The organism is Variovorax sp. GW823-FHT02B07 (assembly GCF_058797695.1).
In genome coordinates this window covers 1-110,199 of sequence record NZ_JBXAJX010000001.1, presented here as the reverse complement: position 1 = coordinate 110,199, position 110,199 = coordinate 1, and the positions used below count along the sequence as shown (strand labels likewise).

At 68.2% G+C, this 110,199-nt stretch carries 110 protein-coding genes and 1 tRNA gene (1 of these 111 only partly in view); 62 read left to right on the top strand and 49 right to left on the bottom strand.

The window, feature by feature from the left end; all coding sequences use genetic code 11:
* The 3 genes in view from ugpC to AC1RGU_RS00545 are tightly spaced (at most 51 nt apart) and all read left to right on the top strand, a layout consistent with a single transcriptional unit that may run on beyond the window.
* On the top strand, positions 1–225 hold the end of the coding sequence (gene ugpC / locus AC1RGU_RS00555; protein ID WP_062474484.1) for a sn-glycerol-3-phosphate ABC transporter ATP-binding protein UgpC. The gene continues 783 nt to the left of window position 1, outside the view; the window shows 225 of its 1,008 coding nt (coding positions 784–1,008); its start codon lies beyond the left edge, outside the window; the stop codon is at positions 223–225.
* Between the two features lie 3 nt (positions 226–228).
* Positions 229–975 carry a glycerophosphodiester phosphodiesterase gene (gene ugpQ / locus AC1RGU_RS00550; RefSeq protein ID WP_492694056.1) on the top strand — a complete coding sequence of 249 codons (747 nt, stop codon included), beginning with the start codon at positions 229–231 and terminating at the stop codon, positions 973–975.
* A gap of 51 nt (positions 976–1,026) precedes the next feature.
* Entirely contained in the window at positions 1,027–3,531 is a 2,505-nt protein-coding gene (locus tag AC1RGU_RS00545; RefSeq protein WP_492694054.1) for a DUF3772 domain-containing protein, read from the top strand.
* Between the two features lie 13 nt (positions 3,532–3,544).
* Here the strand turns inward: AC1RGU_RS00545 and AC1RGU_RS00540 are convergent, their stop codons facing one another.
* Positions 3,545–4,015 (bottom strand): Lrp/AsnC family transcriptional regulator, encoded by a 471-nt coding sequence (locus AC1RGU_RS00540; protein WP_056578260.1) that lies wholly within the window; start codon positions 4,013–4,015, stop codon positions 3,545–3,547.
* 225 nt (positions 4,016–4,240) lie between these two features.
* Here AC1RGU_RS00540 and AC1RGU_RS00535 point away from each other — a divergent pair, with 225 nt between their 5' ends.
* The 4 genes from AC1RGU_RS00535 to AC1RGU_RS00520 all read left to right on the top strand — a co-directional run bounded on the left by AC1RGU_RS00535 (position 4,241) and on the right by AC1RGU_RS00520 (position 7,507).
* A complete protein-coding gene (locus tag AC1RGU_RS00535; protein ID WP_172438392.1) occupies positions 4,241–5,218 on the top strand; it encodes an ABC transporter substrate-binding protein in 978 nt (325 codons plus the stop codon).
* Between the two features lie 80 nt (positions 5,219–5,298).
* Positions 5,299–6,195: an ABC transporter permease gene (locus AC1RGU_RS00530; RefSeq protein ID WP_492694052.1), complete on the top strand. Its 897-nt coding sequence runs from the start codon at positions 5,299–5,301 to the stop codon at positions 6,193–6,195.
* Complete coding sequence (locus AC1RGU_RS00525; RefSeq protein WP_062474493.1) at positions 6,195–6,989, top strand: ABC transporter ATP-binding protein; 795 nt, start codon at positions 6,195–6,197, stop codon at positions 6,987–6,989. The genes AC1RGU_RS00530 and AC1RGU_RS00525 overlap by 1 nt, the downstream gene beginning before the upstream one ends.
* Positions 6,989–7,507 (top strand): GNAT family N-acetyltransferase, encoded by a 519-nt coding sequence (locus AC1RGU_RS00520; RefSeq protein ID WP_492694049.1) that lies wholly within the window; start codon positions 6,989–6,991, stop codon positions 7,505–7,507. The genes AC1RGU_RS00525 and AC1RGU_RS00520 overlap by 1 nt, the downstream gene beginning before the upstream one ends.
* A gap of 7 nt (positions 7,508–7,514) precedes the next feature.
* On the opposite strand, the gene AC1RGU_RS00515 is transcribed toward AC1RGU_RS00520, so the two are convergent.
* Positions 7,515–7,793, bottom strand: a complete 279-nt coding sequence (locus tag AC1RGU_RS00515; protein WP_492694047.1) for a hypothetical protein — start codon at positions 7,791–7,793, stop codon at positions 7,515–7,517.
* A 112-nt stretch (positions 7,794–7,905) separates the two neighbouring features.
* On the opposite strand from AC1RGU_RS00515, the gene hemA reads away from it, so the two are divergent.
* From hemA to paeA, 5 genes are all read left to right on the top strand, one after another.
* The gene (gene hemA, locus AC1RGU_RS00510; protein WP_062474496.1) at positions 7,906–9,180 is read left to right on the top strand and encodes a glutamyl-tRNA reductase; all 1,275 of its coding nucleotides are present in this window, start codon (positions 7,906–7,908) and stop codon (positions 9,178–9,180) included.
* Positions 9,181–9,285: 105 nt separating this feature from the next.
* Positions 9,286–10,374, top strand: a complete 1,089-nt coding sequence (prfA, locus tag AC1RGU_RS00505) for a peptide chain release factor 1 (protein ID WP_062474498.1) — start codon at positions 9,286–9,288, stop codon at positions 10,372–10,374.
* Complete coding sequence (gene prmC, locus AC1RGU_RS00500; RefSeq protein ID WP_492694045.1) at positions 10,374–11,222, top strand: peptide chain release factor N(5)-glutamine methyltransferase; 849 nt, start codon at positions 10,374–10,376, stop codon at positions 11,220–11,222. The genes prfA and prmC overlap by 1 nt, the downstream gene beginning before the upstream one ends.
* 32 nt (positions 11,223–11,254) lie before the next feature.
* On the top strand, positions 11,255–11,584 hold the full coding sequence (gene grxD / locus AC1RGU_RS00495) for a Grx4 family monothiol glutaredoxin (protein ID WP_062474501.1): 330 nt from the start codon (positions 11,255–11,257) through the stop codon (positions 11,582–11,584).
* Between the two features lie 92 nt (positions 11,585–11,676).
* Positions 11,677–12,996 (top strand): polyamine export protein PaeA, encoded by a 1,320-nt coding sequence (paeA, locus tag AC1RGU_RS00490; protein ID WP_062474502.1) that lies wholly within the window; start codon positions 11,677–11,679, stop codon positions 12,994–12,996.
* A 16-nt stretch (positions 12,997–13,012) separates the two neighbouring features.
* Here paeA and AC1RGU_RS00485 read toward each other — a convergent pair whose 3' ends face one another.
* On the bottom strand, positions 13,013–13,669 hold the full coding sequence (locus AC1RGU_RS00485; RefSeq protein ID WP_492694043.1) for a lytic transglycosylase domain-containing protein: 657 nt from the start codon (positions 13,667–13,669) through the stop codon (positions 13,013–13,015).
* The gene (locus tag AC1RGU_RS00480; protein ID WP_492694041.1) at positions 13,666–15,411 is read right to left on the bottom strand and encodes a proline--tRNA ligase; all 1,746 of its coding nucleotides are present in this window, start codon (positions 15,409–15,411) and stop codon (positions 13,666–13,668) included. The genes AC1RGU_RS00485 and AC1RGU_RS00480 overlap by 4 nt, the downstream gene beginning before the upstream one ends.
* 135 nt (positions 15,412–15,546) lie before the next feature.
* On the opposite strand from AC1RGU_RS00480, the gene AC1RGU_RS00475 reads away from it, so the two are divergent.
* Positions 15,547–16,215, top strand: a complete 669-nt coding sequence (locus AC1RGU_RS00475) for an RNA pyrophosphohydrolase (protein WP_062474507.1) — start codon at positions 15,547–15,549, stop codon at positions 16,213–16,215.
* On the top strand, positions 16,163–16,756 hold the full coding sequence (locus AC1RGU_RS00470; protein ID WP_492694039.1) for a CNP1-like family protein: 594 nt from the start codon (positions 16,163–16,165) through the stop codon (positions 16,754–16,756). The genes AC1RGU_RS00475 and AC1RGU_RS00470 overlap by 53 nt, the downstream gene beginning before the upstream one ends.
* A 34-nt stretch (positions 16,757–16,790) precedes the next feature.
* On the opposite strand, the gene proB is transcribed toward AC1RGU_RS00470, so the two are convergent.
* From proB to rplU, 4 genes are all read right to left on the bottom strand, one after another.
* Positions 16,791–17,930, bottom strand: coding sequence for a glutamate 5-kinase (proB, locus tag AC1RGU_RS00465; RefSeq protein ID WP_492694037.1), 1,140 nt, complete (start codon positions 17,928–17,930; stop codon positions 16,791–16,793).
* 80 nt (positions 17,931–18,010) lie between these two features.
* Complete coding sequence (gene cgtA / locus AC1RGU_RS00460) at positions 18,011–19,087, bottom strand: Obg family GTPase CgtA (protein ID WP_070063611.1); 1,077 nt, start codon at positions 19,085–19,087, stop codon at positions 18,011–18,013.
* Positions 19,088–19,159: 72 nt separating this feature from the next.
* On the bottom strand, positions 19,160–19,420 hold the full coding sequence (gene rpmA / locus AC1RGU_RS00455) for a 50S ribosomal protein L27 (protein ID WP_013543198.1): 261 nt from the start codon (positions 19,418–19,420) through the stop codon (positions 19,160–19,162).
* Positions 19,421–19,432: 12 nt separating this feature from the next.
* Positions 19,433–19,744, bottom strand: a complete 312-nt coding sequence (gene rplU / locus AC1RGU_RS00450; RefSeq protein ID WP_062474515.1) for a 50S ribosomal protein L21 — start codon at positions 19,742–19,744, stop codon at positions 19,433–19,435.
* 182 nt (positions 19,745–19,926) lie between these two features.
* Here rplU and AC1RGU_RS00445 point away from each other — a divergent pair, with 182 nt between their 5' ends.
* The 10 genes from AC1RGU_RS00445 to AC1RGU_RS00400 all read left to right on the top strand — a co-directional run bounded on the left by AC1RGU_RS00445 (position 19,927) and on the right by AC1RGU_RS00400 (position 29,359).
* Positions 19,927–20,919, top strand: coding sequence for a polyprenyl synthetase family protein (locus AC1RGU_RS00445; protein ID WP_070063612.1), 993 nt, complete (start codon positions 19,927–19,929; stop codon positions 20,917–20,919).
* Between the two features lie 52 nt (positions 20,920–20,971).
* Positions 20,972–21,048, top strand: a tRNA-Pro gene (locus AC1RGU_RS00440).
* Positions 21,049–21,163: 115 nt separating this feature from the next.
* Positions 21,164–22,897 carry a type IV-A pilus assembly ATPase PilB gene (gene pilB / locus AC1RGU_RS00435; protein ID WP_492694035.1) on the top strand — a complete coding sequence of 578 codons (1,734 nt, stop codon included), beginning with the start codon at positions 21,164–21,166 and terminating at the stop codon, positions 22,895–22,897.
* A 24-nt stretch (positions 22,898–22,921) separates the two neighbouring features.
* Positions 22,922–24,151 carry a type II secretion system F family protein gene (locus AC1RGU_RS00430; RefSeq protein ID WP_492694033.1) on the top strand — a complete coding sequence of 410 codons (1,230 nt, stop codon included), beginning with the start codon at positions 22,922–22,924 and terminating at the stop codon, positions 24,149–24,151.
* Entirely contained in the window at positions 24,151–25,116 is a 966-nt protein-coding gene (locus tag AC1RGU_RS00425) for a prepilin peptidase (protein WP_492694031.1), read from the top strand. The genes AC1RGU_RS00430 and AC1RGU_RS00425 overlap by 1 nt, the downstream gene beginning before the upstream one ends.
* Positions 25,117–25,129: 13 nt before the next feature.
* A complete protein-coding gene (coaE, locus tag AC1RGU_RS00420; protein ID WP_492694029.1) occupies positions 25,130–25,741 on the top strand; it encodes a dephospho-CoA kinase in 612 nt (203 codons plus the stop codon).
* A gap of 76 nt (positions 25,742–25,817) precedes the next feature.
* The gene (locus tag AC1RGU_RS00415) at positions 25,818–27,311 is read left to right on the top strand and encodes an MBOAT family O-acyltransferase (RefSeq protein ID WP_369644500.1); all 1,494 of its coding nucleotides are present in this window, start codon (positions 25,818–25,820) and stop codon (positions 27,309–27,311) included.
* 6 nt (positions 27,312–27,317) lie between these two features.
* Entirely contained in the window at positions 27,318–28,349 is a 1,032-nt protein-coding gene (locus AC1RGU_RS00410; protein ID WP_062474527.1) for an alginate O-acetyltransferase AlgX-related protein, read from the top strand.
* 36 nt (positions 28,350–28,385) lie between these two features.
* The gene (gene zapD / locus AC1RGU_RS00405) at positions 28,386–29,141 is read left to right on the top strand and encodes a cell division protein ZapD (protein ID WP_070063618.1); all 756 of its coding nucleotides are present in this window, start codon (positions 28,386–28,388) and stop codon (positions 29,139–29,141) included.
* A gap of 8 nt (positions 29,142–29,149) precedes the next feature.
* Complete coding sequence (locus tag AC1RGU_RS00400) at positions 29,150–29,359, top strand: DNA gyrase inhibitor YacG (protein WP_062474531.1); 210 nt, start codon at positions 29,150–29,152, stop codon at positions 29,357–29,359.
* Between the two features lie 39 nt (positions 29,360–29,398).
* Here AC1RGU_RS00400 and AC1RGU_RS00395 read toward each other — a convergent pair whose 3' ends face one another.
* From AC1RGU_RS00395 to secA, 5 genes are read right to left on the bottom strand one after another with little or no spacing between them, the layout of a single operon-like run.
* Positions 29,399–31,363 carry an acyltransferase family protein gene (locus AC1RGU_RS00395; protein ID WP_062474533.1) on the bottom strand — a complete coding sequence of 655 codons (1,965 nt, stop codon included), beginning with the start codon at positions 31,361–31,363 and terminating at the stop codon, positions 29,399–29,401.
* A gap of 37 nt (positions 31,364–31,400) precedes the next feature.
* On the bottom strand, positions 31,401–31,859 hold the full coding sequence (locus AC1RGU_RS00390; protein WP_492694027.1) for an NUDIX domain-containing protein: 459 nt from the start codon (positions 31,857–31,859) through the stop codon (positions 31,401–31,403).
* Positions 31,856–32,731 (bottom strand): ATP-binding protein, encoded by an 876-nt coding sequence (locus AC1RGU_RS00385; RefSeq protein ID WP_062474537.1) that lies wholly within the window; start codon positions 32,729–32,731, stop codon positions 31,856–31,858. Before AC1RGU_RS00385 ends, AC1RGU_RS00390 begins: the two co-directional genes overlap by 4 nt.
* Positions 32,728–33,957: a bifunctional glutamate N-acetyltransferase/amino-acid acetyltransferase ArgJ gene (gene argJ / locus AC1RGU_RS00380; RefSeq protein WP_062474539.1), complete on the bottom strand. Its 1,230-nt coding sequence runs from the start codon at positions 33,955–33,957 to the stop codon at positions 32,728–32,730. The genes AC1RGU_RS00385 and argJ overlap by 4 nt, the downstream gene beginning before the upstream one ends.
* A 35-nt stretch (positions 33,958–33,992) precedes the next feature.
* The gene (secA, locus tag AC1RGU_RS00375) at positions 33,993–36,779 is read right to left on the bottom strand and encodes a preprotein translocase subunit SecA (RefSeq protein ID WP_492694024.1); all 2,787 of its coding nucleotides are present in this window, start codon (positions 36,777–36,779) and stop codon (positions 33,993–33,995) included.
* Positions 36,780–36,983: 204 nt separating this feature from the next.
* On the opposite strand from secA, the gene AC1RGU_RS00370 reads away from it, so the two are divergent.
* Complete coding sequence (locus tag AC1RGU_RS00370) at positions 36,984–37,292, top strand: DciA family protein (RefSeq protein WP_062474543.1); 309 nt, start codon at positions 36,984–36,986, stop codon at positions 37,290–37,292.
* 21 nt (positions 37,293–37,313) lie between these two features.
* On the opposite strand, the gene AC1RGU_RS00365 is transcribed toward AC1RGU_RS00370, so the two are convergent.
* The 4 genes from AC1RGU_RS00365 to AC1RGU_RS00350 all read right to left on the bottom strand — a co-directional run bounded on the left by AC1RGU_RS00365 (position 37,314) and on the right by AC1RGU_RS00350 (position 44,091).
* Positions 37,314–38,549: a pyridoxal-phosphate dependent enzyme gene (locus AC1RGU_RS00365; protein WP_095949380.1), complete on the bottom strand. Its 1,236-nt coding sequence runs from the start codon at positions 38,547–38,549 to the stop codon at positions 37,314–37,316.
* A 109-nt stretch (positions 38,550–38,658) separates the two neighbouring features.
* Complete coding sequence (locus AC1RGU_RS00360) at positions 38,659–39,351, bottom strand: PA4824 family protein (RefSeq protein ID WP_492694022.1); 693 nt, start codon at positions 39,349–39,351, stop codon at positions 38,659–38,661.
* A gap of 85 nt (positions 39,352–39,436) precedes the next feature.
* Entirely contained in the window at positions 39,437–40,468 is a 1,032-nt protein-coding gene (locus AC1RGU_RS00355; RefSeq protein WP_307637092.1) for a response regulator transcription factor, read from the bottom strand.
* Entirely contained in the window at positions 40,465–44,091 is a 3,627-nt protein-coding gene (locus tag AC1RGU_RS00350; RefSeq protein WP_492696430.1) for a hybrid sensor histidine kinase/response regulator, read from the bottom strand. The genes AC1RGU_RS00355 and AC1RGU_RS00350 overlap by 4 nt, the downstream gene beginning before the upstream one ends.
* Positions 44,092–44,193: 102 nt before the next feature.
* On the opposite strand from AC1RGU_RS00350, the gene AC1RGU_RS00345 reads away from it, so the two are divergent.
* Genes AC1RGU_RS00345 through ureC form a run of 4 tightly spaced genes read left to right on the top strand, consistent with a single transcriptional unit; the run spans position 44,194 to position 47,157 of the window.
* A complete protein-coding gene (locus AC1RGU_RS00345) occupies positions 44,194–44,496 on the top strand; it encodes an urease subunit gamma (RefSeq protein WP_492694020.1) in 303 nt (100 codons plus the stop codon).
* A gap of 29 nt (positions 44,497–44,525) precedes the next feature.
* Positions 44,526–45,122, top strand: coding sequence for a HupE/UreJ family protein (locus tag AC1RGU_RS00340; protein WP_492694018.1), 597 nt, complete (start codon positions 44,526–44,528; stop codon positions 45,120–45,122).
* A gap of 7 nt (positions 45,123–45,129) precedes the next feature.
* Positions 45,130–45,435, top strand: a complete 306-nt coding sequence (locus tag AC1RGU_RS00335; protein ID WP_070063624.1) for an urease subunit beta — start codon at positions 45,130–45,132, stop codon at positions 45,433–45,435.
* Between the two features lie 3 nt (positions 45,436–45,438).
* Entirely contained in the window at positions 45,439–47,157 is a 1,719-nt protein-coding gene (ureC, locus tag AC1RGU_RS00330; RefSeq protein WP_492694016.1) for an urease subunit alpha, read from the top strand.
* Positions 47,158–47,161: 4 nt separating this feature from the next.
* On the opposite strand, the gene AC1RGU_RS00325 is transcribed toward ureC, so the two are convergent.
* The 4 genes from AC1RGU_RS00325 to AC1RGU_RS00310 form a co-directional block, all read right to left on the bottom strand.
* Complete coding sequence (locus AC1RGU_RS00325) at positions 47,162–48,562, bottom strand: amidase (RefSeq protein ID WP_492694014.1); 1,401 nt, start codon at positions 48,560–48,562, stop codon at positions 47,162–47,164.
* Between the two features lie 152 nt (positions 48,563–48,714).
* Entirely contained in the window at positions 48,715–49,653 is a 939-nt protein-coding gene (locus AC1RGU_RS00320; protein WP_492694012.1) for an AraC-like ligand-binding domain-containing protein, read from the bottom strand.
* 133 nt (positions 49,654–49,786) lie between these two features.
* A complete protein-coding gene (locus AC1RGU_RS00315; protein WP_095743902.1) occupies positions 49,787–50,191 on the bottom strand; it encodes a type II toxin-antitoxin system death-on-curing family toxin in 405 nt (134 codons plus the stop codon).
* Positions 50,188–50,415, bottom strand: coding sequence for an AbrB/MazE/SpoVT family DNA-binding domain-containing protein (locus tag AC1RGU_RS00310; protein WP_095743901.1), 228 nt, complete (start codon positions 50,413–50,415; stop codon positions 50,188–50,190). The genes AC1RGU_RS00315 and AC1RGU_RS00310 overlap by 4 nt, the downstream gene beginning before the upstream one ends.
* Positions 50,416–50,486: 71 nt before the next feature.
* Here AC1RGU_RS00310 and ureE point away from each other — a divergent pair, with 71 nt between their 5' ends.
* The 3 genes from ureE to ureG all read left to right on the top strand — a co-directional run bounded on the left by ureE (position 50,487) and on the right by ureG (position 52,561).
* Positions 50,487–51,074 (top strand): urease accessory protein UreE, encoded by a 588-nt coding sequence (ureE, locus tag AC1RGU_RS00305; protein WP_369631650.1) that lies wholly within the window; start codon positions 50,487–50,489, stop codon positions 51,072–51,074.
* Between the two features lie 143 nt (positions 51,075–51,217).
* Positions 51,218–51,889, top strand: a complete 672-nt coding sequence (locus tag AC1RGU_RS00300) for an urease accessory protein UreF (protein WP_492694011.1) — start codon at positions 51,218–51,220, stop codon at positions 51,887–51,889.
* Between the two features lie 21 nt (positions 51,890–51,910).
* Complete coding sequence (ureG, locus tag AC1RGU_RS00295) at positions 51,911–52,561, top strand: urease accessory protein UreG (RefSeq protein WP_369644510.1); 651 nt, start codon at positions 51,911–51,913, stop codon at positions 52,559–52,561.
* A 37-nt stretch (positions 52,562–52,598) separates the two neighbouring features.
* Here the strand turns inward: ureG and AC1RGU_RS00290 are convergent, their stop codons facing one another.
* Positions 52,599–53,477, bottom strand: coding sequence for a pirin family protein (locus AC1RGU_RS00290; protein ID WP_492694010.1), 879 nt, complete (start codon positions 53,475–53,477; stop codon positions 52,599–52,601).
* 151 nt (positions 53,478–53,628) lie between these two features.
* Here AC1RGU_RS00290 and AC1RGU_RS00285 point away from each other — a divergent pair, with 151 nt between their 5' ends.
* A complete protein-coding gene (locus tag AC1RGU_RS00285; RefSeq protein ID WP_159278200.1) occupies positions 53,629–54,585 on the top strand; it encodes a LysR family transcriptional regulator in 957 nt (318 codons plus the stop codon).
* On the opposite strand, the gene AC1RGU_RS00280 is transcribed toward AC1RGU_RS00285, so the two are convergent.
* The 3 genes from AC1RGU_RS00280 to AC1RGU_RS00270 form a co-directional block, all read right to left on the bottom strand.
* Positions 54,574–55,179 carry an ATP-binding protein gene (locus tag AC1RGU_RS00280; protein WP_492694008.1) on the bottom strand — a complete coding sequence of 202 codons (606 nt, stop codon included), beginning with the start codon at positions 55,177–55,179 and terminating at the stop codon, positions 54,574–54,576. The two genes, AC1RGU_RS00285 and AC1RGU_RS00280, sit on opposite strands and share 12 nt — an antisense overlap.
* Before the next feature lie 278 nt (positions 55,180–55,457).
* Complete coding sequence (locus tag AC1RGU_RS00275; protein WP_492694006.1) at positions 55,458–56,618, bottom strand: porin; 1,161 nt, start codon at positions 56,616–56,618, stop codon at positions 55,458–55,460.
* A gap of 158 nt (positions 56,619–56,776) precedes the next feature.
* Positions 56,777–57,784 carry a bile acid:sodium symporter family protein gene (locus tag AC1RGU_RS00270; protein ID WP_390346206.1) on the bottom strand — a complete coding sequence of 336 codons (1,008 nt, stop codon included), beginning with the start codon at positions 57,782–57,784 and terminating at the stop codon, positions 56,777–56,779.
* A gap of 70 nt (positions 57,785–57,854) precedes the next feature.
* Between AC1RGU_RS00270 and AC1RGU_RS00265 the strand changes: the two genes are divergently transcribed.
* Positions 57,855–58,781, top strand: a complete 927-nt coding sequence (locus tag AC1RGU_RS00265; RefSeq protein WP_095949393.1) for a LysR family transcriptional regulator — start codon at positions 57,855–57,857, stop codon at positions 58,779–58,781.
* On the opposite strand, the gene AC1RGU_RS00260 is transcribed toward AC1RGU_RS00265, so the two are convergent.
* Both AC1RGU_RS00260 and AC1RGU_RS00255 read right to left on the bottom strand, forming a co-directional pair.
* Positions 58,741–59,163, bottom strand: a complete 423-nt coding sequence (locus AC1RGU_RS00260) for a response regulator (protein ID WP_492694004.1) — start codon at positions 59,161–59,163, stop codon at positions 58,741–58,743. The genes AC1RGU_RS00265 and AC1RGU_RS00260 overlap by 41 nt on opposite strands.
* 110 nt (positions 59,164–59,273) lie before the next feature.
* A complete protein-coding gene (locus tag AC1RGU_RS00255; RefSeq protein ID WP_492694002.1) occupies positions 59,274–60,260 on the bottom strand; it encodes a quinone oxidoreductase family protein in 987 nt (328 codons plus the stop codon).
* Positions 60,261–60,368: 108 nt separating this feature from the next.
* Between AC1RGU_RS00255 and AC1RGU_RS00250 the strand changes: the two genes are divergently transcribed.
* Positions 60,369–61,280, top strand: a complete 912-nt coding sequence (locus tag AC1RGU_RS00250; RefSeq protein ID WP_492694000.1) for a DMT family transporter — start codon at positions 60,369–60,371, stop codon at positions 61,278–61,280.
* A 19-nt stretch (positions 61,281–61,299) separates the two neighbouring features.
* Here the strand turns inward: AC1RGU_RS00250 and AC1RGU_RS00245 are convergent, their stop codons facing one another.
* The 4 genes from AC1RGU_RS00245 to AC1RGU_RS00230 are packed head-to-tail and all read right to left on the bottom strand — an operon-like array spanning position 61,300 to position 65,707.
* Positions 61,300–62,091, bottom strand: coding sequence for an SDR family oxidoreductase (locus tag AC1RGU_RS00245; protein ID WP_062479426.1), 792 nt, complete (start codon positions 62,089–62,091; stop codon positions 61,300–61,302).
* Between the two features lie 40 nt (positions 62,092–62,131).
* Positions 62,132–63,085 (bottom strand): DMT family transporter, encoded by a 954-nt coding sequence (locus AC1RGU_RS00240; RefSeq protein WP_492693998.1) that lies wholly within the window; start codon positions 63,083–63,085, stop codon positions 62,132–62,134.
* Between the two features lie 21 nt (positions 63,086–63,106).
* Positions 63,107–64,720: a gamma-glutamyltransferase family protein gene (locus AC1RGU_RS00235; protein WP_159274989.1), complete on the bottom strand. Its 1,614-nt coding sequence runs from the start codon at positions 64,718–64,720 to the stop codon at positions 63,107–63,109.
* A gap of 15 nt (positions 64,721–64,735) precedes the next feature.
* Entirely contained in the window at positions 64,736–65,707 is a 972-nt protein-coding gene (locus AC1RGU_RS00230) for a tripartite tricarboxylate transporter substrate binding protein (protein WP_062479418.1), read from the bottom strand.
* 363 nt (positions 65,708–66,070) lie between these two features.
* On the opposite strand from AC1RGU_RS00230, the gene AC1RGU_RS00225 reads away from it, so the two are divergent.
* A complete protein-coding gene (locus AC1RGU_RS00225) occupies positions 66,071–67,348 on the top strand; it encodes a porin (RefSeq protein ID WP_492696429.1) in 1,278 nt (425 codons plus the stop codon).
* Positions 67,349–67,380: 32 nt separating this feature from the next.
* On the top strand, positions 67,381–68,721 hold the full coding sequence (locus AC1RGU_RS00220) for an amidohydrolase (RefSeq protein ID WP_492693995.1): 1,341 nt from the start codon (positions 67,381–67,383) through the stop codon (positions 68,719–68,721).
* Between the two features lie 71 nt (positions 68,722–68,792).
* On the opposite strand, the gene AC1RGU_RS00215 is transcribed toward AC1RGU_RS00220, so the two are convergent.
* The 7 genes from AC1RGU_RS00215 to AC1RGU_RS00185 form a co-directional block, all read right to left on the bottom strand.
* Positions 68,793–70,304 (bottom strand): tripartite tricarboxylate transporter permease, encoded by a 1,512-nt coding sequence (locus AC1RGU_RS00215; RefSeq protein WP_062479412.1) that lies wholly within the window; start codon positions 70,302–70,304, stop codon positions 68,793–68,795.
* 18 nt (positions 70,305–70,322) lie between these two features.
* Positions 70,323–70,808 (bottom strand): tripartite tricarboxylate transporter TctB family protein, encoded by a 486-nt coding sequence (locus tag AC1RGU_RS00210; RefSeq protein ID WP_062479410.1) that lies wholly within the window; start codon positions 70,806–70,808, stop codon positions 70,323–70,325.
* Positions 70,809–71,026: 218 nt separating this feature from the next.
* A complete protein-coding gene (gene tfpB, locus AC1RGU_RS00205) occupies positions 71,027–72,817 on the bottom strand; it encodes a type IV pilus assembly ATPase TfpB (protein WP_390346223.1) in 1,791 nt (596 codons plus the stop codon).
* Positions 72,818–72,835: 18 nt separating this feature from the next.
* Positions 72,836–73,618 carry a class I SAM-dependent methyltransferase gene (locus AC1RGU_RS00200; RefSeq protein WP_492693993.1) on the bottom strand — a complete coding sequence of 261 codons (783 nt, stop codon included), beginning with the start codon at positions 73,616–73,618 and terminating at the stop codon, positions 72,836–72,838.
* A complete protein-coding gene (locus tag AC1RGU_RS00195; protein WP_492693991.1) occupies positions 73,618–74,160 on the bottom strand; it encodes a DNA-deoxyinosine glycosylase in 543 nt (180 codons plus the stop codon). The genes AC1RGU_RS00200 and AC1RGU_RS00195 overlap by 1 nt, the downstream gene beginning before the upstream one ends.
* Positions 74,161–74,267: 107 nt before the next feature.
* Positions 74,268–74,753 carry a hypothetical protein gene (locus AC1RGU_RS00190; protein WP_062479399.1) on the bottom strand — a complete coding sequence of 162 codons (486 nt, stop codon included), beginning with the start codon at positions 74,751–74,753 and terminating at the stop codon, positions 74,268–74,270.
* Positions 74,754–74,883: 130 nt separating this feature from the next.
* On the bottom strand, positions 74,884–75,744 hold the full coding sequence (locus AC1RGU_RS00185) for a TatD family hydrolase (RefSeq protein WP_492693989.1): 861 nt from the start codon (positions 75,742–75,744) through the stop codon (positions 74,884–74,886).
* An 89-nt stretch (positions 75,745–75,833) separates the two neighbouring features.
* Here AC1RGU_RS00185 and AC1RGU_RS00180 point away from each other — a divergent pair, with 89 nt between their 5' ends.
* From AC1RGU_RS00180 to AC1RGU_RS00165, 4 genes are read left to right on the top strand one after another with little or no spacing between them, the layout of a single operon-like run.
* Positions 75,834–76,832 (top strand): S1C family serine protease, encoded by a 999-nt coding sequence (locus AC1RGU_RS00180; protein ID WP_139700083.1) that lies wholly within the window; start codon positions 75,834–75,836, stop codon positions 76,830–76,832.
* Positions 76,833–76,852: 20 nt separating this feature from the next.
* Positions 76,853–77,878, top strand: a complete 1,026-nt coding sequence (locus AC1RGU_RS00175; protein WP_095949404.1) for an AAA family ATPase — start codon at positions 76,853–76,855, stop codon at positions 77,876–77,878.
* Positions 77,859–78,854, top strand: coding sequence for a DUF58 domain-containing protein (locus tag AC1RGU_RS00170; protein ID WP_159278217.1), 996 nt, complete (start codon positions 77,859–77,861; stop codon positions 78,852–78,854). The genes AC1RGU_RS00175 and AC1RGU_RS00170 overlap by 20 nt, the downstream gene beginning before the upstream one ends.
* Positions 78,851–79,888 (top strand): VWA domain-containing protein, encoded by a 1,038-nt coding sequence (locus tag AC1RGU_RS00165; protein WP_062478619.1) that lies wholly within the window; start codon positions 78,851–78,853, stop codon positions 79,886–79,888. The genes AC1RGU_RS00170 and AC1RGU_RS00165 overlap by 4 nt, the downstream gene beginning before the upstream one ends.
* Here AC1RGU_RS00165 and AC1RGU_RS00160 read toward each other — a convergent pair.
* Together AC1RGU_RS00160 and AC1RGU_RS00155 are read right to left on the bottom strand one after the other, a co-directional pair.
* Positions 79,872–80,507, bottom strand: coding sequence for a TetR/AcrR family transcriptional regulator (locus AC1RGU_RS00160; protein ID WP_095743882.1), 636 nt, complete (start codon positions 80,505–80,507; stop codon positions 79,872–79,874). The genes AC1RGU_RS00165 and AC1RGU_RS00160 overlap by 17 nt on opposite strands.
* A 71-nt stretch (positions 80,508–80,578) precedes the next feature.
* Positions 80,579–81,181 carry a phenylacetic acid degradation protein PaaY gene (locus AC1RGU_RS00155; RefSeq protein ID WP_095743881.1) on the bottom strand — a complete coding sequence of 201 codons (603 nt, stop codon included), beginning with the start codon at positions 81,179–81,181 and terminating at the stop codon, positions 80,579–80,581.
* 312 nt (positions 81,182–81,493) lie between these two features.
* On the opposite strand from AC1RGU_RS00155, the gene AC1RGU_RS00150 reads away from it, so the two are divergent.
* From AC1RGU_RS00150 to AC1RGU_RS00080, 15 genes are all read left to right on the top strand, one after another.
* Positions 81,494–82,297: an enoyl-CoA hydratase-related protein gene (locus AC1RGU_RS00150; protein WP_492693986.1), complete on the top strand. Its 804-nt coding sequence runs from the start codon at positions 81,494–81,496 to the stop codon at positions 82,295–82,297.
* A 1-nt stretch (position 82,298) separates the two neighbouring features.
* A complete protein-coding gene (gene paaI / locus AC1RGU_RS00145; RefSeq protein WP_056578139.1) occupies positions 82,299–82,745 on the top strand; it encodes a hydroxyphenylacetyl-CoA thioesterase PaaI in 447 nt (148 codons plus the stop codon).
* A gap of 14 nt (positions 82,746–82,759) precedes the next feature.
* The gene (paaK, locus tag AC1RGU_RS00140) at positions 82,760–84,070 is read left to right on the top strand and encodes a phenylacetate--CoA ligase PaaK (RefSeq protein ID WP_492693984.1); all 1,311 of its coding nucleotides are present in this window, start codon (positions 82,760–82,762) and stop codon (positions 84,068–84,070) included.
* A 40-nt stretch (positions 84,071–84,110) separates the two neighbouring features.
* Positions 84,111–85,121: a 1,2-phenylacetyl-CoA epoxidase subunit PaaA gene (gene paaA, locus AC1RGU_RS00135; RefSeq protein ID WP_070063651.1), complete on the top strand. Its 1,011-nt coding sequence runs from the start codon at positions 84,111–84,113 to the stop codon at positions 85,119–85,121.
* Positions 85,118–85,414: a 1,2-phenylacetyl-CoA epoxidase subunit PaaB gene (gene paaB / locus AC1RGU_RS00130; protein ID WP_062478634.1), complete on the top strand. Its 297-nt coding sequence runs from the start codon at positions 85,118–85,120 to the stop codon at positions 85,412–85,414. The genes paaA and paaB overlap by 4 nt, the downstream gene beginning before the upstream one ends.
* 14 nt (positions 85,415–85,428) lie before the next feature.
* A complete protein-coding gene (gene paaC / locus AC1RGU_RS00125) occupies positions 85,429–86,208 on the top strand; it encodes a 1,2-phenylacetyl-CoA epoxidase subunit PaaC (protein WP_159278221.1) in 780 nt (259 codons plus the stop codon).
* Positions 86,208–86,732 (top strand): 1,2-phenylacetyl-CoA epoxidase subunit PaaD, encoded by a 525-nt coding sequence (gene paaD / locus AC1RGU_RS00120; protein WP_492693981.1) that lies wholly within the window; start codon positions 86,208–86,210, stop codon positions 86,730–86,732. Before paaC ends, paaD begins: the two co-directional genes overlap by 1 nt.
* 12 nt (positions 86,733–86,744) lie before the next feature.
* Positions 86,745–87,830 (top strand): 1,2-phenylacetyl-CoA epoxidase subunit PaaE, encoded by a 1,086-nt coding sequence (gene paaE / locus AC1RGU_RS00115; protein ID WP_062478643.1) that lies wholly within the window; start codon positions 86,745–86,747, stop codon positions 87,828–87,830.
* A 53-nt stretch (positions 87,831–87,883) separates the two neighbouring features.
* Positions 87,884–89,029 (top strand): ABC transporter substrate-binding protein, encoded by a 1,146-nt coding sequence (locus AC1RGU_RS00110; protein ID WP_487847869.1) that lies wholly within the window; start codon positions 87,884–87,886, stop codon positions 89,027–89,029.
* A gap of 189 nt (positions 89,030–89,218) precedes the next feature.
* Positions 89,219–90,247 (top strand): branched-chain amino acid ABC transporter permease, encoded by a 1,029-nt coding sequence (locus AC1RGU_RS00105; protein ID WP_139700066.1) that lies wholly within the window; start codon positions 89,219–89,221, stop codon positions 90,245–90,247.
* Positions 90,244–92,142: a branched-chain amino acid ABC transporter ATP-binding protein/permease gene (locus AC1RGU_RS00100; RefSeq protein WP_492693978.1), complete on the top strand. Its 1,899-nt coding sequence runs from the start codon at positions 90,244–90,246 to the stop codon at positions 92,140–92,142. The genes AC1RGU_RS00105 and AC1RGU_RS00100 overlap by 4 nt, the downstream gene beginning before the upstream one ends.
* Positions 92,139–92,870, top strand: a complete 732-nt coding sequence (locus AC1RGU_RS00095; RefSeq protein ID WP_095743875.1) for an ABC transporter ATP-binding protein — start codon at positions 92,139–92,141, stop codon at positions 92,868–92,870. Before AC1RGU_RS00100 ends, AC1RGU_RS00095 begins: the two co-directional genes overlap by 4 nt.
* Before the next feature lie 58 nt (positions 92,871–92,928).
* Positions 92,929–94,989, top strand: coding sequence for a phenylacetic acid degradation bifunctional protein PaaZ (gene paaZ / locus AC1RGU_RS00090; RefSeq protein WP_492693976.1), 2,061 nt, complete (start codon positions 92,929–92,931; stop codon positions 94,987–94,989).
* A complete protein-coding gene (locus AC1RGU_RS00085) occupies positions 94,989–95,747 on the top strand; it encodes an SDR family NAD(P)-dependent oxidoreductase (RefSeq protein ID WP_492693974.1) in 759 nt (252 codons plus the stop codon). Before paaZ ends, AC1RGU_RS00085 begins: the two co-directional genes overlap by 1 nt.
* Positions 95,748–95,776: 29 nt before the next feature.
* Entirely contained in the window at positions 95,777–96,337 is a 561-nt protein-coding gene (locus tag AC1RGU_RS00080) for a methyltransferase family protein (RefSeq protein ID WP_095949416.1), read from the top strand.
* On the opposite strand, the gene AC1RGU_RS00075 is transcribed toward AC1RGU_RS00080, so the two are convergent.
* From AC1RGU_RS00075 to AC1RGU_RS00055, 5 genes are all read right to left on the bottom strand, one after another.
* Positions 96,318–96,737: a hypothetical protein gene (locus AC1RGU_RS00075; RefSeq protein ID WP_492693972.1), complete on the bottom strand. Its 420-nt coding sequence runs from the start codon at positions 96,735–96,737 to the stop codon at positions 96,318–96,320. The genes AC1RGU_RS00080 and AC1RGU_RS00075 overlap by 20 nt on opposite strands.
* Positions 96,738–96,742: 5 nt before the next feature.
* Positions 96,743–97,351, bottom strand: a complete 609-nt coding sequence (locus tag AC1RGU_RS00070; RefSeq protein WP_492693970.1) for a flavin reductase family protein — start codon at positions 97,349–97,351, stop codon at positions 96,743–96,745.
* A 92-nt stretch (positions 97,352–97,443) separates the two neighbouring features.
* Positions 97,444–97,920 carry a hypothetical protein gene (locus AC1RGU_RS00065; protein WP_062478668.1) on the bottom strand — a complete coding sequence of 159 codons (477 nt, stop codon included), beginning with the start codon at positions 97,918–97,920 and terminating at the stop codon, positions 97,444–97,446.
* A 47-nt stretch (positions 97,921–97,967) separates the two neighbouring features.
* Positions 97,968–98,693 carry a hypothetical protein gene (locus tag AC1RGU_RS00060; protein WP_492693968.1) on the bottom strand — a complete coding sequence of 242 codons (726 nt, stop codon included), beginning with the start codon at positions 98,691–98,693 and terminating at the stop codon, positions 97,968–97,970.
* Between the two features lie 257 nt (positions 98,694–98,950).
* Positions 98,951–99,910: an AraC-like ligand-binding domain-containing protein gene (locus tag AC1RGU_RS00055; RefSeq protein ID WP_095949420.1), complete on the bottom strand. Its 960-nt coding sequence runs from the start codon at positions 99,908–99,910 to the stop codon at positions 98,951–98,953.
* A 212-nt stretch (positions 99,911–100,122) separates the two neighbouring features.
* Between AC1RGU_RS00055 and AC1RGU_RS00050 the strand changes: the two genes are divergently transcribed.
* Genes AC1RGU_RS00050 through AC1RGU_RS00025 form a run of 6 tightly spaced genes read left to right on the top strand, consistent with a single transcriptional unit; the run spans position 100,123 to position 106,068 of the window.
* Positions 100,123–101,313 carry an amino acid ABC transporter substrate-binding protein gene (locus AC1RGU_RS00050; protein ID WP_159275014.1) on the top strand — a complete coding sequence of 397 codons (1,191 nt, stop codon included), beginning with the start codon at positions 100,123–100,125 and terminating at the stop codon, positions 101,311–101,313.
* Positions 101,314–101,317: 4 nt separating this feature from the next.
* On the top strand, positions 101,318–102,196 hold the full coding sequence (locus AC1RGU_RS00045) for a branched-chain amino acid ABC transporter permease (protein WP_307637063.1): 879 nt from the start codon (positions 101,318–101,320) through the stop codon (positions 102,194–102,196).
* Positions 102,193–103,125 (top strand): branched-chain amino acid ABC transporter permease, encoded by a 933-nt coding sequence (locus AC1RGU_RS00040; RefSeq protein ID WP_492693965.1) that lies wholly within the window; start codon positions 102,193–102,195, stop codon positions 103,123–103,125. The genes AC1RGU_RS00045 and AC1RGU_RS00040 overlap by 4 nt, the downstream gene beginning before the upstream one ends.
* On the top strand, positions 103,122–103,871 hold the full coding sequence (locus AC1RGU_RS00035; RefSeq protein ID WP_492693963.1) for an ABC transporter ATP-binding protein: 750 nt from the start codon (positions 103,122–103,124) through the stop codon (positions 103,869–103,871). The genes AC1RGU_RS00040 and AC1RGU_RS00035 overlap by 4 nt, the downstream gene beginning before the upstream one ends.
* Entirely contained in the window at positions 103,868–104,578 is a 711-nt protein-coding gene (locus AC1RGU_RS00030; protein ID WP_492693961.1) for an ABC transporter ATP-binding protein, read from the top strand. The genes AC1RGU_RS00035 and AC1RGU_RS00030 overlap by 4 nt, the downstream gene beginning before the upstream one ends.
* Before the next feature lie 38 nt (positions 104,579–104,616).
* The gene (locus AC1RGU_RS00025) at positions 104,617–106,068 is read left to right on the top strand and encodes an aldehyde dehydrogenase (RefSeq protein WP_492693959.1); all 1,452 of its coding nucleotides are present in this window, start codon (positions 104,617–104,619) and stop codon (positions 106,066–106,068) included.
* A gap of 36 nt (positions 106,069–106,104) precedes the next feature.
* Here the strand turns inward: AC1RGU_RS00025 and AC1RGU_RS00020 are convergent, their stop codons facing one another.
* The 4 genes from AC1RGU_RS00020 to AC1RGU_RS00005 all read right to left on the bottom strand — a co-directional run.
* The gene (locus AC1RGU_RS00020; protein WP_492693957.1) at positions 106,105–108,156 is read right to left on the bottom strand and encodes a T6SS phospholipase effector Tle1-like catalytic domain-containing protein; all 2,052 of its coding nucleotides are present in this window, start codon (positions 108,154–108,156) and stop codon (positions 106,105–106,107) included.
* Positions 108,153–108,905, bottom strand: coding sequence for a DUF3304 domain-containing protein (locus tag AC1RGU_RS00015; RefSeq protein ID WP_492693955.1), 753 nt, complete (start codon positions 108,903–108,905; stop codon positions 108,153–108,155). Before AC1RGU_RS00015 ends, AC1RGU_RS00020 begins: the two co-directional genes overlap by 4 nt.
* Before the next feature lie 22 nt (positions 108,906–108,927).
* Positions 108,928–109,767 carry a DUF4123 domain-containing protein gene (locus AC1RGU_RS00010; RefSeq protein WP_492693953.1) on the bottom strand — a complete coding sequence of 280 codons (840 nt, stop codon included), beginning with the start codon at positions 109,765–109,767 and terminating at the stop codon, positions 108,928–108,930.
* A 6-nt stretch (positions 109,768–109,773) separates the two neighbouring features.
* Positions 109,774–110,199 (bottom strand): DUF2345 domain-containing protein (locus tag AC1RGU_RS00005; protein ID WP_492693951.1); only part of this gene is annotated, 426 nt, incomplete at its 5' end.

Genomic DNA, 110,199 nt, shown 5'->3' with positions numbered 1-110,199 from the left:
CCCGAGCACATGAAGCTCGACGAAAGCGGCTGGACCGTGCAGGTCGAGCAGGTCGAACTGCTGGGCGCCGAGCGCCTGGTGTACGGCCGCATCGGTGAAGAACAGATCATCATGCGCACCGATGAAGGCGACCACCCGCCGGTGGCCGGCGACACGGTGAAGATCGCCGCGCGCGAAGACAAGCTGCACTGGTTCGACGCCGGCTCCGGCAAGCGCGCCGACTGAGCGATGGCCGAACGCAGCCCCTGGCCCTACCCCCGCTGGGTCGCGCACCGCGGCGCCGGCAAGCTGGCGCCCGAGAACACGCTCGCGGCCTTCCGCTTCGGCGCCTCGCACGGCTACCGCATGTTCGAATGCGACGCCAAGCTCAGCGCCGACGGCGTGGTGTTCCTGATGCACGACGCCACGCTCGATCGCACCACCAACGGCCACGGCATCGGCGGCCAGCAGGCGTGGAGCGCGCTGTCGCAGCTCGACGCCGGCGGCTGGCATTCGCGCGCCTTCGCGGGCGAGCCGCTGCCCACGCTGGAGAACCTGGCGCGCTTCTGCCGCGCCAACGAGCTGCTGCTGAACATCGAGATCAAGCCCACGCCCAGCACCGAACGCGAGACCGGCGAGGTGGTGGCGCGCGAAGCCGCGCGCCTGTGGCAGGGTGCGGCCGTGCCGCCGCTGCTCACTTCGTTCCAGGTCGATGCGCTGAAGGGCGCGCAGGCCGTGCAGCCCGAGCTGCCGCGCGGCCTGCTGCTCGACACGCTCTGGAACGGCTGGCTCGACACCGCGCTGAGCCTGGGTTGCCAGGCCATCGTCTGCAACCACGCGCTGTGGGACGCCGCCACCGTGGCGCAGGTGCATGGTGCGGGCCTGCGCTCGCTGAGCTACACGGTGAACGACGACTGGGCCGCGCAGCGGCTCATCGACCTGGGCACCGATGGCATCATCACCGACCGGGTGGACCTGTTCAGCCCCGCGGGCTGACGCTGCATTTCTTACCCGTTCTTACGTCATGGCGGCTTCTATGATGCGGCCATGAATCGGACCTCTCGCCTGGCGGGCCTGTGCCTTCCCGCCCTCCTGGCTCTGTGGGCCCTGCTGACGTGCGGCGGCGCCTTCGCGCAGCCGGACGCCAGCATGAACGCAGGCAACGGCAACCCCAACAACAGCGCCAACACCGCGGCGGCCGCCACCCCGCCCCCCACCATCGCCGAGCTGCGCGCACAGTTCGCCCGCATCGCGCCTTCGGGCAAGGGCAACGCCAGTGTCGTTCCGGGCGCCGAAGACGACGCACGCAAGCAGCTCGCGCAGATCAACGAGATCGGCGTGCAGGCCGACAAGTTCGTCGCCGCCCGCACCGGCGAACTGGCCGACCTGAACGCGCGCCTCGGCGAACTCGGCAACCCGCCCGCCGCCGGCGCCACCGAAGACCCCAACATCACGCGCCAGCGCGCGCAGCTGACCAAGGAGCGCAACGCGCTCGACGCGGACATCCGCCTGGCCAAGCTGCTGGCGATCGACGTGCGCCAGCGCGGCACCGACGTGGTGTCGCAGCGGCGCCAGCAGTTCGAGGCCGAACTCACCAGCCGCGCCGCCTCGCCGCTCAGCGGCGAGTTCTGGGACGACCTGCGCGAGGCCTGGCCCGACGACTTCGAACGGCTGCAGGCGATCGGTGCGGCGCTCGGCGACGGCTTCGACCAGGCGCTGCAGCCCGAAAGCCGCACGCCGGTGATCGCCTCGTTCATCGGCGCGCTGCTGCTCGCCTGGCTCGGCGTCTGGGCCGCCGAGCGCGGGCTGGCGCGCCTGGCCACGCGCGTGCTGCCGGCCGGGCGGCTGCGCCGCTCGCTGCTGGTGATCGCCATCGTCGCCACGCACGTGCTGCTGGTCGCCGTGGCCGCGCACGGCGTCGTCGAGGTGCTCAAGGCCCACGCGATGTGGGACGCGCAGGCGCGCAAGGCGCTGCAATCGACGGCGCAGACGCTGACCTTCATGGCCTTCATCATCGGCCTGGGGCGCGGGCTGCTGGCCACGGGGCGGCCGTCGTGGCGCCTGCCGGCCATTCCCGACCTCACGGCGCAGCGCCTGTCGGCGCTGCCGTGGCTGGTGGCGCTGGTGGCCGCGCTGGCGTGGACGCCGGCCGAGATCAACGCGCTCATCGACGCCAGCTTTGCCGCCGTGGTCACCACGCACGTGGCGACGGCGCTGCTGCTCACCGCGCTGGTGGGCACCGTCGTGTACCGCCTGAAGGCGCTGCGCGCCGACGCGCCCGAGGCCGGCCTGCCGGAACGGCCGATGTGGGTCGGGGTGCTGGTGGCGCTGATCGTGGTGCTGGTGATCGCGATCTGGGTGCTGGTGGCCTTCGGCTACGTGGCGCTGGCAAGCTTCCTGGCCTCGCAGCTCACCTGGAGCGGCATCGTCGCGGCGGCCTTCTATGTGCTGTTCAAGTTCGCCGACGACCTGTTCATGGCCGTGGTGTCCTCGCGCAGCGCCTCCGGCCAGCGGCTGCAGAAGAGCTTCGGCCTGGCGCCGCAGACGCTCGACCAGGCGGCCACGGTGCTCTCGGGCCTGAGCCGCGTGGCGCTGTTCTTCTACATGCTGGTGGCGCTGGCCGCGCCGCTGGGCACGGGCCCGGGCGAGGTGTTCCAGCGCGGCGGCAAGCTCGGCACCGGCGTGAAGGTGGGCGAGTTCCAGCTGGTGCCCGGCGCGATCCTCAGCGCCGTGGCGGTGGCGGTGATCGGCTTCATCGTGCTGCGGGTGTTCAAGCGCTGGCTCTCTCGCAGCTACCTGCCGAGCACGCAGTTCGAGCCGGGCATGCAAAGCTCGATCACCACGCTGCTGGGCTACGTGGGCGGCATCCTGGTGGTGGCGTTCTCGCTGTCGGCGCTGGGCATCGGCATCGAGCGCATCGCGTGGGTGGCGAGCGCGCTGTCGGTGGGCATTGGCTTCGGCCTGCAGGCCATCGTGCAGAACTTCATCTCGGGGCTGATCCTGCTGGCCGAGCAGCCGGTGAAGGTGGGCGACTGGGTGGTGCTGGGCACCACCGAGGGCGACGTGCGGCGCATCAACGTGCGCGCCACCGAGATCCAGCTGGGCGACCGCTCGACGCTGATCGTGCCCAACTCGGAGTTCATCACCAAGACCGTGCGCAACATGACGCTGGCCAACGCCGAGGGCCGCGTGCTGATCCGCCTGCCGATGCCGCTGACCACCGACGCGCAGCGCGTGCGCGAGCTGATCCTCGAGGCCTGCCGCGCGCACGAGGGCGTGCTGGAAACGCCGGCGCCTTCGCTCACGCTCGAAGGCATCGAGAACGGGCTGCTGATCTTCCAGGCCATCGCCTACGTGCCGAGCCCCCGGCTGGCGGGCGGCGTGCGCAGCGACCTGCTGTTCACGATCCTCGACGCGCTCAAGCAGGCCGACCTGCCGCTGGCCACGCCCACGACGCTGGTGATGGCGGCGCCCGCGCCGGTGCTGCCCGCCGAGCCCTCGCCAGCGCCCGCCACGCCGGCGTCTCCGCTGCCAGGCACCACCAGCACCTGAAGCGCCGGCAGCTCTATTCGAGCGGCAGCGCCCCCGTGCACTTGATCTCGTTCAGGCACACGCTGGAGCGCACCGCCGACACGCCCGGCATGTGCATCAGCGTGTGCATCAGGAACTGCGACAGCGCCTCCAGGTCGCGCGCGACCACCTTGAGCACGTAGTCGAAGTCGCCCGTCACCGAGTAGCACTCCAGGATCTGGCGCATGTCGGCGATCAGGTCCTGGAACTTGGGCAGTTCGTCGACGTGGCCGCGCGCCATCGTGACGTGGATGAAGGCAATCACGCCCAGCCCGATGTGGCGCGCGTTGAGCCGCGCAGCGTAGCCGCTGATCAGCCCCAGTTCCTCGAGCCGCCGGTGGCGCCGCAGGCACTGCGCGGGCGACAGCTGGGCCACCTCGGCCAGGTCCAGGTTGGACGCGCGACCGTGCGCCTGGAGGTGGTCCAGAATCCGCCGGTCGGTGCGGTCGAGTTCGATGATCTGCAATTTCGTCTCCCCATACGCATCAATGATGCAATTATGTTTCCTAAAGCGGGGAAAGCCCGAGGCATTCATGCACCTTAATTGTGCAAAGTACGATCTAGACTTCGACGCGCCCGGACGGCGTTGCGCCACGCCGGGCCGCTGAATTGCGCGCCCTGGTGCTTTGCCGGTGCCTTGCCGGCGGCTTCGAACGCACCCACACCCCTTTCCCCACCCGGAGACCCTTACGTGAAAAACGCTTTGCTTCGCACCCCCTTCAGCGCCGTGGCCCTGGCCCTCGGCGTGCTCGCCGCCGCACCGGCCCTGGCCGCCGACAAGTCGGTCGCCGTGACCGCCATCGTCGAGCACCCGGCGCTGGACGCCGTGCGCGACGGCGTGAAGGAAGAGCTGAAGGCCGCCGGCTACGAAGCGGGCAAGAACCTCAAGTTCACCTACCAGAGCGCCCAGGGCAACGTGGGCACCGCCGCCCAGATCGCCCGCAAGTACGTGGGCGATGCGCCCGACGTGATCGTTGCCATCGCCACGCCGTCGGCGCAGGCGACCGTGGCCGCCACCAAGACCATTCCCGTCGTGTACTCGGCCATCACCGACCCGGTGGCCGCCAAGCTGGTGAAGAACTGGGAGCCCTCGGGCACCAACGTGACGGGCGTGTCTGACCTGTCGCCGCTCGAAAAGCACATCGACCTGATCAAGAAGGTCGTGCCCACGGCCAAGCGCGTCGGCGTGATCTACAGCCCGGGCGAAGCCAACTCGGTGGCCATCGTCGAGTCGCTCAAGAAGGCCGCCTCGGCCGCCGGCATGACGGTGGTCGAAGCCGCCGCCGCGCGCACGGTCGACGTGCCCACCGCCGCCCAGAGCCTGGTCGGCAAGGCCGACGTGATCTACACGCCCACCGACAACAACGTGGTCTCGGCCTTCGAGGGCATCGTGAAGGTGGCCCAGCAGGCCAAGCTGCCCGTGGTGGCCGCCGACACCGCCACCGTCGAGCGCGGTGCCGTGGCCGCACTGGGCCTGAACTACACCGACATCGGCCGCCAGACCGGCAAGATCGTGGTGCGCATCCTCAAGGGCGAGAAGCCCGGCACCATCGCCTCGCAGACCAGCACCAACTTCGAGCTGGTGGTGAACCCCGGCGCGGCCAAGCTGCAGGGCGTGACCCTGTCGGACGCGCTGCTGAAGTCGGCGAAGGTCGTCAGCACCAAGTAAACGCCGCCCCGGCGGGCCTTCTGCTCCCGGCGCAGGCCGGGCGCCGGGGCCCGCCGACTGCGCTCCCGCCGGAAGCCCCCATGTCCCTCATTGCTTCGCTGGGCGCCATCGAGATCGGTCTGATTTTCGGACTGGTCGCGCTGGGCGTCTTCATGTCGTTTCGCATCATCAACTTTCCCGACCTCACGGTGGACGGCAGCTTTCCGCTGGGCGCCGCCGTGGCCGCGACGCTCATCGTCGCGGGCTGGAACCCCGTCGCCGCCACGGCCGTGGCCTGCGTGGCCGGTGCCGCCTCGGGCTGGCTCACGGCCTGGCTCAACGTCAAGCTGAAGATCATGCAGCTGCTCGCGAGCATCCTGGTGATGATCGCGCTGTACTCCATCAACCTGCGCGTGATGGGCAAGCCCAACGTGGCGCTCATCACCGAACCCACGGTGTTCAGCATGGTCAGCTTCGGCGGCATGCCCGAGCAGTGGGCCAAGCCGCTGCTGCTGCTGATCATCGTGATCGCCGCGAAGATCGTGGTCGACCTGTTCTTTGCCTCCGAAGCCGGCCTGGCGATGCGCGCCACCGGCGGCAACGCGCGCATGGCGCGGGCCCAGGGCATTTCGACCGACTTCCAGACCATGGCGGGCCTGGCGCTCTCCAACGCGCTGGTGGCGCTGGCCGGCGCGCTGTTCGCGCAGAGCCAGGGCACGGCCGACATCTCGATGGGCGTGGGCACGATCGTGATCGGCCTGGCCGCCGTGATCATCGGCGAGACCCTGCTGCCCGCGCGCAGCATGGTCATCACCACGCTGGCCTGCGTGCTGGGTGCGCTGCTGTATCGCTTCTTCATCGCGATGGCGCTCAACACCGACTTCATGGGCCTGCAGGCGCAGGACCTGAACCTGGTCACCGCCGTGCTGGTGGCGTTCGCGCTGCTGGTGCCCGCCTACAAGCGCAAGCTGGGCGGACTCTTCAAGGGGAAGAACTGATGCTGCGCGCCCAACAACTCGAAATCACCTTCAACCCGGGCACGCCGATCGAGAACCGCGTGCTGCGCGGCCTGAGCCTGGACATTCCGACCGGCCAGTTCGTCACCGTGATCGGCTCGAACGGCGCGGGCAAGTCGACCTTCCTCAATGCGATCAGCGGCGACCTGATGGTCGACAAGGGCCGCATCGACATCGACGGCAAGGACGTGACGCGCCTGAACGCCTGGCAGCGCTCGGGCATGGTGGCGCGCGTGTTCCAGGACCCGATGGCCGGCACCTGCGAGGCGCTGACCATCGAGGAAAACATGGCGCTGGCGTGGAAGCGCGGCGAGCGCAGGGGCTTCGGCTTCTCGCTCAACCGCAACCTGCGCGAGCTGTTCCGCGAGAAGCTGTCGATCCTGAAGCTGGGCCTGGAAAACCGCCTGGCCGACCGCATCGGCCTGCTCTCGGGCGGCCAGCGCCAGGCCGTGAGCCTGCTGATGGCGTCGCTGCGGCCCTCGCGCATCCTGCTGCTCGACGAGCACACGGCCGCGCTCGACCCGAAGACCGCGGCCTTCGTGCTGGAACTGACGGCCAAGATCGTCGAAGGCAGCCAGCTCACCGCGATGATGGTCACGCACAGCATGCGCCAGGCGCTGGACTACGGCACGCGCACCGTGATGCTGCACGAAGGCCAGGTCATCCTCGACGTGGCCGGCGACCAGCGCGCGGGCCTGGACGTGCCCGACCTGCTGCGCATGTTCGAGCAGACGCGCGGCGAGAAGCTGGACGACGACAAGCTGCTGCTGGCCTGATGGGCGCGACGGCTCCTCTTCTGCTCGTGCGCGACATGCGTGCGGACGACCTCGAAGCCGTGCTGGCGATCCAGCTCGCCTGCTACGGCGCGGGGTTCGTGGAGGACGGCGTGCTCATCGCGCGGCGGCTGGCGGCCTCGCCGCACACCGGCTGGGTGGCCGAGCACGGCGGTGCCGTGCGGGCCTACCTGGCGGCCTACCCCTCGCAGCGCGGCAAGCTCACGCCGTTGCACGGCGATTTCGAGGTAGCGCCCGACGCCGACGCGCTCTACCTGCACGACCTGGCGGTGCACCCCGAGGCCTCGGGGCTGGGCCTGGGGCCGCGCCTCGTGCGCCACGCCTGGGCGCACGCGCTGCGCGCCGGCTGGCGGCATTCGACGCTGGTGTCGGTGCAGGCCTCGGTCGGGTTCTGGGAACGCCAGGGCTATGCGGCCACGGTGCCGGCCGACGACCTGCAGCAGGCCCGGCTGGCGACCTACCCCGGGCACTCGGTCTACATGGCCCGCCGGCTGGACTGAGGCCGGCTCAGCGGCCCCAGCCGCGCATCACGATCCACTGCACGGTGCCGCAGACCACCGCCAGCGCGGCATAGGTGGCCATCGAGCCGTCGCGGCCCGTGAGGATCAGCCCGGCCAGCGAGGTCAGCAGGCCGGCCCCGAAGGTGATCGCCCATTGCTTCCACCAGCGCGGAATGCCGGTGCGCGGGCCGCCGAGAAAGCGCCCGACCGCCACCAGCACCAAGGCGATGAAAGCCGCCGGTGCCGCAAAATTAAGCAGATGATTGAACAGATCCAGAAGGTCCATGAGGGGGCCACGAGTGGGCGCGGGGCCATGTGGCGAAGCGTATGGCTGTCATAGGGAAAGCCATTTGCCCCTCGGCAAACCTCGCCCGGCTGCTGATTTTATAATCATGGACATGTCAGTCTGGGCTCTCGGCTTGAACCACACGACCGCGCCGCTCGATCTGCGCGGTCGTTTCGCGTTCGCGCTCGACCAGATCGCCCCGACGCTGCACAGCCTGCGCAGCTCTTTCGCCGGCAACAGCAGCCACCCGCAGGTCGAGGCCGCGATCATCTCGACCTGCAACCGCACCGAGATCTACTGCGCCTCCGAGCACATCGCGCTCGACCACACCTTCGGCTGGCTGGCCCAGAGCGGCGGCGTGGCCCCCGCCCTGCTGCGCTCGCACGCCTACACCCTGCACGACGACGAAGCCGCGCGCCACGCCTTCCGCGTGGCCAGCGGGCTCGACTCCATGGTGCTCGGCGAGGCCCAGATCCTCGGCCAGATGAAAGACGCCGTGCGCGCGGCCGAAACCGCCGGCGCGCTCGGCAGCACGCTCAACCAGCTGTTCCAGCGCTCGTTCGCGGTCGCGAAAGAAGTGCGCACCGCCACCGAGATCGGCGCCCACTCGATCAGCATGGCCGCCGCCGCCGTGCGCCTGGCCGGCCAGCTGTTCGAAGACCTGCGCAAGACCCGCGTGCTGTTCGTCGGCGCGGGCGAAATGATCGACCTCGCGGCCACGCACTTCGCGGCCAAGGAGCCCAAGGCCATCGCCATCGCCAACCGCACGCTGGAGCGCGGCGAAAAGCTGGCCTCGCGCTTCGGCGGCGAAGCCATGCGCCTGGCCGACCTGCCGGCGCGGCTGGCCGAGTTCGACATCGTCATCAGCTGCACCGCGAGCACGCTGCCGATCATCGGCCTGGGCGCCGTGGAGCGCGCGCTCAAGGCACGCAAGCACCGCCCGATGTTCATGGTCGACCTGGCCGTGCCGCGCGACATCGAGCCCGAAGTGAAGGCCCTCGAAGACATCTACCTGTACACCGTGGACGACCTCGCCCAGGTGGTGCAGCAGGGCCAGGCCAACCGCCAGGCCGCCGTGGCGCAGGCCGAAGTCATCATCGACGCCGGCGTGCAGAGCTTCATGCACTGGCTGGGCCAGCGCGGCACCGTGCCGCTGATCCAGCAGCTCAACGCGCAGGCCGACGAGTGGCGCGCCACCGAGATGGCCCGCGCGCGCAAGCTGCTGGCCAAGGGCGAATCGATCGATGCGGTGCTCGAAGCCATGTCGCGCGGGCTCACGCAGAAGATGATGCACGGCGCCATGGCCGAGCTGCACGCGGGCGATGCCGCCTCGCGCGAACAGACGGCGCAGACGCTGTCGCGCCTGTTCCTGCGCAAAGAGCGTTAGCGACGACGCGCGTCGATGGCCCCGCCCGCCGCGCGGGCCGCGCTTTTCATGCGCCCTGCCGTTGCACTGCGGCGTTCCCCTCCCCTTTTTCGAGCCCCTTCCGTCGTGAAATCCTTTCTGCGCCACCAACTCGAACGCTACGTCCAACGCCTGGGCGAGCTCGACTTCCTGCTCTCGCGCGAAGACATCATGAGCGACATGGCGCAGTACCGCACCATCTCGCGCGAGCATGCCGAGGTCACGCAGATTGCCGGTCGCTACGAGCGCTTCAAGCAGCGCGAGGCCGACATCGCGGGCGCCCAGGAGATGCTCGACGACCCCGACATGGCCGAGATGGCTAAAGAAGAAATCGCCGGCGCCGAGGCCGAGCTGGTGCAGCTCGAAGACGAACTCCAGCGCCTGCTGCTGCCCAAGGACCCCGACGACGCGCGCAACGCCTTCATGGAAATCCGCGCCGGCACGGGCGGCGACGAATCGGCGCTGTTCGCGGGCGACCTGCTGCGCATGTACACGCGCTACTGCGAGCGCGCCGGCTGGCGCTGCGAGGTGGTGAGCGAAAGCGAGAGCGAGCTCGGCGGCTACAAGGAAGTGGTGATCCGCATCGTGGGCGACGACGTGTTCGGCCACCTGCGCTTCGAGTCGGGCGGCCACCGCGTGCAGCGCGTGCCGGCCACCGAGACGCAGGGCCGCATCCACACCAGCGCCTGCACGGTCGCCGTGCTGGCCGAGCCCGACGAGACCGTGGCGGTGCAGATCAACCCGGCCGACCTGCGCATCGACACCTACCGCGCCAGCGGCGCGGGCGGCCAGCACATCAACAAGACCGACTCGGCCGTGCGCATCACGCACATCCCGACCGGCATCGTGGCCGAGTGCCAGGACGATCGCAGCCAGCACCGCAACAAGGCCAAGGCGCTGCAGGTGCTGTCGGCGCGCATCCAGGAGAAGGAACGCAGCGAGCGCGCCGCCAAGGACGCCGCCATGCGCAAGGGCCTGATCGGCAGCGGCGACCGCTCGGACCGCATCCGCACCTACAACTTCCCGCAGGGTCGGCTCACCGACCACCGCATCAACCTCACGCTCTACAAGCTGCTGGCCATCATGGAAGGCGACCTGGGCGACGTGCTCGAGGCGCTGCGCGCCGCGCGCGAGGCGGAGCAGTTGGCCGAACTCGAATCAAGCCTGCCCGCGTGATGACCGAAGCCACCGCACCGTCCACCGTGGCGCAGGCGCTGGCCGCGGCCATGGCCCTGGGCATCGACCGCCTCGACGCCCAGCTGCTGTTGCTGCACGCGCTGGGCCGCCCCGTGAACGACCGCGCCTGGCTGCTCGCGCACGACACCGACCCGTTTCCCGGCGAGGCCTGGCCCGCGTTCGCGCGCCAGCTGTCGCGCCGCACGGCGGGCGAGCCGGTCGCCTACCTGCTGGGCGAGAAGGAATTCCACGGCCTGCAGCTGCAGGTCGACGCCCGCGTGCTGGTGCCACGCCCCGACACCGAAACGCTGGTCGAGTGGGCCCTGGCCTGCCTCGATGGCCGCCCGGCCCCGCGCGTGCTCGACCTCGGCACGGGCAGCGGCGCGATCGCGCTGGCGCTGCAGCACGCGCGCCCCGACGCGCAGGTCGACGCGGTCGATGCCAGCGCCGACGCGCTCGCGGTGGCCCGGACCAACGCTCAGCGCCTGGGCCTGCCCGTGCGCTTCACCGAATCGAGCTGGCTCGACGGCGCGGCCGACGGCTACGCGGTCATCGCCAGCAATCCGCCGTACATCGCCGCCGGCGATCCGCACCTGCCCGCGCTGCGCCACGAGCCGACCCGCGCGCTGGTCGCCGGCGCCGACGGCTTGGACGACATCCGCCAGATCGTGCGCGACGCGCCCGCCCACCTGGCCGAAGGCGGCTGGCTGCTGCTGGAGCACGGCCACGACCAGGCCGAGGCCGTGCGCCAGTTGCTGGCCACCCGCGGCTTTGCCGAGGTGCAAAGCCGTGACGACCTCGCCGGCATCGCGCGCTGCTCCGGCGGCATCTGGCGCACGGTGAAATAATCCCCCCAGCCCACTTTTCTTCAGGAGTCCCCATGTCCGACGCTCAACAACGCATCGACGACCTCGTCAAGTCCAACGAACTCGTGCTCTTCATGAAGGGCAACGCCAGCTTCCCGATGTGCGGTTTCTCGGGCCGCGCCATCCAGATCCTCAAGGCCGTGGGCGTCGACACCAAGACGCTCAAGACCGTCAACGTGCTCGAAGACGACGGCATCCGCCAGGGCATCAAGGAATACAGCAACTGGCCCACCATCCCCCAGCTCTACGTGAAGGGCGAATTCGTGGGCGGCTCGGACATCATGATGGAGATGTACGAGTCGGGCGAGCTGCAGCAGGTGATCGGCGGCGGCGCGTCCGCCTGAGCCTTCCGCTCCCTGTTTGACGGGCGCCGCGCCCCGCGCGCGCCCGAACCCGGTGCCAGTCATGGCACCATGGCGGTCTACAACGTGCCGCCATGACTCTCACCCAAAGCCTGCTCATCATCGCGCTGCTGATCGCGATGAGCGCCTTCTTCTCCCTCGCCGAAATCTGCCTGGCCGCCTCGCGCCGCCTGCGTCTGCGCCAGATGGCCGACGAGGGCGACCCGCGCGCGGAAAAGGTGCTGCGCGTGCAGGAGCAGCCGGGCCACTACTTCACCGTGGTGCAGATCGGCCTGAACGCCGTGGCGATCCTCGGCGGCGTGGTGGGCGAAGGCTCGCTGAGCCCGTATTTCGCCCGCTTCTTCGAGAACTGGCTGAGCGTGGAGGTGGCGGCCAACATCGCCTTCCTGTGCTCGTTCGTGATCGTGATCGCGGTGTTCCTGGTGTTCGCCGACCTGTTCCCCAAGCGCCTGGGCATGAGCGCACCCGAGCGGCTCGCGGTGCGCATCGTCGGGCCGATGCTGCTGCTGATCACCGCCTTCAAGCCGCTGGTGTGGTTCTTCACGCGCGCGACCGACCTGCTGTTCAAGGTGCTGGGCATGCCGATGGCACGCGACGACAAGATCACCTCGGCCGACATCCTGGCCATGACCGAGGCCGGTGCGCAGGCCGGCGTGCTGGCGGCGCGCGAGCAGCAGGTGATCGCCAACGTGTTCGAGCTCGACACGCGCCTCGTCAGCAGCGTGATGACCGCGCGCGAGAGCATCGCCTGGTTTTTGCACGACGACCCCGAGTCGGTGCTGCGCGCGCGCATCGTGGCCGAGCCCTATTCCGCCTACCCGGTGTGCGACGGCGACATCGACCACGTGCTGGGCTACGTGGACGCCAAGGACATGTTCCAGCGCGTGCTCAGCGGCCAGCCGCTGGCCTTCGACCAGGGCCTGACGCTGCACAAGGCGCTGGTGATTCCCGACCGGCTCTCGCTCACCGAGGTGCTCGAGCAGTTCCAGCAGGCGCACGAAGACTTCGCGATCATCGTCAACGAGTACAGCCTGGTGGTGGGCGTGATCACGCTCAACGACGTGATGAGCACGGTGATGGGCGACCTGGTGTCGACCTCGACGCCTGAAGAAGAGCAGATCGTGAAGCGCGACGAGAACTCGTGGCTGATCGACGGCATCACGCCCATCCAGGACGTGCAGCGCGCCCTGCACATCGACGAGCTGCCGCATGCCGAGGAGTACGAAACGTTGGCGGGCTTCCTGATGGTGATGCTGCGCCGCGTGCCCAAGCGCACGGACAGCGTGACCTGGGGCGGCTACACCTTCGAGGTGATGGACGTCGACAGCTACCGCATCGACCAGGTGATGGTCACCAAGGGCTCGGCGACCGCCAAGGCCGTGGTCGCCGACTGAGCAACCGCGGCTGCCTTCAGGCCGCCGAGCGGTCCCGGTCGACGTACGCCCAGAGCCGCTGGTTCGCGAACACCGCGTTCGGGTACGGCGCACGGCCCCGGCTGCCGTTGTAGCGGCCCAGCGTCATGAACAGGTCGCCCTTCTCGCGGTCGAGGTAGTGGCGCAGGATCACGCAGCCGAAGCGCAGGTTGGTCTGCATGTGGAACAGCTTGGCCGAATCGCTGTCGCCGATCACGCGGGTCCAGAACGGCATCACCTGCATGTAGCCGCGCGCACCGGCGCTGGAGACCGCGAACTTGCGGAAGTTGCTCTCGACCTGGATCAGCCCGAGCACCAGGCTCACGTCGAGCCCCGAGCGCTTGGCCTCGTACCAGACGGTCTGCAGGAACTCGATGCGCGTGGCCGGGTCGGCGACCTTCTTGCGCAGGCGCTCGCTCATCTCGCCGAGCCACCGCAGGTACGCGAGGCGGGCCTCGGTGTCGGCGAACTGCGGCACCGGCGGCGCCTTGTTGTGGATGGCCGAGCTCAGCGCGGTGCGCACCGAGTCGATCAGCGGCTCTTCGATCTGCGCGCCGGCCCAGGCCACCTGAGGCAGTGCCAGCGTCGTCAGGGCGCCTGCCGCAACGCTGCCCAACAGACAGCTGCGTCGCGAAGGGCCCCCCGCCACGCTCATGCCGCGAGCTTGCCGGCGATGAAGTCGGCGATGCCGGCCACAGGTACCTTGGTGGCGGCGGTGTCGCGCCGGCCCTGGTACTCGAGCTGGCCTTCCTTGAGGCCGCGGTCGGAGATGACCACGCGGTGCGGCACGCCGATCAGTTCCCAGTCGGCGAACATCGCGCCCGGGCGCTCGCCGCGGTCGTCGAGCAGCACATCGACGCCCTTGACGAGCAGTTCTTCGTAGAGCGCTTCGGCCGCGACCTTGACCTCGGGGCTGCGGTCCATGCCGATCGGGCAGACCACGACCGTGAACGGTGCCAGCGCGTCGGGCCAGATGATGCCGCGCTCGTCGTGGTTCTGTTCGATGGCGGCGGCCGGCAGGCGCGTGATGCCGATGCCGTAGCAACCCATCTCGAGGAACTGCGGCTTGCCGCCTTCGTCGAGGTAGGTGGCGTTCATGTCCTTGCTGTACTTGGTGCCCAGCACGAAGACGTGGCCCACCTCGATGCCGCGCTCGATGGCCAGCACGCCCTTGCCGTCGGGCGAGGCGTCGCCGGCGACCACGTTGCGCAGGTCGGCGACCAGGTCGGGCTCGGGCAGGTCGCGGCCCCAGTTGACGCCGGTCATGTGGAAGTCGATTTCGTTGGCGCCGGTGATCCAGTCGGCCAGCACGGCGGCCTCGCGGTCGGCCACGAGCTTGACGGGCTTCTTCAGGTTCAGCGGGCCGAGGTAGCCCGGCTTGCAGCCGAAGTGCTCGTCGATCTCGGCGGTGGTGGCAAAGCGGAAGCCCTTGTCCAGGCCAGGCAGCTTGCTGACCTTGATCTCGTTCATGTCATGGTCGCCGCGCAGCAGCAGCAGCCAGACCTGCGCGCCCTGGATGTTGCCGGCGTCGTCGAGGATGTCGGTGGCCAGCACCAGCGACTTGACCGTGGTGGCCAGCGGCACGCCGAGCAGTTCGGCCACGTCGGCGCAGGTGCTCTTGCCGGGCGTGGGCGTCTTCTCGAGCGCGTTGGCGGCGGCAGGACGCGGACCGGCCGGGGCCAGCGCCTCGGCCTTTTCCATGTTGGCGGCGTAATTGCTGTCGGGGCAGTAGACGATCGCGTCTTCGCCGGTGGCGGCGATCACCTGGAACTCTTCGCTCAGGTCGCCGCCGATGGCGCCGCTGTCGGCCGCGACGGCGCGGTAGCGCAGGCCGAAGCGGTCGAAGATGTTGCGGTAGGCCTGGGCCATCACCTGGTAGCTGGCCTTGGCCGCGTCGAGGTCGCGGTCGAAGCTGTAGGCGTCCTTCATGATGAACTCGCGCCCGCGCATCAGGCCGAAGCGCGGACGGCGCTCGTCGCGGAACTTGGTCTGGATCTGGTAGAAATTCTTCGGCAGCTGCTTGTAGCTGCGGATTTCCTGACGCGCGATGTCGGTCACCACCTCTTCGCTGGTGGGCTGGATCACGAAGTCGCGGTCGTGGCGGTCCTTGATGCGCAAGAGCTCGGGGCCCATCTTGTCGAAACGGCCGGTCTCCTGCCAGAACTCGGCCGGCTGGACCACGGGCATCGTGAGCTCGACGGCGCCGGCGCGGTTCATTTCCTCGCGCACGATCGCCTCGACCTTGCGGATCACCCGCAGGCCCATGGGCATGTACGTGTAGATGCCCGTGCCGAGCTTCTTGATCATGCCGGCCCGCATCATGAGGCGGTGGCTCGCGACCTCGGCGTCAGCGGGCGCTTCCTTCAGGGTGGAGACAAAGAATCGGGAAGCTTTCATCGGGATCGCGCAGGTGGGTTCGAAGTGAGGAGGGAGACAGGCACCCCGGAGAGACCCTGAGAGCCCGGAACCGGTCGCTTGCCGAGTGCAACCCGGCATGCATAATCGACTCAGTTCAAAAATTGGGGTTTGATTATGCTCGACCGGGACGGCTTCAGGCCCAACGTCGGCATCATCCTGCTCAACCAGAGAAACCAGGTTTTCTGGGGCAAGCGCATACGCACGCATTCCTGGCAGTTTCCGCAAGGCGGCATCGACCGTGGCGAAAGTCCCGAGCAAGCCATGTTCCGGGAACTGCACGAGGAAGTCGGGCTCCACCCGGAGCATGTGCGCATCGTGGCCCGTACCCGCGACTGGTTGCGCTACGAGGTGCCGGATCGGTTCATCCGCCGTGACGCACGGGGCCACTACAAAGGCCAGAAGCAGATCTGGTATCTGCTGCAACTTGTCGGCCACGACTGGGATCTCAACCTGCGTGCCACCGACCATCCCGAATTCGACGCCTGGCGCTGGCATGACTACTGGGTCCCGCTCGACGTGGTCGTCGAGTTCAAGCGCGGCGTCTACGAGATGGCGCTTACCGAGCTTGCTCGCTACCTGCCCCGGCAGGATTTCCGCAACCGCTTCCTGCGCAGCAACGTGCGCGCCCGAGAATTCGAGCGCCACACGCTGGACCATGGAGCGCCCGCGGGCCTCGATCTGCCGCCCGGCGGCAGCTTCGACCCGCATCCCGACATTCCTTCTGCGAGCGATGAACCTCCTCCCAAGAACAGCGCGCCTTCTTCTTTTCCGACGCCACGCTGAGCGTGCGCTCGTCATCGCCTGCGTCAGCCTTCTGGCCGCCTGCGCCTCCCGCGGCTACGACACCGACAACCCCGACTGGGCCCAGGCCGGCATGCCACCGGCGCCCAAGAGCACCGAGCAGGACAAGGAGTGGGAAGAAACCGCGGTGCCGCCGCCGCCCGCCTTCAGCGAAAGCCGTCTGCTGCCGATCGCGATGCCGCCCTACATGACGCTGAAGTTCGGCGTTGATCCGAACACCATCGCCATCACGAAGGACGGCATCGTGCGCTACGTGGTGGTGGCACAGAACCGGGCCGGCGGTGCCGTCAATGCGTTCTACGAAGGCGTGCGCTGCTCGACGGCGGAAATGAAGAGCTATGCCCGCTACAACAACGGCGCCTGGCAGGAAACGAAGTCGCCCGAGTGGAAGCGCGTGAGGGACATGAACTCCAGCTACGTGCCGGCGCTGGCGTCGCAGGGCCTGTGCCGCGGCAACGCGCCGCGCAGCTCGGTCAACGAGATGGTGCAGAACATCCGCAACCCGCTGCGCGAACTGCCCTGAAGCAGCGGCGGGGCACGGCGCCCCGCCCTGAAGATCAACCGGGCATCAGCACCATGTTGTCGCGGTGCACCATCTCCGGCTCGGCCGCGTAGCCCAGCAACCGCTCGAACTCGGCCGAAGGCTTGCGGCACAGCAGCCGGGCTTCCACGCTCGAATAGTTGGCCAGCCCGCGGGCCAGCTCGATACCGTCGACGTCGCGCACCGCGATCACGTCGCCGCGCGAAAACTCGCCCGACACGCCCGTCATGCCGATCGGCAACAGGCTCTTGCCTTCGCCGCGCACCTTGGCGGCTGCACCGGCATCGACGATGACGGCACCACGCAGTTGCAGGTGATCGGCCATCCAGCGCTTGCGCGCCTGGTGCTTGGCGGTCTGCGCTACCAACAGCGTGCCGATCGATTCGCCACGCGTGAGCCGCAGCAGCGCGTCGGCTTCGCGGCCCCAGGCGATGACCGTGGAAGCACCGGAGCCCGCCGCGCGCTTGGCCGCGAGGATCTTGGTGATCATGCCGCCCCGCCCGATGCTTGAGCCGGCGCCGCCTGCCATGGCTTCGAGCGCCGGATCGCCCGCGGCGGCTTCGTGGACGAACTTGGCATCGGGGTCCTTGCGCGGGTCGGCCGTGTACAGGCCCTTCTGGTCGGTCAGGATGATCAGGGCATCGGCCTCGACCAGGTTGGCAACCAACGCGCCGAGCGTGTCGTTGTCGCCGAACTTGATTTCGTCGTTGACCACCGTGTCGTTCTCGTTGATCACCGGCACCACGCCCAGGCGCAGCAGCGTGACCAGGGTCGAGCGGGCATTGAGGTAGCGCTCGCGGTCCGCGAGATCGGCGTGCGTGAGCAGCACCTGCGCGCTGCCAATCTGGTTCTCGCGCAACTTGGTCTCGTACATCTGGGCCAGACCCATCTGCCCGACGGCCGCCGCCGCCTGAAGCTCGTGCACTTCGTGCGGACGGGTCTTCCAGCCCAGGCGCTTCATGCCCTCGGCGATCGCGCCGCTCGACACCATGACCACCTCGCGCCCGTCACGCACCAGCTGCGCCAGTTGCCGGCACCACTCGCCGATGGCACCTTCGTCGAGGCCGCGCCCCTCGTTGGTCACGAGGCTGGAGCCCACCTTGACGACGATACGGCGGGCATCCCGCAAGGCAGTGGAACCGGAATTCGAGGTCATGAAGAAAGAAGGCGTGTTTCAGGAATGCAGCCTGCGCTGCTTGCTATCCATTTTGCAGCACCGAAGGTGCCGCGACGCCCTCAGTTTCCTTCGGGCGGCAGCGGAACGAAGCGCGGATCGACCACGACAGTTTCGTGCTCGGCCACCTGCTGCGCCTTGACCTGCTGGTACACGGCCTTGATCAGGTGCTCGCAGCCCTCGCGCGTGAGCGCCGAGATCTCGAAGACCGGGCCCTTGAAGCGCAGGCGCTTGACGAAGTCCTTGACCAGTGCCGCGCGCTCGTCGCCAGGCACCATGTCGAGCTTGTTCAGCACCAGCCAGCGCGGCTTGTCGTAGAGCGCGGCATCGTACTTCTTCAGTTCACCCACGATGGCCTTGGCCTGGGCAACCGGGTCAACGGCATCGTCGAACGGTGCCATATCGACCACGTGCAGCAGCAGGCGCGTGCGCTGCAAGTGCCGCAGGAACAGGTGACCGAGGCCGGCGCCTTCGGACGCGCCTTCGATCAGCCCGGGCAGGTCGGCGACCACGAAGCTTTGCTCCGGGCCGACGCGCACCACACCCAGATTGGGGTGCAGTGTGGTGAAGGGGTAGTCCGCGATACGGGGACGGGCATTCGAGATGGCGCTGATCAGGGTCGACTTGCCCGCGTTGGGCATGCCCAGCAGGCCCACATCGGCCAGCACCTTGAGCTCGAGCTTGAGGCTCTTCTTCTCACCGGGCCAGCCGGGCGTCTTCTGGCGCGGCGCACGATTGATCGCGCTCTTGAAGCGCATATTGCCGAAACCGCCATCACCGCCCTTGGCGATCGTGACGACCTCACCTTCCGTCAGCATCTCGTACAGAACCTCGCCGGTTTCGGCGTCGGTGATGATCGTGCCGACCGGCATCCGGAGCACGATGTCATCGCCCGCGGCGCCGAACATGTCGGAGCCCATGCCGTGCTCGCCACGCTTGGCTTCGTGCCGGCGCGAGTAGCGGAAATCGACCAGGGTGTTGAGGTTCGAGTCGGCCACCGCGAACACGTGGCCGCCACGGCCGCCGTCGCCGCCGTTGGGGCCGCCGAACTCTTTGTACTTCTCATGACGGAACGACACGCAGCCGTTGCCGCCATCGCCCGCGGCGATGTCGATGAAGGCTTCGTCGACGAACTTCATGGGATGTCCAGTTTACAAATGAAGAAGCCCCGGCAATGCGGGGCCTCGGAAAGATCGAAGTGACTGCGGGGCTTAGGCCGCGGGCGTCACGTTGACCATGTGCTTGTTCAGCGCACCCTTGTGACCGAACGACACGTGGCCGTCGACCAGGGCGAAGAGCGTGTGGTCCTTGCCCACGCCGACGTTCACGCCGGGGTGGAACTGGGTGCCGCGCTGGCGCACGATGATCGAGCCTGCGCTGATCAGTTCGCCGCCGAAGGCCTTCACGCCGAGCATCTTGGGCTTGGAATCGCGCCCGTTTCGCGTGGAGCCGCCGCCTTTTTTCTGTGCCATGGAATCTGCTCCTTAGCCGGCGATCGCGCCGATTTGCAGTTCGGTGAACTGCTGGCGATGGCCTTGACGTTTTTGATAGTGCTTGCGACGGCGCATCTTGAAGATGCGAACCTTGTCGTGCAGGCCGTGCGACAGCACCGTGACTGTCACCGTTGCGCCGGACACCAGGGGCGTGCCAACCTTGATTTCAGCGCCGTTTCCGACAGCCAGAACCTGGTCGATCACGATTTCCTGGCCTACGTCCGCAGCAATCTGTTCTACTTTAATTTTCTCGCCGGAAGCAACGCGATACTGCTTGCCGCCGGTTTTTATGACCGCGTACATGTAAACCTCTTAGAAATGAGTCTCCGCAGCGAATTCCGCAGAGCCCAAGATTATAGCGCGGTTTGCGGACACTCACCACCCTGACGTTGAGACGCTCCAGGGAATCGTGCACGGCTCCCTATAATTCGCGCGTTCCGGCCTCCAGGGCCGCCCTCATCCTCGCAGCGCCCCGCGCCTTCGCTTTGCCAGTTCCCGCCGCCGACACCTCCCCCACCGCCACCGTGCTGGACCTGATTGCCGGCGACATGGTCGAAGTCGACCGTGTGATCGCCCAACGCCTCAATACTGGCGTTCCGCTGGTCAGCCAGGTTTCGCAATACATCATCTCGGCCGGCGGCAAGCGGCTGCGGCCGGCGCTGCTGCTGCTCATGGCAGGCGCGCTCGGCTACACGGGCGAACAGCGCTTCAACTTGGCGGCCGTGGTGGAGTTCATCCACACCGCGACCCTGCTGCACGACGACGTGGTCGACGAATCGACCCTGCGCCGCGGCCGCGCCACCGCCAACGAATCCTTCGGCAACCCCGCCAGCGTGCTGGTGGGCGACTTCCTGTATTCGCGCGCTTTCCAGATGATGTTGGATGCAAACAACATGCGCATCATGCAGATCCTGGCCGAGGCGACCAACGTGATCGCGGAAGGCGAAGTGCTGCAACTGATGAACATGCACGACGCCTCGCTGGACGAAGCAGCGTACCTGCGCGTGATCCGCTCCAAGACCGCCAAGCTCTTCGAGGCGAGCACCCGACTGGCGGCCGTGCTGGCCGGCACGACGCCCGAAGTCGAAGAGGCCTGCGCCACCTACGGACAAGCGCTGGGCACCGCCTTCCAGGTGATCGACGATGTGCTCGATTACGCAGGCGATGCCCAGGAAACCGGGAAGAACGTCGGCGACGACCTGCGCGAAGGCAAGACCACTTTGCCACTGATTTTCGCCATGCAACGCGGCACCCCCGAGCAGAGCGCACTGGTGCGTGCCGCCATCGAGGCCGGCGACACCGCCCAGCTGGGGAAAATCGTCGAGATCGTTCGCGAAACCGGCGCGCTGGAAGCTTCGCGCGCAGCCGCTGCAGCAGAGGCCGAACGCGCAATTCATGCATTGCGCGACCTTCCGTCGAATTTGCACGCTTCAGGTTTGCTACAATTAGCGGCTCAGTTGCTTGAGCGACGTGCCTGAAACACCTCCACAGAGTTGGCATCTAGGACGAGTTCTTTTTCTTGCAACCAATCGGGGTGTAGCTTAGCCTGGTAGAGCGCTACGTTCGGGACGTAGAGGCCGGAGGTTCGAATCCTCTCACCCCGACCAGTTTTTCTCGACTGGTCCAGTTAATGTCAGCCCCTGTTGCTGTGTAACGATTTACAGCACAGGCGTGTTCAGCGATGATCGTGAAGCACTTTTTCACATCTTTTGCATTCGCTGAATGGCCGCTGCCGAAATTCCCGTTAAAGAAACTACGCAGATCGCCCTTCCCGGCTTGGCGCGCGCCCTCGTGTCGGCCGGCAAGCTCGCGGCAAAGACAGCGGAAGACATCTATCAGAAGTCGCTGAGTGGCCGCACCAGCTTCATCGCTGAACTGACCGGCACCGGCGCCGTCTCGGCGGCGGATCTCGCCCACACCCTCTCAAGCGCCTTCGGCGCCCCGCTGCTCGACCTCGATGCCATCGATCACCAGCGCCTGCCCAAGGACCTGCTCGATCCAAAGCTCTGCCATGCGTACCGCATCGTCGTTCTCAGCAAGCGCAACAACCGCCTGATCGTCGCGACGGCCGACCCGTCGGACCAGCAGGCCGCGGAAAAAATCAAGTTCGCGTCGCAGATGGGCGTGGACTGGGTCATCGCCGAGTACGACAAGCTCTCGCGCATGATTGAAGCCGCTGCAGCGAGCGCGGCTGAAACGATCAACAGCATCGTCGGCACCGAGTTCGAGTTCGACGACGTCACGGCCGACACCTCGGGCGATGCCAACGAACAGGCCATCGCCGAGGTCGAAGACGCACCCGTGGTGCGCTTCCTGCACAAGATGCTGCTCGACGCCGTGAGCATGCGAGCCTCGGACATCCACTTCGAGCCCTACGAACACCACTACCGGGTGCGCTTTCGAGTCGACGGCGAGCTGCGAGAAATCGCCAGCCCACCCACGGTCATCAAGGACAAGCTGGCCTCGCGCATCAAGGTCATTTCGCGGCTCGACATCTCGGAGAAGCGCGTGCCGCAGGACGGCCGCATGAAGCTCAAGATCGGCCCCGATCGCGTGATCGACTTCCGCGTGAGCACGCTGCCCACGCTGTTCGGCGAGAAGATCGTCGTGCGTATCCTGGACCCGAGCAGCGCGCGCATGGGCATCGACGCCCTGGGCTACGACGCCGACGAAAAGGAACGGCTCCTCCACGCCATCGGCCGCCCCTATGGCATGGTGCTGGTGACCGGCCCCACGGGCTCGGGCAAGACCGTGTCGCTATACACCTGCCTGAACCTGCTCAACCAGCCGGGCGTCAACATCGCGACGGCAGAAGACCCGTCGGAAATCAACCTGCCCGGCGTCAACCAGGTCAACGTCAACGAGAAGGCCGGCCTCACCTTCGCGGCGGCGCTGCGCGCCTTCCTGCGACAGGATCCCGACATCATCATGGTCGGCGAAATCCGCGACCTCGAAACCGCCGACATCTCGATCAAGGCCGCGCAGACCGGCCACCTGGTGCTGTCGACGCTGCACACCAACGACGCCCCGACCACGCTCACGCGCATGCGCAACATGGGGATCGCGCCCTTCAATATCGCATCGAGCGTGATCCTGATCACCGCGCAACGCCTCGCGCGCCGGCTGTGCATGCTGTGCCGTGCGCCGATCGACATCCCGCGCGAAGCCCTGCTCGAAGCCGGCTTCAACGAGGAAGACATCAACGGCAGCTGGAAGCCCTACCGCCCGGTCGGCTGCGCCGCCTGCAGCGGCGGCTACAAGGGCCGGGTCGGCATCTACCAGGTGATGCCGATTTCGGAAGCCATCCAGGAAATCATCCTGCGCGATGGCAGCGCACTGGACATCGCGAACCAATCCGAAGCCGAAGGCGTGCGCTCGCTGCGCCAGTCCGGCCTTCGCAAAGTCATGCAGGGCCTCACTTCGCTCGAAGAAGTCGTGGCCTGCACCAACCTATAACGAACACACTGAACCGGAGATCGAATGGCAACAGTGGCATCCTCACGCTCCCAGGTCACGCACAAGGAATTCGTCTTCGAATGGGAAGGCAAGGACCGCAACGGCAAGCTGGTGCGCGGCGAACTTCGCGCCGCCGGGGAGAACCAGGTGCAGGCGGCCTTGCGTCGCCAGGGCGTGCTGGCCTCCAAGATCAAGAAGCGCCGCATGCGCTCGGGCAAGGCGATCAAGCCCAAGGACATCGCGATCTTCACGCGCCAGCTCGCGACCATGATGAAGGCCGGCGTGCCGCTGCTGCAGTCCTTCGACATCGTCGGGCGCGGCAACGCGAACCCGAGCGTCGCCAAGCTGCTGAACGACATCCGCAGCGACGTCGAGACCGGCACCTCACTGTCGGCTGCTTTTCGCAAGTTTCCGAAGTACTTCGACAACCTGTACTGCAACCTGGTGGAGGCCGGCGAGGCGGCCGGTATCCTGGAAGAGTTGCTGGACCGTCTCGCGACCTACATGGAGAAGACCGAGGCGATCAAGTCGAAAATCAAGTCGGCATTGATGTACCCGACCTCGGTGGTCGTCGTGGCCTTCGTAGTAGTGGCAGTCATCATGATCTTCGTGATACCCGCGTTCAAGCAGGTGTTCTCCTCGTTCGGTGCCGACCTGCCCGCACCGACGCTCTTCGTGATGGCGATGAGCGAGTTCTTCGTGTCTTACTGGTGGCTGATCTTCGGTGTGCTGGGCGGTGGCATCTACTTCTTTCTGCAAGCGTGGAAACGCAATGAGCGCGTCCAGAAAGTCATGGACCGCCTGCTGCTGCGCATTCCCGTCTTCGGCACGCTGATCGAGAAATCCTGCGTGGCCCGCTGGACCCGCACGCTCGCCACCATGTTCGCAGCCGGTGTGCCGCTGGTGGAAGCCCTCGACTCCGTGGGCGGCGCATCGGGCAACTCGGTGTACGGCGATGCCACCGCCAAGATCCAGCAGGAGGTCTCGACCGGCACCAGCCTGACGACGGCCATGACCAACGTCAACCTGTTCCCCTCGATGGTGATCCAGATGACCGCCATCGGCGAGGAATCAGGCTCGATCGACCACATGCTCGGCAAGGCCGCCGACTTCTACGAGTCCGAAGTCGACGACATGGTCGCCGGCCTCTCCAGCCTGATGGAGCCCATCATCATCGTGTTCCTGGGCGTCATCATCGGCGGCATTGTGGTGTCGATGTACCTGCCCATCTTCAAGCTCGGCCAGGTCGTCTGATGCTGGTGTCGCAAGGGTTCGACACCGCATTGGCCGGTGTGCTGGGGCTATTGATCGGCAGTTTCCTCAACGTGGTGATCTACCGCACCCCGGTCATGATGTACCGGGGCTGGCTGAGCGATGCGGTCGCCAACCTCATGTCGTCGAAGGACATGCCTTCGCTCTGGTCACTGGTCTTCGGCCCGAAGGCCGTGCCGCCCGCAGGGCTCGAGGCGGCCGCCGACAAGGCCGCCGAAGCGCTCGAGAAGCTCCCGCCCTTCGACCTCACGCGCCCCGCCTCGCGCTGCGGCACATGCGGCCACAAGATCCGCTGGTACCAGAACATCCCGGTGCTCAGCTACCTCGTGCTGCGTGGCCGGTGCGCCAGCTGCAAGACCTCGATCAGCCCCCGCTACCCCCTCGTCGAGCTGATCACGGGCGCGCTGTTCGCCCTGTGCGCGCACCGCTTCGGCATCACCCCTACGGGCGCGCTCTGGGCGGCCTTTGGCGCCGTGCTGATCTGCCAGTTCCTCATCGACTTCGACACCCAGTTCCTGCCCGACGCCCTGAACTACCCTCTGCTCTGGCTCGGCCTGGTCGGTGCCGCCATGGGCTGGACCGGCGTCAGCCTGAACACCGCGGTCTGGGGCGCCGTGTTCGGCTACCTGAGCCTGTGGCTTGTGTACCATGCCTACCGCCTGGCCACAGGCAAGGAAGGCATGGGACATGGGGACTTCAAACTGCTCGCCGCTCTGGGCGCCTGGCTCGGCGCCGACTACCTCATTGCGATCATCCTCGTCTCGTCGGTGGTGGGCGCCGTGATCGGCCTCACGCTGCGCTTCGCCGGCAAGCTGGCCCACAAGGACATTCCCATCGCCTTCGGCCCCTTCCTGGCCGGCGCCGGCCTGATCTGCCTCGTGGCCGGTCCCGCCGTCGTGAAGCAGTGGATCCCCTTTGCCTTCCCCTTTGGGGCCCTGGCGCTCTAGGAACAGCAGCGGCATGGCGGTGAAGCGCATCGGCCTGACCGGCGGCATCGGCAGCGGCAAGAGCACGGTCGCAGCGCTGCTGGTGGCTGAAGGGGCAGTGCTGGTCGACACCGACGCCATCGCACGCAGCATCGCGCAGGCCGGCGGCATTGCGATGCCCGCCCTCGAGGCCGCGTTCGGCCCTTCTGTCATCGCCCCCGACGGCGGCCTCGACCGGGCCGCCATGCGCCAGCTCGTATTCGCCGACGCGGGCGCCAAGGTCCGCCTCGAAGCCATCCTGCATCCGCTGATCGGCACCGAAACGCAACGCCAGGCAGCCGCCGCCGGCGACGACGCCATCGTCGTGTTCGACGTCCCCCTGCTGGTCGAATCCGGCCGCTGGCGCGCCCTCGTGGACCGCGTGCTGGTGGTCGATGCCCGCGAAGACACGCAACTGCAGCGCGTGGTCGCCCGCTCGGGATGGGAGCCCGAGGCCGTGCGCGCCGTGATCGCCCAGCAGGCGCCGCGCAAGGCGCGCCGGGCCGCCGCCGACGCCGTGATTTACAACGAGTCGTTGACGCTCGCGGAACTGGGCACCGAGGTGCGGGGTCTCTGGAAGCTGTGGGCTGCGGCCACCACGCGATAATCCGAGACCAGCCGCCCCGGCGGCTCTATAACGATTACGACAAAAAGGCGCTCGCCCCTGCAGTGCCCTCCCCGAGATGCTTTTCAACTCGTATCCCTTCATTTTTGTCTATTTCCCGCTGGTCCTGATCGGGTTCTTCCTGATCGGCAAGCGCAACGCCCGCGCCGCCGCCGGCTTCCTCGGACTGGCCTCGCTGTTCTTCTACGGTTGGTGGAGCGTGCAGGCCCTGCCGCTGCTGCTGGGTTCCATCTGCGTCAACTACTGGTTCGGCCTGCAGCTGACGCCCGCGCCGGGGCGCAACGACCGCAAGCGCAAGACGCTGCTGATCGCCTCGCTGGTGATCAACCTGGGCGTGCTGGCCGTCTTCAAGTACGCCAACTTCTTCCTGGAAAACGTCGATGCGGGGCTGGTCGCGGCGGGCCTCACGCCGATCGAGCTGGTGCACATCGTGCTGCCGATCGGCATCTCGTTCTATACCTTCACGCAGATCGCCTTCCTGGTCGACTGCTGGCAGGGCAAGGTGCACGAGCGCAGCTTCATCCACTACGTGCTGTTCGTCACCTACTTCCCGCACCTGATCGCGGGCCCGGTGCTGCACCACGCGCAGATGATGCCGCAGTTCGCGAACCCCGCGACCTACCGGATGGACCCGAACAAGGTCGCCATCGGCCTGACGATCTTCGTCTTCGGCCTCGCCAAGAAACTGCTGATCGCCGACCCCATGGGGCAGTACGCCGACCTGATGTTCAACGGCGTTCACAAGGGCATCGAGCCCACGCTGTACACCGCATGGTTCGGCGCGCTGGCCTACACGCTGCAGATCTATTTCGACTTCTCGGGCTACTCGGACATGGCCGTGGGCCTCTCGATGTGTCTGGGCGTGCAGCTGCCGCTCAACTTCCGCTCGCCCTACAAGTCGACCAACATCATCGAGTTCTGGCGCCGCTGGCACATCTCACTGTCGACCTTCCTGCGCGACTACCTCTACGTGCCGCTGGGCGGCAACCGCAAGGGCCCGGCGCGGCGCTACCTGAACCTGTTCCTCACGATGCTGCTGGGCGGCCTGTGGCACGGCGCGGCCTGGACCTTCGTGGTCTGGGGCGCGATGCACGGCGCGTTCCTGATGGTCAACCACCTCTGGAACGCCAAGGTCCGTCGCAATGCCACTCCGGGACGCATCGCACGCGTGCTGGGCTGGCTGCTGACCTTCCTGTGCGTGGTGGTGGCCTGGATCGTCTTCCGCGCCGACGGCATGAACACGGCCATGTCCATCTACAAGGGCATGCTGGGCCTGCACGGCGCGCCGGTCTCGGCGTTCAGCGAGTTCGGCAAGGTGCCGTTCCGCAAGCCGGAGTTCTTCCAGCTCATGCTGGTGGCCATCGTCATCTGCCTGACGCTGCCGCCGACCATCACGCTGGAGCGCTGGATTCCCCATCCGAAGTCGATGGCCGGCCGCCCGGTGATGGCCCGCCTGTCGACCGTGGTGCTCGCCATCGGTACCTTCGCACTGTTCGCGTGGTGCGTTTCGAAGCTGGGCGGCTACAGCCCCTTCCTCTATTTCCAATTCTGATTCGACATGACGACGACCACGACGCCCGCGAAAGTCTGGCTGCGGTTCTTCCTCTTCGGCTACTTCGTCCTGATGGCCCTGTGGATCATTTCGCTCACCAGCCCGGTGCCCTACGGCGACCTCACGCGCATCGGACGCCTGTCCGAACGCGAGTTCGGCTGGCGCGATCCGCCGCCCAAGGTCGATCCGGTCTACCTTGCCAGCACGCCCATCGAACAGGCGGACGTGATGGTCGTGGGCGACAGCTTCTCCATGACGCACCGCTGGCAGTCCGTGCTCGCCAAGGCCGGCTACCGGGTCTCGACCTCGTACTGGGGCCAGTACGGCGAATCGCTGTGCGGCGACTTCAGCCAGTGGGTCCACGACTCCGGCTTCAAGGGCAAGCTGGTCATCATCGAAAGCGTGGAGCGCCTGCTGGACATGCGCATGCGCTACAGCGAGCGCTGCAAGGACGGCAAGACCATCTTCCCCTACAGCGCCAAGGCCGAGCCCCTCATCGAGCCCGACGAGACCGTGCCGGCCTTCGCGCCCAACTGGGAAGTGCAGTACATGACCGGTGTCGTGACCTACTACCACACGTGGAAGGCCAAGAACTCGCCGGTAGACACCTATTTCGATCGTGACACCTGGGTAAGGAAAGTCCCCGACGGTTGCAAATTCTTCTCGCATCGCCAGTGCGACCGGATGCCCTTCTTCCAGGAAGACGAGGACAATGGCCCGTTGACCTCCGACACGCTGGCGCGAATGAAGAACTTCACCGCTGCGCACAGCACCATCCCGCTCCTGTGGATGGTGGTGCCCAACAAGACCACGGTCTACCTCAAGCCCGATTTCTCGAAAGACTTCGAAAGCGGCTTCCGCGACGCGAAGCTGGGCCCCGACCTCTACGCCTTCACCCGCGAAAAGCACACGCAGATCCGCGACTTCTACTTCTCGAACGACACGCACATGTCCATGCACGGACAGCTCGCACTCGGCGAGCGCATGCTGGCCGCGGTGCGCGAAGTGATGCCCACCCCCCCTTCCAAATCGCCCTGAAGTTATGATTCCGCGACAGGAAACCGACAAATACGCGTGATCCTCTACGAGTACCCCTTCAACGAGCGCATCCGCACGTACCTGAGGCTGGAGCATCTGTTCCGTCGCCTCGGGGAACTGGTGCCCTCGGAATCGCCGCTTTCGCACCACTACGCCCTGGTCACGATCTTCGAGATCATGGACGTGGCGGCGCGCGCCGACCTCAAGGCCGACGTGCTGCGCGACCTCGACAAGCACAAGAACGTCTTCAACAGCTACCGGGGCAATCCGGCTATCGCCGAGACGGTGCTGAACCAGGTTGTCGACCAGCTCGAACGCAACTTCAGCGCGCTCAACGGCGTGGCCGGCAAGGCGGGACAGGCACTCACCGAGAACGAGTGGCTCATGAGCATCCGCAGCCGCGCCGGCATTCCGGGCGGCACCTGCGAATTCGACCTGCCCGCCTACTACGCGTGGCAGCACCGCACGCCGGCCAGCCGCCGCGCCGACCTGGAACGCTGGTCGAACACGCTGTCGCCGCTGGCCTCGTCGATCTACCTGCTGCTCAAGCTGCTGCGCGACGCCGACGTGCCCTACAAGGTGATCGCCACCCACGGGCAGTTCCAGCAGAACCTGCCGCAGGGACGCAGCTTCCAGCTGCTGCGGCTGCGCATCGATCCCAAGCTGGGCCTGGTCCCGGAAATCAGCGGCAACCGCCTCATGGTCTCGGTGCGGCTCATGCGGCACGAGGCCGACGACCGCCTGCACCCGAGCACGGAAGACACCCCCTTCGAACTGACCCTCTGCGCGTGAGGCCCGGTGTGAGCAAGAAGAAAGAAGACGAACGCATCGTCCGCTGCCCGACCTGCGGCGGCGACAGCATTTATGCGGAGCGCAACCCGTTCCGGCCGTTCTGCAGCGCACGCTGCAAGGGCATCGACTTCGGCGCCTGGGCGACCGAGGAATTCAGGATGCCGGCGGAGACACCGCCCGACGAAGAGCCCTTCGGCGATCCCAAGCTGCAGCAATAGATTGCATGCACGCCGCGGCAGCCCAGAGCTGCGGGGTCGTCAGTTGGCTGCCGCGGGCTGCACGCCCTCTTCCAGGAACACCTTGTCCAGGTAGGTCGCGAACTGCCGCGTGAACGCGGGCCGCAGATGGCCGTGGTCCTTGTAGGCCGGCGCACCGTCAGGCATCGTCCGCGGGCACTGGCCGTCCTTGCACAGGGCGCCCAGCACGTCGATCGCCTCCGCGCCGCTGGCGGCCGCGATCTGCAAGAGCCGCTGGTTGAGCTTCACCTGGTCGGCGAGCACGGGCGCGGTTGGCGAGTTGCCCACCACCGAGAGCGTGCGCAGCCGGCTGCCCTCGATCATGCGGCGCGGCTCGAAGTCGTCGCCCAGCGCGTTGTCCAGCAGCAGATAGACCTTTTTCTTCTGCTTGACCAGTTCGGTCACCCACGCCTGCAGCGCCACCAGCGAGGGCTCGATGCCGGCGCGGTCGCCGCGGGTCAGGGAGAGCGACGCGCCGTTCGCGCGCAGCACGTAATCCAGCGGGAAATCGCCCGTGAAGTAGCAGTTCCAGCAGCTGCCGATCAGCACGGTGTCGATCTGCGGGTCGCGCGCCATCGCCATCCACTGGTCGCGGGCCGGGCCGCAGCCGGGGTTCTGCTCGGCGAAGACGTTCGGAATGGCCGGGCACGCACCGTAGGTGAAGAAGTACGTGGTCGCCATGCGCTCGGGCGCGAGGCGTGCCAGCTCCGCGGCGCGGGGGCCGTATTCGATGACGTGGCTGTCGCCGATCAGCAGCACCTTGCGGGCGCCGTTGCCGATGCGATTCACCGCGTAGGGTCCGAAGTTTTCCGAGGAAAAGCCGGCGTAGTAGTCGCCGTCCACCGTCGCGTCGGTCACCTTCTGCAGCAGCTCGCTGTTGTGGCGTGCGGGCAGGCCGTTGAGCACGGCCACGCCGGCCACGGCCACGAAGGCACCGGTGCCCACGAGCGTGCGCAGCATGCCTGCGCCCAGACGGGCCCGCGTGAACCGCTCGATGAAGCGATAGGTCAACCAGGCCAGCAGCACGCTCGCGACCACCATCGTCACGCGCGTGCCCACCGACGGCTCCGCGCCCTTGACGATCCGCGCATACACCAGGAGCGGCCAATGCCACAGGTACAGCGGATAGCTGATCAGGCCGATCCACACCATCGCGCGGTTCGACAGGAAGTACTTGTTCAGCACGCCCGTCGGGCCGGCGGCGATGCAACTCACCGCGCCCAGCGTCGGCAGCAGCGCCCACCAGCCGGGGAAGGCCTTGTCGCTGCGGATCATCACGAGGCCCAGCACGATCAGGCCCACGCCCAGCACCGACTGCACATGGCTGCGCCAGACGCTCGGTGCCGACGGCTTCATCCGCATGCAGGCCAGGATGCCGCCCACCATCAGTTCCCAGAAGCGCGAGGCCGGCGAATAGAAAGCCGCCGTGCGGAACGGGTGGATCGTCGTCACGTTGATGAGGAACGACACCACCGCCAGCACCCACAACACCCGCACGATCGGCCAACGCCGGCGCCAGGCCAGCCCGAGCAGCAGCGGCCAGAAAATGTAGAACTGTTCTTCGATGCCCAGCGACCACAGGTGCAGCAGCGGCTTGGTCTCGGCGGCCGTGTCGAAATACCCGGCCTCGCTCCAGAAGACGAAGTTGGCCACGAAGCCCACGCCGCCCAGCGCCTGCTTGCCCAGCTCGACGAATTCCTTGTTCAGCAGCACGTACCAGCCGAAGGCCAGCACGCCCGCCAGCATCAGCATCAGTGCCGGGAAGATCCGGCGGATGCGCCGCGCATAGAAGTCGCGGTAGCTGAAATCGCCGGCCGCGTGGCTCTGCATGATGATCGTCGTGATCAGGAAGCCCGAGATCACGAAGAAGATGTCGACGCCGATGAAGCCGCCCGGCAGCAGCTTCGGGAACGCGTGGAAGATGACGACCGAGGCCACGGCCACGGCGCGCAGGCCGTCGATGTCGGCACGGTACTTGGGATGCATATCTCTTACTTCTGGACCACGGTCGTGCCGTGCGTCGTCAGGCGATGGTCGACACCGCCTCGGCGGCCGACGCGGGCAGGCCGCGCTCCTCGACCAGCCACGCCAACACCGGCAGCGCGCCCGGCAACACCGGCGCCACGTCGAGCGGCAGTTGCTGCCAGGCCATGGCCTGGCTTTCGCGCATTTCGAACTCGCCGGTCCAGTCCGTCACCTTGCACCAGTGCAGGCGCACCAGCGCATGCGGGTAGTCGTGCTCCGTGACCTTCCAGACCTCGGCGCCGCCGATGGTGATGCCCAGTTCTTCCTGCAGCTCGCGGCGCAGGGCTTCCTCGACCGTCTCGCCGGCCTCGATCTTGCCGCCCGGGAACTCCCAGTAGCCCGCGTAGGCCTTGCCTTCGGGCCGCGTGGTGAGCAGCAGCGCCTCGTCGGCCAGACGGATCAGCACGCCGACGGCCACTTCGGTGTGCTTGCGCGCCGATGTCACCGCCTCGCTCACGCGCCGGCCCGCCCTGCGTAGTCGCGCGCGAACTGGTAGGCCACGCGGCCGCTGCGCGAGCCGCGCTCCAGCGCCCACACGAGCGCCTCGGGCCGCGCCGCCGCGATGGCCGCGTCGTCGACGCCGAACGACGAGAGCCACTGGCCCACGATCGTCAGGTATTCGTTCTGGCTGAAGGGGTAGAAGCTCACCCAGAGGCCGAAGCGCTCCGACAGCGAGATCTTCTCTTCGATCACCTCGCCCGGATGCACCTCGCCGTCGTCCGTGTGCTTGTACGTGAGGTTGTCCTTCATGTACTCGGGCAGCAGGTGGCGCCGGTTGCTGGTGGCGTAGATGAGCACGTTGGGCGTCGACGCGGCAATCGATCCGTCGAGGATCGACTTGAGCGCCTTGTAGCCCGGCTCGCCCTCGTCGAAGCTCAGATCGTCGCTGAAGACGATGAACTTCTCGGGACGCTGCGACACCACCTCGACGATGTCGGGCAGGTCGGTGAGCTCGGCCTTGTCGACCTCGATCAGGCGCAGGCCCTGCGGCGCGTAGGCCTGCAGGCAGGCGCGGATCAGCGACGACTTGCCCGTGCCGCGTGCGCCGGTCAGCAGCACGTTGTTGGCCGGCTTGCCTTCGACGAACTGGCGCGTGTTGCGTTCGATCTTTTCCTTCTGGACGTCGATTTCCCTCAGCGAATCGAGCGCCATCGTGGCCACGTGCTTCACGGGCTCCAGCACGCCATGGCCGGAGCTGCGGCGGCGGTAGCGCCACGCGATGGAGGCGCTCCAGTCGGTCGGCGCGGCCAGCGGCTGCGGCAGGATCGATTCGATGCGGCCGATGAGCTGCTCGGCGCGCTCGATGAGCTTCTGGAACTGCTCGTTCATGACCGGTAGTCGGCGTTGATGGTCACGTATTCGTGGCTGAAGTCGCAGGTCCACACGGTGTCGCTGGCGGTGCCGCGGCCCAGGCCGATGCGCACGGTGATTTCGCTCTGCTTCATCACGCGCTGGCCGTCTTCCTCACGGTACGACGGGTTGCGCCCGCCCTTCACCGCCACGTGCACGTCGTCCAGGAACAGGTCGATGCCGGTTTGGTCGAGGTCGGCAATGCCGGCATAGCCGACGGCCGCCAGGATGCGGCCCAGGTTCGGGTCGCTGGCGAAGAAAGCGGTCTTGACCAGCGGCGAATGCGCCACGGCATAAGCCACCTGGCGGCACTCGGCCCCGTCCTTGCCGCCGTCGACCTGGATGGTGATGAACTTGGTCGCGCCTTCGCCGTCGCGCACGATGGCTTGCGCCAGCAGGCGGGCCACGTCGCGCATCGCGGCCACGAGCGCCTGGCCGTCGGTCGAGTCGAGCGAGGTGATGGTCGCGTGCGCGGCCTTCTGCGTGGCGATGACCACGAAGGAGTCGTTGGTCGAGGTGTCGCCGTCGATGGTCACGCGGTTGAACGAGGCGTCGGCCAGCTGCGTGGCCAGCGGCTGGATCAGCGCCGGGTCGATCTTCGCGTCGGTCGCCATGAAGCCGAGCATGGTCGCCATGTTCGGGCGGATCATGCCGGCGCCCTTGCTGATGCCGGTGATGGTGACCGTGGCGCCGCCGATCTGCACCCGGCGGCTGAACGCCTTGGGGATCGTGTCGGTGGTCATGATGCCTTCGGCGGCACGGGCCCAGTTGTTTTCCGACGCGTCGGCCAGCGCGGCCGGCAGGCCGGCTTCGATGCGGTCCACGGGCAGCGGCTCCATGATCACGCCGGTCGAGAACGGCAGGATCTGCTCGGGAGCGAGCTCCAGGTGGCGCGCCAGCGCGATGCAGGTGGAGCGCGTGCGCATCAGGCCGTCTTCGCCGGTGCCGGCGTTGGCGTTGCCGGTGTTGATCACCATCGCGCGGATGCCGTAGTTGGCCTTCAGGTGATCGCGGCAGACCTGCACCGGGGCGGCGCAGAAGCGGTTCTGCGTGAACACGCCGCCGACCGCCGAGCCTTCGTCGATCAGCACGACGGTCAGGTCCTTGCGGTTGGCCTTGCGCACGCCGGCTTCGGCCACGCCGATGCGGACGCCGGGCACCGCGAACAAGGCGGCGGGATCGGGAGCGGACAGGTTCACGGGCATGGGATTTCTCTCAATGAAAGGTGCGGGACTTCAGCTCAGCTCAGCTTGCCGTGGCACGCCTTGTACTTCTTGCCGCTGCCGCAGGGGCAGGGGTCGTTGCGGCCGACGCGCGCAAACGCCGCGGCTTCGGCGCTCAGCGCGCCGGTGCCGACAGCCGCGAGGCGGCGCTGGTTCTCTTCGTCGACGCGCACCTCGACCTCGCCGGTCTCGGTGGGCGCGGTGTAGGTGATGTTCGAGACGTTCTCGCCGCGGCTTTCCATTTCCTCGGCCGCCTGCTCGAGCTGTTCGCCCGACTGCACGCGCACCGTCATGAGCTGGCGCGTGACTTCGTTCTTGACCGAGTCGAGCAGCTGGCCGAAGAGCTCGAAGGCCTCGCGCTTGTATTCCTGCTTGGGCTGCTTTTGCGCATAGCCGCGCAGGTGAATGCCCTGGCGCAGGTAGTCGAGCGAGGCCAGGTGTTCGCGCCAGTGGGTGTCGATGCTCTGCAGCAGCACCATGCGTTCGAACTGGGTGAAGTTCTCCTGGCCGATCAGCGTGACCTTGGCGTCGAAGCTCTCGTTGGCGTAGGCCACGATCTTCTCGACCACTTCCTCGTCGGAGATGGCATCGGCGGCCTCGACCTGCTGCTTGAGCGGCATGTCGATGCCCCACTCGCTGAACAGGCTCTTCTCGAGGCTGTCGAGGTCCCACTGTTCCTCGACCGATTCGCGCGGCACGTACTGGCGCGCGAGGTCGGTGAAGCAGCCTTCGCGCAGCGCGGCGATCTGCGCCGTGAGGTCGGCCGCGTCGAGGATGTCGTTGCGCTGCTGGTAGATCACCTTGCGCTGGTCGTTCGACACGTCGTCGTATTCGAGCAGCTGCTTGCGGATGTCAAAGTTGCGCGCCTCGACCTTGCGCTGCGCGCTCTCGATGCTGCGCGTGACGATGCCGGCCTCGATGGCTTCGCCGTCGGGCATCTTCAGGCGGTCCATGATCGCCTTCACGCGGTCGCCCGCGAAGATGCGCATCAGCGGATCGTCCAGGCTCAGGTAGAAGCGCGAGGAGCCCGGGTCGCCCTGGCGGCCCGAACGGCCGCGCAGCTGGTTGTCGATGCGGCGCGACTCGTGGCGTTCGGTGGCGATGATGCGCAGGCCGCCCAGCGACTTCACGAACTCGTGGTCCTTGGTCCACTCGGCGCGCACGTGGGCGATGTCGGCCTGCTTGGTGGCTTCGTCGCGGCCTTCGTCGGCCTCGATCGCCTCGATCATCTTCTCGATGTTGCCGCCCAGCACGATGTCGGTACCGCGGCCGGCCATGTTGGTCGCGATGGTGATCATCTTCGTGCGGCCGGCCTGCGCCACGATGTCGGCTTCGCGGGCGTGCTGCTTGGCGTTGAGCACCTGGTGCGGCAGGCCTGCCTTCTCGAGCAGGGCGTCGATGATTTCCGAGTTCTCGATCGACGAGGTGCCCACCAGCACCGGCTGGCCGCGCTCGTAGCACTCGCGGATGTCTTGAATGGCCGCTTCGTACTTCTCGCGCGTGGTCTTGTAGACGCGGTCGAGCTGGTCGTCGCGCTTGCTGATGCGGTTCGGCGGAATGATCGTGGTCTCGAGACCGTAGATTTCCTGGAATTCGTAGGCCTCGGTGTCGGCCGTGCCGGTCATGCCGGCCAGCTTGCCGTACAGGCGGAAGTAGTTCTGGAAGGTGATCGAGGCCAGCGTCTGGTTCTCGGCCTGGATCTCGACGCCTTCCTTGGCTTCCACGGCCTGGTGCAGGCCGTCGCTCCAGCGGCGACCGCTCATGAGACGGCCGGTGAATTCGTCGACGATGACCACTTCGCCCTGCTGCACCACATAGTGCTGGTCGCGGTGGTACAGGTGGCGGGCACGCAGCGCGGCATTCAGGTGATGCATCAGCGTGATGTTGGCCGGGTCGTACAGCGACGCGCCTTCGGGAATCAGCTTGAGCTCGCCCAGGATGCGCTCGGCGTTCTCGTGGCCGTCTTCGGTCAGGAACACCTGGTGGGTTTTCTCGTCGACCGTGAAGTCGCCGGGCACCGTGACGCCCTCGCCCGTGCGCGGATCGGCTTCGCCTTCCTGCTTCTTGAGCAGCGGCACCACCTTGTTGATCGCCAGGTACAGGTCGGTGTGGTCTTCGGCCTGGCCGCTGATGATCAGCGGCGTGCGGGCCTCGTCGATCAGGATGGAGTCCACCTCGTCGACGATCGCGTAGTTCAGGCCGCGCTGCACCCGGTCGCCGGGCTCGTAGACCATGTTGTCGCGCAGGTAGTCGAAGCCGTACTCGTTGTTCGTGCCGTACGTGATGTCGCTGCCGTAGGCGGCCTGCTTCTCTTCGCGTGGCATCTGCGGCAGGTTGATGCCGACCGACAGGCCCAGGAAGTTGTACAGGCGGCCCATCCAGGTCGCGTCGCGGTTGGCCAGGTAGTCGTTCACCGTGACCACGTGCACGCCCTTGCCGGACAGCGCGTTCAGGTACACGGGCAGCGTGGCGGTCAGCGTCTTGCCTTCGCCGGTGCGCATTTCGGAGATCTTGCCGTTGTGCAGCGCCATGCCGCCGAGCAGCTGGACGTCGAAGTGGCGCATCTTCATGACGCGCTTGGAGCCTTCGCGCACGGTGGCGAAGGCTTCGGGCAGCAGGTCGTCGAGCGACTCGCCCTTGGCGATGCGGTCCTTGAATTCCTGCGTCTTGGCGCGCAGCGCGTCGTCGCTGAGCTTTTCGAATTCGGGTTCGAGCGCATTGATGCGCGTCACCGTCTTGCGATACTGCTTGAGGAGCCGGTCGTTGCGACTGCCGAAGATCTGGGTCAGGAAGTTGGTTGCCATGGGCGTGGAGAGGGGCGGGCACCTGACACGACAGGCACTGCGACCGGATTCCCTAAGATATGGTGAAAGCAGTTGGGCGCACCTTCTTCGAATGCAAGCTTCGCAAGTCTCGAAGTCGGATGGCCCCGTTCCGGAACAAACGCCGACGCACGCGTCGGCAAACCGGGCATTTTAGCTGTCTTGTTTCTAACCCCTGGATTACCCATGTATCGCCGACTGCCCCCCGCCATTTCACTGCACGATGCTGCGGCAGGCGCCCCCACCCTGGGGAGCCTGATGGCGCGCGCGCGGGACACGGCCGAGCGGCTGAAGGCGATCGAAGGGTTGATTCCGCCGGCCATGCGCGCGGCCATCCAGCCGGGGCCGGCCGAGGGCGACGTGTGGTGCCTGCTGGTCAAGGGCAGCGCCGCGGCCGCCAAGCTGCGACAGCTGTCGCCGATGCTGGTCACGCGGCTGAAGAACCGGGGCTGGGACGTCGCGACGATCCGCATCAAGGTGCACACGGGGCGCTGAGCCCCGGGGGCGCACACCGCCTCAGGCGGCCACGGCGCGATCGGGCCAGCTCGGGTCGCTCGACGCGTCGGAGGTCAGCACCATCACGACATGCGCATCGGCCGCGATGGTCTCGGCCTCGCGCAGCTGCCGCACGGCCCCCAGGCCCGCCGCTGCCGCGAGTTCGGCACTCACGCCGGCCGCAGTAAGCAGCCGCCGCGCCGCGCGGGCCTCGTCGTCGCCCACCACCACGGCACCGCCGCCGCTGGCCGTGGCGGCCTGCCATTGCAGGTAAGTGACCGTCGCGCCCGCGCTCGACAGCTGCGCCGTGCGACCGGGGTAGCTGCCGTTGAGCGCCCCGCCACCGAGCACGCGCGACAGCCGCGGGAAGGGCTCGACCAGCCACATCCGCGGCAGCCGCGCGATGCGCCCCGCCGCCAGCAGCTCGCGAAAACCGGCGTAGATGCCCCAGGCCATGTCGCCACGCCCGGTCGGCACCACGACGTGGTCGGGCAGGCCGCCGTCCTTCAGGCACTCTTCGGCGATGGCCTTGTAGCCCTCCACGCCCAAGGGCGCACTGCCCAGCGCGGGCAGGCGGTAGTTGGAGAGCGCGAAATACCCCGGGTACTGCGAGCGCTCGCGCACGAAGCCCCAGCGGCCGGTGTTGTCGGCGAACACATAGCGCCGCGCGCCCAGCGCGTCGAGCTGGCGGGCGTAGGTGGCGGGCATCGCCTCGTAGGAGGCCACCTCGCAACCGAGCCCCGCGGCCCACGCGTAGTGCGCCGCCGACACCGCCGTGTTGCCCGACGAGGCGAGCACCAGCGTGTGGGCCCCGGCGTCCAGCGCCTGCGCCACGCCCATCGCGGTCAGCCGGTCTTTCGGCGAGCCGGTGGGGTTGCGCGATTCGTCCTTGATGCTCAGGCGCGCAATGTCGAACTGCCGCGCGAGCTCGGGCATGTCGTGCAGCGGCGTGTTGCCCTCGCCGAGCGAGAAGCCCTGCACGTACGGCATCGGCACCACGTCCGGGCCGCCGGGCCGGTAGCTGGCGCGCAGCCCGACGTGAAAGCCGGCCTGCCGGCAGGCCGGGCAGCCGTCGTTGGCGAGCGTGACCGGGTACAGCGCGTCGCAGCGCAGGCACTGCAGCCCCTGGAGGCGCGGGTTGCGCTGCGGCGTGAACGAGCGGCCGAGCACCCCGGCCGGCCGGCCCGGCAGGAAGGTCTGCGCGGGGCTCTCCGGCGGTGCGGTGAACTTGAAGTCCAGGACGGGCGATGGGGTCACGGATCGTTGACTCGTTAATAAATGTGACGGAATCTTATTCAAAATCAACGAAATCCACGATACGGGAGTTCATCCCATTGCAGCGGATTTCAGTTTTCCTTCACTTATTTCATTTCCAGCTGAGTTCGTGGTTCAGCCCGATCACCACGCCGCGCACGCCCTGTGGCCCGGTGCGCGAGGTGCTGATGTCGACGCTGATCAGCGGCGTCAGGCTGAAACGGCCGCCCACGCGCGAGGTCCACAGGCCCCCGGCCCGGTGGCGCTCGGCGATCAGCGACACGGCGTCGTTCAGCGCCCATTCCACGGCCAGGCCGCCGCGCGGCGTGCGCGCCCCGGTGCCCAGCGCCCAGTCGGCGCCCAAGTTGGCGTGAATCTGCAAGCTCCCGGTGGGCCGCCAAGTCAGCGGCACCACCAGCTGGCCGCCCCAGCGACCGCCGCGCCGCAGGTCGGCCACCGCGCCCATCGACACGGCGGCGCTGAAAGGCGCGTCGGCGGCCGCGCCGGCAAAGGTCCATTTGAGTTGCGGGCCGCCCGTGACCGAATGCACGCCCTGCGCCGAGAGCCGGTCGAAGTTCAGCCCCAGCTCGACCGGCCCGACCCGGCAGGCCGGCCCGACATGGAACCCAGTCGTGACGGGCTCGGCGCCGCTGCGGCCCCACCAGGTTTCGTACTGGCACTGGCCGGGGTCGAGCGTGCCGGCATCGTCGACATCGAAGTGGCCGGCGGCCTGTGCACCCAGGCCCGGCAGCGCCGCGAAGGCGGCCAGGAGCAGGCGTGCGGTGCGCGTGTTGTTGTTCTTCATTTCGTGCTTCCCTCGGAGAGCCCTGCCTCATTCTAGGAAGCCGGAAAGTCCGCGCCATGACGCGGCAACGCCATCCCCCCACCCTTCAGAGTTCGAACTGCGGCTGCAGCTCGCGGATGCGCTTGATCGCCACGCCGGCTGCTGCCGTGCGCGTCTCCACGCCCAGCTTCACGTACACGCGCTCCAGGTGCTTCTTGGCGGTGGCGGGGCTGCTGCCGAGGATCTCGCCGATGTCCTTGTTGGTCTTGCCCTTGACCACCCAGTACAGCACCTCGGCCTCGCGTGCCGTGAGCTTCAGGCTCAGGCTCATGGCCTCGATCACGGCGGTGTCGGACACCTCGCGCATGACGATCATCCATTCGTCGCCGGCGTCGTCCTCGCCGGTCTGGCGGTGCAGCCGCAGGCTCAGGCTGCGCGCGCCCTGCGCGATCACCAGCGCGGGCGGCTCGATGCCGCGCGCGCGGGCGTCGGGCGCGTGCTGGCGCAGCCAGCCGAGCACCGCCGGCGGCGTCTCGGGCGCCTGCGTCTCGCAGTAGCGCGCCAAGAGCTCGCGCGCCAGCGCCGTCTGCCAGATCAGCCGGCCCTCGGGCAGCCGCACCGTGATGCTCGCGTAGCCGAAGGCGTCGAGCGCGTTGCGCGCCTGCCCGGCCTGGTGCGCCTCCTGCCGCGCGCGGCGCGCGCCCTGCAGGTGCACGTTCATGCGCGCCAGCACCTCCTTGGGCTTGATCGGCTTGGTGACGTAGTCGACCCCGCCCGCCTCGAGCGCGGCCACGAGGTGCTCGGTTTCGGTCAGGCCCGTCATGAACACGATGGGGATGTGCGCGGTGGCCGCGTCGGCCTTGAGCCGACGCGCCACCTCGAAGCCGTCGATGCCCGGCATCATCGCGTCGAGCAGCACGATGTCGGGGCGCGCCTGCGCGGCGCGCTGCAGCGCCTGCTCGCCGTTCGTGGCGATGAGCACGGTGTAGCCCGATTCGTCGAGCGCGTCGTGCAGCACGGCGAGGTTGTCGGGCACGTCGTCGACGATCAGCACCAGGTCGCCGTGGGCGCCCTGCTGCTCGCGCAGCGTGCGGGCGAGCGGTGAAGTGGGCAGGGTCGGTGGAGACAACAAGGTCATGCGGCGCCCTCGGCGGCTTCGGCCAGCGCGCGGCCCATGGCTTCGAACTGGAACTGGCGGGCCAGCGCGCGCTGGGCCTCGGTCCACGTGGCGCACTCGGGCTGCGCGGCGTCGATGTCGTCGAGCTGGTTCATGATGCCCCGGAAGTAGCCCAGGCTCACGGCCTCGTCGAGCGCGCGCAGGCGTGCCAGCGACGGCGGCTGCATCGCGCGCGGCGCGGCCACGGCGGGCGCGGGCCGGGCGGCGGTGTCGGTCCATTGCAGGCCAAGTCGGCGCTCCAGCCAGTCGAGCAGTTCGGTGTGGCGCACGGGCTTGACGAAGAAGTCTTCGGGCGCAATGCCCACGTCGTTGTCCAGGCCCTTGTCGAAGGCGTTGGCCGAGACGATGGCCACCGACGCCTCGACCAGCCCCAGCTTGCGCGCGCGGCGGATGGTCTCCCAGCCGTCGATACCGGGCATCGCGAGGTCGACGAACATGGCGTCGGGCCGGTAGCCCGCGGCGATGAGGTCCAGCGCGTCGTGCCCGCTGGCCGCGCTGCGCAACTCGAAGCCCAGCGGCGCGAGCACATGGCCCAGCAGCTCGCGGTCGGCCTCCTCGTTGTCGACCACCAGCAGGCGCCGGCGCACGCCCTCGTAGCCGCGCCGCACGCGCGGCATCGGCGCGATGCGCGCGGTGCCCGCCACCGCCTCGTGCACCCGCGGCAGGAACAGCCGCACGCAGAACAGCGAGCCCTCACCCGGCGTGCTGCGCACCTTCATCTCGCCGCCCATCAGGTCGGTCAGCATCTTCGCGATGGTCAGACCCAGGCCCGCGCCCGGCGCCGACGACACCGCCGCGTGGCCGCGCGCGAAGGGCTCGAAGATGCGCTCGATGTCGGCCGCCGTCATGCCCGGCCCGGTGTCCTCGATCTCGATGGCGGCGAATTCGCGCGCGTACGAAATGCGCAAGGTCACCTGCCCCGCTGCCGTGAACTTGATCGCGTTGCCCAGCAGGTTGATGAGGATCTGGCTCACGCGCTTTTCGTCGGCGCGCACCACGTCGGGCAGCGTGCCGGCCGCCTCGAAGCGAAAGCGCAGGCCCTTCTCGGCCGCCTGCAGCTCGAACATGTCGGCCAGCTCGCGCATCGCATCGGCAAAACGCATCGGCCGCGCGTCCAGCGTGAGCTTGCCGGCCTCGATGTGGGCGATGGCCAGCGTGCCCTCGATGAGCGACAGCAGGTGCTCGCCGCCGCGCTTGATGACGGCCACCGCCTGCTGGCGGTGCGGCGGCACCGAGTGGTCTTCGCCCATGAGCTGCGCGTAGCCCAGGATGCTGTTGAGCGGCGTGCGCAGCTCGTGGCTGATGGCGCTGATGTAGCGGCTCTTGGCCTGGTTCGCGAGGTCCGCCGCGCGCCGCGCCTGGTCGGCCGCGAGCTTGGCGTGCTCGGCGATCTCGCGGGCTTCTTCGGCGCTCTGCTTGGCGTCCTGCAGTGCGCGGTCGGTCTCGCGGTGCAGGGCAATCTCGCGCACCAGCAGGTGGGTCTGGCGGTTCGATTCTTCCTGCGCCACCTTGCGGCTCTGGTGCGCCAGCACCAGCCACCACGCGACGATGCCCGCGATGACCAGCAGCGCCATATAGGCCTTGAGAAAGCCCGAGCGCAGCGACGCCTGCTGCACCGCGACCAGCGCCCCGCCCACGTCGGCCTGCGCCGCCAGCGCGAGCGCGCCTTCGCTCAGGGCCCGCAGCTCCTGCTGGTAGAGCACGCCGAACACCACCGCCAGCAGCGGCACGATGACCAGCATCAGCAGCAGGAAGTGCCCGAGCCCCGTGTCCAGGTAGCGCCAGCTGCGGCGCGGCAACAGCCAGCGCAGCACCGCGGACCACTGCGCCGACAGGCTCGCGTGCGGCTTGCACAGGTCGCCGCAGCGCGCGTCTAGCGTGCAGCACAGCGAGCAGATCGCGCCCTGGTAGGCCGGGCAGTGCGCCATGTCGGGGCCTTCGTATTCGCGCTCGCAGATCACGCAGTGCTGCACCTTCAATCGCTGGTAGCTGCCGCCCTCGTCCGGCGATGGCTCGACCCGCGCCCAGCGCACCTTGCGCCCGCCCGCGGCCGGCGCGAACAGCACCGAGCCGCCCGCGTCGGAGGTGCGCGCCAGGTAGTACTTGCCGCCCGTGGCCCACGCCAGCAGCGGCGACGCGATCAGCGCCGTGCCCAGCGCGATCAGCGCCGAGAACGCCTGCGCCAGCGGCCCGAACACGCCCAGGTGCGCCGTGATCGACAGCACCGACGCCAGCGCCATCGCGCCCACGCCCACCGGGTTGATGTCCCACAGGTGCGCGCGCTTGAACTCGATGCCCGGCGGCGACAGCCCCAGCGGCTTGTTGACGACCAGGTCGGCCACCACGGCCATCATCCAGGCGATGGCGATGTTGGCGAACAGGCCCAGCACGTCGCCCAGCGCCTCGAACACGTTCATCTCCATCAGCATGAAGGCGATGAGCGCGTTGAACACCACCCACACCACGCGCCCCGGGTGGCTGTGCGCCACGCGCGAGAAGAAGTTGCTCCAGGCCAGCGAACCCGCGTAGGCGTTCGTCACGTTGATCTTCAGCTGCGAGACCACCACGAACAGCGCCGTCGCCGCCACCGCCCAGCCGTAGTTCGGGAACACGTACTCGTAGGCCGCCAGGTACATCTGGTTCGGGTCGACCGCGCGCTCCACCGGCACCATGTGCGTGATCGCCAGGTAGGCCAGCGCCGCGCCGCCCAGCATCTTGACCACGCCCAGCACCACCCAGCCCGGCCCGCCCGCCAGCACGCCGGCCCACCAGCGGCGCGCCGTGCCCGCGGTGCGCGCGGGCATGAAGCGCAGGTAGTCGGCCTGCTCGCCCATCTGCGTGATGAGCGCGATACCGACCGTCAGCGCAGCACCGAACAGGTGCAGGTTGAATCCCTGTGCGCCCGACCTCGCCCCGCTGTAGTGCGTGATGCCCGCGAACGCACCAGGATCGCGCACGAGCACGAAGACAAAGGGCACGACCAGCATCAAGAGCCACAGCGGCTGCGTCCACAGCTGCAGCCGGCTGATCACCGACACCCCGTGCGTGACCAGCGGAATCACCACCAGCGCGCACACCAGGTAGCCCCACACCGGCGGAATGCCCAGCGCCAGCTCGAGCGCGTAGGCCATCACGGCCGCCTCCAGCGCGAAGAAGATGAAGGTGAAGCTCGCGTAGATCAGCGAGGTGAGCGTGGAGCCGATGTAGCCGAAGCCGGCGCCACGCGTGAGCAGGTCCATGTCGACGCCGTAGCGCGCCGCGTACACGCTGATCGGCAGCCCTGCCAGGAAGATGATGAGCCCGGTGACGAGGATCGCCCAGAAGGCGTTGGCGAAGCCGTACTGCACCAGCAGCGTGGCGCCGACCGCCTCCAGCACCAGGAACGAGGCCGCCCCGAACGCCGTGTTGGCCACCCGCCATTCGGACCATTTGCGAAAGCGCTGCGGCGTGTAGCGCAGCGCGTAGTCCTCCAGCGTTTCGCTCGCGACCCAGCTGTTGTAGTCGCGCCGCACCTTGACGATGCGCTGGGGGGCGTCGTCGGGAAGGAGGGGGGCGTCAGGTGAATTCACACCGTTTCGGTGCAGCTTCCGTGCCACCGGGTACGGCATTTGGCGAACAGGGCACGACTGTTGCAAAGAGACGGCCTTGCCCATAATCACCGACCGCCACCCGACCTCACCCCCGCCATGGAACTGACCCCGCGCGAAAAAGACAAGCTGCTGATCTTCACGGCGGCGCTGCTGGCCGAGCGCCGCAAGGCGCGCGGGCTCAAGCTCAACTACCCGGAAGCCGTCGCGCTGATCACCGCCGCCGTGATGGAAGGCGCCCGCGACGGCAAGAGCGTCGCCGAGCTGATGAGCGAGGGCCGCAGCGTGCTCACCCGCACCGACGTGATGGACGGCATCGCCGAGATGATTCCCGACATCCAGGTCGAGGCCAGTTTTCCCGACGGCACCAAGCTCGTGACCGTCCACCAGCCGATCGTCTGAACCTCCGCCACAAGAAGAAAGATCCCTCCATGCGCTTCGCAAAGACTTCCGCCCTGCTCTCCGCCCTTCTTCTGCCGCTGGCCGCCAGCGCCCACACGGGCGTCGACGGCGGCGTGCACCACGGCTTCACCGCCGGCTTCATGCACCCGCTGACCGGCGCGGACCACCTCGCGGCGATGGTCGCGGTCGGCCTGTGGAGCGCGCTGGTCGCGCGCCGCGCTTGGCCCGACCTGCTGTGGGCGCCGCTGGCCTTCGCGGGCATGCTGCTCGCGGGCGCGCTGGCCGGCCTGGCCGGCGTGCAGCTGCCGGCGGTGGAGCCGATGATTGCCGCCTCGCTGCTGGTGCTGGGCCTCCTGGTCGCCACGCGCGTGCACCTGCCGGCCGGCGTCGCCATGGCCGTGGTGGGCCTGTTCGCCGTCTTCCACGGCGTGGCGCACGGCCACGAGCTGGCGGGCGAGCACGGCGCGGCCCTCACGCTGGCCGGCATGGTCAGCGCCACGCTGCTGCTGCACGCGGTCGGCATCGCGCTGGGCTGGGCGCTGCGCCATGCCAACGCCTGGCTGCCCCGCGTGGCCGGCGCTGCCGTCGTCGCCCTCGGCGCCACGCTGCTGGCCCAGGCAATCTGAGGCGGCCATGACGCCCGGCGAACTCCTCACCGACGACGGCGAGCACACGCTCAACCCCGGCCGCCGCGCCCTCACGCTGGTGGTGCGCAACACGGCCGACCGGCCGATCCAGGTCGGCTCGCACTACCACTTCGCCGAGACCAACGGCGCCCTCGACTTCGACCGCGCCGCCGCACGCGGCATGCGGCTGAACATCGCCTCGGGCGCCGCGGTGCGCTTCGAGCCGGGCCAGCAACGCACGGTCGAGCTGGTCGATTTTTCCGGCGATCGCATCGTCTACGGCTTTCGCGGCCTCGTTCAAGGAAAGCTCTAAAGCATGGCCACCATCGGGCGACGCGCCTACGCAGAAATCTTCGGCCCCACCGTGGGCGACCGGGTCCGCCTTGCGGACACCGACCTGCTGATCGAGGTCGAAGCCGACTACACGCTGCGCGCCGGCGGCTACGGCGAAGAGGTGAAGTTCGGCGGCGGCAAGACGATCCGCGACGGCATGGCGCAGTCGCAGCGCACGCGCGCCCAAGGCGCCGTCGACACGGTGATGACCAACGCGTTGATCCTCGACCACTGGGGCATCGTGAAGGCCGACATCGGCCTGAAGGACGGCCGCATCGCCGCCATCGGCAAGGCCGGCAACCCCGACGTGCAACCGGGCGTGGACATCGTCATCGGCCCGGGCACCGAGATCATCAGCTGCGAAGGCACCATCGTTACCGCGGGCGGCATCGACAGCCACATCCACTTCATCTGCCCGCAGCAGATCGAGGAGGCGCTGGCTTCGGGCGTGACGACCATGCTCGGCGGCGGCACCGGCCCGGCCACCGGCACCTTCGCGACCACCGCCACGCCCGGCCCCTGGCACATCGAGCGCATGCTGCAGGCGGCCGACGCGTTCCCGATGAACCTGGGCTTTCTCGGCAAGGGCAACGCCAGCCTGCCCGATGCGCTGCACGAGCAGATCGAGGCCGGCGTCATGGGCCTGAAGCTGCATGAAGACTGGGGCACCACGCCCGCGGCCATCAGCAACTGCCTGGACGTGGCCGACGCCACCGACACGCAGGTGGCGATCCACAGCGACACGCTGAACGAATCGGGCTTCGTCGAGAACACCATCGCCGCCGTGGGCGGGCGCGCCATCTGCGCCTTCCACACCGAGGGCGCGGGCGGCGGCCATGCGCCCGACATCCTGCGCGTGGTGGGCGAGTCGAACTTCCTGCCCTCCTCGACCAACCCGACGATGCCCTACACAGTGAACACGCTCGACGAGCACGTCGACATGCTCATGGTGTGCCACCACCTGGACGCCGGCATCGCCGAAGACCTGGCCTTTGCCGAGTCGCGCATCCGCAAGGAAACCATCGCCGCCGAAGACGTGCTGCACGACCTGGGCGCGATCAGCATGTTCAGCTCCGACAGCCAGGCCATGGGCCGCGTCGGCGAGGTGGTGATCCGCACCTGGCAGACCGCGCACAAGATGAAGCAGCAGCGCGGCACGCTGCCCGAGGACAGCGTGCGCAACGACAACTTCCGCGCGCGGCGCTACGTGGCCAAGTACACGATCAACCCGGCCCTCGCGCACGGCATCGCACACGAGGTGGGCTCCATCGAAGTCGGCAAGTGGGCCGACCTCGTGGTCTGGAAGCCGGCCTTCTTCGGCGTGAAGCCCTTCACCATCATCAAGGGCGGCACCATCGCGATGGCCGCGATGGGCGACCCCAGCGCGTCGATCCCCACGCCGCAGCCGGTGCACTTCCGGCCGATGTTCGGCGCCTACGGCGGCTCGCTCGCCAAGAGCTCGCTGACCTTCGTCTCGCAGGCCGGGCTGGCCGCGGGCATCAAGGAACGCTACGGCCTGAGCAAGCACTTGAGCGCCGTGAAGAACATCCGCAACGTGCGCAAGCAGGACCTGATCCACAACGGCTACACGCCGAAGATGGAGATCGACGCGCAGACCTATGCCGTGCGCGCCGATGGCCAGCTGCTGACCTGCGAGCCGGCCAAGGTGCTGCCGATGGCGCAGCGCTACTTCCTGTTCTGAAGACTCAGACCGCGGGATGCCGGCGGTGCCAGTCCGTCGCCCGCTGGAACGCCCATCCCGCGCGCACCAGCAGGTCTTCGCCGAAGTGCGGCGCCACGAACTGGAAGGCCACCGGCACGCCCGCCTCGGTGGCGCCGCCCGGCAAGGTGAGCGTGGGGCTGCCCGTGAGGTCGAACGGGCAGGTGTAGCGCAGCATGCCCGCCAGCAGCTCCGGGTCCACGCCGAGCTGGCCGGCACGCTCGAGCGTCGGCGCCGCGAAGGGAATGGCCGGGATCAGCAGCAGGTCGACCTGCTCGAAGAACGTGCGCACGCGGCCGGTGAAATCAGCGCGGCGCAGCAGCAGCTTCTGGTAGTCGGTGGCGCTTTGCGACAGGCCCAGGTCGATCAGCCCCGAGAGGCCCGGGCCGTACTCGTCACGCCGCGACGGGTACGTGGCCTCGTGCGCCACGGCGGTCTCGACCGCGCACAGCGGCGACCAGTCGAGCACCGCCTGCGTCGTGTCGGGAAACACCACCTCGCGCACCGAGGCGCCCAGCGATTCGACCGTGCGGATCGCGGCGGCGAGCGTGGCGCGCGTCGGTGCGTCCACACGGTCCAGCGTCCAGGCGGGGTCGATGCCCACGCGCAGGCCGGCCAGGCCGCGCGTCATCGTCGCCAGGTAGTCGGGCACCGGCAGCGTGCTGGCCGTCGGGTCGCGCGGGTCGGCGCCGGCGATGGCCGCCAGCATCGCGCCCGCGTCGGCCGCGCTGCGCGTCATCGGGCCGATGTGGTCGAGCGAGGCGGCGAGTTCGAAGGCGCCGTGGCGGCTCACCCGCCCCCATGTCGGCTTCAGGCCCGTGATGCCGTTGGCCGCCGACGGAAAGCGGATCGATCCGCCCGTGTCGGTGCCCAGTGCGCCGAAGCACAGCCCCGCCGCCGTGGCCACGCCCGAGCCGCTGGACGACACGCCGGGCCACAGCGTGGCGTCCCACGGGTTGACCGGCGACGCGATCTGCGGATGGTGGTCGGCAAAGGCGCCTTCGGTCTGCTGCAGCTTGCCCAGGATCACCGCGCCGGCCTCGCGCAGGCGGTGCACCACGGTCGCGTCCTCGGTAGGGCGGAACGATTGGTGGATGGTCATGCCGTGCGCGCTCGGCACGCCCTCGGTCCACAGAAGATCTTTCACGGCCAGCGGCACGCCGTGCAGCGGTCCGCGCGCACGGCCGGCGGCGATCTCGGTGTCGGCGCGGCGCGCCTCGTCGAGCGCCTGCGCGTCCATGCGCGTCGCGTAGCTGCGCAAGCGGCCATCGACGGCCTCGATGCGCGCGAGCATGGCGCGCGTGACTTCTTCCGACGAGCGCTCGCGCGACTGGATCTGCCGGCCAACTTCCAGCAGTTCGAGATGATGCAATTCCTTGTCCGCCATGACTGACTCCCGCGTGTGTAGGGTTGAGAAAGAAGGTCCGAATCCAAGTGGCGAAACTGCCACCCCGGGCGAACCTTATCGGCGCGCGGCGGCCCGCGCTGGTCTCTTTCGGACATGCACTTGTGCTGGGGCGGACACCCCGCGCGCGGCGCTCAGCGCGGCTTCAGCAGCGTGTGCGGCGCGCAGCCGTAGGCCTTGCGGAAGACCCGGCTGAAATGCGAGAGGTCGGAGAACCCGTGCTGGAACGCGACGTCGGTCACGCTGTGCGCGCGCCCACCCACCAGCGCCTCGCGGCTGGCCGCAAGGCGCGCCTGCCAGACCGCGCCCATCGCCGTGGCGCCCTGGCGCGCGAACGCACGGGCCACCGTGCGCGCCGAGACGTGGTGCGCCTGCGCCAACGTGTCGAGCGAGAGCGCCGGATCGTCCAGGTGGCGTTCGATGTAGGCCGTCATGCGCGCATGCAGGCCGCGTTCGGCGCCGGCGTCGCCAGCCATGTCCTGCTGCAGCTCGAGCGTCACGGCCAGCAGGTCGATGAGCGCGCCGCCGAAGCGTTCGGCGGCGGCGGAATGCGGCTGCGCAAAGGCCGGGTTCGCCGTCTCCCGCAGCATCGCGTGCAGCGGCGCCGCGCCGGGGCGGTCCGCGGCGATGGTGCGGGCGGTGAAGTCCTCGGCCTTCGCGAAACGCCGCAGCAGCAGCCGGCGCGGCATGCGCGCCAGGTAGACCGAGCGCGCGTCCAGCGTGCATTCGAAGGGCCGGCCGGCGTCGTAGAGCAGCATGTCGCCGCTGCGCAGCCGCCCCTGCCGCCCGCCTTGCACCAAGGTGCCCTCGCCCTCCTGCACGAACGCCAGCCACAGGTCGTCCAGCGGGTGCCGGCGCAGGTGGGGCGCGTCGCGCGACCAGTGATGCATCGGCGCCGACATGCGGTTGACGCTGACCGCGCCCACCTCGCGCACGTCGAGCCGCCCTTCGAACGGCTCGGCCGTCATCGCACGGCTGGCCGCGGGAATGCAGTGACGGCACACGACGTCGTGCCAGTAGTCGAAACGCAGCGGGGTCGCGACGTCGGTCGTCAGGTAGGCCAGGCTGTTCATGACGCGGATGCTGGGGCGGATGGGGCGCGCAGGCAAGCCCCGCACGGGGCCCGGTACTTGCTACGGGAAGAGGAACCTTTGTTGCACCGTGCCCATGCCTGCGTTTTCATTCACCCGCGCCGCGCGCGCCGCTTCAGTCGTTGCGTGGCGCCAGGTGCTCGCGAATCCACTGGGCGAGTGCGTCTTCGTCCAGCCCGCCTTCGGCGAGCTTCAGCGTGATGAGCACGCAGTCATGGTCGGACGCCACCAACTCGAAACCGTTGAGGTCGAGGAACACTTCCATCGCGACGAAAGCGGTTCGCTTGTTGCCGTCGGTGAAGGGGTGGTTGCGCGCGATGCCGAAGGCGTAGGCGGCGGCCAGCGTGGCGGCATCGGGCGACTCGTACAGCGCGCGGTTCTGTGGCCGGCCCATGGCCGAGGCCAGAAGGCCCTCGTCGCGCACGCCCGCCGGCCCGCCATGCTCGGCCAGCTGCTCTTCATGCACCGCATGGATCAACTGCAGACTGAGCCAGACCCAGGCCTGGTTGGCCGCGCTCATTTCGCCAGTTCGCGCAGCACGTTGCGCCGCTTCTTCATGACGCGCCGCGCCGCCTCCATCTGGCGTTCGAAAGCGTCGTCGTACGGCGTGAGCGTGAAGCCGCCACCCGCGGCCTGCGTGAGGTAGACCGTGTCGCCCTTGCCGACCTTCATGCTGGCCAGCACCTCCTTGGGCAGGATGACGCCGACCGAGTTGCCGATCTGGGTCAGTTTGAGTGCGGACATGGCGGACTCCCACGAGCAAAAGTTATAACAAGCGTTATATTATTCCGCCTCATCTGGAGTCGCAACCCGCCATGCTCACCGCCAACAAACTCATGCCCCAGGGCCGCGGTCTCGCGCCCGTGCTGCTCAAGCGTGCCGCCACCATCGAACTCGACTGGGACGTGCGCCAGAAAAGCCGTTTCGACGCCACCGACTCGCAGGGCCGGCAGATCGGCATCTTCCTGCCGCGCGGCACCGCGGTGCGCGGTGGCGACGTGCTGGTGGCGGAAGACGGCTCGCTGGTGCGCGTGATCGCGGCGCCGCAGCCCGTGCTGCGCATCACGCACTGCACCGCCCACGGCACGCCCTTCGACCTGACGCGCGCGGCCTACCACCTGGGCAACCGGCATGTGCCGATCGAGCTCAAGCCCGACCACCTGAAGATCGAACCCGACCACGTGCTGGCCGACATGCTGCGTTCGATGCACCTGATCGTCGTCGCCGTCGAAGAAGCCTTCGAGCCCGAAGGCGGCGCGTATGGCGCGCAAGGGCATTCGCATGGCGGCCACAGCCATGACCATGACCACAGTCACGACCACGGGCACTCGCACAGCAGCGGCCCGAAGCCCCTCGTGCTCGCCCCCGAGCTGCTCGACGACGATCACGGCCACTCACACTGAAATGACCCACCGCCCTTCCCGTGCGCAGGACACCGGGTGCTTCCCGCAGCGAAATCAAGGAGGAGGGGCGAAGCCCCGGGGGACATTCGCGGAGGGAAGTACCCGGTGGCCTGCGCACGCGCCCTGAACCACCGCGCTGAAGAATGTCAAACCCCCACAGCCTCCTACAGCTCATCTGGCTAGCCTCCCCCGCCCTGCCGGTCGGCGGCTTCTCGTACTCCGAAGGCGTCGAGGCCGCGGTCGAATGGGCCGGCATCCATTCTGAAGCCAGTGCCACCGAGTGGCTCTCCGACCAGCTGCACCTGAGCTTCGCGCGCGGCGACCTCGCCCTGGCCGCCCAGGCGATCACCGCCTGGCGGGCGAACGACGCGCAGCGCATCCGCACCCTCAACGACTGGGTGCTGCACACCCGCGAATCCGCCGAGTTCTTCCTGCAGACCGAGCAGATGGGCCGCTCCTTCGTCGAGTGGCTCAAGCTGCACCATGCCGACACCGCCGAAGTCTTCGCCGGCCTGCCCGCGACCTACCCCGTGGCCTTCGCGTTCGCCGCCAGCCGCACCGAAGCCACCGTGCAGGACGGCTGCCTGGCCTTCGCCTTCGGCTGGGCCGAGAACATGGTGGCCGCCGCCGTCAAGGCCGTGCCGCTGGGCCAGAGCGCGGGCCAGCGCATCCTGGCGCGGCTCGCGAACGAAATCCCCGCGGCCGTCGACCGCGCAATGCAACTGAGCGACGACGAGCGCCAGGCCTTCGCGCCCCTGCTGGCGGTGTTGTCGGCCCGCCATGAAACACAATATTCCCGCCTCTTCCGAAGCTGACCGAACCGGACCTTTTCGCCCATGACCTCCGCCCTGCACCACATCCCGAACCGCACCAAGAAGCTCCCGCCGCTGCGCGTGGGCATCGGCGGCCCCGTCGGCTCGGGCAAGACCACCCTGCTCGAAATGCTCTGCAAGGCGATGCGCGACAAGTACGACCTGGTCGCCATCACCAACGACATCTACACCAAGGAAGACCAGCGCCTGCTCACCGTGGCCGGCGCGCTGCCGGCCGAGCGCATCATGGGCGTGGAAACCGGCGGCTGCCCGCACACCGCGATCCGCGAGGACGCCTCGATCAACCTCGAGGCCATCGACCGCATGCTCGAAGACTTTCCCGACGCCGACATCGTGTTCGTCGAATCGGGCGGCGACAACCTCGCCGCCACCTTCAGCCCCGAGCTGTCGGACCTCACCATCTACGTGATCGACGTGGCGGCCGGCGAGAAGATCCCGCGCAAGGGCGGCCCCGGCATCACCAAGAGCGACCTGTTCGTCATCAACAAGACCGACCTCGCGCCCTACGTGGGCGCCAACCTCGACGTGATGGAACAGGACACCCAGCGCATGCGCCGCCAGCGCCCCTACGTGATGACCAACCTCAAGACGCTCACGGGCGTCGCCGAGGTTGTCGCCTTCATCGAGGCCCGAGGCATGCTCACCGCCGCCTGATTCTTCAATCAGGGCGGCGGCGAACGCGGTGTCGCGCTCAGTGCGCCACAGCCTCCGGCATCTGCCCGAACTTCCCGCTGCCGAAGTCCTTCATCGCCTGCACGATCTCGTCGCGCGTGTTCATCACGAACGGGCCGTGGCCGACGATGGGCTCGTCGATCGGCTCGCCGCTGAGCAGCAGCACCACCGCGTCATTGTTGGCGTCCAGCGTGAGCGCATCGCCCGCGCGATCGAGCAACACCATCTGCGCGTCGCGCACGACCGTCTCGCCGTTCACCTGCACCGTGCCGCGCAGCACCACCACCGCGGCCGTGTGGCCTTCGGGCACCGGCAGCGTCACCTGCGCGCCCTGGTTCAGGCGCAGGTCCCACACGTCGATGGGCGTGAAGGTGCGGGCCGGCCCCTTGTGGCCGAGGTAGTCGCCCGCGATCACGCGCACGCTGCCCGCGCCTTCGGGCAGCGGCACCGACGGAATCTGCGCATCCACGATGGCCTGGTAGCCGGGCGTGGCCATCTTGTCCCTGGCGGGCAGGTTGACCCACAGCTGCACCATCTCGAGCTCGCCGCCGTCGCGCGTGAACGCTTCGGAATGGAACTCCTCGTGCAGGATGCCTGCGCCGGCGGTCATCCATTGCACGTCGCCGGGGCCGATGGTGCCGCCCTGCCCGGTCGAGTCGCGGTGCGACACCTCGCCCTTGTAGACGATGGTCACGGTCTCGAAGCCGCGGTGCGGGTGCTGGCCCACGCCGCGCGGCTGAGCGGTCGGCGTGAACCGGGCCGGACCGGCGTAGTCAAGCAGCAAGAAGGGGCTGGCGTGGCGCCCCAGCGTGTCGTAGCTGAACAGCGAGCGCACGGGAAAACCGTCGCCCACCCAGTGCGGGCGCGGTGCGCTGTAGGTGCCGAGGATCTTCTTCATGGTCTGTGTTCCTTTCCATCTGGCGGCTCGCCCGGAACGGGAAAGCCATGGATCAAGGATGGGGCCGCAACGATGCTTTGAGTAGATGCCAGAATTCGCCCTCATCGTTCCATCTGGCGAACGATCAACGGCACGGAGGGCCCCCCAAGCCATGCGCGACCTGAACGACCTTTACTACTACGCCCAGGTGGTCGACCACGGCGGTTTTGCCCCGGCCGGCCGCGCGCTCAGCGTGCCCAAGTCGAGCCTGAGCCGGCGCATCGCGCTGCTCGAGGAGCGGCTGGGTGTGCGCCTGATCCAGCGTTCCACGCGCCGCTTCAGCGTCACCGACATCGGCCGCCAGTACTACGAGCATTGCGTGGCCATGCTGGTCGAGGCCGACGCCGCGCAGGAGGCCATCGACCGCCTGCAGGCCCAGCCGCAGGGGCTGGTGCGGCTGTCGTGCCCGCCGGCGCTGGTGTACTACCAGGTGGCCGAGATGCTCGCCCGCTTCATGACCGAGTGCCCGCGCGTGACCGTGCAGCTGGAGAGCACCAACCGCCGCGTCGACGTGATCCGCGAAGGCTTCGACCTCGCGCTGCGCGTGCGCTTTCCCCCGCTCGAAGACACCGACCTGGTGATGAAGGTGCTGGGCCACAGCACGCAGCGGCTGGTGGCCCACCCGCGCCTGCTCGAAGGCCTGACGGCGCCGGCCAGCCCCGCCGACATCGGCCTGCTGCCCAGCCTGGACCTCGGCCCGGCCCAGCCGCACCACACCTGGTCGCTCGAAGGCCCCGACGGTGCGAGCGCCGAGGTGCGCCACCAGCCCCGGCTGGTGACCGACGACATGGCCGCGCTGCGGCATGCCGCCCTGCAAGGCGTGGGCGTGGCCAAGATGCCGACGATGATGGTGCGCGACGACCTGCAGGCCGGCCGCCTGGTCGACGCGCTGCCGCAATGGGCGCCGCGCAGCGGCATCGTGCATGCGGTGTTCCCCTCGCGCCGCGGCCTGCTGCCGTCGGTGCGCAAGCTGGTGGACTTCCTGGCGGTGGAGTACGAGGCGCTCGAAGCCCTTGAGCTTTCGGGCGTATCGGCCGCATCGGGGCCGACGCGCACCTCAGTCGACTGATCCGGTGGTCACTGGCGCATAGAGCGGCAGGCGCAGCGTCAGCCCGAGCACGCCGCCGTCGTCCGGCGCCGAATAGATGCGCCCGCCGTGGCGCCCCGCGATGCGCTCGCAGATGCGCGCGCTGGCCAGCGAGGCGGCGTCGAGCGCGTCGAAGAAGCGCGCCAGCGGTGGGCGTTCGCTGTCTGCGTCGAGGTCGCGCCAGTGAACGACGGCCTGCGTGCCTTCGATGCGCGCGCGCACCTGCAGCGTCGCGCCCGCCGCCATCACGCGCGCGGCATGCGCGGCCACCTTGGCCAGCAGCTCGCGCAGCTCCGACGGAATGCCGAAGACCGGCACCGCTTCCGCGGGCAGATCCACAGCGAGGTGCAGCGATGTTGCATCGCCGGGCTCGGCGCCGAGCAAAGGCCGCAGATCCTGCACGCGGCTGTCCGCCAGGTGCTGGTGCAGCTCGGTGCGGGCCCGCTGCGCGAGGCCACGGGCGTGCACGGCCGCGCGGGCGTTGGCGACGAACAGCGCGCCCATCAACGCGAGCACGCCGGCCAGGCCGAGGCCGATGAGCGTGGCAATGACCAGGCCGAGTGAACTGCCGTACATCGTCGACAGCCCTCAGCGCATTTCGGGAAAGGCCGGCCGCGCGCAGCCGCTCGGGGCCTCGCAGCGTGGCGGGGGCGGCGGCCCTTCGGCGCGAAACCCCGGCGGTGGCCCGGGCGGAAAAAGAGGAGGCGGCAGCACGATGCAGCCCGACAGGCCGAGTGCTGCCAGCACGCCTGCGAGGTGATGAATCCGGATCATGTGAATCGATGCGTTGCGTGTTCGACGGCAGGGGCCGTTCGCGTGCGCCGGCAGCGCCGACGCACGCGAAGGTAGGCCGATCAGAACGCGTGGCGAATGCCGAAGTCGTAGCCCGTCGACGAACGCGGCAGGCCCGTGTAGCCCACGCCCGTGCTGCCGTAGCCCGTGGTGCTGGCGGCCGTGAGGCTGCCCGTGTAGTTCGCGTCGTTGCGGTTGCTCACGCGCGCCACGGTGGCGTACAGCGCGGTGCGCTTGGACAGGTTGTGCACGTAGCCGATCGCGAGCTTGTTCGCGCGCGGGTCGTCGCCCGTGACGCCGACCGCGCCTTCGTTGTAGCGCACGGTCGAGTACGACGCGCGGATCAGGCCCGCGCCCACCGGCATGCTCGCGCCGATCAGGTAGCCGTTGTAGCTGTCGTGGCTGTTGCCCAGTGCCGCGAGGTCGAACTTGTTCTTCACGTTCGACAGCTCGCCGAACAGCTTGACCGGGCCGAAGTCGTACGACGCACCGAGGTTGATGGTTTGCACCTTGCGCGTGAGCGTGGTGGTGTCGACCGCCACGTTCTGGCCCACCGCCAGCGCGATGTCCAGCGGACCGTTCGCATAGCCGAAACGCCCGCCCACATAGCGCCCGGCGCTGCTGCTGGTGGCGGCCGTGGTGTCGGTCGCACTGGTCTTCGTGTTCTCGTTCAGGCTGTACTGCAGCTGGCCGTAGAAGCCGCCGAGGTTGGGCGGCAGGAAGTAGCCGACCATGTTGCTGGCGCGCACGTAGTTCGTGTTGCCCAGCGCGGTGCTGCCGCTCACCGTGTTGATCACGCTCGAGCCCGAGCCGTTGGTGCCGAACGGGTCGAACACCGTGTCGTTCCAGAACGTGGCCGTGTAGTCGCGGCCCAGCCGCACTTCGCCGAAGCCGCCCGACAGGCTGACGGTGGAGCGGCGGTTGAAGTTGGCGATGCCGTTCGCGCCGTCGTCGTTGCTGATCGGCGCCTCGAGCCAGAAGCTGGCGGCGAGCCCGCCGCCCAGGTCTTCCGTGCCGCGAAAGCCGATGCGGCTGGAGTTGTAGCCAGAGTTGGCCAGGCTCCATTGGCTCTGCTTGCTGGTGGTGCCCGTGACGGGGTTGCGCGAGGTGGCGCTCTGGTAGCTCACGCCGGCATCGACGACGCCGAACAGGGTGACCGACGATTGGGCAGAGGCCAGGCCGGTGACGGCCAGCGCGGCGAGTGCCGTGAGGGATTTCTTCATTCAGGTTTCTCCGGGGTTTTCAGCTGCTCTTCATCGAGCCGCTGACCGGATGGTCCTGTTCAAAATTGGAGGAATCTGGTGGACGCCAGCCCTCCCCTCAGAGGTGTTGTTTTGCGTTCACGCGCCGACAGGTGCGTGAACGCCCTGCACCGGGCAGGCTACTCGGCCGTACGCAGCGCAGGCGCCGGGGACGTCGCCGCGCGCCGCGCATAGCGCTGCGCCAGCACCGCGCACACCATGAGCTGCATCTGGTGGAACAGCATCAGCGGCAGCACGATCGCGCCGACGGCGTGCGAGGCGAACAGCACCTTGGCCATCGGAATCCCGCTCGCCAGGCTCTTCTTGGAGCCGCAGAAGACGATGGTGATCTCGTCCTCGACGCTGAAGCCGAAGCGCCGCGCCATGAAGGTCGTCAGGCCCAGCGCCAGCGCCAGCAGCACGCCGCACACCAGCAGCAGGCCCAGCAGCGCGCTCACGGGAATCTGCTTCCAGAGCCCTTCGATCACCGCCGCACTGAAGGCCGTGTAGACCACCAGCAGGATCGAGCCCTGGTCCACGAACTTCAGCACCGCGGCGCGCTTCTGGATCCACTTGCCGATCAACGGGCGCGACAGGTGGCCGATGACGAACGGCACCAGCAGCTGCAGCAGGATGCGACCGATCGCATCAAGCGACGAAGACGACGCCACGGCGCCGCCCTCGGGCAGCACCACCAGGCTCACCAGCACCGGCGTGATGAACACGCCCAGCAGCGTCGAAGCCGAAGCACTGCAGATGGCGGCCGGCATGTTGCCGCGCGCCATCGCCGTGAACGCAATCGCCGACTGCACCGTGGCGGGCAGCACGCACAGGAACAGCACGCCCGTGTACAGCTGCGGCGTCACCAGCGGCCCCAGCACAGGCCGCAGCGCGAGCCCCAGCACCGGGAACAGGATGAAGGTGCAGGCGAACACCAGCAGGTGCAGCCGCCAATGCGTGATGCCCGCGAGGATCGCCTCGCGCGACAGCTTGGCGCCGTGCAGGAAGAACAGCAGCCCGATCGCGACCGTGGTCAGGCCCTCGAAGAAATGGGCCACGCGGCCGCTGGCGGGCAGCAGGCTGGCCAGGGTGACGACCGCGACGAGCGTGAGCGTGAAGTTGTCGGGGAGGAAGCGTGAACGTGCCATGCCCCGCATTGGACCTTCCGGCCATTCAAAAGAGAAATGGATTTATCGGATGGATATATGATTTGAGCGCATGAACGTCACGCTGCGCCAACTCCGCGTCTTCCGCTCGGTGGCCGAGGGCCGCAACTTCAGCCGTGCCGGCGACCAGGTGGGCCTGAGCCAGCCGGCGGTGAGCCGGTCGATCTCGGAGCTCGAGGCCCAGCTCGGCCTCAAGCTGCTGGACCGCACCACGCGCGAGGTGGTGCTGACCGAAGCCGGCCACTCGTTCGCGGCCCGGCTCGACCGCGTGCTCGACGAACTCGACCAGACCCTGCAGGACGTGGCCGGCCTGGCCAGCGCGCGCGGCGGCAAGGTGCGCGTGGCCAGCAGCCCCACGCTTTCGGCCAACCTCATGCCCGACTGCATCGCGGCCTGCGCGGTGCAGGCGCCGGGCATCCAGTTCCTGCTGCTCGACCGCATCCAGCAGGACGTGCTGGACAGCGTGCGCAGCGGCGAGGTCGACTTCGGCGTGGTGATCGAGCCCTCCGAGGCCGACGACCTGCACTGCGAGTCGATCCTCGCCGACCCCTTCATGGTGGTCACGCTGCCCGGCCACCGGCTGACGGAAAAGAAGGCCTCGGTGAACTGGTCGGCGCTCGACGGCCAGCCGCTGGTGCTGCTCGATCACGCCTCGGGCAGCCGGCGCCTCATCGACCAGGCGCTGGAGCGGCACGGCGCGCGCTGCGACGTGAAGCAGCAGCTGGGCCATGCGACCACCGTGTTCCGCATGGTCGAGGCCGGCATCGGCATCAGCGTGATGCCGGGGCTGTCGCTGCCGCCCGAAGGGCTGGCCCGGCTGGTGGTGCGCCCGCTGGTGCCGAACGTGCAGCGCGCGATCATGCTGATCCGGCGCCGCAACCGCGAGCTGTCGCCGCTGGCGCAGCGGGTCTGGCGCATGGTGCGCGAGACGGCGGCGCTCAGTGAGGCGCCCGCGGCCCCGCCGACGAAGGCGCGCTGAAGAAGCGCTCCTGCCGCTGGCGCACGCAGAAGTCGATCAGCTCCTCCACCTCGGTGGCCTTGTCGAACACCGCGTCGGCGCCGAGCTGCGCGCACTTGCGGCGCGTCTCGGGCGTGGCGTGGTTGCTCAGCACCACCATCTTCTGCCTCGGGTCGCGGTTGCGGCAGGCCTCGAGCACGCTGTAGCCGGTGCCGTCGCCCAGGAACAGGTCGACGATGGCCAGGTCCCACAGCGCCGGGTTGCGCGTGAGCCAGCGCGTGCCCTCGGCCTCCGATTCGGCCTGGCCGACCGGATCGATGCGCGCCATCTCGCGCAGCGTGCCCGCCAGGCTGGCGCGCTGGGCGGGGTTGTCTTCGACGATGAAAGCGCGGACGGTGGTCATGACGGGCTCTGCAAAGGGACAAATGCAGGCTACAAATTGCGCCCGCCACAAGTCGAAGGTGTGACACCCCACCGCGCGTAGGACATCACCCGCCGGCCACCCGCCCGGACTCAGAGTGTGAGGATGGTGCAGCCCGTGGTCTTGCGCGCCTCGAGGTCGCGGTGCGCCTGCTGCACGTCGGCCAGGGCGTAGCGCTGGTCGATCGGGATCTTCACCGCGCCGCTTTGCACCACGGCGAACAGGTCGTCGGCCATGGCCTGCGTGCGCTCGCGCGTGGCGATGTGCGTGAACAGCGTCGGGCGCGTCACGTAGAGCGAGCCCTTCGAGGCCAGCAGGCCGAGGTTGACCGGCGGCACCGGGCCCGAGCCGTTGCCGAAGATCGCCAGCAGGCCGAAGGGGCGCAGGCTGTCGACGGAGCCTTCGAAGGTGTCCTTGCCCACCGAGTCATACACCACCTTCACGCCCTGGCCGCCGGTGATCTCCTTCACGCGCGCCGCGAAGTTCTCGGTGCTGTAGTTGATGGCGTGCGCCGCGCCGTGCGCCAGCGCGAGCTGGCACTTGGCGTCGCTGCCGGCCGTGCCGATGAGCTGCAGGCCGAGCGCCTTGGCCCACTGGCAGGCGATGAGGCCGACGCCGCCGGCCGCCGCATGGAACAGCACGAAGTCGCCAGGCTGCAGGCCTTCGGCGGGCAGCGTCTTCTTCAGCAGGTACTGGGCCGTGAGGCCCTTGAGCATCATGGCCGCGCCGGTCTCGAAGGAGATGTCGTCGGGCAGCTTGCACACGCACTTGGCGGGCATCACGCGCAGCTCGCAATACGCGCCGGGCGGCTGGCTCGCGTAGGCGGCGCGGTCGCCCACCTTCAGGTGCGTCACGCCCTCGCCCACCGCCTCGACGATGCCCGCGGCTTCCATGCCCAGTTGCAGCGGCATCTGGAACGGGTACAGGCCGGTGCGCTGGTAGGTGTCGATGAAGTTCAGGCCCACGGCCTTGTGGCGGATGCGGATCTCGCCGGGGCCGGGCTCGCCCACCTCGACCTCGACGACCTTCAGTTCCTCGGGACCGCCGTGGCGGTCGATACGGACGGCTTTGCTCAACATCGTTGCTGTCTCCACGCAGGGAAAAAAGAATGGGACGGGCATCGTGCCACGTTTGCCTTTTTCTCGACGCGGCACGGTCTCCGTGCCGGCCCGGTAGAGTCGGCGGCCATGTCTTCCGCATCGCACCACCGCCTCACGCCCCTCACCGCCCTGCTCCTCACCGTGCCGCCCCTGCTGTGGGCCGGCAATGCGGTGGTCGGCCGGCTGGTGCGCGCGCTGGTGTCGCCGCTGACGCTGAACTTCGTGCGCTGGGTGATCGCGTTCGTGCTGCTGCTGCCGCTGGCGGCCTGGGTGCTGCGCCGCGACAGCCCGCTGTGGGCGCACTGGCGGCGTTATGCGCTGCTGGGCCTGCTGGGCATCGGCCTGTACAACGCTTTTCAATACCTGGCGCTGCAGACCTCCACGCCGATCAACGTCACGCTGGTGGGCTCCAGCCTGCCGCTGTGGATGCTGACCGTGGGCACGCTGTGCTTCGGCGCGCGCGTCAGCCGGCGCGCGCTGGGCGGCGCGCTGCTGTCGATGCTCGGCGTGCTGCTGGTGCTGAGCCGCGGCGAGTGGCAGCAGCTGCTGGCGCTGCGGCTGGTGCCGGGCGACCTGTACATGATCGCGGGCACCATCGCCTGGGCCTTCTACAGCTGGCTGCTGGCGCGCACGCACGAGCCCGTCAATGTGCGCAGCGACTGGGCCGCCTTCCTCATGGCGCAGCTGGTGTTCGGCGTGGCGTGGTCGGGTGCGCTGGCCGCCGGCGAATGGACCTTCACGCCCGCCCACCTCGACCTGGGCTGGCCGCTCGTGAGCGCGATGCTGTTCATCGGCATCGGCCCGGCCGTTTTGGCCTACCGCTGCTGGGGCACCGGCGTGCAACGCGCGGGGCCGCAGGCGGCGAGCATCTTCATGAACCTCACGCCGCTGTTCGCGGCCGTGCTGTCGGCGGCCTTCCTGGGCGAGGCGCCGTACTGGTACCACGGCGCCGCCTTCGTGCTGATCGTGGGCGGGATCGTGGTGTCGTCGCGGCGCTGAACGCGCGCCGCTGCGTCGGTCAGTAAGTGCCGGGGTAGGCGCCGCCGTCGGCCAAGACGTTCTGCCCGGTCATGTAGCCGGCCTGCATGCTGCACAGGAACGCGCAGATCGCGCCGAACTCGGCCGGATTGCCGAAGCGCTTGGCCGGAATGTTCTTCTTGCGCGCTTCCCACACGGTGTCGAAGTCCTGGCCCGACTTCTGCGCCGCACCGGCCATCGTGCCCTTGAGGCGGTCGGTCTCGAAGGAGCCCGGCAGCAGGTTGTTGATGGTCACGCCCTGCGCCGCCACCGACGTGCGTGCCACACCGGCCACGAAGCCCGTGAGGCCGCTGCGCGCGCCGTTCGACAACCCCAGGATGTCGATCGGCGACTTCACCGAGCTCGACGTGATGTTGACGATGCGACCGAAGCCGCGCTTGGCCATGCCGTCCACCGTGGCCTTGATGAGCTCGATGGGCGTGAGCATGTTGGCGTCGACCGCCTTGATCCACGCCTCGCGGTCCCAGTTGCGGAAGTCGCCGGGCGGCGGGCCGCCGGCGTTGGTGACGACGATGTCGAAGTCGTGGCCCAGCGCGAACACGGCCGCGCGGCCGGCTTCGGTGGTGATGTCGGCTGCCACGTGCTTGACGAAGGGCCCCGACGGGCCGGCCACCGCCACCAGCTGCTTCGCAGCGGCGTCGAGCGCCTCGGCGCCACGCGCCACGATCACCACGTTGACGCCTTCGCGCACCAGCGCCTCGGCGCAGCCGTAGCCCAACCCCTTGCTCGCGCCGCACACGAGTGCGGTCCTGCCTGCAATGCCCAGATCCATGTGTTTGCTCCCGTCGATCGATCGATCGATGCTGCAGGGGCTACCGCCCCTTGCGTGTGAAAACGAAGATGCCCGCGATGACGAGCACCGTGCCGGCCGCGATCCACGCGGTGAACGGCTCACCCAGTATGACCACCCCCATGAGGATGGTCGACAGGGGCCCGATCATGCCGGTTTGTGCCGCAATGGCGGGGCCGATGCGCTCGATGGCCATCATCACCATGAGGACAGGCACCGCGGTGCAGAGCGTGGCGTTGAGCACCGACAGCCAGATCACCTCGGGCGCGACCGCCATCGCCGCACTCATCGGTCGCGTGAGCACGAACTGCAGGATGCACAGCACGCAGGCCACGGTGGTCGCCAGCCCCACGAGCCGCAGCGACCCGAGGCGCTTGACGAACTCCCCGCTGTACACGAGGTAGCCCGCATAGCTCACCGCGCTCAGGAACACGAGGAACGCGCCCCATGCGGCCGCGCCGCCGCCCTTGCCGCCGCCCCCGGTCCACAGCTCGTGGCCGAACACCAGCAGCACGCCGGCATAGCTCACGACCATGCCGAACACCTGCGGGCGCGTCGGGCGGCGCCGGTACAGCAGCCAGCCGAAGAACAGCACCAGCGTGGGGTTGAGGTAAAGAATCAGCCGCTCGAAGCTGGCCGAGATGTAGGCCAGCCCGGCAAAGTCGAGAAAGCTCGCGAGGTAGTAGCCCGAGAAGCCGAGCCCGAGGATGCCGAGCCAGTCGCGCGTCGTGAGCGCAGGCTTGCCGCGCCCGGCCCACCACACCATCAGCGCGAACAGCGGCAGCGCGAAGAGCATGCGCAGCATGATGAGCGTGATGGCGTCGACGCCGTAGCGGTACGCCAGCTTGACGATGATGGCCTTGCCGCTGAACGCGATGGCGCCCAGCGTGGCCAGGACGAGGCCAGTGGCGTAGCCCTTGCGGGCGGCCTCGTGTCCGTGCGGGGGAATGCCGACCGATGCGGCTGTCTTGTTCATCCCCCGATCATCCCTTGATCCTCAATAGCCTGCAGCGAGGCCGTCGCGGCGCGGATCGCTCGCGGCCACGTAGCCTTCCACCGAAGGCTCGCCCGCACGCCAGATGAACTGGCCGGCGCCGAAGTCCTGGTAGGAGTCGTTGATCACCTCGAGGTGGTGGCCCAGGTCGCGCAGCCCTTGCAACGTATTGGCATTCATCGCAGCCTCGACGTTGATCTCGAGCCCCGCGTTGAAGCGCCAGCGCGGCGCATCGCAGGCGGCCTGCGGGTTCTGGCCGTAGTCGAGCATGCGCACCAGCGTCTGCATGTGGCCCTGCGGCTGCATGTTGCCGCCCATCACGCCGAAGCTCATCACCGGCTGGCCGTCCTTGGTGAGGAAGGCCGGGATGATGGTGTGGAACGGGCGCTTGCCCGGTGCCACCACGTTCGGGCTCTCGGCCTTGAGGCTGAAGCCGTGGCCGCGGTTCTGCAGGCTGATGCCGAATTCAGGTTCCACGCAGCCCGAGCCGAAGCCCATGTAGTTGCTCTGGATGAAGCTCACCATCATGCCGCTCTCGTCCGCGGCCGTGAGGTAGATGGTGCCGCCCTTGACCGGGTTGCCGGCCTTGAAGTCCTGCGCCTTGTTCACGTCGATGAGTCTCGCACGCGAAGCCAGGTAGGCGTCATCGAGCATTTGCGCGGGGGTCACCGTCATCGACGATGGCTCCGACACGTAGCGGTACACGTCGGCGAAGGCCAGCTTCATGGCTTCGATCTGCAGGTGCTGCGACTGCACCGAGTCGACCGGCAGCGAGGCGATGTCGAACTTCTCGAGGATGCCCAGCGCGATCAGCGCCGCGATGCCCTGGCCGTTCGGCGGGATCTCGTGCAGCGTGTGGCCGCGGTAGTCGCGCGAAATCGGCTTCACCCACTCGGGCTGGTAGGCCGCCATGTCGGCCACGGTGAGCGCGCCGCCCTGTTCTTGCGAGAACTTGGCGATGGCCTCGGCGATCTCGCCGTTGTAGTAGGCCTCGCCCTTGGTGCGGGCGATGGCCTTGAGCGCGCGGGCCGCCGCGGTGAAGCGGAACAGCTCGCCGACCTCGGGCGCGCGGCCCCAGGGCAGGAAGGCCTGCGCGAAGCCGGGCTGCGATTGCAGGATCGGCGTGGCCGCCGCCCACTTGCCCTGCACCACCGGCGGCACGAGGTAGCCGCGCTCGGCGATGTCGATGGCCGGCGCCATCAGGTCGGCGAACGGCAGCTTGCCGAAACGCTCGCTCATCGCAACCCAGCCGCGCACCGCGCCCGGCACCGTCACCGAGTCGATGCCGCGCATCGGCGGCGTGGCGGCATCGGCGCCGTACTTGGCCTTGAAGTACTCGGGCGTCCAGGCCTTCGGCGCAGGGCCCGAGGCGTTCAGGCCGTGCAGTTCCTTGCCGTCCCACAGGATGCAGAAGGCGTCGCTGCCCAGGCCGTTGCTCACGGGCTCGACCAGCGTCATCACCGCGGCCGTGGCAATGGCCGCATCGACCGCGTTGCCGCCCTGCTGAAGAATGCGCAGGCCTGCTTGCGCGGCCAGCGGGTGCGAGGTCGCGACCACGTTGCGTGCAAACACCGGGAGGCGGGTCGAGAGGTAGGGGTTGTTGAAGTCGAAGTTCATGTCGGCGTGCTCTCGTTAGTCATTCGTGATCTTGCGATCGACGACGATCTTTTTCCACTTGGCGGCATCAACGGCCACCATCTTTGCGAATTGCTCGGGCGTGCCCGCGTTCGCCGGCTCGATGCCCAGGCGGGCGAGCTTGTCCTTCAGCTCCGGATCGGCCAGCGCCTCGTTGGCGGCCTTGTTCACGCGCGCCACGATGTCGGCCGGCAGCCCCTTCGGGCCGTAGAAGCCGAACCAGGTGGTCGACTCGAAGCCGGGCAGCGTGTCGGCGATGGGCGGCAGCTCGGGGGCGAGCGGACTGCGCTTGAGCGAGGTCACGCCCAGCGCGCGCAGGCGGCCGTCGCGCACGTGCGGCATGCCGGTGGGCAGCGAGTCGAACAGCACGTCGACCTTGCCGCTGATGAGGTCGGGCACCGCCAGCGCCGTGCCGCGGTAGGGAATGTGCGTGACGAACACGCCGGCCTGCGCCTTGAACAGCTCCGCCGTGAGCTGCACGATGGTGCCGTTGCCGCTCGATGCGTAGTTGAGCTTGCCGGGGTTCTTCTTCGCGTTGTCGATCCATTCGCGCACCGTCTTGGCGGGCGTGTTGACCGGCACCAGCATGATGCTCGGCGCGTCGCCCACGTGGGCGATGGGCGTGAAGTCGCGCACCGTGTCGTAGGGCAGCTTGGGCGTGATGGCCGGGCCGATGGCGTGCGTGCTCGTGGTCGCGAGCAGCAGCGTGTAGCCGTCGGGCGGCGCCTTGGCCGCGAGATCGGAACCGATCGCACCGCCCGCGCCGGGCTTGTTGTCGACCACCAGCGTGGCGCCGAGCTTCTCGCCCATCTTCTGGCCCAGCGTGCGGGCGAAGAGGTCGGTGGCGCCGGCCGCCGGGAACGGCACGATCAGGCGGATGGGCCGGTTCGGGTAGTTCTGGGCCAGTGCGGGCACCGCGGCCAGCACCAGCGCAGCCGCGGCAAGCGCGGCGCGGGTGGTTCGTTTCATGGAATTCATTGTGTCCGAGGTGGTGTGTCGGGAGCGCGCCTTGTCCGACGTGGCCGCAGGATTGGACACGCGGGGCATTGAAAAGGGAAATGGATTTATCGGATAGATATATGAATCTGGCGCATCAATGTTGCCACGGCCATTGCCTCGGCCATCACGCGGCACGCGGCCTTGCGCCCGACCATCAGAAATAGCGATGGGGTCGCATCAGCAAACGGTATTTCCTCCCGGGCGCCCTGCCGTCCGATAGTCGCGCCAGTCCACTCGACACAGAAGTGGCGCACAGGAGACCTCCCCTTGAACTTTCCTTCCTTCGAGGGCGCCGATGCCGGCGCCCTCTGCTTCAGCTCGCGCGTTCTTCGCGTGAAGCAGCACCCGCTCGGCATGGCCCTGCTGGCGCTGGCCGGCGCGGCCTCGGCGCAGTCCTCGGTGACGCTGTTCGGCGTCATGGATGCGGGCGTCAGCCATTTCGAAACCGTCAGCGAGTACCGCCCGGCGTTCGATCCGCGGCGCCCTGCCGCCGCCGTGCTCGCCGCGGCCGTGCCGAGGGTGACGCAAAGCCAGACCACGCTATCGCGCGGCGGCTACCGCGGCAGCAGCCTGGGTTTTCGGGGCACGGAAGACCTGGGCGGCGGCCTGGCGGCGAGCTTCTGGCTGGAGTCGAACATCGCCAACGACGACGGCAAGACGGGCCTGGCCTCGTTCGCCAAGCGTTCGACGCTGAGCCTGTCGGGCGGCTTCGGCGAGCTGCGGCTGGGCCGCGACTACACGCCGATCTTTCGCAACGACTCGCTGGCCGACCCCTTCGCCGTGCAGGGCGCGGGCCTGTCGGTGATCGCGCGCGTCAACAGCGCCTCGTCCACGCTCCTGGGCGGCGCACCGGCCGGCGTGGCGGCCGGCGACAACTACGCGCGCGCCAGCAACAGCATCGGCTACTTCCTGCCGCCGGACCTCGGCGGCTTCCACGGGCAGCTCCAGTACGCCTTGCCCGAGAACGTCCGCTACAGCCCGGACGTGACGCCGACGAACGCGCGCGGGCGCTACCTGGGCGGGCGCTTCGGCTACGCCAAGGGACCGCTCAACGTGGCGCTGGCGTTCGGTGAAGACAACAAGGACCGCCTGCCCTCGGGCGCCGCGGCCCGCCCGCCCATCGACGCCGGCGGCGAGGACCGACTGAAGACCCTCAGCCTGAGCGCCACCTACGACTTCGGCCCCGTCAAGCTGCTGGGCGAACTGTCGCAGCTGCGGCACCGGCGCGCGCAGGCGCAGCCGTGGATGCAGGATCGCACCGACAAATACAACGGCTACCTGGTGGGCGCCACGGTGCCCGTGGGCCCGGGACTCCTCCGCGCCTCTTTCGGTCGCGTCAGCTACAAGGCCGGCGCCACCGGCCTGCCGGGAGACACCGCACAAGGCGCCAGCGCCAGCCAATGGGCGCTGGGCTACGTGCACCACCTGTCCCGCCGCACGGCGCTGTACGCCACGTTCGCGCGCGTTCGCATCCGGGACGGCCAGAACGACAAGGCGATCGGCGCCGTGACGAGCGCCAGCGACGCGCCCTATCCGGGCTACCTGGCCACCAGCGGCTGGCGCCCGCGCAGCGCCACGGGCTACGACTTCGGCATCCGCCACATCTTCTGATCTTCATCTTCATGCGCCCCTGCATTCATTCCATGCCGACCCACGCACACACCTTTGCCCTTCGTTCACTGGCCGCTGCCCTCCTCGCCCTCAGCCTCGGCGCAGGCGCACAGGCCCAGCCCGCCGCATCGCCGCAGGCGTCGGCGATCCCGCCGCTCGTCGATGCGATGTACCCCCGGCTCGACGCTCTCTACAAGGACCTGCACGCCCACCCCGAGCTTGCTTTCAAGGAAACGCGCACCGCCGCCCTGCTCGCCGCCGAGATGCGCGCCATCGGCTTCGAGGTGACCGAGAAGGTCGGCGGCACCGGCGTCGTGGCGCTGTACCGCAACGGCTCCGGGCCGGTCGTGATGGTGCGCACCGACATGGACGGCCTGCCGATGGAAGAGAAGACCGGCCTGCCCTACGCCAGCCAGGCCCGCACCGACTGGGGCGGGCGCGACAGCTTCGTGGCCCACAGCTGCGGCCACGACATCCACATGGCCAGCTGGCTCGGCACCGCGCGCACGCTGGTCGCGCTCAAGGACCAATGGAAAGGCACGCTGATGTTCATCGGCCAGCCCGCCGAAGAAACCGTCTCGGGCGCCAAGGCGATGCTCGCCGACGGCCTGTTCACGCGCTTTCCCAAGCCCGACGCCGCGTTCGCGCTGCACACGGCGCCCACGCCCCACGGCGCCATCGGCTACGGCGTCGGCATCAGCAGTTCCAACTCCGACGCGCTGGAAATCGTGTTCAAGGGACGCGGCGGCCACGGCTCGCGGCCGCACACCACCATCGACCCGATCGTGATCGCCGCGCGCTTCGTGACCGACGTGCAGGCCGTGGTGAGCCGCGAGAAAGACCCGGCCGAATTCGGAGTCGTGACCATCGGCGCCATCCAGGGCGGCACCGCCGGCAACATCATCCCCGACACGGTCACGCTGCGCGGCACCATCCGCTCGTACAAGCCGCAGGTGCGCGAGCAGCTGCTGGCCGGCGTGCGCCGCATGGCCATGGCCGCCGCCGCGACGAGCGGCGCGCCCGAACCCGTGGTCAAGCTGGTGCCGGGCGGAGAAGCGCTGGTCAACGACGAAGCGGTCGTGACCCGCGCGGCCGCCGCGCTCAAGCAGGCGCTGGGCCCGGCGCAGGTCGTTCAATCCACGGTGCCCTCGACGGGCAGCGAAGACTTCTCGGCCTTCATCAACGCCGGCGTGCCGTCGATGTACTTCACGATCGGCGTGCTCGATGCGCGGGACATCGCGGCCTCCGCCCAACCCGGCGGCAAGCCGCTGGCCCGCAACCATTCGCCCTTCTTCGCACCAGTGCCCGAGCCGTCGATCAAGACCGGCGTGCACGCGATGACCGTGGCGGTGCTCAGCGCGCTGGGCAGATAGGGACAACGGCATCCCAAAAAGAAAAACGGCGCCCGAGGGCGCCGTTTGTGCGTTCAGGGAAAGCCCGTCGATCAGTCTTCGACGAAGGCCTCTTCGCGCTTCGATTTCACGGCCGGCAGCAGCACGATGATGAGCAGCAGGGCCGCGGCCGCCAGCAGGCTGGCCGAGATCGGACGCGTCACGAACACGCTCCAGTCGCCACGCGACAGCAGCAGCGAACGGCGCAGGTTCTCTTCCATCATCGGGCCCAGGATGAAGCCCAGCAGCAGCGGTGCAGGCTCGCAACCCAGCTTGAAGAAGGTGTAGCCCACCAGACCGAAGATGCCCACCATCCAGATGTCGAAGGTGTTGTTGTTGGTCGAGTACACACCGATCGCGCAGAACAGAACGATCGCCGGGAACAGGAACTTGTAGGGCACCGACAGCAGCTTGATCCACATGCCGATCAGCGGCAGGTTCAGCACGATCAGCATCGCATTGCCCAGCCACATCGAGGCAATGAGGCCCCAGAACAGCTCGGGGTTGCTGGTCATGACCTGCGGGCCCGGCTGGATGTTGTGGATGGTCATCGCGCCCACCATCAGCGCCATCACGGCGTTGGGCGGAATGCCCAGCGTCAGCAGCGGAATGAAGGAGGTCTGCGCGCCGGCGTTGTTGGCCGACTCGGGAGCCGCCACGCCGCGGATGTTGCCCTTGCCGAAGGGCACTTCGCCCGGCTTCAGCTTGGTCTTCTTCTCGATCGTGTAGGCCGCGAAAGCCGCCAGCAGTGCACCGCCGCCTGGCAGGATGCCCAGGGCAGAGCCCAGCGCCGTGCCGCGCAGCACGGCAGGCACCATGCGCTTGAAGTCTTCCTTGGTCGGGAACAGGCCCGAGACCTTGGCGGTGAACACTTCGCGCTCGTCGTCCGGACGCGAGAGGTTGGCAATGATTTCGCCGTAGCCGAACACGCCCATGGCGATGGCCACGAAGCCGATGCCGTCGGTGAGTTCAGGAATGTCGAAGCTGTAGCGTGCAACACCCGAGTTCACGTCGGTACCGACCAGGCCCATCAGCAGGCCCAGCACGATCATCGCGATCGCCTTGAGCAGCGAACCCGATGCCAGCACCACGGCGCCGATCAGGCCCAGGATCATCAGCGAGAAGTATTCGGCCGGGCCGAACTTGAAGGCCAGCTCGGTCAGCGGCGGTGCGAAGGCGGCAAGAATCAGCGTGCCGACGCAACCCGCGAAGAACGAGCCCAGACCGGCCGCAGCGAGCGCCGGACCTGCACGGCCCTTGCGCGCCATCTGGTAGCCGTCGATCACGGTCACCACCGACGACGATTCGCCCGGCAGGTTCACCAGAATCGCGGTGGTCGAGCCACCGTACTGTGCGCCGTAATAAATACCGGCCAGCATGATCAGCGCCGACACAGGCGGCAGCGCATACGTGGCGGGCAGCAGCATCGCAATCGTCGCGACCGGGCCGATGCCCGGGAGCACGCCGATCAGCGTGCCCAGAATGCAGCCGACCAGGCAGTACAGCAGGTTCGTGAAGGTAAAGGCAACGCCAAAACCCATTGAGAGGTGTTCAAACAGTTCCATGTGAGCAGCTTTCTTCTCTCAACCGATGAAGGTCGGCCAGACCTGGATCTGCAGCTTCAGCGCCCAGATGAATGCAACGTAGCTGCCGATGGCCAGAACGGTGGCCAGGATCAGCACGGTGGGCAGCTTGAACTCGTGGCCCGCGAGGCTGGCGATGATCACGAGCGCGTAGATCGCGATGATCATGCCCATGGCCGGCACGCCGATGCTCGGCAGGCCGCCGAGCAGCACGCCGAAGGCGAGGTTGGCGCCCAGGATGAACACCACTTGCTTCCAGGCCCACTTGCCGATTTTTTCGCCATCGGTCGTTTCAACGGTGAGCCCGCTGAACATGATGCCCAGGCCGATCAGCGCCATCAGGATGCCCAGCATGAGCGGGAAGTAACCCGGACCCATGCGGGCGCCGCTGCCCACACTGTAGGTGGTGGCGCCCCATGCGAACGCCACGCCCACGACGGTGAACATCAGTCCCGAGAAAAAGTCTTTCTGACTTTTGATTTTCACGAACAGTCTCCTCGAACAATTTCGATGCGGGATTGTCGAGTCAGCCTCCGGTCAGGCCGATGTGGATTCCACTAACCAAAGGACTAGGGATAACCCGAAATGACTCATGGGATCCCCTTCAAGAAACACCGCGGAACCGGCTTTGCCGGGCCGCTGGTGTTGCCCCCGGCGAGGGGGTTGGCGTAGCGACACGAAGTGCGCGAAGCCTGGGGGAGGACCTATTCCAGCGGAGGCGTTGCGCTGAGCACTTCCTCGATGGTCGTCACGCCCTCGGCCACGCGCAGCGCGCCGGCCAGGCGCAGCGGCCGCATGCCGTCGATCACGGCCTGGCGCCGCAGCCCCGTGAGGTTCGGTTCCTTGGTGACCTGATCCTTGAAGGGCTCGGTCACGCTCAGCAGTTCGTACAGGCCCATGCGGCCCATGTAGCCGGTCATGCGGCAATCGACGCAGCCCACCGGCTTGTAGGCGCGCACCGGACCGGTGATCTGCCACGGCTTGACGATGGCCTCGAGGCTCTCGCGCGTGACCGCGTCGTCGGGCTGCTTGCAATGCGGGCACAGCGTGCGCACCAGGCGCTGCGCGAGCACGCCCAGCATCACGGCGGTGATGAGGTACGAGGGCACGCCCAGCTCCATCATCCGCGTGATGGCGCTGGGTGCGTCGTTGGTGTGCAGCGTGCTGAACACGAGGTGGCCGGTGAGCGCGGCCTGCACCGCCATCTCGGCGGTGGCGAGGTCGCGGATTTCGCCGACCATGATGATGTCCGGGTCCTGCCGCATGAGCGCGCGCAGGCCCTCGGTGAAACCGAAGTCGAGCTGCGGCTGCACCTGCGTCTGGTTGAACGAGGGCTCGATCATTTCGATCGGGTCTTCGACCGTGCTCACGTTGACCTCTTCGGTCGCCACGCGCTTGAGCGTGGAGTACAGCGTGGTGGTCTTGCCCGAGCCCGTGGGCCCGGTCACCAGGATGATGCCGTTGGGCCGCGTGACCAGCTGCTCCCAGCGCTGCGCGTCGTGCTGCGCGAAGCCCAGCGCGTCGAGGTCCTTCACCGCGGTGTCGGGGTCGAAGATGCGCATCACCATCTTCTCGCCGAAGGCGGTCGGCAAGGTCGACAGGCGCATTTCGACTTCGTCGCCGCGCATGTTGCGGGTCTTGATGCGGCCGTCGAGCGGGCGGCGTTTTTCGACCACGTCCATGCGGCCCAGCAGCTTGATGCGCGCGACCATCGCGTTCATCACGCCCATGGGCATCTGGTAGGCGGGGTGCAGGATGCCGTCGATGCGAAAACGGATCACGCCCTGCTCGCGGCGCGGCTCCAGGTGGATGTCGCTGGCGCGCTGGTCGAAGGCGTACTGCCACAGCCAGTCGACCACCTGCACCACACTCTGGTCATTCGCGTCGAGCTGCTTGGTGCTCTTGCCCAGTTCGACCAGCTGCTCGAAGCTCGCGCCGCCGGTGTTGCCGCCGGCCTTCTGCGCGGCGCGCACCGACTTGGCGAGCGCGAAGAATTCGGCCGTGTAGCGCTGGATGTCCGACGGGTTGGCCACCACGCGGCGCACGGTGCGCTTGGACTGGCGCTCGACCTCGGCGATCCAGTCGATGAGGAACGGTTCGGCCGTGGCCACCACCACCTCGTTCGGCAGCACCTGCACGGGCAGCACCTTGTGGCGCTCGGCGTAGCCGGCGCTCATGGTGTCGGCCACCTTGCCCACGTCGACCTTGAGCGGATCGATGCGCAGGTAGGCCAGGCCGGCGCGGCCGGCGAGCCACTGCGTGAGCGCCTCGAGGTCGAGCGGCTTGCCGTCGGCCTCGCGCGTCATGGCCACGTTGGCCAGGCGCACCAGTGGCGCCTGCCGGCTCTCGGCCTGGGCGCAGCGCGCGATGGTGCGCTTGGCCTCCATCGGCGAGATCACGCCGTCGGTGGCGAGCCATTCGATCAGGCGACGCAGGTCGAGCGGACCTTCGTGGCGGGCAGCAGAGGCGGAAGCGGCGGCGGGTACAGCGCTCATGAACCGGAGGTCAGGTGATCAGGTGGTGAGGGAAAGCGTCATCGGCTTGAACACCCGCAGCCATTTCGGCGCGGGCAGGCCCCAGCGAGTCTGGATGGTTTGGGCGCGCTCGGCAAGCACCTCGCGCTTCGGGCGCGACGGTGTGCGCTGGGCCAGCACCACCGTGTTGCCTTCGCGCGTCGGCTTGAAGGCCCAGACCGCGTCGGCGCCGAAAGCGGCAGCGATTTTCTCGAGGCTGCGCTCGTAGCTCGACGAGCGGCCGAAGAGGTTGACCGTCATGCAGCCGTCTTCGGTGAGCAGCGCGCGGCAGTCGGCATAGAAGGCTTCGCTGTCGAGCACCGGCGCGGCGGCCTCGTGGTCGTACAGGTCGACCTGCAGCGCGTCGACCGCGCCCTGCCATTCGGGTTTGCGGATTTCCTCGGCCGCATCGGCGATCACCACGCGCAGCTTCAGGTCGTCGGCCGGCAGCTTGAACCAGCCGCGGCAGGCCGACACCACCTGCGGGTTCAGCTCGACCGCGGTGGTGCGCATGCGCAGCGTCTTGCGGCTGAACTTGGTGAGCGTGGCCGCGCCCAGGCCCAGCTGCATCGCGTGGCGGTTGCCCACGCCCTTGCTGTCGACGAACAGCAGCCAGGCCATCATGCGCTGCACGTACTCGAGCTCGATCTCGAAGGGCGCGTCGAGCTTCATCGAGCCCTGGACCCATTCGGTGCCCAGGTGCAGGTAGCGGATGTCGCCCCAGTCGGAAAAATTGACTTCGGGCAGGACGAGGGTTTTCTTGGAAGAAGCGGAAGAAGCCATCAGAGAAGGTGGTGGGCAACGAAGACCTCGCGCCAGGCCGCGAGCTTGCGCTCGAAGGACCACGACGCGTTGGCGGGGCTGGTGGATGGCAGCGAATACACCGGCACCCCGAGGGTGCGCGTGTGGCGTGCATGCTTGAAGCTCTCGCCGCCGTTGTGGGCGATGGCGGCGAGCTTCGGCAGTTGCAGGCCGGCGATGTCGTTCACGACCGGCGAGCGGATCGCGGTGTCGAGGCTGCCCTCGCGCTCGCAGGCGCCGTACACGTCCCACACGCCGAGGCCGCGATCGAGCAGCCAGTCGCAGCGCGCGCGGTAGCTGTCTGCGCCCGTCGGAAGCAGGGGGTCGGGCCAGAGGGCTTGCAAGATCTTCCAGAACTGATTTTGGGGATGCGCATAGTACTGCTGCCGCTCGAGCGACTTGACGCCCGGGAAGCTGCCGAGGATGAGCACACGTGTGTTGGGCGAGACGATGGGCGCGAGGCCGGTCAGCACCATGCCGGCGGTGGCGGCAACGGCCGGGGACGGGACGGCGGTCGGTTTCATGGGCGGTATCTTGGCATTGCCACGCGGTGTGCCTGAACGCCCATGAAAAAACCCGCCGAAGCGGGTTCTTTCGAGAACGGGGCCGAAGCCCCGATGGAGGGAGCCGCTTACGGCTTCTTGGCCGCTTCGTTCTCGGCCGTGCCCGGCACCTTCTCGCCGATCGCCTTGCCGGCGCTGCGCATGCCGTCGGCCGTCTTGTGGCCGGCCGTTTCCACCGCGTCGCCGGTCTTCACGGCCGCCTTCTTGGTGGCGGTGGTGGCCTTCTTCGTGGTGTTCTTGGTGGCGTTCCAGGCCTTCTTGGTGCCGCGCTCGGTGGCGTTGGCTGCCTTCTTGGTGCCGCTCTTGGTGGCATCCCAGGCCTTTTCGGCGCCGCTTTCGGTCGCGTTCACGGCCTTCTTGGTCGTGCTCTTGGTGGCATCCCAGGCCTTTTCGGTGCCGCGTGCGGTCGCATCGACGGCGTCCTTGCCGGCTTCCTTCACCTTCTCGGTGGTCGTGGGCTCGGCCGCGGTGGTCTGCGCGATGGCCGACACACCGATGGAGGCCAGCGCCAGTGCGAGCGCGACGGGCAGGGTACGAACAAAAGATGTGGTCATGAAAGACTCCTTTTTTGAGTGAAGTGCGGAGTGACGACAGTGCCACTGGACAACCAACGCCACTTCGAACTTCAAGGATGACAGCAAAACCGGCCCGATGGCCTGCGCTGGCGCAACTCGGGAACTTGGCCTACGCGGCGGGCGGACGCCCCTCCGACACGTTCAGCAGACTTTGGAGCTTCGGCAGGGCTGCCACCGCATTGCGCGTGGTGTTTTCGGCCAGCGACGCGATGTCGATGCCCCGCAACTGCGCGACCACTTCGGCGATGCGCGGCAGCTCGCCGGGTTCGTTGCGGCCCTGCGCCTGGCCCGCGTCGCGCTGCGCCTGCGTGCGGTACAGCCAGTGCGGCTGGATGTCGGGCGCGTCGGTTTCCATCACCAGCGCGTCCATCGGCAAGGTGGCCGCGAGCCGGCGCAGTTGCAGCGCGCGCTCGAAGGTCACGGCGCCGCCGAAGCCCAGCTTCAGGCCGATCTCGATGCAGGCCTGCGCCTGCTGCTCGCTGCCGTTGAACGCGTGGGCGATGCCGTGCCAGGGCCGCCCGCCCGCGGTCTGGCGCAGGTGCTTGAGCACCTTGTCGACCGAGCGCCGCACATGGATGAGCACGGGCAGCCCGTGCTTGCGCGCCAGTTGCAACTGAGTGTGAAAGAAGCGTTCCTGTCTATCGGCGTCCAGGCCTTCGACGAAGTAGTCGAGCCCGATCTCGCCGACCGCCACCAGGCGCGGGTCGTCGCGGCGCGCATGCAGTTCGGCATCGAGCGTCTGCAGGTCGGCGTCGCTCGCCTGCCCCGTGCACAGCGGGTGGATGCCCAGCGCGTAGGCGTCGCCCTGCGCGTGGGCCAACTCGCGCACGGTGGCGAAGTTGAAGGCCGCCACCGCCGGAATGACGCACAGCACCACGCCCTGCGCCGCCGCGCGGGCGCGGATGACGGGCATCTCGGCACCGAATTCGGGCGCATCGAGGTGACAGTGGGTATCGACAAACGCAGCCATCGCGCGATGATGCCCGAAGGGATGCACAGGCGCGGAAAGCGTGCTACTGTGAACTCCTTCACGCGTCCTTTTTTGCCGGAGGTGCTCCGATGCGCAGGCCCGCTTTCTACAGCCGCTCGCCCCGCACGCTGCCGCCGGCCGCAGCACCGGCGGCCGGGTCGCCGGCGGATGCCGCGGCTGTGGCCGAGGCCGACGCCGTGCAAGCCCCTCCCCCTCGCGCACGCTGGCAGCCGGGCCGCCGCGCCTTCGCACTGCTCACCGTCAGCTGCATCGCTATCGCCGCCGGCGGCGCCTTCTGGGCACCGCGCCAGGGCGCCAAGGCGCTCACGCAGAAAGACATCGACGCCGCCGTGCTGCGCACGCTGCAGACGGCCACCCTGCCCTCGCCCGCCGCCAAGGCCGCCGACATCGTGCGGCCCTCGGTGGTGCGCGTGGTCGGCTACGGCCCCGAGAAGGCCACGCCCGAGGCCAAGACCCAGAAGCGCGGCCGCAACATGGCCAAGGGCAAGCCGCCCGAAGCACCCGCCGACGGCGGCACGCCGGGCGAGGTCGAACGCGGTGTGGGCACGGGCGTGGTGATCGTCGACAAGGGCGTGATCCTCACCAACCTGCACGTGGTCGCCGGCGCCGAGAAGATCAAGGTCACCTTCGCCGACGGCCTGGAGGCCATCGCCGTCATCACCGGCGTGCAGCCCGAGAACGACCTCGCGGTGCTGCAGGCGCAGAAGATTCCCGACGACCTGATCCCCGCCGTGATGCGCTCCACCGCCGACCTGCGCTCCGGCGACCAGGTGGCGGCCGTTGGCTTTCCGTTCGGCATCGGGCCGTCGGTGTCGGCCGGCGTGGTGTCGGGCCTGAAACGCTCCTTCCGTTCGCCCGAGGGCAAGCAGGAGCTGGGTAACCTGATCCAGTTCGATGCCGCCGCCAACCCCGGCAACTCGGGCGGCCCGCTCATCAACATGGACGGCGAGGTGCTGGGCATCGTCACCGCCATCCTCAACCCGACGCAGCAGCGCACCTTCATCGGCATCGGCTTCGCGGTGCCGATCGAGAACGCCGCTTCGGCGGCCGGCTCGCCGCCTTTCTGATTTCTTCGAAAGCCCTTCGCATGAGCACAGAAAACCCGACCTCGTCGACCTTTGCAACAGCCCCCGCCACCGCCGAGCTGATGGAGCAGATCCTCTACGAGGTGAAGCGCGTGGTCGTGGGCCAGGACCGCTTTCTCGAGCGTGTGATGGTCGCGATGCTCGCGGGCGGCCACCTGCTGGTCGAAGGCGTGCCGGGGCTGGCCAAGACGCTCACCATCAAGACGCTGGCCGACACCGTGCGCGGCCAGTTCAAGCGCATCCAGTTCACGCCCGACCTGGTGCCGGCCGACCTCGTGGGCACGCGCATCTACAACCAGAAGACGGGCGAGTTCAGCACCTCGCTGGGCCCGGTGTTCGCCAACCTGCTCCTGGCCGACGAAATCAACCGCGCGCCGGCCAAGGTGCAAAGCGCGCTGCTCGAGGTGATGCAGGAGCGCCAGGTCACCATCGCCGGCGAGACGCACAAGGTGCCGCGCCCCTTTCTCGTGATGGCCACGCAGAACCCTATCGAAACCGAGGGCACCTACCCGCTGCCCGAGGCGCAGGTCGACCGCTTCATGATGAAAGTGATGGTCGACTACCCGAGCGACGAGGAAGAGTTCGTGATCGTGCAGCGCGTGATCGGCCCGGTGGTCACGGCCACGCCGGTCGCCACCACCGAACAGCTGGCCGAGCTGCAGGCCGAGGCGCGGCGCGTGTACGTCGACCCCTCGCTGATCCAGTACGCCGTGAAGCTGGTGTCGGCCACGCGCACGCCCGAGAAGCACGGCCTGAAGGACCTGCGCCGCTTCATCACCTTCGGCGCCAGCCCGCGCGCGAGCATCAGCCTGACCGAAGGCGCGCGCGCCCTGGCGCTGCTGCGCGGCCGCAGCTACGCGCTGCCCGAAGACATGAGCGCGCTGGTGCCCGACGTGCTGCGCCACCGCGTGACGCTGTCCTACGAAGGCCTGTCCGAAGGGCTCACGCCCGACGGGCTGATCGAGAAGATCATGAAGGCCGTCCCCGCTCCTCCCAAGCCCCTCGAACATGAAAAGCTGGTGGCGTAAGGCCCCCGAGGCCGCGAACGACGACCGGCTCGCGATCGAAGCCGGCGGGGCCGAACGCGCACTGCGCCGGCTCGAATGGACCGTGATCCGCCGTCTCGACGGCCTGCTGCAGGGCGACTACCGCACGCTCATGCGCGGCACCGGCCTGGACCTGGCCGACCTGCGCGAGTACCAGCACCACGACGACGTGCGCCACATCGACTGGAACGTCACCGCGCGGCTGCAGACGCCGCACGTGCGCGTGTTCACCGAAGACCGCGAGATGGCCGCGTGGTTCGTGCTCGACCTGAGCCGCTCGGTCGACTTCGGCTCGGGCCTGAAGGCCAAGCGCGAGATCTCGGCCGGCTTCGTCGGCGTGCTCGCGCGGCTGCTCACGCGGCACGGCAACCGGGTCGGCGCGCTGGTCTACGGCCGCGACCTCGAGGCCGTGATCCCGCCGCGCACCGGCCGCCGCCATGTGCTGCACCTGCTGCACGCGATGGAAAAGCGCGCGAACCAGGCCGAGGCCGCGCCCGCGCAAAAGGGCATGACGCGCCTGGCCGACCTGCTGACCTCCGCCGCCGCGCTGATGCCGCGCCGCTCCACCGTGTTCGTCGTCTCAGACTTTCTCAGCGAGCCCGGCTGGGAGCGCCCGCTGGGCCAGCTGGTGCAGCGGCACGAAGTGATTGCCGTGCGCCTGTTCGATCCGCTCGAGCTCGAGCTGCCCGACCTCGGCCTGGTGCCGCTGCGCGACGCCGAGACCGGCGAGCAGCTGTGGGTCGACACCCATGACGCGGGGTTCCGCAAACGCTTCGCGCGGCTGGCCGCCGAACGCGAGACCACCCTGCGCGAGTCGCTGGCCCGGGCCGGCGTCGACGCCCTCGAACTCTCGACCAACGACGACCTGGTCGAAGCCATCGTGCGATTCGCGGACCTGCGCAAGCGCCGGGTCCGCGGTGTTGCAGCGGGTGGCGGGAAGGCGGTGGTGGCGGCATGACATTCCTCTGGCCTCAATTCCTCTGGCTGCTGGCGGCCTTGCCGCTGCTGGTGCTCCTGTATGTCTGGCTGATCCGCCGCAAGAAGAAGATGGCGGTGCGCTACGCCAGCCTGTCGATCGTGCGCGAGGCCATGGGCCCGGGCCAGAGCCTGCGGCGCCACATCCCGCCGCTGCTGTTCCTGGTGGCCATCACCGCGATGCTCGTGGCGGCGGCGCGGCCGATGGCGGTGGTGGTGCTGCCGTCGAACCAGCAGACCATCATCCTGGCGATGGACGTGTCGGGAAGCATGCGCGCGGCCGACGTGCAGCCCAACCGGCTGGTGGCGGCGCAGGAGGCGGCCAAGAGCTTCATCAAGGACCTGCCGCGCCACGTGAAGGTGGGCATCGTCGCCTTCGCGGGCAGCGCGCAGGTGGCGCAGCTGCCCACCACCAACCACGACGACCTCGTGACGGCCATCGACAGCTTCCAGCTGCAGCGCGCCACGGCCACGGGCAACGCCATCGTGGTGTCGCTGGCCACGCTGTTCCCCGACGCGGGCATCGACATCTCGCAGTTCAGCGCCCCCAGCCGCCAGCGCGGCATCCCGATCGACCAGAACGAGAAGCAGCTCAAGGAGTTCACGCCCGTGGCGCCCGGCTCGTTCACCTCGGCCGCGATCATCATGCTGACCGACGGCCAGCGCACCACCGGCGTCGACCCGCTGGACGCCGCCAAGGCCGCGGCCGACCGCGGCGTGCGCATCTACACGGTGGGCGTGGGCACGGTCGACGGCGAGACCATCGGCTTCGAAGGCTGGTCGATGCGCGTGCGGCTGGACGAAGAAACGCTCAAGGCCATCGCCAACAAGACCAGCGCCGAGTACTTCTACGCCGGCACGGCGAGCGACCTGAAGAAGGTCTACGAGACGCTGAGCTCCAAGCTCACCGTCGAGAAGAAGGAAACCGAGATCTCGGCGCTGTTCGCGCTGGGCGCCGCGGTGCTCACGCTGCTGTCGGCGGGGCTGTCGCTGCTCTGGTTCAACCGGATTCTTTAGCGCTGTTTTCTGCCACGGCGGGCGGCAGCTTCACCGCCCCCACGCCGCCCAGGAACAGGTCGGCCACGATCGGCGCGATGGCCGCGTGGTCGAGCCGGCCGCCGGGCTTCATCCAGGTGAACATCCAGTTGATCATGCCGAACAGCAGCATGGTCAGCGGCTTGGCGAGCTCGTCGCTCGGCGCGCCGGGGCGCAGCGCCGACACGGCGCGCGCAAAGCCGGCGACCACGGCGCGCTCCTGGTCGAGCACGCGCTCGCGGTCTTCGTCCTCGAGAAAGCGCACGTCGTCGGTCAGCACGCGGTGCGCGTCCTGCGCGCCGGCGTACTCCTCGACGATGCGGTAGATGAAGCGGCGCAGCCGCTCCTCGTCGGTGGACGGCTGGGCCTCTTCCTCGGCCACCAGCGCCGCCAGTTTCGAGACGTGCGTCTCGGCGATGCTGATGAGCAGGCTGCTCTTGTCCTTGTAGTAGTGGTAGAGCGTGGCCTTCGACAGGTTGCAGGCCTCGGCAACCTGGTTCATCGAGGTCGCGGGGTAGCCGCGGCGGGCGAACAGCTGGGCGGCCTGCGCGAGGATCAGTTCGCGCTGGTCGTCGTAGGTGGCGGATCTTCCACGCGGCATCGGGTCTTCTTCCTGGGTTGTCTGTCGGTTGCTGGCGTGCAGCAGGCTCGATCTTGCATGAAGCCGCAGGGCTATCCGCGGCGGGTGGCGATCAGGGATTTCACGTCGGTGGCGGGCAGGCGCGGCCGGTCTTTTTCCACCTCGGCGAGCGGCGCCACCTCGTGCAGGCTGGCCAGGCTGCGCACCGTCAGCGCCTGGTAGGTCTGCGTGCCTTCGAGCTTCCAGGCGATCTCTTCGTCGCTGAGTTCGCGCCGCACCTTGGCCGGGATGCCCGCCGCGAGCGAGCGTGCGGGCACCTTCATGCCGGCGGGCACGAAGGCGCAGGCCGCGACGATGGCTTTCTCGCCCACCTCGGCCTCGTCCATCACCACCGCGTTCATGCCCACCAGCGCGTCGCGGCGCACGATGCAGCTGTGCAGGATCGCGCCGTGGCCGATGTGGCCGTTGACCTCCACCACCGTGTCGTTGTCGGGAAAGCCGTGGATGCAGCAGTGGTCCTGCACGTTGGAGCCCTCCTGCAAGACGATGCGGCCGAAGTCGCCGCGCAGGCTGGCGCAGGGGCCGACGTAGCAGTTGGGGCCGACGATCACGTCGCCGATCAGCACGGCCGTGGGATGCACGTAGGCGCTCGGGTCGACGACAGGAATCACGCCGTCGATGGAATAGCTGGGCATTCGGTCTCCTTGTTTTTTCGCGGGTTGGGGAAGGTGTGAACAAACCCGGCATGCCCGCTCATCCCACCCAGGCGCGCCCCCTCTGCGTTGCAAATGCTCGCCATAGCCCGAGCTATGGCTGCGCTTTGCGCCTTGAGGGGACGTGCCTGGACGGGCTGCTCGGTCACGCCGGATTCATTCACACCTTCCTAGGGTTTGCCCTGAATGCACCCCGCTTGTGCCGGAATCGAGGTCGATCCTAAAATCAACCGAACGGTCGGTCAATAGTGTTTACGCACCGAGCCGTCCCCACAAAGGATGAAAGAGACACGCATGACTGAGCCTTTGGTACTCATCAGCGACAGCGGCGCCGTCCGCACGCTGAGCCTGAACCGCCCCGCGGCGCTCAACAGCTTCACGACCGGGTTGCATGCCGAGCTGCTGGCCGCGCTCGAAGCCGCGGCCGCCGACAGCAGCGTGCGCTGCGTGGTGCTCACCGGCGCCGGCCGCGCCTTCTGCGCGGGGCAGGACCTGGCCGACCCGTCGGTCGCGCCCGACCCCACGCCGGGCGCCGCGCCCAAGGACCTGGGCCACGTCATCTCTACGTATTACGGCCCGCTGGTCGCGCGCCTGCGCTCGATGCCGGTGCCGGTGGTTGCCGCCGTCAACGGCGTGGCGGCGGGCGCGGGCGCCAACCTCGCGCTGTGCTGCGACCTCGTGGTGGCCGGCCGCTCGGCCAGCTTCATCCAGGCCTTCACCAAGATCGGCCTCGTGCCCGACACCGGCGGCACCTGGCTGCTGCCGCGCCTCGTGGGCCCGGCGCGCGCGCTGGGCATCGCGATGCTGGGCGACAAGCTGCCCGCCGAAGACGCCGCGCGCATCGGCCTCATCTGGCAGTGCGTGGACGACGCGGCCCTGGCCGACACCGCCGCCGCGCTGGCGGCGCGCCTGGCCGGCATGCCCACGCGCGCACTCGTGGCCACCCGCGAAGCGATGGCCGCCGCGCAAAACCTCGACCTGGGCGCGGCACTTGCCGAAGAAGCACGCATCCAACGCGAGATGGGCAATGCCGACGACTACCGCGAAGGTGTCGAGGCTTTCCGCGCCAAGCGCGCCCCGGTGTTCAAGGACCGCTGAGATGACCGACGCTTCCCGCACCCCGCAACAGACCGCCGAGTTCGTGCGCGACGGCATGTTCGCGAACGACAACGCCAGCAAGGGCCTGGGCATGCGCATCGTGGAGGTCGGCCCCGGCCAGGCCACGCTCGAAATGCGCGTGCGCCCCGACATGCTCAACGGCCACGCCATCTGCCACGGCGGCTTCATGGCCACGCTGGCCGACTCCACCTTCGCCTTCGCCTGCAACTCGTACAACGAGCTGACCGTGGCCTCGGGCTTCGCCATCGACTTCCTCGCGCCGGCGCGCGAGGGCGACGTGCTCACCGCGCGCTGCTTCGAAGTCTCCAAGGCCGGGCGCACCGGCGTGTACGACACCGAAATCACCAACCAGCGCGGCGAGCGCATCGCGATGTTCCGCGGACGCTCCTACACCGCCAAGGGCCGCCCGGCCGTCCCGGCCGCTTGAGGAGACACCCCACCATGACCGTGAAACGCCCCGCCCCCGGCGACCTCGAGCCGATCGAAACCGCCAGCCGCGACGAGATCGCCGCCCTGCAGCTCACGCGCCTGCGCGCCACGCTGCGCAACGCCTACGACCACGTGCCGCACTACCGCCAGGCCTTCGATGCCAAGGGCGTGCACCCCGACGACCTGAAGTCGCTGGCCGACCTGTCGAAATTCCCGTTCACGGTGAAGACCGACCTGCGCGACAACTACCCCTTCGGCATGTTCGCCGTGCCGCGCACGCAGGTCGCGCGCATCCACGCGTCGTCGGGCACCACCGGCAAGCCGACCGTGGTGGGCTACACGAAGAACGACATCGACACCTGGGCCGACCTCGTTGCGCGCTCGATCCGCGCGGCAGGCGGACGGCCCGGCGACATGATCCACGTCGCCTACGGCTACGGCCTCTTCACCGGCGGCCTGGGCGCGCACTACGGCGCCGAGCGCGCGGGCTGCACCGTCATCCCGATGTCGGGCGGCCAGACCGAGAAGCAGGTGCAGCTCATCCAGGACTTCAAGCCCGACATCATCATGGTCACGCCCAGCTACATGCAGGTGATCATCGAGCAGTTCGAGCGCCAGGGCCTCGACGCGAAAGACAGCTCGCTCAAGGTCGGCATCTTCGGCGCCGAGCCGTGGACAGAAGCCATGCGCCGCGACATCGAGACCCGCGCCGGCATCGACGCCGTCGACATCTACGGCCTCTCCGAAGTGATGGGCCCGGGCGTGGCCAGCGAATGCGTCGAGAGCAAGGACGGCCCGGTGATCTGGGAAGACCACTTCTACCCCGAGATCATCGACCCCGAGACCGGCGAGCTGAAGGCCGACGGCGAAGAAGGCGAACTGGTCTTCACCTCGCTGAGCAAGGAAGCCATGCCCATCGTGCGCTACCGCACGCGCGACCTCACGCGCCTGTTGCCGCCCACCTCGCGGTCGTTCCGCCGCATGGGCAAGATCGTCGGGCGCAGCGACGACATGATGATCATCCGCGGCGTGAACGTCTTCCCCACGCAGGTGGAAGAGATCGTGCTCGCGCACAGCGCCCTCACCGGCCTGTACCAGGTGCGCGTGAGCCGCGAAGGCCTGCTCGACCAGGTCGAGGTGCACTGCGAACTCACGCCGCACGAAGCCGCCGCGGCCGACCGCAACGCGATTTCCGAATGGGTGCAGCACCGCGTGAAGACGCTCATCGGCATCTCCACCCGCGTGGTCGTGCACGGCCCCGACGAAATGGAACGCACGCAGACCGGCAAGGCCCGGCGCGTCGTCGACACGCGCCCGCGCTGAGCGCCCGCGCCCCCACACACCGCACCGAAAGGACACGCACATGTACACCCAGGCCATGGACACGATGGGCAAGGACGCAGGCGACGGCAAGCAGAAGGCCGTGCGCTCCGCCGACGAGCTGCGTCTCGAGGAACGCTTCGACGCGCGCATCGACGCCGGCGACTTCATCGAGGCGAAAGACTGGATGCCCGAGCACTACCGCAAGACGCTGGTGCGCCAGATCAGCCAGCACGCGCATTCGGAAATCGTCGGCATGCTGCCCGAGGGCAACTGGATCAGCCGCGCGCCCACGCTCAAGCGCAAGGCCATCCTGCTGGCCAAGGTGCAGGACGAAGGCGGCCACGGCCTGTACCTGTACGCCGCCGCCGAAACGCTGGGCACCTCGCGCGACCAGATGTTCGACGCGCTGCACACGGGCAAGGCCAAGTACAGCTCGATCTTCAACTACCCCACGCTCAGCTGGGCCGACATGGGCACCATCGGCTGGCTGGTCGACGGCGCGGCCATCATGAACCAGGTGCCGATCTGCCGCTGCTCGTACGCACCGTATGCGCGCGCCATGATCCGCATCTGCCGCGAAGAGAGCTTTCACCAGCGCCAGGGCTACGAAGCACTGCTGACGATGATGAAGCAGGGCACCGACGCGCAGAAGGCGATGGTGCAGGACGCGGTCAACCGCTGGTGGTGGCCCTCGATCATGATGTTCGGCCCGCCCGACGACCAGTCGCCCAACTCGGCGCAGTCGATGCGCTGGGGCATCAAGCGCTTCAGCAACGACGAGCTGCGCCAGAAGTTCATCGACGCCACCGTCGAGCAGGCCGCGATCCTCGGCGTGACGCTGCCCGACCCCGACCTGAAGTGGAACGAAGAACGCCAGGCGCACGACTTCGGCGTCATCGACTGGAGCGAGTTCTGGCGCGTGATCGCCGGCGACGGCCCCTGCAACCGCGAACGCCTGCAGGCCCGGGTCGATGCCTGGGACGACGGCGCCTGGGTGCGCGAAGCCGCAATGGCCCACGCCAACAAACAACCTCTGAAGGAAGCAGCATGAGCACCGAAGTGAAGCAAGAGTGGCCCCTGTGGGAAGTGTTCGTGCGCAGCAAGGCCGGCCTCGATCACAAGCACTGCGGCAGCCTGCACGCGGCCGACCCGAAGATGGCGATCCAGATGGCGCGCGACGTCTACACGCGCCGCCAGGAAGGCAGCAGCATCTGGGTGGTGCGCTCCGACCAGATCGTGGCCAGCGACCCGGGCGACAAGGACATGTTCTTCGACCCGGCCGAAGACAAGGTGTACCGCCACCCCACCTTCTACGCGCTGCCCAAGTCCGTGGACCACATGTGAGCGAGCGGCACGCCATGCAAGCCTCGATCGAACTGAACCGCACGCCCGCCGTGCACTACCTGCTGCGCATCGGCGACACCTGTCTGGTGCTCGCGCAGCGCCTGGGCGAATGGTGCGGCCACGCACCGGTGCTCGAAGAAGACATCGCGATGGCCAACATCGCGCTCGACCTCGTCGGCCAGGCCCGCGCCGTGCTCACGCACGCCGGCCAGCTCGAAGGCGCTGATCGCGCGCACGACGAAGACCAGCTCGCCTACCTGCGCGACGAGCGCGACTACTTCAACCTCACGCTGGTCGAGCTGCCGCGCGGCGACTTCGCCTTTGCCGTGCTGCGCAACACCATGGTCGCCACGCTGCTCAAGCTGCTGTGGCAACGCCTGGCCGCATCGAGCGACGCCGAGGTGGCCGCCATCGCCGGCAAGGCGCTGAAGGAAGCGCGCTACCACCAGCAGCATTCGGCCGACTGGGTCGTGCGCCTGGGCGACGGCACCGACGAATCGCGCCGCCGCACCGAGAAGGCGCTCAAGCAGCTGTGGCTCTACGTGCCCGAGCTGTTCGACAGCGACGACGTCGATGCACAGGCCAGCGCCAGCGGCCTCGGCCCGGCCTGGAGCGAACTGCGCGAACCGTGGCTCGCCGAGATGCAGCAGGTGCTCGACGCCGCCGGCCTCGCCATGCCGAAGGAAGCCGCGTTCCGCAGCACCGGCAAGCACGGCGTGCACAGCGAGCACATGGGCTACATCCTGGCCGAGATGCAGCACCTGCAGCGCAGCTTCCCCGGAGGCGTGTGGTGATGAACGCCGTGGCGTCGCGTATTGATGCGGCGTGGGCCGTGCTCCATTCGGTGCCCGACCCCGAGGTGCCGGCCGTGTCGGTCTGCGACCTGGGCATCGTGCGCGAGGTGATCGAGCACGACGACGGCCTGGAGATCGTGCTCACGCCGACCTACTCCGGCTGCCCCGCGACCGAAGCCATCGAGCACGACGTGCTGGCCGCCATCGAGCAGGCCGGCCTGGGCCGCGCGCGCGCCACGCTGCGCCGCGCACCCGCCTGGACCAGCGACTGGATCAGCGACGAAGGCCGCGACAAGCTCAAGGCCTACGGCATCGCGCCGCCCGCGCACCTCACGCCCGAGCAGGCCTCCAACACCGCCATGCCGATCAAGCTCTTCGGCCGCATGGCCGGCGAGCGCATCGCCTGCCCGCGCTGCGCGAGCGAGCGCACCGAGCGGCTTTCTGCTTTCGGCTCCACCGCCTGCAAGGCGCTCTATCGCTGCATGGCCTGCCGCGAACCTTTCGAACATTTCAAGCCTATCTGAGGCACGCCCACGATGAGCACCCTCTTCCATCCCCTGCGCGTGAAGGCCATCGAGCCCGACACGCACGAGGCCGTCATCGTCTCGTTCGAGGTGCCGCCGGCGCTGCGCGAAGTCTTCGGCTTCACGCAGGGCCAGTACCTCACGCTGCGCCATGACATCGACGGCCAGGACCTGCGCCGTTCCTATTCGATCTGCGCCGGCCTCGACGACGGCGAGCTGCGCGTCGGCGTGCGCAAGGTGCGCGGCGGCGTGTTCTCCAACTGGATCAACGCCCACCTGCAACCCGGCGACAGCCTGCAGGTGATGGCGCCACAAGGCCGCTTCTTCGTGCCCATCGAGCCCGAGGCCGCGCGCCACCACGTCGGCATCGCCGGCGGCAGCGGCATCACGCCGATCCTGTCGATCATGAAGACCGTGCTGGCGCGCGAGCCCAAGAGCCGCTTCACGCTGATCTACGGCAACCGCCAGCTGCAGTCCACGATGTTCAAGGAAGAGATCGAGGACCTGAAGAACCGCTACATGACGCGGCTCGTGCTGCAACACGTGTTCTCCGACGAGCACACCGATTCGCCGCTGGGCTTCGGCGTGATGAACCGCGAGAAGATCGGCGAGTTCCTGGCCTCGGTGGTGCCCGCCGCGCAGATCGACCACGTGTACGTGTGCGGCCCGTTCCAGATGAACGACGAGGCCGAGGCCGCGCTGCTCGCCGCGGGCGTGCCCGAAGACCGCATCCACATCGAGCGCTTCGGCGTCGCGCTGCCCTCGGCCAGCCAGGTCGGCGCGGTGGTGCACGAGGCGCAGCCGGGCGACGCCAAGCAGGCGCGCGTGACCATCGTGCGCGACGGCCTGCAGCGCGAGATCACCTACACCGAGGGCCAGCCCAGCATCCTCGATGCGGCGTCGGCGGCCGGGCTCGAGGTGCCGTTCTCGTGCACCTCGGGCGTGTGCGGCACCTGCCGCGCGAAGTGCGTGGACGGGGAAGTCCGCATGGAAAGAAACTTCGCACTCGACAAGAATGAGGTGGCCGCGGGATTCGTGCTGACCTGCCAGGCCCACCCCCTGACCGAACGCGTCACGCTGTCCTTCGACGAGCGTTGAACGCACGGCTTTTCCCTCGGCCTTTCCCCTTTCAACCCGGAGACAAACCAACCATGAAATTCTTCAAGCCCCTGCTGATCGCCGCCCTGTGCGCCACGGCCCTCTCGGCCTGGGCCGACGTCAACGTCGGCGTGACCATCTCGGCCACCGGGCCGGCGGCGTCGCTCGGCATCCCCGAGAAGAACACCATCGCGCTGATGCCCAAGACGATCGGCGGGCAGAAGATCAACTACATCGTGCTGGACGATGCCTCCGACACCACGGCCGCCGTGAACAACACGCGCAAGCTGATCGCAGAGAACAAGGTCGACGTGATCCTGGGCTCGACCACCACGCCGGCCTCGCTCGCGATGATCGACGTGGCCAGCGAAGCGCAGACGCCGATGATCTCGGTGGCCGCCTCGGCCCGCATCATCGAGCCGATGGACGCCAAGAAGAAGTGGGTGTTCAAGACGCCGCAGAACGACATCATGATGTCGCTGGCCATCGCCGAGCACATGGCCGCCAACGGCGTGAAGACGGTCGGCTTCATCGGCTTCTCCGACGCGTACGGCGAAGGCTGGGCGCAGGAATTCGCGAAAGCCGCCGACCTGAAGAAGATCAAGATCGTGGCCAACGAACGCTATGCGCGCTCCGACACCTCGGTCACCGGCCAGGCGCTGAAGCTCATGTCGGCCAAGCCCGACGCGGTGCTGGTCGCCGGCTCCGGCACGCCGGCCGCGCTGCCGCAGAAGACGCTCAAGGAGCGCGGCTACACCGGCAAGATGTACCAGACGCACGGCGTGGCCAACGCCGACTTCCTGCGCGTGGGCGGCAAGGACGTGGACGGCACCTTCCTGCCGGCCGGCCCCGTGCTCGTGGCCGACCAGCTGCCCGCCAGCAACCCGGTGAAGAAGTCTGCGCTCGCCTACGTCGCCGCCTATGAAGCCGCCTACGGCAAGGGCACGGTCTCGACCTTCGGCGCGCACGCCTGGGACGCGGGCCTGCTGATGAGCTCGGCCGTGCCGGTCGCGCTGAAGAAGGCCCAGCCGGGCACGCCCGAGTTCCGCGCCGCCCTGCGCGACGCGCTCGAGCAGACCAAGGACGTGTCGGGCGCGCACGGCGTGTTCAACATGACGGCGGCGGACCACCTGGGCCTGGACCAGCGCGCGCGCGTGATGGTGAAGATCGAAAACGGCGCCTGGAAATACCAACCCTAAGCTCGCCCCCAGGCTCCGCGCACTTCGTGTCGCTTCTCCTACCCCCTACCGGGGGCAACACCAGAGGCCCGGCAAAGCCGGTTCCTCGGTGTTTCTGGAACAGGCCGCGATGGGTGTTTGTGGCAACGACCGCAACGACGGTCGCTCTTGATCTGATCTGACGCACGGGCCCCGCCCGAAGGTTTTCATATGGACTTGCAGATTGCCCTGTTGCTGGGGCAGGACGGCATCGTGAACGGCGCGGTCTACGGACTGATGGCGCTCGCGCTGGTGCTGGTGTTTTCGGTCACGCGCGTGATCTTCATTCCGCAGGGCGAGTTCGTCGCCTTCGGCGCGCTCTCGATGGCGGCGCTGCAGGGCGGGCGCACGCCGGCCACGCTGTGGCTGCTGGTGGCGCTGGGCGTCATGGCGCTGGCCGTGGAGGTGTGGCGCTGGAAGCGCGGCGCGACCATCGACTGGCGCTCGGCCTTCACCTGGTGCGTCGCCTTCCCGGCGATCGCCGCGGTGCTGGTGCTGGGCCTCAAGCCCACGTCGATGACGATGCAGGCGGTGACCACGCTGGTGCTGATCGCGCCGCTGGGGCCGTTGCTCTATCGCCTGGCGTACCGCCCGTTGGCCGACGCCACGGTGCTGATGCTGCTGATCGTCTCGGTCGCGCTGCACGGCGTGCTGGTCGGCCTGGGCCTGTTCTTCTTCGGTGCCGAAGGCTCGCGCACCACGCCGTTCTCGGACGTGCGCTTCGACATCGGCGGCATCCCCGTGAGCGGCCAGTCGATCGTGGTGGTGGGCGTCACGCTGCTGCTGGTGATCGCCATGTTCTGGTTCTTCGGCCGCTCCATGGTCGGCAAGGCGCTGCGCGCCACGGCCATCAACCGCGTGGGCGCGCGGCTCTCGGGCATTCCCACCGAGCTGTCGGGCGACCTGAGCTTCGCGCTCGCGGCGCTCATCGGCGCGGTGTCGGGCCTGCTGATCGCACCGATCACCACGGTCTACTACGACACCGGTTTTCTCATCGGCCTGAAGGGCTTCGTGGCCGCCATCGTCGGCGGGCTCGCGAGCTATCCGCTGGCACTCGCGGGCGCATTGCTGGTCGGCCTGCTGGAGGCCTTCTCTTCGTTCTGGGCCAGCGCCTACAAGGAAGTGCTGGTGTTCACTTTGATCATTCCGGTGCTGTGGTGGCGTTCGCTGCGCAGCCACCACGTGGAGGACGAGGAATGAGCGCGTCGCCCACCACTTCTTCCACCACGGCTGCACACGCGGGCCGTCCGCTGGTCACGCCGCGCACCCTCACGTTGGCGTGCATCGTGGCGCTCGCGCTGGCCTGGGGCTGGCTGCCCGACTTCACGGTCGCAGTGCTCAGCAACATCGGCCTGTACGCGCTGGTAGCCGCCGGGCTGGTCATGCTGACCGGCGTGGGCGGCATGACCTCCTTCGGCCAGGCCGCGTTCGTCGGCATGGGCGCGTATGCCACCGCGTGGATCTGCACCTCGCCCACGGCCGCGGGCTGGCTGGGCGGCATCGCCGGTTCGGCGCTGGTGCCGTGGCTCGGCCTGCTGCTCGGGCTGGTGCTGACCTTCGCGCTGGCCTGGGCGCTCGGCGCGGTCACGCTCAAGCTGTCGGGCCACTACCTGCCGCTGTGCACCATCGCCTGGGGCCTGAGCCTGTACTTCCTGCTCGGCAACATGGAGTTCCTGGGCGGCCAGACCGGCATCACGGGCGTGCCGCCGCTGGTGGTCGCGGGCGTCTCGCTGGCCTCGCCGCGCGCGCTCGGCGTGGTGATCTGGGCCGTGCTGCTGCTGGCGCTGTGGGCGCTGCACAACCTGCTCGACTCGCGCGAAGGCCGCGCCATCCGCGCGCTCAAGGGCGGCCGGCTCATGGCCGAATCGATGGGCGTCGACACCGCACGCCATCGCATCAAGCTGTTCGTGCTGGCCGCGCTGCTGGCGGCCGTGTCGGGCTGGCTCTACGCGCACATGCAGCGCTTCGTGAACCCGACGCCCTTCAACCTCAACATCGGCATCGAGATGCTGTTCATGGCGGTGGTCGGCGGCGCGGGCCACCTGTGGGGCGCGGTGCTCGGCGCCACGCTGATCACGCTGCTGAAGGAGAAGCTGCAGGACATCCTGCCCGCGCTGCTGGGCACCAGCGGCAACTTCGAGGTGGTGGTGTTCGGCCTGCTGATGCTGTTCGTGCTGCAGCGCTTTGCCGATGGCCTGTGGCCCACGCTGGCGCGGCTCGTGAGCCGCTGGGTGCGGCCGGTCGCCAAGGCACCTGCAGCCAACGCAGCCGCACCGGCGGCGCAGCTCGCGCAGCGCGTGCTGCCGGCGGCGGGCACGCTGCTGTTGCAGGCCGATGCGGTCAGCAAGCGCTTCGGCGGCCTCATCGCCAACAACGACATCTCGATGACGCTGAAGGCCGGCGAGATCCACGCGCTGATCGGCCCGAACGGCGCGGGCAAGAGCACCTTCTTCAACATGATCTCGGGCGTGGACGACCCCAGTTCGGGTGAAGTGCGGCTCGAAGGCGATGCCATGTCGGGCCGCCCCTCGCGCGCCTTCGCGGCGCGCGGCCTGGGCCGCACCTTCCAGCACGTGCGCCTGCTGGGCCAGCGCAGCGTGGTCGAGAACGTGGCGCTCGGCGCGCACCTGCGCGCCAAACGTGGCTGGCTCGCCGCGATGCTGCGGCTCGATCGCGCCGAAGAGGCCGCGTTGATGGCCGAAGCTCGCAAGCAGATCGAGCGCTGCGGCCTGGGTGCGCATGCCGACACGCCGGCCGCTTCGCTCTCGCTGGGGCAGCAGCGCGTGGTCGAGATCGCACGCGCGCTCGCCGGCCAGCCGTCGGTGCTGCTGCTGGACGAACCCGCCGCCGGCCTGCGCCACCTGGAAAAGCGCGCGCTCTCGGAGCTGCTGGGCCAGCTGCGCGCCGAAGGCCTGGGCATCCTCGTGGTGGAGCACGACATGGAGTTCGTGATGAACCTCGCCGACCGCATCACCGTGCTGGAGTTCGGCACCGTGATCGCCACCGGCACGCCGGCCGAAGTGCAGGCCAACCCGCGCGTGCTCGAGGCCTATCTGGGCGGCGCCGACGACGAACTGCTGGAAGACGCCCGATGAGCCACCCCATTCTTCAACTGGAAGACTTCTGCGTCGCCTACCGCACCGTCGAGGCGGTGCACAGCGTGCGCCTGCACGTGAACGAGGGCGAGATCGTCACCGTGATCGGCCCCAACGGCGCCGGCAAGACCACGCTGCTGTGCGCGGCCATGGGCCTGCTGCAGTCGAGCGGCAAGCTGTCGCTCGACGGCGAGCGCATCGCACGCCCCGGCGTCGAGACCATGGTGGCGCGCGGCGTGGCGCTGGTGCCCGAGCGGCGTGAGCTGTTCGGCGAAATGTCGGTCGAAGACAACCTGCTGCTCGGCGGCTTCTACCAGTGGCGCAAGGGCCAGCGCGACCAGCGTGCACGCATGGACGAGATCTTCGAGATCTTTCCGCGCCTGAAGGAGCGCCGTCCGCAGATGGCCTCCACGCTCTCGGGCGGCGAGCGCCAGATGCTGGCCATCGGCCGCGCGCTCATGGCGCGCCCGCGCCTGCTGATGCTCGACGAACCCTCGCTGGGCCTGGCCCCGCTGGTGGTGCGCGAGGTGCTGCGCGTGGTGTCGCAGCTGCGCAAGCACGGCGTCTCGGTGCTGCTGGTGGAACAGAACGCCCGCGCCGCGCTGCAGGTGGCCGACCGCGCCTACGTGCTCGAGATGGGCGCCGTGGCGCTCGAAGGCAATGCCGGCGATCTGCTGCACGACCAGCGAATCATCGATACCTACCTGGGCATCGGCAACAAGAAATGACCCCCGCGCAGCGCGCGCACCGCGCCGCTGCGCCTTCCCTCTTCAAAGGACACGCGCCATGACCACCCTTCAAAGCTACATCGCCGGCCGCTGGATCGGCCAGGAAGCCGCCCAATCGCTGCGCAGCGCCGTCAACGGCCAGGCCGTGGCGAGCACGCACGCCGAGGCCATCGACTTCGCCGAGGCGCTGGCGCATGCGCGCCGCGTCGGCATTCCGGCGCTCATGAAGCTCGACTTCCAGCAGCGCGCCGAACGCCTGAAGGCGCTGGCCAAGTACCTGGCCGCGAACAAGGAAGCGCTGTATGCCGTGTCGGCCCACACCGGCGCCACGCGCGCCGACGGCTGGATCGACATCGAGGGCGGTGCCGGCACGCTCAGCGCCTACGCCAGCATCGGCACCAACGAGCTGCCCTCGGGCAACCTCGTGCACGAAGGCCCGGCCTTCCCGCTCGGCAAGAAGGGCGGCTTCGCGGGCACGCACATCCTGGTGCCGCGCGGCGGCGTGGCGGTGCACATCAACGCCTTCAACTTCCCGGTGTGGGGCCTGCTCGAGAAGTTCGCGCCCAGCTTCCTGGCGGGCATGCCCTGCATCGGCAAGCCGGCCACGGCCACCAGCTACCTCACCGAAGCGCTGATGAAGCTCATCGTGCAGTCGGGCATCCTGCCCGAAGGCAGCCTGCAACTCGTGATCGGCAGCACGGGCGACCTGCTCGACCGCCTCGAAGGGCCCGACGTGGTCACCTTCACCGGCTCGGCCGACACCGCCGCCAAGCTGCGCGTGAACGCGAACCTGGTGCGCCAGTCGATCCCGTTCAATGCCGAGGCCGACTCGCTGAACTGCGCGATCCTCGCGCCCGACGTGACGCCCGACGACGAGGAGTTCGATCTCTTCGTGAAGGAAGTGGCGCGCGAGATGACCATCAAGGCCGGCCAGAAGTGCACCGCCATCCGCCGCGCGATCGTGCCGCGCCAGCACCTCGATGCGGTGGCCGAGAAACTGCGCGCCCGCCTGGCCAAGACCGTCATCGGCGACCCCTCGCGCGAAGACGTGCGCATGGGCGCCCTCGCCTCGCGCGACCAGCAGGCCGACGTGGCCGAGCGCGTCGCCACGCTGCTGCAGGGCGCAGAGCTGGTGTACGGCGAACGCGACGGCTTCGCGCCCGTGGGCGACGGCGTGGGCGAAGGCGCGTTCTTCGCGCCCACGCTGCTCCTGAGCCGCAAGCCGCTCGAACACGACGCCGCGCACGACGTCGAGGCCTTCGGCCCCGTCAGCACGCTCATGCCCTACGACGGCATCGACGAAGCGCTGGCGCTGGCCGCGCGCGGCAAGGGCAGCCTCGTGGGCACGCTGGTCACGCGCGACCCGGCCATCGCGGCCAAGGCCATCCCGGTCGCTGCCGCCTGGCACGGCCGCCTGCTGGTGCTCGACCGCGAGGCCGCCGCCGAATCGACCGGCCACGGCTCGCCGCTGCCGGTGCTCAAGCACGGCGGCCCGGGCCGCGCGGGCGGTGGCGAAGAACTCGGCGGCCTGCGCGCCGTGAAGCACTACCTGCAGCGCGCCGCGCTGCAGGGCTCGCCCACCATGCTCGCGGCCGTCACCGGCGAGCACGTGCGCGGCGCCGCGCTGCGCGAGAGCGAGGTGCACCCCTTCCGCCGCTACTTCGAGGAACTGCGCATCGGCGACTCGCTGCTCACGCACCGCCGCACCGTGGGCGAGGCCGACATCGTCGCCTTCGGCGGCATCTCGGGCGACTACTTCTACATGCACTTCGACGAAGAGGCGGCCAAGGCCTCGCCCTTCGGCAAGCGCATCGCGCACGGCTACTTCGTGCTGTCGGCGGCCGCGGGCCTGTTCGTGTCGCCCTCGCCCGGCCCGGTGCTGGCCAACTACGGCCTGGACACGCTGCGCTTCGTCAAGCCCGTGGGCATCGGCGACACCATCCAGGCGCGCCTGACCTGCAAGCGCAAGATCGACCGCAACAAGAAGGACGCGAGCGGCCAGGGCCAAGGCGTGGTGGCCTGGGACGTGGAGGTGACCAACCAGCTGGGCGAACTGGTCGCGAGCTACGATATCCTGACGCTCGTCTCCAAGAAACCCACTACCCCAAGCTCCACCTGATGTTCGATCTCACAGGAAAAGTCGCGCTCGTCACCGGCGGCAACGGCGGCATCGGCCTCGGCATGGCACAGGGCCTCGCCAAGGCCGGCGCCCGCGTCGTCATTGCGGCGCGCAATGCGCAGAAGTCGGCCGCCGCGGTCGAATCGCTGAAGGCCCTGGGCAGCGACAGCTTCGCGCTCGCGCTCGACGTGACCGACGAAGCCTCGGTGCAGAAGGCCTTCGACGAGGTCGCCGCGCGCTGCGGCCGGCTCGACATCCTCGTCAACAACGCCGGCACCACGGTGCGCAAGCCCGTCGACCAGCTCGCGCTGGCCGAGTGGCACCAGGTGATGGACACCAACCTCACCAGCGCCTTCCTGTGCAGCCGCGCCGCGCACCCGCACCTGAAGGCCGCGGGCGGCGGCAAGATCATCAACATCGGCTCGATGATGTCGATCTTCGGCGCGCCCTACGCGCCGGCCTATGCCGCGAGCAAGGCCGGCATCGTGCAGCTCACCAAGTCGACCGCGCTCTCGTGGGCGGCCGACCAGATCCAGGTCAACGCCATCCTGCCGGGCTGGTTCGAGACCGAACTGACCGACGGCGCACGCACCCAGATCCCGGGCCTGTACGAGCGCGTGAAGGCGCGCGCCGCGGCCGGCCGCTGGGGCCAGCCGGGCGACATCGCAGGCACGGCCGTGTTCCTGGCCAGCGCCGCCTCCGACTACGTGACCGGCACCGCCATCCCGGTCGACGGCGGGTTTTCGATCTCCGGCTGAGTCTTGCGGGCCGTGTAAATTCGGCCGCCATGCTCCTCTGGTTCCAGCTCTTTCTTTTCGTCGCCGGCACGGCCGCGCTGCTGTACGTGTCGCGCGGGCCGCTGAGCCAGCCCGGCTCGCACGGCTTCTACCGCTTCTTCGCGTGGGAATGCATGCTGGTGCTGATCGTGCTGAACCTGCCGGTGTGGCATGTCGATCCGCTCTCGTTCACGCAGCTGCTCTCGTGCGTGCTGCTGGCGCTGTCGATCTGGCTGCCGATCCACGCGGTGCGGCTGCTCAAGGCGCAGGGCAAGCCGAGCGAGGCGCGCAACGACGACCCGGCCCTGTACGGTTTTGAAAAGACCTCGGCGCTGGTGACCACCGGCGCCTTCCGCTACATCCGCCACCCGATGTACACGGCGCTGATGCTGCTGGCCTGGGGCGCGTTCCTCAAGCAGTTCACCTGGCTCACGCTGGCGCTGGTGCTGATGGCCACGCTGTTCCTGTTCCTGACGGCGCTGCGCGACGAAAAGGAATGCCTCGCGCATTTCGGCGACGACTACCGCGCGTACATGCGCGGCACGCGGCGCTTCATTCCTTTCGTGCTGTAGCGCCGGGCGCTTCGGGCGCGCCCTCTTCTTTCCTCACGCCCCACCAGGCGGAGAGCACCAGCCCGCCCTTGCGCACCAGCAGCACCGCCATGACCACGAGCACGGCCCGCGACGCCACGTAGCCCGCGATACCGAGCACCGTGGACGGTAGCGGCTTGGACGCCCAGAAGATGACCCACGCCGCCAGCCCGGCCATCGCCAGCCCGCCGACGACCAGCATCACGCCACCCACCATCCACGTGAGGATCGCCAGCCGCGCGGCCAGGCCGGTCAGGCGGTCGGCGCCAGGCCAGTCGCGCCACGTCCACAGCGCGGCCAGGCCCAGCGACCCCATCATGGCCGCCAGCAGGCCCATGAGGCTGTAGCCGACGACGGTGATGATCTGGTTCAGGTCCGGCATGCAGGCTACGGTGTCAAACGCGGCAGCGTCTTCGCATCGACCGCCTCGCCGTCGACGATGAAGTGCCCGCCCGCCACGTGGTGCAGCGTGCGCAGCTCGTCGTGGCCCTCGAAATGCCAGCGGCCTTCCGAGAACACGCGCGCATCGGCCTGCGCCGCGATCACCTCGCCCAGGAACAGGTCGTAGCGCTGCTGGATCGGCGGCTCGGGCAGCAGCCGGCATTCGAGCCAGGCCGCGCAGCCTTCGAGCAGCGGCGTGCCGGTGGCCTCGCCCGCGAAGGTCGAGAGGCCGTAGGCGGCGAACTTGTCGCTGCCGTCGCGCTCGGCGATCTCGCGGCCCGAGCTGTTGCCCAGCGCCTCGGTCAGGTCGAGCTGCGCACGCGTGGGCACCTGCAGCGCGAAGGTGCCCGCGCCTTCGAGCAGCACGCGCGTCCAGGTGCTCTTGTCGAGCACGACCGCCACCTTGGGCGGATCGAAGTCCAGCGGCATGGCCCAGGCCGCGGCCATGATGTTGCGCCGCCCGTCGTGCGCGGCGCTCACGAGGACGGTGGGTCCGTGGTTCAGGAGACGGTAGGCCTTGTTCAGCGGAACCGGCCGGCGATAAGAGGCGTTCATGCGCGAGAGGCTCGCGCAGGCGAGCCCGGAGGATGGCGGCCCGCCAGCCTACCAGCAGGCGCCTGGCGGCTCAAACGCGCGGTTGTTGCCCGTCACGCCGCATAGGCGTCGCACAGCGCGAGGTACTCGTCGCCCGAAATCTCCAGCGCGGTCGCGCGGCGCAGCACGCGGGCCTTCGGCTTGGGCAGGTCGGTCTTGATCTGGATCTGCTTGCCGATGGGAATGCCCATGTAGTCCTGGTTGACCCAGGTGTTCTCGACGATGTTGTGCCACGGCAGCAGCAGGCCGTTCTCGAAGGTCAGGCCCTGGCGGCCGATGACGAAGGCGGGCGTTGCGATGTTGGCCAGCGTGCGGATGCACTTGACCGCCAGCCACGCGGCCAGCAGGCCGAAGCCCGCCGCAATGAGGATGCCGATGTTCTTGTCCTGCGCGCGGATGCACAGCACGGCGAGCACGACCGCGACCACCACCCAGAGCGTGGCACCGGCGATCAGCCGCGTGCGGGAGTAGAAGACGGGGCGGTCCTGGCGGGTTTTTTCCTGTTGGCTGGCGGAGCTGTAGATTTCCATTTTGTGAGTCGCTGTACTTTGGAGATTGAAGAAAGAAAAAGAAGGGCTCAGGCCGACGGCAGGCGTTGCATGAGGCAGCTCATCAGCACCGGTTCGTTGTCGATCTTCGAGCGATCGATCTTGCGGGTCTTGCCGTTGGCGACGATGAGCAGGTGCTCGTCGACGTCCATCGCTTCGGCGTCCGACTGCGTGCGGATGGTGTCGATGCTCGACCACGCGATGAGCTGGCCCTTGTGCACCAGCCCTTCCGCGTTCAGTGCCAGCGCGCCGAAGGGCACGGTGTCGCCCGCATGCAGGCGCCGCTCCACGTCGTGCCGCAGCACTTCGCCCACGGCCTCTTCCACTTCAGCAACGAGCGCGTATGGGTCATCCCACAGGTCGAGCCGCAGGCGCAGCGTCTGGCCGTCGCGGGTGGTGAGCAGCAGGTGGTTGCGGTTGTGGCGATGGCGCAGCCGCGTCACGTCGGCGAAGGCGATGGTCTGCGTGCCCAGCTGCAGGCCGTGCGCGGTCAGCGTCAGCACCTGCGGGGTGCGCAGCCACGCGAAGAAGTCGCTGCCCTTCCAGCAGATCAGGTAGATCGCAGCCGGGATCGCCAGCACCAGCACGAAGAAGGCGCCCTTGTAGCGCACGAAGTCCGGCGTGATGAGGTACGGAAGGATGTAGATCCTGGCCGGCACCAGCACCATGGCGCAGAAGACATAGATCGCGGCCAGGCCGGCCAGCCCACAGTAGAACGCGTAGCGCGGAAAGATGCGGTCGTGACGAAGGGGCATGTGAAGCAAGTACCCAATGCGTCGACAACGGGCGTGATGGCGTGGAGCTGAATTGCGCGCACGACCATACCAGCGGGAAGCGTCGCTCTCGAGGCTTCGCATGCGTTAACGCATCTTTTTTTTGAGCCGAGAACGCCCGCCGCGAAACCAGTTAACCGAGAAGATTTAAGTTTGATGCCTGCTTCGACACAAGCGCTGCTTAAGCATTCATGGCAACTCTGCAAGCAACGCGCGGTGTGCGATGCGCACCCGCGCAATCAGCGCTGCAACGTCGCCTGCCGCCTGAACTCGCTCGGGCTGCCGCCCGTGTGCGCGCGGAACACGCGGCTGAAGTGCGAGAGGTTGCCGAAGCCCGCGCCCAAGGCGATGTCGGTGATCGAGCGCGCGGCGTTCGCGGGGTCGATCAGGTCGCGGATGCTGGCCGCGAGCCTCTGGTGCTGGATGTAGCCGGTGAGCGTGTCGTCGTCGCCCGCGAAGGCCTGGTGCAGCAGGCGCTTGCTGCAACGCAGGGCCAGCGCCATGCCGTCGATCGACAGCGCCGGGTCGCGCAGGTTCTGCGCCACGTGGCGGTGGATGCGGTCTTTCAGCGCCTCGCGCTGGGTCTGGGCGGTGCTGCGGCCCGCCAGCTCCATGAGCGACAGGCGCACCAGCTGGATCAGCAGCTCGCCCGCGCCGCGCGCGGCGGCCTCGCTCATGTGGGGCAGCTCCAGGTAGGTGTTGCGCATGGTCTCCAGCGCCACGCGCGAGATGCCGCTGTCGCCGCCGATGCGCCGCGCCACGAGGTCGCCCAGCGGCAATGCGGGCGAGGCGATCTGGTCTTTCGGCAGCATCACGATGAGGTGATCGCTGCGCTCGGGATTGGCCACGGTGTAGTCGAGCGTGGTGTCGTACAGCGTCCAGCCGCCCGCGCGCACCGCCGCCGCACGCCCGCGCTGCGTGACCTCGGCCGAGCCCTGCCAGGGCGCGACGATCTTCAGGTAGGGCGCATCGCTCAGGCGCGCCATCTGCGGCGTGCGCAAGACGCGATGCCGGTTCGCTTCGAGCCGCGTGAGGATCACGTCGCCCGCATGCGAGGACGCGAGGTGGCCGTCGAAATCGCTGTCGCCATACAGGTCGGAGCCGAGGCCGCCGAAGTGGCGCCACACCCACTCGCACCACAGCGGCCCGCGTTCCTTCGGCGGGATGGCGTCGGTGGACAGGAGCAGGGACGCGGTCATGGGGTGAAAGCAGTGAAGACGAAAGATTGCAACACGGCAGCAGGATGCCGCGCATTGTGGAGTGCCCGCAAAGCCCTCGCCTTTGCGGGTTAACCACTAGGCGCCTGCACGCTGCGTCAAGTGCTTTGTGCGCGGCGGGCACAGCGGCAAAGGGCATGCGTTTCTACGATCCCGGTCAGCGGGCGCATACCGACGCCCGGAAGGAGACCTCCATGCTTCACCCCACCCGCCGCCACTGGATCCAGGGCACGGCCACCGCGCTGGGCGCGGCCGCCGTCGCGCCGCAGCTGTTCGCGCAAAGCGCGCCCGTTCGCATCGGCTATGCCATCGCCCGCACCGGCCCCTGGGCCGCGGGCGCGCAGGTGAGCCAGGAACCCAACTACCTGCTGTGGGCCGAGCAGGTCAACGCCGCGGGCGGCCTGTCGGTGAAGGGCACCAAGCGGCCCATCGAGCTCATTGGCTACGACGACCGCAGCGAGACCGAGACCTGCGTGCGCACCTTCGAGAAGCTCATGGGCAGCGACAAGGTCGACCTCGTGCTGCCGCCCTGGGGGTCGGGCGCCAACTTCGCGGTCGCGCCGCTGGCCAACCGCTTCGGTTATCCGCTGCTGGCGCCCACCGCCCTGTCGCGCAAGCTGATCGATATGCGCCTGCCCTTCTTCTTCTCGCTCTTGCAGCAGCCCGACAAGATGATGGGCGCGCTGGTCGACATGCTGGTGGCGCAGAACGTGAAGACCATCACCATCGTCTACATGGACGACCTGTTCGGGCTGGAGAACTTCGCGGCGCTGAACAACGCGCTGAAGAAAACGCAGATCCAGGTGCTCGACCGCAAGAGCTACCCGCTGGGCGTGAAAGACCTCGCGCCGGTTCTGCGCACCATGAAGGACCTGAACCCCGATGCCTTCATCGGCATCACCTACCCGCCGGACACCATCCTCGCGAGCCGGCAGGCGCGCGAGGTGGGCTTCAACCCGAAGTACTTCTACGCCTCGGTGGGCACGGCTTTCCAGCTCTACAAGAACGTGATGGCGGCCAACACCGAAGGCGTGATCGGCATGGGCTCGTGGAACGGCAAGACCAGCCCCGAGGCCAAGGCCTACTTCGACGCGCACACGAAAAAGTTCGGCAAGGAACCCGACCGCTGGGCCAGCGGCCATGCGTGGGCCGGCCTGCAGATCCTGCAGCAGGCGGTAGAAAAGGTGGGCCTCGATCGCAAGGCGCTGCGCGAGCAGATCGCGAAGAACGAGTTCAAGACCATCCTCGGGCCGATCCGCTTCGAGGGCAGCGAGAACGCGTCGATTCCCGGCACCGTGTCGCAGTGGCAGGGCAGCGACTTCGAAGTGGTGTGGCCCAAAGACCGTGCCACCGCGCAACTGATGCCGAAGCCGGCCTGGAAATAACAGCGTGTCGTTCTCTGGATGGGCCGAGCTCCTGGCCGGCGGATTGATCACGGGCGGCATCTACGCGCTGGTGGCCATCGGACTGAACCTGCAGTACGGGCTGATGCGCATCATGAACATCTCGCACGGCGAGTTCCTGATGCTCGGCGCCTTTCTCACCTGGTGGGCGCACACGGCGCTGGGCGTCTCGCCGCTCCTGTTCATGCCGGTGGCCTTCGTGCTGCTGATGGCGCTGGGCATGGCGGTGCACTGGCTGTGCTTCCGGCAGGTGGCGGCGCGCGCGCCGAACGTCGACGTGTTCGAGGCGCGCAGCCTGATGGTCGGCTTCGGCCTGATGTTCTTCGTGCAGAACACCGCCCTGCTCGTGTGGGGCGGCGACCTGCGCGGCTACGACTACCTGGCCGAGCCGGTGCAGCTGGGCGAGATGCGCTTCACCGCCAACAAGCTGGTGCTGTTCGGCGTGGCGCTGGCGCTGAGCCTCGTGCTCATCGCGCTGCTCAAGCTCACGCTGCTGGGCAAGGCGGTGCGCGCGCTGATGCAGTCGCCCACCGGCGCGCAGCTCGTGGGCATCAACACGAAGCGGCTGCACCCGCTGATGTTCGGCATCGGCCTGGGCCTGTCGGGCGTGGCCGGCGCGCTGTTGTCGATGACCTACGAGATCTCGCCCTCGATGGGCGAGCCCTACACCGTGACGGCGCTGATCGTCATCACCCTCGGCGGCTTCGGCAGCATCGCGGGCAGCCTCGTCGGCGGCCTGCTGCTGGGCGTGGTCGAAGCGCTGGGCATGCACTACACGAGCCCCTCGCTCAAGATGCTGCTGTCGTACGCCGTGTTCATCGGCGTGCTGATCTGGCGGCCCAACGGACTGTTCTCCAGAAGATGAATTCCCTCTTTCAAAACAAACCGTGGTGGGTGCTTTGCATCGGCCTCGCGCTGGCGGCCGTCGTGCCGTGGGTCGCGAGCGAGTTCATCGCCTCGGTCGCGCTCGGCTGCCTGATGTACATCGCGCTGGCCACCAGCTGGTCGCTGTTCTGCGGTGCCACGCGCTACCTGTCGCTCGCCACCTCGGCCTTCTTCGGCCTGGGTGCGTATGCGAGCGCCACGCTGCTCGAGGTGCTGCCCTGGCCGCTGGTCATTGTGAGCGGCGCGGCCATCGCGAGCGCGGTGGCGGTGCTGATGGGCGCGGCCGTGCTGCACCTGCGCGGCACCTACTTCGCGGTGCTGACCTTCGGCATGACGGAGCTGATCCGCCATGCGGTCACCTTCGTCGAAAAGCAGGTGTCGGGCACCGTGGGCCGCGTGCTCACGGTGGTGCCGTCGAACGAGACGGTGTACCTCACGGTGCTGGCGATTGCGGGCGCGGCCATTGCCACGGCGCTGCTCGTGAAGCGCAGCCGCTTCGGCCTGGCGCTGGCCGGCATCGGCGCCGACGAGCAGCGCGCGCAGACGCTGGGCGTGGACACGCGCCGCGTGAAGATCGCCGGCTTTGCGCTCACCGCCGCCTTCGCCGGCGCGGTGGGCGCAGCCATGGCGGTGCGCTGGACCTACATCGAACCGGCCGCCGTGTTCAGCCCCTTCATCGGCTTCCAGACCGTGCTGATCGCGATGATCGGCGGGGCCGCCAGCATCGGCGGACCGGTGGCTGCGGCCATCGTGTTCAGCCTGCTGTCGGAGACGCTGCGGCTGCAGCTGCCCTACGGCTACATGATGGTGCTGGGGCTGCTGCTGATCCTGTGCGTGATGTACCTGCCCAACGGCCTCGCGTCGCTGTGGCAGCGCAAGGCGGCGGCGTTGCGGAGGCACGCACCATGAAGGCCACGCCGCTTCTCGAAGCCCGCGACCTCACGGTGCGCTTCGGCGGGCTCACCGCCGTCGACACGGTGAGTGCCACGCTGCATGCGGGCGAGCTGGTCGGCATCATCGGCCCCAACGGCGCGGGCAAGACGACCTTCTTCAACGCGATCTCGGGCGTGGTCATGCCCACGTCGGGCCGGCTGCTGGTGGAAGGCGACGTCGACCTCACGCGGCGCGGCCCGCACCTGTACGCCGCGCACGGCATCGCACGCACCTTCCAGACGCCGCGCGTGATGGCCGACATGACGCTCGAGGACAACGTGCGCTTCGGCATGCAGTTCGCAGGCCGCCGCCGCGCGCCCATCGCGGGCCTGGGCAGCACCGGCGAGATCCTGGACATGCTGGGCCTGGGCGGCCTCGCGACGCAGATCGCGGCCGACGTCACGCCCTCGCAGCAGCGGCTGCTCGAGATCGGCATGGCGCTGGGCACCCGGCCGCGCGTGCTGCTGCTCGACGAGGTGGCGGCCGGCCTCACCGAGGCGGAGGTCGATGCCATGGCGCGGCGCATCCGCCGCCTGCGCGACGACCACGGCCTCGCCGTCGTGTGGATCGAGCACGCGGTGACCACGCTGCTGAAGTACGTCGAGCGCGTGCTGGTGCTGCACCAGGGCCGCAAGATCGCCGACGGCACGCCGGCCGAGGTCGTGCGCAATGCCGAGGTGGTCGAGGCCTACCTGGGCGACGAGATGGAGGCCACGGCATGAGCACCACCCAGATGACCGTGCGCGGTCTTGCGGCCGGCTACCACGGCTTCCAGGTCATCCAGGGCCTGGACCTCGACGTGACGCCCGGCGTCACCGTCGTGCTCGGGCCCAACGGCGCGGGCAAGACCACGCTCCTCAAGGCGCTGGCGGGGCTGCTGCCGCGCACGGGCGATGCGGTGCTCGACGGTGCGGCGCTGCCGTCCGCCGATGCCACCGCCTGCGTGCGGCGCGGCCTCGCGCTGGTGGCCGAGGGCCGCCAGCTATTCCCCCAGATGACCGTCACCGAGAACCTCGAACTCGGCGGCTGGCTCATTCCCGCACGGCTGCGCGCCGAGCGCCTCGCGCGTGCCTTCGACGACTTTCCGCGTCTGAAGGAACGCGCCACGCAGCTCGCCGGCACCATGAGCGGCGGCGAGCAGCAGATGGTGGCCGTGGCGCGCGCCCTCATGAGCGGGCCGCGCCTGCTGATGCTCGACGAGCCCTCGCTCGGCCTGGCACCGCGCATGGTCGACGAGCTGCTCGCCATCGTGCGCCGCATCGCCGACCAGGGCGTGACCGTGCTCATGGTCGAGCAGAACGTGCGCAAGGCCTTGCAGGCCGCCGACCGCGGCTACGTGCTCGAACGCGGCCGCGTCGTCGCCTCGGGCGAAGCGCAGGCGCTGCTGCATTCCGACGCCGTGCGCCAGGCCTACCTGGGCGTGGCCTGAACACCCCTCTTCCTCTTTCTTTCTTGCAAAGGACACCCATGACCGACATCTCAATGCTCATCGACGGCGAACGCCGTGCGGCCACCGGCGGCGCCACCTTCGAGCGCCGCAACCCGCTGGACGGCGGCATCGCGACGCGCGCCCCCGCCGCCACACCCGCCGACGCCGTGGCCGCCGTCGACGCCGCGCAGCGCGCCTTCGCGACCTGGTCGCAGACCGGCCCCAACGAACGCCGCGCCCTGCTGCTCAAGGCCGCGCACGCGCTCGAAGCGCGCGCCGACGCCTTCGTGCAGGCCATGGCGCGCGAGACCGGCGCCTCGGCGCTGTGGGCCGGCTTCAACGTGCACCTGGCGGCCGGCATCCTCACCGAGGCCGCGTCGCTCACCACGCAGATCGCGGGCGAGGTCATTCCGTCCGACGTGCCCGGCAGCCTCGCCATGGGCGTGCGGCAGGCCGCCGGCGTGGTGCTGGGCATCGCGCCATGGAACGCCCCCGTGATCCTGGCCACGCGCGCCATCGCCACGCCGCTGGCCTGCGGCAACACCGTCGTGCTCAAGGGCTCCGAGCTGTGCCCCGAGACGCATGCGCTCATCATCGAAGCGCTGGCCGAGGCCGGCCTGCCCAAGGGCACCGTCAACTTCGTGACCAACGCGCCCGCTGATGCAGGCGCCGTGGTCGAAGCCATGGTCGCGCACCCGGCGGTGCGGCGCGTCAACTTCACCGGCTCCACGCGCGTGGGCCGCCTCATCGCGCAGACCTGCGCCACGTACCTGAAACCCGCCGTGCTCGAACTCGGTGGCAAGGCGCCCTTCGTGGTGCTGGACGACGCAGACGTCGACGCGGCGGTGAACGCTGCCATCTTCGGCTCGTTCGCCAACTCGGGGCAGATCTGCATGTCGACCGAACGCATCGTGGTCGACAACGCGGTGGCCGACGAGTTCGTCTCGAAGTTCGCCGCCCGCGCACAGGCGTTGCCGCTCGGCGACCCACGCGAAGGCCCGGTCGTGCTGGGCTCGGTCGTCGACATGAGCACCGTGACCCGCTGCAACGCACTGATCGACGATGCGCTCGCCAAGGGCGCGACGCTGGTGTGCGGAGGCAAAGCCGAGAACACGCTGATGCCGGCGACCGTGCTCGACCATGTGACGCCGGCGATGGAGATCTACCGCGAGGAATCCTTCGGTCCAGTGAAGGCCGTGGTGCGCGTCAACGGCGTGGAGGAAGCCGTGACCATCGCCAACGACAACGAGTTCGGCCTGTCGTCAGCGGTGTTCGGCCGCGACGTGGCGCGTGCATGGAACGTGGCGCAGCGCATCGAGGCGGGGATCTGCCACGTCAACGGGCCGACGGTGCACGACGAGGCGCAGATGCCGTTCGGGGGTGTCAAGTCGTCAGGGTACGGGCGGTTCGGTGGGCGGGCCGGCGTCGAAGCGTTCACGGAGCTGCGGTGGATCACGGTGCAGACGACGCCTCGGCACTATCCGTTCTGAACAAGGGAGCGGCAGGGCGCCGCCCCGCCGTTCCGATCAAGCCGTCATCGGCTCCCGCGATTCCCTTTCGGCGGGCCGACGGTTCTGGGTCAACCGTGTCTCGTCCGCGCCCGCATACACACGGCGGTAGCGCAGGTAGCCGGCCCCCCATGCATACCATTCGCGCCCTTCCGTGAACTCGGGTGCGTACTCGCCCTTGGTCAGGTACAGGTTCACCCACTGCTCCTGCCGGCGCGTCAGCCCGGCGGGCGCTCCGCCTCTGGGTGGATCGATCTGCCCGCGCGCCTCATCCGCTCTTTTCTTCCGGGCCACCAGTTTTTCGAGCTGCTCCTTGAACTCGGCCGCTTCGGGCCCGGTGAGCTTGAACCATGCGTGCGAATCGTGCACGCGGTCTTCGAACAGCTTGCTGGTGAGCACAGGCTCGTTCCAGTACGGCTCGATGCGCCCCCACTCGCCGACCCGCTCCGAATCGATGCCGGGCACGTTGTCGACTTCGTGCGGTGTGCCGTCGGGGCTGTTGCGGCCGCTGATCCGCTTCTTTTTCTTGAGCCAGGCTTCGAAGTCCTTCACTTCCTTGACGAACTGCTCGTCGGCCGACACCAAGTCCGCCCGGTCTTCGGCCGAAGCACGCTGGACGAAAGTCATCTCGGCCGCGCGACCAGCCCAGGATTTGCGCCATAGGATGAACAGCTTGCGCTGCTCCGCCATGATGTCGCGCAGCACCCCTTCCTTGACCCGGCATACGGCAAGGTAAGCGTTGAAGTCCCGGATCAGGTCCTTGGCGACCATGAACTGCTTCTGGATGACTGGGCGCGCCAGTTCCAGTTTCAGGGGCACGCCCAAGATTCGTGCTTCGCGGTACATCAGGGCCAAAGGAATGCGCGAAAGCATGTCCTCGCCCGCCTCATCGATCCCCTTGCCCTGCTCCTTCGGCATGTAGCCTCCGCCGACGTCCGAGTGCATGCCAGGGCACACCCACTCCCGAGAGTTCTCAGGCAACGTATTGCCGACATGAATGGAATCCGATGGAAAGCTGCGACGGAACTCATGCGCGGCCACGATGTGCAGGCAGGGCACGTCGGCCGGGATGCGCATCGAAGTGTCAGCATCAGCCCAGCCGCCATGGCCGTCGGCGAAAAGGGACGAGGCCGCCACACCGACCGACGCGACGGTATCGAACAGTCCCAAAAAGTCGAAGGTCACCGGAAACGAGGCCAGTGTCGGCCCGGTCTGCCCGCGGAGTTCGGCATCGATCTCGCACATCGCGAGGAACCAGTTGACGAAGACCCGTGCCTCCGCTGCGCCTCGCGAAAAGCCGAATGCGCTGACGAAGATGCGCTGCACGCGCCCTGGATCAACCTTGCTGCACTGACCCGTTGTGGGATCGATCATGTGCGGCTTGACCGACTCGTGCAGCTTGTTGAGCATCGCTTCGAGCGTCCGGCGATTCTTGTTCTCGCGTTGGCGTTTGTCGGCGGGCCCTTTGCCCGCTTCCAGCAGTTCCTCCCGCCCGAGGTCGAAAGCCTTGCAAAACTTCAGCACTTCTTCGCTGGAGAAGAGACCCGGCCCGTTGCCGCTTCGGGTGAGGTAGCGGTAGACGCAGTTGAGCGCTTGCGCCAACGCCCACAGGATGCGGCGCTCGCCGTAGAGCGCCGTGGCGTTGCCCAGCAGCGCGTCCTTGCCGGTGCCGCTGTCGTCCACCTGCGTGAAGGGCGTCCCCACGCCCGGCACATACACCTTGAAGAACTGCTGGTAGTTGTCGGGGTTGGTGGTCCACTGCGCATCGGGGTCGGCTGGCACCCCGGGCACATGCTGGCCCGGATAGGCACCGTACAGGCGGGCGACGTTGGAATGCGTGTGATCCTTTTCTCTGGTGCTGCGGTCGTAGTTGTTGCGCGTGCCGTCGAAGAAGAAGCCCATGAAGAGGTTCACGTCGCAGGACTTGCCGGGCTGACCCACAGGGCGCAGTTCGCGGCTCACCTCGTAGTCGACTCGAATCTTGTCGCTTGCTGGTCCAAAGAAAACTTCTCGATTTGAAGGATTGGAGAATATTTCCTCTTCGATGGGATTGACCAAATGTGCGGTCATGGCTTGACCTTCATCAGCCTATCGACCTTTTCCTGGTCCCAAGCCACAAGTCGCTCCAGCATGGCCTTCTCTTTGGTGAAGAAGGCGGGATCGTCTGGCCCCGAGAACGCTGCGAGTTCCTTTCGATAGGCGAACTCCTTTGCGCGCCATTCCCATGTCTTGTGGAGGTATTTTTTTGGATCAGTACTCAGTTCCTCCAGCGACTTCTTGCTCGACTTCAACCCCTCCTGCGCCAGTCTCATATCTCGTTCCCACAACTCCTGCTGGAAAGCCAATGAAGGCTTGGGCCACCCCTTGATCTTCCCGGGCCACTCATCGCCATTGGGTCGATAGGCGGTCGAAACAACCCCCACCGTGCCATCGGGATAGTTGATGAACCACACATCCCCGGCCTTGCCGCTCTTGTCGTAGGGTGGCAGATCGACGATGAAAGTCTGGCGTGGCCGGTAGTCGCCCGCCTTGTTGTCGTAGCTCTGCAGGATCACGCCGACCTGGATGCCGGGTGCCCACGTCTTCGGCACGTCATAGCAACAGATCACACCTCCTGCGGCAAACGGCCCGATCTCTTCGGAAGCGACCACGGTCTGCTTCGGGTCCTTGGGATCGAACAGCCGGTAGCGGATGTCCTGGTCGGTGTAGTTGACACCGCTGACCGAGGCTGGAACCGTGTCAGCACGACCGGTGGCACATCCTGCCGTAGCCAGGGATGCAAGAAACGCGAGGGGAAGGAGCCAGTTTTTGAGAATCATCTGTTGTTCCTGCGGCAATGCGCTAGACCATCAAGGCGCGCAGCGCTTCATGGTCCGGGCCGGCGCCGTGACTGAGTTCGGGATGCTGCCAAAAAAACTCACACAGCCTCATCCGTTGCGCCACCGTGTCGAACTGCATGGCATCGGCTGCGGCAAGCCCGCATACGGCCAGTGCGTGCAGCACCGAGGGCCGGTGCTGCGCTTCGTAAGCTGGCGAGAGTTGAAGCAGGTTCGCGATCACTTCATCCGCTTCGCTGCCGGCAATGAGCACCGCGCATTGATCACCGTCGAGTACCGGTGCGCATGGAGCCAGCGACGTGGACGCCATTTTCCCCGGGGCAAGGAAAGTGCTCCAGCTGGCGTCGCGCCGACGGAAATGCCATGTGGCTCCGGGACCGCAGAACGCCGTCTGCTGCAACGGAGACAGCGCGGCCAGCACATCCGGCAGGCGGCGCGTGTCGGGAAAGCGCAGCACGAAATACTGCCCGTCCGCATTCACGATGCACCAGGGGCTCAGGCGTTCGAACAGCGATTCGAGCGGTTCGTTCGAGCGGATGAAGCTGAGCATCGGCAAGCCATTCGTCAGCTGCAGCACACGACCGAGCAAGGGCCTCTCGACGGCATCGATGTTCAGCAGCATGGGTGAATGCTGGATCGCTTCATCCGAAGCGCCGGGCATGTTCTCGTAGAGCGACCGCCAAGAGCCGGAGCCCAAGTGACTCGTGAGCAGCTGATGGCATTGCGGGGCGAATGCGCAATCGATCAGGGCATAGCGAAATCCCTCGGTGCCGGAGGCAAGAGGGCCGTCGTCCGCAAACAGGGCATCGATCCATCCGGGTGCGTGCTTGTCGATCAGGTTCATCGTGCGTTACTCCACCTGGGTGAAGGCCGGCGCCGACTTGAGCGACTTCAGGAGGCACGCCACGCAGATGCTCTTGGGAAATGCCGGCAACGGGTAGCTCTTCTGCACCGGCCCGGCCAGTTTCCGCTGCACCGAGTGATAAGTGATCTTCCCCGGACACTCGAACGTGATGTCCCCACCCTGCAGCGTGATCGACGCGCCCTGCGCCGTCGCGATGCGGATCTTCTTCTTGGCTGCGAACTCCACCGTCTGGTCGGTGCTGGCGATCTTCAGGGCCTCCTTGGCCTGCACACGCAGTTCGTCGTGCTGCGCCTGGAAGTCCAGGTCGTCGTTGCCCGCGATGACCGACAGGCCTGTGTCCGCATCGGCCTTCTGCGCCCCCGCAAGCACGCCGATGGCCTGGCCGCTGTGCACGCGCAGCACGTCGGCCAG

What these genes read in the sequence shown, in the direction of transcription:
- ugpQ (WP_492694056.1), top strand. Translation starts at nt 229, where the DNA reads ATGGCCGAACGCAGCCCCTGGCCCTACCCCCGCTGGGTCGCGCACCGC.
- AC1RGU_RS00545 (WP_492694054.1), top strand. Translation starts at nt 1,027, where the DNA reads ATGAATCGGACCTCTCGCCTGGCGGGCCTGTGCCTTCCCGCCCTCCTG.
- AC1RGU_RS00530 (WP_492694052.1), top strand. Translation starts at nt 5,299, where the DNA reads ATGTCCCTCATTGCTTCGCTGGGCGCCATCGAGATCGGTCTGATTTTC.
- AC1RGU_RS00525 (WP_062474493.1), top strand. Translation starts at nt 6,195, where the DNA reads ATGCTGCGCGCCCAACAACTCGAAATCACCTTCAACCCGGGCACGCCG.
- AC1RGU_RS00520 (WP_492694049.1), top strand. Translation starts at nt 6,989, where the DNA reads ATGGGCGCGACGGCTCCTCTTCTGCTCGTGCGCGACATGCGTGCGGAC.
- AC1RGU_RS00515 (WP_492694047.1), bottom strand. Translation starts at nt 7,793, where the DNA reads ATGGACCTTCTGGATCTGTTCAATCATCTGCTTAATTTTGCGGCACCG.
- hemA (WP_062474496.1), top strand. Translation starts at nt 7,906, where the DNA reads ATGTCAGTCTGGGCTCTCGGCTTGAACCACACGACCGCGCCGCTCGAT.
- prmC (WP_492694045.1), top strand. Translation starts at nt 10,374, where the DNA reads ATGACCGAAGCCACCGCACCGTCCACCGTGGCGCAGGCGCTGGCCGCG.
- grxD (WP_062474501.1), top strand. Translation starts at nt 11,255, where the DNA reads ATGTCCGACGCTCAACAACGCATCGACGACCTCGTCAAGTCCAACGAA.
- paeA (WP_062474502.1), top strand. Translation starts at nt 11,677, where the DNA reads ATGACTCTCACCCAAAGCCTGCTCATCATCGCGCTGCTGATCGCGATG.
- AC1RGU_RS00485 (WP_492694043.1), bottom strand. Translation starts at nt 13,669, where the DNA reads ATGAGCGTGGCGGGGGGCCCTTCGCGACGCAGCTGTCTGTTGGGCAGC.
- AC1RGU_RS00480 (WP_492694041.1), bottom strand. Translation starts at nt 15,411, where the DNA reads ATGAAAGCTTCCCGATTCTTTGTCTCCACCCTGAAGGAAGCGCCCGCT.
- AC1RGU_RS00475 (WP_062474507.1), top strand. Translation starts at nt 15,547, where the DNA reads ATGCTCGACCGGGACGGCTTCAGGCCCAACGTCGGCATCATCCTGCTC.
- AC1RGU_RS00470 (WP_492694039.1), top strand. Translation starts at nt 16,163, where the DNA reads ATGAACCTCCTCCCAAGAACAGCGCGCCTTCTTCTTTTCCGACGCCAC.
- proB (WP_492694037.1), bottom strand. Translation starts at nt 17,930, where the DNA reads ATGACCTCGAATTCCGGTTCCACTGCCTTGCGGGATGCCCGCCGTATC.
- cgtA (WP_070063611.1), bottom strand. Translation starts at nt 19,087, where the DNA reads ATGAAGTTCGTCGACGAAGCCTTCATCGACATCGCCGCGGGCGATGGC.
- rpmA (WP_013543198.1), bottom strand. Translation starts at nt 19,420, where the DNA reads ATGGCACAGAAAAAAGGCGGCGGCTCCACGCGAAACGGGCGCGATTCC.
- rplU (WP_062474515.1), bottom strand. Translation starts at nt 19,744, where the DNA reads ATGTACGCGGTCATAAAAACCGGCGGCAAGCAGTATCGCGTTGCTTCC.
- pilB (WP_492694035.1), top strand. Translation starts at nt 21,164, where the DNA reads ATGGCCGCTGCCGAAATTCCCGTTAAAGAAACTACGCAGATCGCCCTT.
- AC1RGU_RS00430 (WP_492694033.1), top strand. Translation starts at nt 22,922, where the DNA reads ATGGCAACAGTGGCATCCTCACGCTCCCAGGTCACGCACAAGGAATTC.
- AC1RGU_RS00425 (WP_492694031.1), top strand. Translation starts at nt 24,151, where the DNA reads ATGCTGGTGTCGCAAGGGTTCGACACCGCATTGGCCGGTGTGCTGGGG.
- coaE (WP_492694029.1), top strand. Translation starts at nt 25,130, where the DNA reads ATGGCGGTGAAGCGCATCGGCCTGACCGGCGGCATCGGCAGCGGCAAG.
- AC1RGU_RS00415 (WP_369644500.1), top strand. Translation starts at nt 25,818, where the DNA reads ATGCTTTTCAACTCGTATCCCTTCATTTTTGTCTATTTCCCGCTGGTC.
- AC1RGU_RS00410 (WP_062474527.1), top strand. Translation starts at nt 27,318, where the DNA reads ATGACGACGACCACGACGCCCGCGAAAGTCTGGCTGCGGTTCTTCCTC.
- AC1RGU_RS00395 (WP_062474533.1), bottom strand. Translation starts at nt 31,363, where the DNA reads ATGCATCCCAAGTACCGTGCCGACATCGACGGCCTGCGCGCCGTGGCC.
- AC1RGU_RS00385 (WP_062474537.1), bottom strand. Translation starts at nt 32,731, where the DNA reads ATGAACGAGCAGTTCCAGAAGCTCATCGAGCGCGCCGAGCAGCTCATC.
- argJ (WP_062474539.1), bottom strand. Translation starts at nt 33,957, where the DNA reads ATGCCCGTGAACCTGTCCGCTCCCGATCCCGCCGCCTTGTTCGCGGTG.
- secA (WP_492694024.1), bottom strand. Translation starts at nt 36,779, where the DNA reads ATGGCAACCAACTTCCTGACCCAGATCTTCGGCAGTCGCAACGACCGG.
- AC1RGU_RS00370 (WP_062474543.1), top strand. Translation starts at nt 36,984, where the DNA reads ATGTATCGCCGACTGCCCCCCGCCATTTCACTGCACGATGCTGCGGCA.
- AC1RGU_RS00360 (WP_492694022.1), bottom strand. Translation starts at nt 39,351, where the DNA reads ATGAAGAACAACAACACGCGCACCGCACGCCTGCTCCTGGCCGCCTTC.
- AC1RGU_RS00355 (WP_307637092.1), bottom strand. Translation starts at nt 40,468, where the DNA reads ATGACCTTGTTGTCTCCACCGACCCTGCCCACTTCACCGCTCGCCCGC.
- AC1RGU_RS00345 (WP_492694020.1), top strand. Translation starts at nt 44,194, where the DNA reads ATGGAACTGACCCCGCGCGAAAAAGACAAGCTGCTGATCTTCACGGCG.
- AC1RGU_RS00340 (WP_492694018.1), top strand. Translation starts at nt 44,526, where the DNA reads ATGCGCTTCGCAAAGACTTCCGCCCTGCTCTCCGCCCTTCTTCTGCCG.
- AC1RGU_RS00335 (WP_070063624.1), top strand. Translation starts at nt 45,130, where the DNA reads ATGACGCCCGGCGAACTCCTCACCGACGACGGCGAGCACACGCTCAAC.
- ureC (WP_492694016.1), top strand. Translation starts at nt 45,439, where the DNA reads ATGGCCACCATCGGGCGACGCGCCTACGCAGAAATCTTCGGCCCCACC.
- AC1RGU_RS00325 (WP_492694014.1), bottom strand. Translation starts at nt 48,562, where the DNA reads ATGGCGGACAAGGAATTGCATCATCTCGAACTGCTGGAAGTTGGCCGG.
- AC1RGU_RS00320 (WP_492694012.1), bottom strand. Translation starts at nt 49,653, where the DNA reads ATGAACAGCCTGGCCTACCTGACGACCGACGTCGCGACCCCGCTGCGT.
- AC1RGU_RS00315 (WP_095743902.1), bottom strand. Translation starts at nt 50,191, where the DNA reads ATGAGCGCGGCCAACCAGGCCTGGGTCTGGCTCAGTCTGCAGTTGATC.
- AC1RGU_RS00310 (WP_095743901.1), bottom strand. Translation starts at nt 50,415, where the DNA reads ATGTCCGCACTCAAACTGACCCAGATCGGCAACTCGGTCGGCGTCATC.
- ureE (WP_369631650.1), top strand. Translation starts at nt 50,487, where the DNA reads ATGCTCACCGCCAACAAACTCATGCCCCAGGGCCGCGGTCTCGCGCCC.
- AC1RGU_RS00300 (WP_492694011.1), top strand. Translation starts at nt 51,218, where the DNA reads ATGTCAAACCCCCACAGCCTCCTACAGCTCATCTGGCTAGCCTCCCCC.
- ureG (WP_369644510.1), top strand. Translation starts at nt 51,911, where the DNA reads ATGACCTCCGCCCTGCACCACATCCCGAACCGCACCAAGAAGCTCCCG.
- AC1RGU_RS00290 (WP_492694010.1), bottom strand. Translation starts at nt 53,477, where the DNA reads ATGAAGAAGATCCTCGGCACCTACAGCGCACCGCGCCCGCACTGGGTG.
- AC1RGU_RS00285 (WP_159278200.1), top strand. Translation starts at nt 53,629, where the DNA reads ATGCGCGACCTGAACGACCTTTACTACTACGCCCAGGTGGTCGACCAC.
- AC1RGU_RS00280 (WP_492694008.1), bottom strand. Translation starts at nt 55,179, where the DNA reads ATGTACGGCAGTTCACTCGGCCTGGTCATTGCCACGCTCATCGGCCTC.
- AC1RGU_RS00275 (WP_492694006.1), bottom strand. Translation starts at nt 56,618, where the DNA reads ATGAAGAAATCCCTCACGGCACTCGCCGCGCTGGCCGTCACCGGCCTG.
- AC1RGU_RS00270 (WP_390346206.1), bottom strand. Translation starts at nt 57,784, where the DNA reads ATGGCACGTTCACGCTTCCTCCCCGACAACTTCACGCTCACGCTCGTC.
- AC1RGU_RS00265 (WP_095949393.1), top strand. Translation starts at nt 57,855, where the DNA reads ATGAACGTCACGCTGCGCCAACTCCGCGTCTTCCGCTCGGTGGCCGAG.
- AC1RGU_RS00260 (WP_492694004.1), bottom strand. Translation starts at nt 59,163, where the DNA reads ATGACCACCGTCCGCGCTTTCATCGTCGAAGACAACCCCGCCCAGCGC.
- AC1RGU_RS00255 (WP_492694002.1), bottom strand. Translation starts at nt 60,260, where the DNA reads ATGTTGAGCAAAGCCGTCCGTATCGACCGCCACGGCGGTCCCGAGGAA.
- AC1RGU_RS00250 (WP_492694000.1), top strand. Translation starts at nt 60,369, where the DNA reads ATGTCTTCCGCATCGCACCACCGCCTCACGCCCCTCACCGCCCTGCTC.
- AC1RGU_RS00245 (WP_062479426.1), bottom strand. Translation starts at nt 62,091, where the DNA reads ATGGATCTGGGCATTGCAGGCAGGACCGCACTCGTGTGCGGCGCGAGC.
- AC1RGU_RS00240 (WP_492693998.1), bottom strand. Translation starts at nt 63,085, where the DNA reads ATGAACAAGACAGCCGCATCGGTCGGCATTCCCCCGCACGGACACGAG.
- AC1RGU_RS00235 (WP_159274989.1), bottom strand. Translation starts at nt 64,720, where the DNA reads ATGAACTTCGACTTCAACAACCCCTACCTCTCGACCCGCCTCCCGGTG.
- AC1RGU_RS00230 (WP_062479418.1), bottom strand. Translation starts at nt 65,707, where the DNA reads ATGAAACGAACCACCCGCGCCGCGCTTGCCGCGGCTGCGCTGGTGCTG.
- AC1RGU_RS00220 (WP_492693995.1), top strand. Translation starts at nt 67,381, where the DNA reads ATGCCGACCCACGCACACACCTTTGCCCTTCGTTCACTGGCCGCTGCC.
- AC1RGU_RS00215 (WP_062479412.1), bottom strand. Translation starts at nt 70,304, where the DNA reads ATGGAACTGTTTGAACACCTCTCAATGGGTTTTGGCGTTGCCTTTACC.
- tfpB (WP_390346223.1), bottom strand. Translation starts at nt 72,817, where the DNA reads ATGAGCGCTGTACCCGCCGCCGCTTCCGCCTCTGCTGCCCGCCACGAA.
- AC1RGU_RS00200 (WP_492693993.1), bottom strand. Translation starts at nt 73,618, where the DNA reads ATGGCTTCTTCCGCTTCTTCCAAGAAAACCCTCGTCCTGCCCGAAGTC.
- AC1RGU_RS00195 (WP_492693991.1), bottom strand. Translation starts at nt 74,160, where the DNA reads ATGAAACCGACCGCCGTCCCGTCCCCGGCCGTTGCCGCCACCGCCGGC.
- AC1RGU_RS00190 (WP_062479399.1), bottom strand. Translation starts at nt 74,753, where the DNA reads ATGACCACATCTTTTGTTCGTACCCTGCCCGTCGCGCTCGCACTGGCG.
- AC1RGU_RS00185 (WP_492693989.1), bottom strand. Translation starts at nt 75,744, where the DNA reads ATGGCTGCGTTTGTCGATACCCACTGTCACCTCGATGCGCCCGAATTC.
- AC1RGU_RS00180 (WP_139700083.1), top strand. Translation starts at nt 75,834, where the DNA reads ATGCGCAGGCCCGCTTTCTACAGCCGCTCGCCCCGCACGCTGCCGCCG.
- AC1RGU_RS00175 (WP_095949404.1), top strand. Translation starts at nt 76,853, where the DNA reads ATGAGCACAGAAAACCCGACCTCGTCGACCTTTGCAACAGCCCCCGCC.
- AC1RGU_RS00170 (WP_159278217.1), top strand. Translation starts at nt 77,859, where the DNA reads ATGAAAAGCTGGTGGCGTAAGGCCCCCGAGGCCGCGAACGACGACCGG.
- AC1RGU_RS00165 (WP_062478619.1), top strand. Translation starts at nt 78,851, where the DNA reads ATGACATTCCTCTGGCCTCAATTCCTCTGGCTGCTGGCGGCCTTGCCG.
- AC1RGU_RS00160 (WP_095743882.1), bottom strand. Translation starts at nt 80,507, where the DNA reads ATGCCGCGTGGAAGATCCGCCACCTACGACGACCAGCGCGAACTGATC.
- AC1RGU_RS00155 (WP_095743881.1), bottom strand. Translation starts at nt 81,181, where the DNA reads ATGCCCAGCTATTCCATCGACGGCGTGATTCCTGTCGTCGACCCGAGC.
- AC1RGU_RS00150 (WP_492693986.1), top strand. Translation starts at nt 81,494, where the DNA reads ATGACTGAGCCTTTGGTACTCATCAGCGACAGCGGCGCCGTCCGCACG.
- paaI (WP_056578139.1), top strand. Translation starts at nt 82,299, where the DNA reads ATGACCGACGCTTCCCGCACCCCGCAACAGACCGCCGAGTTCGTGCGC.
- paaK (WP_492693984.1), top strand. Translation starts at nt 82,760, where the DNA reads ATGACCGTGAAACGCCCCGCCCCCGGCGACCTCGAGCCGATCGAAACC.
- paaA (WP_070063651.1), top strand. Translation starts at nt 84,111, where the DNA reads ATGTACACCCAGGCCATGGACACGATGGGCAAGGACGCAGGCGACGGC.
- paaB (WP_062478634.1), top strand. Translation starts at nt 85,118, where the DNA reads ATGAGCACCGAAGTGAAGCAAGAGTGGCCCCTGTGGGAAGTGTTCGTG.
- paaC (WP_159278221.1), top strand. Translation starts at nt 85,429, where the DNA reads ATGCAAGCCTCGATCGAACTGAACCGCACGCCCGCCGTGCACTACCTG.
- paaD (WP_492693981.1), top strand. Translation starts at nt 86,208, where the DNA reads ATGAACGCCGTGGCGTCGCGTATTGATGCGGCGTGGGCCGTGCTCCAT.
- paaE (WP_062478643.1), top strand. Translation starts at nt 86,745, where the DNA reads ATGAGCACCCTCTTCCATCCCCTGCGCGTGAAGGCCATCGAGCCCGAC.
- AC1RGU_RS00110 (WP_487847869.1), top strand. Translation starts at nt 87,884, where the DNA reads ATGAAATTCTTCAAGCCCCTGCTGATCGCCGCCCTGTGCGCCACGGCC.
- AC1RGU_RS00105 (WP_139700066.1), top strand. Translation starts at nt 89,219, where the DNA reads ATGGACTTGCAGATTGCCCTGTTGCTGGGGCAGGACGGCATCGTGAAC.
- AC1RGU_RS00100 (WP_492693978.1), top strand. Translation starts at nt 90,244, where the DNA reads ATGAGCGCGTCGCCCACCACTTCTTCCACCACGGCTGCACACGCGGGC.
- AC1RGU_RS00095 (WP_095743875.1), top strand. Translation starts at nt 92,139, where the DNA reads ATGAGCCACCCCATTCTTCAACTGGAAGACTTCTGCGTCGCCTACCGC.
- paaZ (WP_492693976.1), top strand. Translation starts at nt 92,929, where the DNA reads ATGACCACCCTTCAAAGCTACATCGCCGGCCGCTGGATCGGCCAGGAA.
- AC1RGU_RS00085 (WP_492693974.1), top strand. Translation starts at nt 94,989, where the DNA reads ATGTTCGATCTCACAGGAAAAGTCGCGCTCGTCACCGGCGGCAACGGC.
- AC1RGU_RS00080 (WP_095949416.1), top strand. Translation starts at nt 95,777, where the DNA reads ATGCTCCTCTGGTTCCAGCTCTTTCTTTTCGTCGCCGGCACGGCCGCG.
- AC1RGU_RS00075 (WP_492693972.1), bottom strand. Translation starts at nt 96,737, where the DNA reads ATGCCGGACCTGAACCAGATCATCACCGTCGTCGGCTACAGCCTCATG.
- AC1RGU_RS00070 (WP_492693970.1), bottom strand. Translation starts at nt 97,351, where the DNA reads ATGAACGCCTCTTATCGCCGGCCGGTTCCGCTGAACAAGGCCTACCGT.
- AC1RGU_RS00065 (WP_062478668.1), bottom strand. Translation starts at nt 97,920, where the DNA reads ATGGAAATCTACAGCTCCGCCAGCCAACAGGAAAAAACCCGCCAGGAC.
- AC1RGU_RS00060 (WP_492693968.1), bottom strand. Translation starts at nt 98,693, where the DNA reads ATGCCCCTTCGTCACGACCGCATCTTTCCGCGCTACGCGTTCTACTGT.
- AC1RGU_RS00055 (WP_095949420.1), bottom strand. Translation starts at nt 99,910, where the DNA reads ATGACCGCGTCCCTGCTCCTGTCCACCGACGCCATCCCGCCGAAGGAA.
- AC1RGU_RS00050 (WP_159275014.1), top strand. Translation starts at nt 100,123, where the DNA reads ATGCTTCACCCCACCCGCCGCCACTGGATCCAGGGCACGGCCACCGCG.
- AC1RGU_RS00040 (WP_492693965.1), top strand. Translation starts at nt 102,193, where the DNA reads ATGAATTCCCTCTTTCAAAACAAACCGTGGTGGGTGCTTTGCATCGGC.
- AC1RGU_RS00035 (WP_492693963.1), top strand. Translation starts at nt 103,122, where the DNA reads ATGAAGGCCACGCCGCTTCTCGAAGCCCGCGACCTCACGGTGCGCTTC.
- AC1RGU_RS00030 (WP_492693961.1), top strand. Translation starts at nt 103,868, where the DNA reads ATGAGCACCACCCAGATGACCGTGCGCGGTCTTGCGGCCGGCTACCAC.
- AC1RGU_RS00025 (WP_492693959.1), top strand. Translation starts at nt 104,617, where the DNA reads ATGACCGACATCTCAATGCTCATCGACGGCGAACGCCGTGCGGCCACC.
- AC1RGU_RS00020 (WP_492693957.1), bottom strand. Translation starts at nt 108,156, where the DNA reads ATGACCGCACATTTGGTCAATCCCATCGAAGAGGAAATATTCTCCAAT.
- AC1RGU_RS00015 (WP_492693955.1), bottom strand. Translation starts at nt 108,905, where the DNA reads ATGATTCTCAAAAACTGGCTCCTTCCCCTCGCGTTTCTTGCATCCCTG.
- AC1RGU_RS00010 (WP_492693953.1), bottom strand. Translation starts at nt 109,767, where the DNA reads ATGAACCTGATCGACAAGCACGCACCCGGATGGATCGATGCCCTGTTT.